This is a genomic window from Gordonia oleivorans, from assembly GCF_040044975.1.
Lineage (GTDB): Bacteria > Actinomycetota > Actinomycetes > Mycobacteriales > Mycobacteriaceae > Gordonia > Gordonia oleivorans.
In genome coordinates this window covers 1-115,343 of record NZ_JBDZDI010000006.1, presented here as the reverse complement: position 1 = coordinate 115,343, position 115,343 = coordinate 1, and the positions used below count along the sequence as shown (strand labels likewise).

The following is a 115,343-nucleotide window of genomic DNA, read 5'->3' as shown; positions in this document are numbered from 1 at the left end:
GGCAGGTCTGGGCCTGCACGGACTCGATGGTCGCGCCGATGAGATCTTCAGTTCCCCACGCCGTCGTGAGAAACGACAGCCGGGCACTCACCACGCGATTCCGGTGTAGTTCAACCGGTCCCGACGGCCGTGCGCCTCGGGTACCCGCACCAGGTCGAGCACCAGGCGGTCATCGTCGAGGGTGCTGAGCATGTAGGACACCTGCGGATCCTGCGATCCGATGACGAGGACCTCGGCGTGCTCGGCGACCGCGGACAGATCACCGGTCAGCAGTTCACCCAGGTGCGGCAACCGTTCCTCGATGTAGGCGCGGTTGGCGCCCATCAGGCGGGACAGGTTGACGTTGCTGTCGAAGATCTTGACGTCAAAACCCTTGCCCAACAGACGTTCGGCCAGCTCCACGAGCGGGCTTTCCCGCAGGTCGTCGGTGCCCGGTTTGAACGACAGTCCGAAGATGCCGATCTTGCGTTTGTGCTGACGCATGATCGCCTCGACGGCGCGCCGCAGGTGAGCCTCGTTGGAGAACAACAGATTCGACAACACCGGCACCTCGACGTCGTTGCGGCGGGCCACGTGGGTCAGGGCGCGAACGTCCTTCGGCAGACACGAACCGCCGAAGGCGAATCCGGGACGCAGATACGCCGGGCTGATGTTGAGTTTGGTGTCGGCGAGGAAGATGTCCATCACCTCGTGCGAATCGATGCCGAGGGAGGCGCAGATGGCGCCGACCTCGTTGGCGAAACCGGCCTTGAGGGCGTGGAAGCTGTTGTCGACGTACTTCATCATCTCCGCGACCGCGATCGGCACCCGGAACCGCGGCCCCGGCAGCCCGTCGTAGATGGCCTCCACCATCGCACCACTGCGCGAATCAGACTGCCCGACCACGGTTTTCGGGGGTTCGTTGAAGTCACGCACGCTGGTGCCCTCACGCAGGAACTCCGGGTTGACGCAGACGCCGAAGTCGACGCCAACGCGTTTGCCGGAGGTCCGCTCCAGGATCGGGATCAGCAGGTTCTCGCACGTCCCGGGCACCATGGTGCTGCGATAGACGACGACGTGCCAGGCGTCCTTGCCGGCGAGGGCGGCGCCGATCTCCTCGGTGGCGCGTTCGAGGTAGGCGGTGCTCAATGCCCCGTTCGGCGCGGACGGCGTGCCGACACACACCAGGGTGATGTCGGTAGCCGCGACCGCCGCGGAAGTGTCGGCCGAGACCGTCAGTCGACCCGAATTGACCTGTTCGGCAGTCAATTCGCCGATCAGTTCCTCCACAACCGGCGCTTTTCCGCGTCGTACGAACTCGACCTTCTCCGGGTTGGCGTCCACCCCGATCACCGGGAAGCCGCGCTGCGCAAAGCATGCCGCAGATACGCACCCGACATAGCCGAGTCCCACAATGCTGAGTCGTGCGGCCCCCACCACACTGTTCGACACATGCACCTCAGCGCGTGTGTCGTCAACGTGAACCGTCAAGGTTCCCCCCATATATGTTTGTGATGTCCCCCCGTCGAGTCACGTCGATCCGACGGCCCGCTCGCGAATTCCGGGTCCCCTCGTGTCCCCCAACACGACTCCGTCCTTGGCGATGGCAATGTCCAGGCTATGGCTTTGCGCGTGAAAACGCCAGTCAATCACCAAGTTTTCTTGTGGAAACTCGGACAAATCGGTGTTCTGGCGGATGGTGAGTTCGGTCACCGGCTCGTCCGGCGTGAGCACACTCACCATCGCGATCGGTAACTCCGCGTGGCCGGACATGCCCAGCAGGGTTGCCGGTATCGCCTTCTCGAGGCGTTCGCTCCACCACCCCAGATGCGATGCGGGATCACCGCGGTGAACCTCGGTGCGCAGCGGTGTGGTGGCGGCGGTGACCAGGTGATGGGTGCCAGCCTGCCGATCGCGGGGATCGGTGAGTGTGGCAGCCGCGGCGCCGGTCTCGTCACCATCCGTGGCGGCGACGGTGTCGGCGTGGATCGACGGCGCCAGCGGCCACGACACCGTCGCACGGTGGGATCCGGTGCCGGTCAGCAGGTCGACGACGACGATCTCGGGGCGGTCGGGTGCGGCGATCAGCCAACGCCGATGCGTGACCGGCTGCGAAAGTCGCTGGTAACCGTCGTGTTCGGCGTCGACGATGCCAGCCTCGAGATCCACGGACCGAATGCGCACCGCCGCGTGGTCATTCCACAGGAACGGGCCGCCGATCACCGACTGGTCGGCGCCGTCGACGGTGACCGTCGCATGAACCCGGGTGCCGCGGTGAACCGTTCGGCGCTGCGGGGTGCCGTAGTAGCTGCCGGCGCCCGGATCGGTGATGATCTCCCGACCGTCGTCGGCGAGGGTGATCGACAGGGCGTCGGCGTGCCCGTGGGCGGCGATCGAAAGGAAGCCGAGCGGTCCCACGTCCATGGTGAGGCGTCGACGGCCACTGCGCAGCACCACCAGCCCGGCGTCGGGGGCGTGGAAGGAGTCCGGGACCGTGGTTTCCGAGTGTGGCGCGTGGGGATCGGCGAGCCATGCGCCGGTGAGTGATTCGGTGCCGCGACGGGTGAGGGTCCGATCGCCGAGTGCGCGGCCGACGATCGCGAGGTGGCTGCGTACCGTGCGGGTCGGTTCGGCGTCGAGACGCAGAGCGAAACCCTCGTCGTCGTCACCGTAGCGAGGGGCCGGATCTCCGGTGCCGACGGTCGCGGCCAGGAATCGCGTGCTGCGCCCGATGGCGTCGGTGAGTGCCGGCGGCGCCGTGCCGTCGCGCAACGCGATCAGGCGGGCGACGACGAGAAGGAGTTCGGCGGTGAAGATCTGGTAGCCCACGGCCTGCTCGGCGCCGGATCCGTCGGGCAGGATCTGGCGGTTGGCGTGCGTGATCAGGGTGCGGACCGCGTTGCGTTCCCAGCGCTGCGCATCCGGAAGGTCCGGCAGGATCAGGGCCACCGTGGCCAGGCCGGCCATCTCCCCGATCAGGTGATTGTTGGCGGAACTGAACAGGCTGCGACCGGCCCAGCAACGTTGCGCCGACGCCGCGAGGATGCCGGCGGCAGCGACGAAACGGTCCTCGGTGAACTGCGGACTCTCACGCAGGCCCTGCAGGGCGATCGCCACCGAGATCGCGCGCACCCCGGCCTCGAAACCGCCGCGCCACGCGATCCCGGTGCCGGGTGGGTTCTGGGCGATCCACGAATCGAGTTGCGCGAACGCCGCGTTGGCGTAGACATCGTCACCGGTGATCAGCCATGCCTGGGCGAGCCACGGGAGGTGCTGGAGCCGGTTGAGTTCCCAGATCCACTTGACGTCGCCGCCGGCGGTGCGGTGATCGATCCGCGACGCAGCGATCGAGGGCCAGGTGACATCGGCGACGGGATCGTGATTCCAGTCGACGGGGGTGGCCAGTTGCGCAGTTGGATAACCGAACCAGCCGAAACGCAGCGCCACCGCGTCGTCGGCGGCGGCGATCAATGCCGCGGTGTCGCGGGGATGTTCGCGGGCGATGCGTTGCGCGCGGGCGCGGTCGAGCAGGATCGGACGATTGTGCCCGGCACGGAATGCGGCGTGCGCGGCGCCCCACTCCTGCGCGGTCAGGCGCGCGGGTCGGGTCGGCAGCGGTGACCGTGACCGCGCGGTGGTGACGACCCGCCAACCGATTTCGGCCGGCGACATCGAACGCAACCGATCGGCGTACCAGGACAATCTGGACATCGGCTTCCCCTCGTACAGGTATCGCGCAAGACGACGGCGACACGGTAGTCTCAGTGAGGTCAGCGGGGGGAACGCCGACTGTGTGGCGGATGGGCGACATCCGAACTCACACATCTCGAGTACATGACTATAACGGCATAGGGGAGTGCTATGGCACCACCGGGGGGATCGCAAAGTCTCAAGTATCGTCTGCGGCGGGCACATCCGCTGCGGATCAGTTCGGGTGTGACGTTGTCGCGGATGGCGAACGCCGACGAGGCCGAGTTACGCCGATACCAGGAGCGACGGCTACGTGCCGTGGTGGCGGTTGCGGCCCGTCGGTCACCGTTCTATCGGAAGTGGTTTCGTGACAACAGCATCGAACCGGGGGCGATTCAGACGCTGGACGACTTGGCGTTGTTGCCGCTGATCACACGCGATGACCTGGTCGAACGGCCCGACGACTTCCGGGTGTATCCGGCGAGCGTGATGTGGCGGTCGCATTCCAGCGGTACCAGCGGTAAGGCGGTCACGGTGTACCGCACGCCCGGGTCGTCGGTGTATGAACTCGGTGCGCTGGAACGACAATGGGGTTGGTTCGGGTTGCCGCGGTCGGCGCGTCGGGTGATTCTGCGCGGCTGGGCCGGTGGTACCGACGGCGCGGTGACCCGGGAGGTTCCCGGTGCCCGTCAACTGTTGGTGTCCAGCTACAACCTGACCGCCGATCGCCTCGACGAGATCGTCACGGCGATCGAGGATTTCCGCCCGGACGCCATCGAGGGCTGGCCGTCGAGCATCACGCTGCTCGCGGCACTGCTGGCCGAACGGGGGCGCCGTCTCCCGGTGCGGGCGCTGATCACCTCGTCGGAGGTGATGAGTGCGCGGCAACGTGACCTGATGCGGGAGGTGTTCGTCGGGCCGATCGTCGATCACTACGGCCAGACCGAACGTGTTGCCCTCACCGGCAATTGCGAAGCCGGTGGCCACCATGTGTTCAGCGACTACGGGATCGTCGAGTTGCTGCCGGTGCCCGGGGCCGCCGATCGGTGGGAGATCGTCGGGACCGCGTTGCACAACTACGGTTTTCCGTTGTTGCGGTACCGCACCGGGGACGAGGTGGGGCCGACGCCCACGACACCGTGTCCGTGTGGTCGGGCGTTTCCGCAGATCGGGAGTATCGACGGGCGCAGCGAGGATGCCTTCCACACCATCGATGGTCGGCCGTTGCCGTTGCCCGCCACCATCGTCGACGATCTTGTCGGGCTGCGGGAGGTGCAGATCGCGCAACTGGCGCCGGGCGAGTTCGAGGTGCGGGTGGTGCCCGGCCGCGGGTATGACCGGGTGGAGATCGCCGCGCAGATCCACGACAACGTCGCCACGTATTTCGGTGCCGGACAACAGGTGACCATTCGGGAACTCGAGTCCATCCCACGTCCGGCGAGCGGGAAGCTCAAACCTGCCGTGGTGATCGGCGGACGATGACGCGTCCGCGCTTCATGCGTCGATGGGGACCGGTGCCGGCGGTGCTGACCGCGCTGGTGCTGGGGCTGTCGGCGTGTGGGGGTGGCGGTGCGCAGTCATCGTGGAGGGCGACGGTCGGATCGTCGACGGCGTCGGTGGCCGATACCGCGCAGACGCAGGTCATCAGCCCGGAATTTCCGCGCACCGCAACGTATGTCCTCGATCAGGACAAGCTGCCGACGCTCGACGCGCTGGCCCGATACGACATCGTCGTCGTCGACGCCGAATGGCAGAACCGGCTGCCGCGCAGCTTCTTCGCCGACCTGCGATCCCGGCACCCGGGAATCATCCTGTTGGCGTATGTGAATCTGGTGGACAAGATGCCGCGGACCGGGTCCCGCGGGTACTGGCAGAACGCGTACACCCTGTGGCAGTTCAGCAACTCCACCACGAGCCGATTTCCGCGACAGTGGTTGTCCTACACCGCGTCGGGAAAACCGGTGCACGAGTGGCCCGGTCACGTGATGACCAACCTCACCGACCAGGCGCCGCGGGTCAACGGGCAGACCTACGCCGAGTACGCGGCGAACTTCGTGGTGGATCAGATCTGGGACACCGGGCTGTGGGACGGGGTGTTTCTCGACGTGTGGGCCGAACGGATCTACACCGCCGACGCCGCTGCGTGGGATATCGACGGCGATGGGAAGGATGAACCGGCCGACGAGATCATGGGACCCGGCGGGCCGCTGGATCGCGGACTCAGCAGCGCCGAACGGATCATGCGGTCCCGCATGGGAAATGCGATCCTCATCGCCAACGGTGATCGCACCCTGAGCGAGCAACGGTTGAACGGCCGGGTGTTCGAGAGTTTCGCCGACCCGCTGGCCGATCGGTCGATCGACGACGACCTCACGGCTTATGTTGCGGCACAGACGTCGTCGCAGCTTCACCAACCGATCGTCGGGATGACCATCGACTCCGTCCGGGGACCCGCGACGTCGAGGTATGCCCGTGCGCGACTGTTCCTGACGTTGACCCTGCTGCAGAACGGCTGGTGGGCGCCGATGGGCGCCGACTACGGCCAGGTTCGCTACTACGACGAATTGGACGGTGGTGGTCTCGGCCGCGGCTACCTGGGCAAGCCGATCGTCGCCGATCCGGACATGGCCGCGCTGTCGGCGCGGACGTCAACGGGGACCGGCTCACCACGAGAAGGCGTGTACCGACGCGACTTTGATCACGGCATCGTGCTGGTGAACACGACGGATGAACCGGTGAGCATCGACCTCGAGCGACCGTACCGCCACCTCAAGGGAACTCAGGATCCGGTGGTCAACAACGGGCGGTCGGTGCAGCGGGTGGCGATCGGTGCGCGTGATGGTGTCGTCTTGGTGCGGTAGAGGCTGGGCGCTGGGTGGCTTCCAGCGCGGGTTGCGGTGGTCTCGAGGCTCGTCGTTTCGACGGAGCTCAACGCGGCGGCTGGCGCTCCTCGCACCTCGACCGACGGAAGGGGGCTTACGCTGTGGTGCAGCTCTTTTCGTTGGTCGAGCCGACCGGAGCGCTAGCGGAGGTCGTGTCGAGACCTGGTGGGGTGGGGCTGGGAAGTGTTGGGCTGGTCGCGTTGTCGGGTTGCGGTGGTCTCGAGGCTCGTCGCTGGCGCTCCTCGCACCTCGACCGGCGGGAGGGGGCTTGCGCTGGGGCGCAGCTGGTTTCGCTGGCTGTGTCGGAGAGAAGCGATCGGTCAACTGGTGCGGGTGAACAGATCTTCGTAGAACTCGAGCAGGTTGTGTTGGGATGTGGCCCAGGAGAGTTGGGATTCCACTCGGGATCGGCCGAGGGTGCCCATCTCGGCTCGGCGTTCGGGGTTGTCGAGGAGTTCGTTGAGGGCTTCGGCGAAGGCGGCTTCGTCGTTGGCGGGGACGTAGATCGCGGCGTCGCCGGCGGAGACCCGTGCTTCGACGAGGTCGAAGGATACCAGGGGGCGGCCCATCGCCATGTATTCGACCACCTTGTTCATCGTGGAGAGATTGTTCAGTGGGTTGAGCGGATCGGGTGAGAGGCAGACGTCGGCGGTGGACAGGCAGGTCTGTACGTACTCGTCGGGGACGCGGCCGGTGAATTCGACCATGTCGTCGAGCCCGAGATCGGTGGTCAGAGCGACCATCTCGTCGAGGGCGTCTCCGGCTCCCATGAAGATCGCGTGCACGTCGTCGCGGCCGATCTCGGTGCGCAGGTACTTCAGCGCGCGGATGGCGTAGTCGACACCGTCCTGCGGGCCCATCACCCCCAGGTAGGCGACGAGATGCTTCTTACCCTGCGCCAGAGCAGTATCCGGTGTGCGCATGACGAACCTCTCGAGGTCGGGGGCGCTGCGCACCACACGCACCGCGTCGGGTGACATCTTGCCCCGTTCGATGGCGACGCTGCGGTAGCTCTCGTTGGTGGAGATCACCCCGTCGGCAGCGGCGAAGGTCACCCGCTCCACGGCCCGTGTCGCGCGGTAGAGCCAGTTGCGGCCACCGAAGCGGGATTCGAACAACTCGGGCACCAGATCGTGGTGATCGAAGACGAATGCCTTGGCGCCCAGCAGTTTCAGCAGCAGTCCCACCAGGAACAGCAGGTCCGGGGGATTGCAGGCGTGCACGGCGTCGATGCGTTCGTGGCGTCGCACCCGCAGTGCCAGGCGGGTGGTGTGCCACAGGGCGAGACCGTACTCGCGCAGATACCCGGCCGGACCGCCGGTGGCCGGGCGCAACGGATATCGCAGGATGCGCACCCCGTCGATGGTCTCCTCGGCCGCGGTGTCGGTGGCGGTGCCCTGAGGGCAGATCACGGTCACCTGGTAGCCGCCGTCGACGAGGGCGCGCGATTCCTGCCAGACCCGCCGGTCGAACGGAACCGACAGGTTCTCGACGAGGATGAGGATGTGACGCTTCATGATCGGGCCCTTCTACGTGCGAGTGCCGACACGAGATTCTGATAGTCGTGTGCGGTCTTGGTGATCTGATAGTCGTTCTCGGCGCGCCGACGGCCGGCGGAACCGAGCCGTCGTCGCAGTTCGGGATGGGCGGCGAGGTCGGAGAGGCGTTCGGCCATCGAATCCGCGTCGCCGACGTCGACGAGGTAGCCGTTGACGCCGTCGGTGACCATGTCGCTCAACGAGCCGCAGTCGGTGGCAACCACCGGCAGCCCGGCGGCCATGTACTCGATGACAGCGAGCGGCACCCCCTCGTGCACCGACGACAGGCAGCCCGCGTCGAAGGCCGGCAACAGGTTCGCGACGTCGCTGCGGACACCGGTGAACACGATGTGCTCGTCGAGGCCCAGAGACGAAGCCAGAACGCGTAATTCCTTCTCCCGATCACCCTGCCCGATCACGAACAGGCGCGCGTTCGGATGGGTACGCACCAGCCGGGACATCGCGTGGAAGGCCACCTCGTGCGCCTTCTGAGACGACAACCGGGCGACCATCCCGATCGCGAAGTCGTCGGGCTTGATGCCGAGATCGGCGCGAGCCCTCTCCCGTTCGGTGTCATCGACCGGCGGTGGAATGACGATCCCGTTGGGGATCACCACCTCCCAGGTGCGGCTGATCGCGGAGGTGCCGACGCCCTCCTGATCGTGCAGGTAGCGTCCCTGGGCGGGGCTCAGCAGCACCAATGCCTGACTGGCCCACAGGGTGTCGACCGCCCAGCGGGGCAGCACCCGGCCGCCGACGTCGGTGAGATCCATGTCGTGTGCGGCGACGATGTTGGGGATGCGGCGGATCCGGGCGGCGACCCGACCGAAGGCCAGCGCCGCGCGGTGGTGATGGGTGACGAGAACGACGTCGGTGCGCGATCGGCGCAGGTCTGCGACGAGCCGGGTGAGCCGACGCGGATCCCAGCGACCGGTCCGGTCGATCACGGCGACCTCGAAGCCGGCGTCCCGGAAGCGTTGCGTCAGCGCTCCTTCACCCCGCAGGCACACCACCCGGGGGCGGATCACATTCGTGTCGAAGTGCGAGAACAGGTCGAGCAGAAGCAATTCCACGCCGCCGACCTCGGTGACGTCGAGGACGACGGTCAGCGTCATCGGTTCGCGGGGTCCCCGGGTGGCCACCAGACGCTGCAGGTGTCGCTGTGTCGACTCGACGGCACCGTCGAGACTGAACTCGGTCTCCACCCGGGTGCGGGCATTGCGGCCCATCTCGGCGAGTCGGTCCCGGTCGGACAGCGTCGAAATAATCTGCTGCGCAAGCGCGCTCGCATCATGCGGTGGAACGAGATGACCGGTGCGGCCCTCGTCGACCAGTTCGCTGACCCCGCCGACGTCGGTGCACACGGCGGGCACCGCGCAGGCCATCGCCTCGAGCAACGCCATCGGAAAGCACTCGATGCTGTAGGAACACAACACGAACAGATCCAGGGACCGCAGGACCGCGGGGATGTCGGAACGCGCGCCGGTGAAGATCACCGCGTCGTCGAGATGGTGGGCGGCGGCCAGCTCGTGCAGCCGGTCGCGCATCGGGCCGTCGCCGACGATGAGGAAGCGGGCGTTGGGGATGCGGGCACGCACCTGCGCGGCGGCGGCGAGGAACAGCTGGTGATCCTTCTCCGGGCGCAGCGCCGCGATGATCCCGACGAGGGGCTCGCTGTCGGCGACCCCGAGGTCACGCGCCACCGACCGATCGCGGTCCTGATCGAATGCGGCCGGGTCGACGCCGTTGTGAATGATGGTGACCTTCTCCGCCGGACGTCCGAGCTCGTTGACGATGTAATCGCGTTGCCGTTGGGCCACACCGAAGTAGGCGTCGGTGACCCGGTCGAGGATCGCGTCGGCGATGATGCGGACCCGGCCCCGTGGTTCGATATCGCCGTCGTTGTGCACCCACACCACCGACACCGGGACGCGGGTGATCCAGGCGGCGATCCGCCCGAGCATCTCGGCGTTGTAGCCGCGGACGAGGACGACGTCGGGCCGATTCCGGCGGAACTCGGAGATCAGTCCGAGCAGTGCGGGCAGGGCTTGGCGTTTGCCGAGTCGCATGGCGCGCACCGGAATACCGGTGGAGCGCAGGTCGTCGAACAACGCGCCGGGTTGACCGATGCAGATGACGGAGGGGACGAAGTGCCGCGGGTCCAGTCGTGGCATCAGGGTGGCGACGTGGCGTTCGGCGCCACCGACTCCCAGGTCGGGAACCACATGCAGCACCCGGACCCGCGAGTCCAATCCGGTCGTCATCGAAGAATCCTTTGATAGATGGAGTCGAGAGTGGCGGTGGCGGCGTTGATGTCGAAGCGTTCCCGAATGCGTTCGCGGGCAGCGTCACCCAGGCGAGTGCGTCGGGCGTCGTCGATGAGCAATGCATCCAGCGCGGCGGCCAGCGCGGCGGGATCGTCGACGGGGATCAGTACGCCGCAGGAGGTGTCGAGGACATCGGGAATGTCGCCGACCGGGGTGGCGATCACCGTCACGCTGTGCGCCATCGCCTCGAGCACCGCCATCGGTAAACCCTCGTTGCGGGACGGCAACACCACGATGTCGGCGCGGCGCAGCAGCGCCTCGGTGTCCTCGGGTGAGAGCCAGCCGGTCAGCGACACCGATTCGGACATACTGTGGTCGGCGATGACGGTGCGGGCGCGGTCGAGGTCACCGTCGCCTGCGATGGTCAGCCGTGCGGGCACCTGAGCAGAGCGCTGCGCCCAGGCGTCGAGCAGGACGAAGGTGCCCTTGCGGTCACCGACGCGACCGAGGAACACCACCCGCAGCGGATCGTCCGCGCGGCGGAGGACCGAGTCATCGGACACGCGAACCGAATTGGGCAGCACCTCGACGTGTGCCCTCGGGGCGATGGCCAACAATCGGGTGCGCCACTGCGGGCCGAGAGCGATGACACAGTCGGCGGCGGAGAGGGTTTCGGCGATGTATGCCTGCAGGAGGCGGGGTGCACGCTCATGGAACAGGTGGAACTCGGCGCCGTGGACGTGCATCACCACCGGGACCCGACGCGCCCGGGCGAGCCACAGCAGCAGACTCTTGCGGACGAAGCTGCCGTAGGACGCCGTGTGCAGATGCACCAGTGCGGGGGGTCGTCGAATCAGGGTGAGGGCCACCGTGATCAGAGCGGCCAGGTAGGTCAGCACCCGGGTGGGGACGGAACCGTCACGGTGGGTGGCGATGTGACGGATGTGCCAGTCCGACCAGAGTTGCGTGGCGGTGAACTCCCGCACCACCGACGACACCCCACCGCGGGTGCCCAGCGAGGTGGACACCCAGAGGACCTCGGTGTCGGTGGCGGCGTGCAGGTCAGTGGACGGCGACATGGGAGACCTCTCCGGCGTGGGACACCTTTCCGGGGAAGCCGATCGCACCTGTGCCGACCTGGCCCCTGCCGACCTGAGTGGTGCCGACCTGAGTGGTGCCGACCTGAATGGTGCCGGCACCGGGCCCGCGGCTGCGTTCGTACCACCCGATCGCGATGCCGGCGAGCAGGAATGCCAACGCATTGGGAAAGTCGAAGAACCGCAGGTCGACGGTGGTGCCGGCGATGACGAGGGTGAGCATCGTCAGCGCGGCGAGCAACGCCAGGTTTCGGCCGCAGACTCCGGCGTCGGGTAGGGCACGGACGGCGCGAACCAGGGCGAGAGCCAACAGGACCAGGACGGCGAGCCACAGCCCGACGCCGATGATCCCGAGCTCGACGAAGATCCCGGCCTCGTTCTGGTGCGAGGAGATGCCGAACCCGCGCATCCACGGGATGTCCTCGGAGAACCGTTGATGGTGCAGGGTATTGAGCGCGGTGAAGCGTCCGATCCCCCAACCGAACAGCGGTTTCTCCTGGATTGCCCACCACGAGGTGGCCAGTGAGTTGAGCCGGTCGTCGACTTCGTTGACCGACGCGACACCGCCGGCCGACCGGTCACTGCTGGTCAGCCGACTCCATGTGGCCATCACGCCGACGATGACCACCAGCAACGAGATCACATATGGTGTGCGGGGTTTGGCGAGAACGGCCCCCACGATGATCATGATCACGAAGGCCAACCACACCACCCGCGTGTAGGTGAGGTACATGCCGTAGGCCATCGCCCCGGCCGCCACATACAGCAGCACCCGAATCCAGACCGACCGCAGACGTGGATCGGTGGCGAGGGTGATGACGGCGAGGAACCCGGCGATCAGGCAGATCCCGTTGGCGACCGGCTGATTGAAGATGCCGTTGGCGCGCCCGGCCCAGTTCGGAGCGGTCACGATGTACCGCGGGAACACCAGTGCTGGTGCGTGGAACTGGCAGATGTTCATCAGCGCGGAGTACGCGCCGAAGGCGCCGGTCATCCAGATGATCACCCGGACGGACTTCTCACTGCGATAGACCATCCGGCCGACGAGGTACATCGTGAACGGGATCGCGGTGCCGGTCAGGATGAAACGGTAGACCGACAGGTCGGTGTCGGTCAGCGGATAGTTGACCGACAGATCGTGTGGCGCGCACCAGGAGTAGATGTTCCACAGCAGGTAGCCGACCATCATCGCGTCGAGCCAGGTGGGTCGTGGCAGCGCGCCGTGGCGTGCGGACAGCCACAGCAGCATCGCGAGCAGCACTCCGGCGAAGGCGGGGACGAACGGATCGACCGGGGCGATCGCACTCAGGGCCATGCGGCCGAACATGGCCACCAGCAGGTAGGCGACCGCGATCTGCGGATTGACCAAACCGGCAGCGGCAGCTGCGATCGCGATCACCCCGAGGGCCGCCAAGAGCGGGAACTGTGCCGGAGCGACCAGCACACCGACGGCGACGACGACCGCCACCGAGGCAGCGACGATGACCCGGATCGCCCGCGATCTGTTGTGCGCGAGCGGGATCGGAACCGATGTCACCGGATCAGCGTGTGCCGGCGGACTGCATGGCGGGTTCGCTGCGCCCGTGTGCGTCCGCATCCGATCCGCGGGACTCACGCCAGGTCGGGTGGCTGGCCACGTCCGGTTCGTCGGGTGTGGCTGCGTCCGCGTCGGACTCGGCGGCGTCGGTGTTCTCCGCGTCGACATCGGCTGCCGGCGTGTCGATGTCGGCTGCCGGCGTGTCGATGTCGGCTGCCGGCGTGTCGATGTCGTCCGCCGGTGGGGTCACGTCATCCGTGGTGTCCGAGGTGGCCCTGGCCTCACCGCCGGTACCGAACCGGGGAAGTCGCCCGACGACGGGGAGCGGATGCTCGACGAACACGGTGCCGAGGATGGTGGCGTCCACCTTTCGGAGCAACGCCACGGTCGAACCGACCGTGGCGTTGGTGGATCGTGACTGGTCGACCACCAGCACGCAGTCGCGTGCGACGCTGCAGAGTACTTGTGCATCACTGGATTCGGTGATGGGCGGCAGGATGATCAGGATGCGATCGTAGCGGTCACCAGCTCCGTCGAGCAGGGAGCGCAGCGCCGCGGCCGGCGGTGGTGCGTCGTCGGAGAGTTCGAGGGCCAGGAAGTCCTCGGAGTCGTCGGCGAGGAAGGTCTCCGGTGTCGGGTCGTCGTCACGGCCGTGGGTGGCGTCGATGATCGCCACCTGCAGTCCGGAGCGTCGCCAGGTGCGCGCGACCACTTCTGCGGCGTGTGCGGTGGAATCGTCGGAACTGGTGCCGCACAAGGCGATCAGTGCAGTGGTGGGGTCGGCGCGGTGATCGAGTGCGACGGCGAGATGCTGCAGACTGCGGGTGCCGGCCGGTTCGGAGGTGGGTACCGTCGCCAGCGACTCGAGGCCGGTCATCGCGTGCAGGTCGTGCGCGGAATCCACCCGGCGGGTGAAGATGCCGCAGGCCAGTGCGACACCGGCGCCGACCACCAGGCCGGCGAGCAATGCCAGCGCGATGGTGATCAGGCTGGGTCCACCGGCGGTGGACACCTCGGACCGCAGGTCGAGTGCGGTGACCTGGTTGGTGGAGTCGCCGGTGATCTGAGAGATGCGGTCCTCCAACTGCGCCAGGGATTGCTGTGGGATCACCCCGCTGGCGCTGCGGATGTCGTCGAAGGGTTTGCGGATGGCGGCGACCGAACGATCCTGTTCTGCCCGCATTGCGTCATTCACGGTGTTTTCCAAGGCCGTGGCCATCTGTCCGGCCGCGGGGCCGACCTGTGCGGAGTCGGTGGACGTGGCGGTGATGTAGATCAACGGACTCGGCCCGGCCAACGACGCGACAAAGGTGACATCCGCGGGTACCGCGGCGATGCTGCGCAGGGTGGCCTGGTAGGCGGGATCGTTGAAGAAGTTGATGTATCCCTGCGCGAGATACGAATCCTGTTCCGGCGCACGGGTTTGTGACGCAACCGACAGAGTGGCCTTACTGGAATAGGTGGTCGCGGTGGTCAGTGACGACACCGTTCCGACCAGTGTGATGACTATCGCTATGGCCGCGACGAGATAGCGTCGCCGCCAGATGCGATCCCAATGGATCGCAGCAAAGCTGCTCGTATTCACGATGTTTCCCTTCGCGTCTGTACGCGGAGGCCCCCCCAAAATCGGGCATCCTGTGTCTTCGCTTGTCAGCGTCCCCCCGGACGTGTGGACAGCGTCGGTGCCTCCCTGATGTGACACACGCAGACGCGTGTCACATGCTCACCGAGGACTGTCCTCCGACAAGTGAACCATCTTTTGTGCATTACAGTAAAGTGGGCGCGGGGGAAACGGCGTGACCATTCCGTCATGCCGGGGAGCGCCGGGGGGTGCATCGGCACAGGTAGGCCGAGGTCTCCGGGGCAGAAGAGTTCGGAGAATTTCATGGGGGAAGTTGCGGCATCTGTGGTCGTGGGGGGAACCAGACCACGGGTGCTCATCGAGAACAGCGAGTACTGGCTCCGTAACCACGGGGACATGGCGATGATGCAGATGACCATCGAACGCATCCGTCACCGGTGGCCCGGTGCGCGGGTGGCGGTGCTCACCGACTCGCCAATGTTGTTGCGCGCGTTGTTCGGTGACGTCGAGGCGATCACCGTCGGCGACGCCGACCCGTGGGGTCCGCCGACGTGGTGGGAGAACCTGGCCGAGCAGATCGGTCCGCAACTGGTGGGGCCGATCGCGATTGCCGTGTTGTGCGTTCGGGTGTGGTTGCCGCAGAAGGCACGTGGTGCGCGCAACCGGTTGCGCCGGGCGTGGCGGGTGCTGATCGGCCGCCCCGAGGAGATGGTGCCTCCGCCGCCGCGGGTGGCGGTGACCCGCGGATCGTTCGCGGCCGCCGAAGCGGCCACGGTGATCATCGCGCTGGGCGGTGGCTACCTCACCGACGCCGATCGCGCGCAGTCCAATCGCGTGTTCGGCCTGATGGAACATGCCGTGGCGCACGGTGTTCCGGTGGCGTTGGTCGGGCAGGGACTCGGCCCGCTGGATGATCCCGCGCTGCGGGAACGGGCGGCGGGCGCGTTGGGTGCGGCATCGGTGATCGCGTTGCGCGAGGGCCGTCGCGGTCCAGCACTCCTCGAGTCCTTGGGTGTGTCAGGCGACCGGGTGGTGGTGACCGGCGATGACGCCATCGAACTGGCCTATCGTGCGCGGACCGACGAGGTCGGCACCGATATCGGTGTGTGTCTGCGGGTGGCCGACTATTCGCCGGTGGCGCTCGCCGCGCAGGAGTGCGTCGGTCGGGTCGTGCGTACCGTCGCCGCCGCACACGACGGGGCGATCGCGCCACTGGCGATCGCCGAGTACCAGTCACAGGATCGGATCTCGACGCTGCCACTGGTCGCCGGGTACCCGAAGGTGCGTGAGATGCCGCACAAGTATGCGCATCCGTCGGCGGTGATCGAGCGTGTGACCGCGTGTCGAGTGGTGCTGACCGGGGCCTACCATCTTGCGGTATTCGCGCTGTCGCAAGGTATTCCGGTGGTCGCGTTGACCTCCACCGCCTACTACGACGACAAGTTCTACGGCCTCGCCGAGATGTTCGGTACCGGGATCACGGTGGTTCACTTCGACGATCCCGACCTCGAGGCCGTCCTGACCGGTGCGCTGACCGACGCCTGGGATTCGGCGCACGAGGTGCGAGAGCCGTTGCGGGCCAGGGCAGCCGAGCAGATCGCGGCGAGCACCGACACGCTCTATGGGCTTCTCGACTCGGTGGCGGCGGGACACGCCGCGATGACCGGGCGGGCCGACACGTGAGCATCGACGAGTGGGTGGTGCGATGAGCACCGACGCGAAAGACTATGTATCCGAAGAAGACGAGGCACACGACGGACGGTCGATGTCGAGCGTCGTCGGCAATGTCGCCGCGGCGTCGGCGGCGGCACTGGTGTTCGGCGAGATCGTCACCCTGGCCCAGACCATCGCCCTGGCCCGGTTGCTGACGCCGACGGAAGTCGGGTTGTTCATCTCCGGCACCGTCGTCGCGGCATTCCTCGGCAACTTCGTGGAGGGTGGGTTGCGTTCGGGACTCATCCACCGCGACAACGAACTCGAGGACGCCGCGGAGACGGTGTTCTGGGTGACGGCGATCGCCGGTTTGGGGATGAGTCTGCTCACCCTGGCCGCGAGCCCGCTCATCGGGTGGGCCTTCCACAGCAGTGAGGTGGCGCTCATCGCCGCCGCCACCTCGGGTGTGTTGTTCCTGTACTCGTTCACCAATGTGCCGGAAGCGTTGCTGCAGCGAGAGTTCAGCGTCAAGCGGCGTCTGATTGTCGGCCCCACCGTTGCGGTGGTGTACGCCGTGGTGGCCGTCGGGACCGCCGCCGCCGGGTGGGGTGTGTGGGCGATGGTGGCCGGCTTCTATGCGTCCTACGTTGCGTGGGTCGCGACGCTGTGGGTGATCACCGATTGGCGGCCCCGCCGGGGCCGCGCCTCGGTACGACTGTGGCGGGAACTGGCGCGGTACGGAATGCCGTTGGTACTGGGCATGATCGGCGCCCGGGTGCAATCGGTGGTGGAGTCGGTGGTGGTGGGCCGCGGCCTGAGCCAGGCCGACCTCGGCAATTTCCGCTACGGGCAACGGGTCTCGGCGATGCCGGAACGCGCGATCATCGAAGTCGGTGCCATCGCACTGTTTCCGGCGTTCTCACGGCTCAAGTCGGACCCGGAACGACTCAAACCGGCCTTCCTGCGAGCCCTGCAGTGGGCGATGCTGGGAGCGGCGGCCCTGTCGGGCATGATGATCGCCTTCGGCGAACCCGCGGTGGTGGTGGTCTTCGGTGAGCAGTGGCGGGATGCGGGCGTCGTCGTCGTCGCGATGGCGGGACTCGGCGTCGGCAAGGCCCTGATCTCGGTGAGCGAGGAAGCCATCAAGGGGACCGGGCGTACCCAACTTCTGAACTGGTACACCGCGGTTGAGGTCATCCTGGGTATCGGCCTGCTACTGGCGCTGATCGGTCCGTTCGGGCTGTGGGGTGCGGCGCTGTCGGCCTCGGTGACCGCGATCGTCGTGGGTATGACCTGTGTGTTCCTCGCACGCCCGATGGTCGGCTTCGCCTGGCGTGAGGTGATCGCGGCCACGGTGCCGTCGCTGCTGTGTGCCACGGTGGCCACCGTGGCCGCATGGACGCTCGAACATGGAGTGCTGCATTCAGATTCGCGAGGAGTCATCGTGGGCGTCGCGTTCCTGGCGGTGGGCGGTGTGTTCTTCGTGACGGTGTACGCCGCCGCGTTGCTGGTGGCGATGCCGACGCAGATGCGTGCCGTGTGTCGTCTCATCGGGACACGCATCCGGATCGGGGCGCGGGAATGACGCTGATCAGAGGTAGGTCCGGACCCGATCTGTCGCATCTGCAGTTGGGTCCGTGGCCGATGGGGGAGCATCGGGTGGTGCTGCGTCCGCCGCGCCTTGACGACGTCGCCGCCTGGCGTGACATCCGGGTGCGCGACCGCCTTCTCATCGAACCGTTCTGGGCGTACTCGCCGCTGCGGTGGGAGCAGAGGCATTCCGACCGCGCGTGGTTGCGGGAGTGCCTGCGCAACCGTAGTGAGGCGCGGTCGGGACGGTCAGTGGGTTTTGTCATCGACGTCGACGGTGAACTGCGCGGCCAGTGCGCGCTGACCGACATCGACCGGCCGGGCCGGTCGGCGGAGTTGGGGATCTGGGTCGACTCGACGCTCGCATCGTCGGGATTGGCGATTCTCGCGGGTTCCCTGGTGTCGGATTTCGCGTTCGGCACGCTCGGCGCGGAACGGGTGACGGCGCCGGTGTGCGTCGGCAACGTCCGTGCCGCCGGTGCCTGCCGCAAGGGCGGCTTCCGCGAGGAGGCGCTCATGCGGAACTACTTCCGGGTGGGTGCCGACGGCGTCGAACGGGACCATCTGCAGCTGACCCTGCGCCTGTCGACGGTGCCCCCCGAGGGCGTCACGCGGAGCCTGAGCCGGTACTTCGACCCCGATGGCACCACTGTTGGACGCCACATGTCGCGGGCCGAGTGGCCGCGGTACTGGCGGTGGTCGACCGGCGGTGACGGGCTGCGGTATCTGTTCGGGGCCATCTGCACCGGCGTGTGCGGCATGGTGGGCAGGATCGGACGGCAGCGCGTCGTCGGCCGGCCGGTCCAGGCGTCGGGGGTGGTCCTGACCGCGCGGTCCGGACGTGATGCCACGTTCACGGTGACCGTCGACGACGTCCCGGTCGGGGTGTGCGGACTACGGGGACTCGATGAGCTCTCCTCACACGTGACTGCGTGGTTCAACTTGCGTCCCGGCACCGACGGGTCACTGGCCGCGGTGGTGAATGCGCTGGTCAGCCGTGCTTTTGCGGTACGGGGGCTGCGTCGGGTGGCGGTGGTCTCCGTGCCGGATTCGGCGTTGTCGGATGTGCTCGCCGACCTCGGCTTCGAGCGGGAGGGACTGCTGATCGAGCACACCGATGCGGTGGGCCGACGTGGTGATCATGAGCTCTGGGGCGTGACCGTGGCGCTGTGGAATCGCGCGATGCAACCTGAGAGCCGCCGAGCCGCAAGCTGAGGGACTGCTGACAATTCCGCGCGTGTCCCTCGGATTGGGGACACTTTCGTCCGTTTCTTTGGCACCCTGGGGTGGTGAAGGTGTGGGAAATCGTGCTGCTCGTCGCCCTGGTGTGGGTGGCGTTGTCGGTGGTGACCGCCCTTCTCATCGGTGCGATGATCCGGCTGCGCGATCGTCGGGAGGCCACCCGTACGCAGGACACCACGGGGCCGCATGCCGTTGTCGGCGCCGGTCGGGTGCGCCGCCGGGAGTGACGCCGCCGACGTGGCCTATGTGGCCCGCCGATACGGTGTGAGGCATGACCTCCGCGCCGCAGAACGATTGGGCTCAGCCCGCCGACGACGATTCACCCCACGAGGGTGGGTTCCGGGGGCGGATGGACATCACCACCGAGCGTGGTGGGCCGCGGTACGGCGAACTCAACGAGGAGATCCGCCGGATGATGGATCTGGCGCGGTATGCGTGCCCGCCCGACGACATGGTCGCCGATTTCATCGATCAGATGCGCGGGTTGAATGCGCGCCTGGAGCAGGTGCAGATCGACGAGTGGCAGACGCCCGCGGGTACCCGCATCGACCTGCCGGCCCGCGGCAACATCACGCTGCCGCCCTTTGAGATCACCGAAGGCGGGCCCGACGGAGTGGTCGCCGCGGTCACCTTCCGGCCCTTCCATCTCGGCGGCAACAAGGCCGCCCACGGCGGGCACGTCGCCGTCGCCTTCGACGACCTCGGCGGCATGGCATCGGCGTTGAAGGTTCAGGGCATCACCCGCACCGCGTACCTGACGGTGAACTACCGGTCGCTGACGCCACTGGAGATCCCGCTGCGGATGCACACCTGGGTGGAAGAACTCGACGGGCGCAAGGCTTTCGTGAAAGGGACGCTGCACGACGGTGATCGACTGTGTGCCGAGCTCGACGCGCTGTTCATTGCGTTGAAGCCGGGGCAGGCGTAGGGGTTTCAGCACGGTGGGCTTGACCTCGACAGGCTCGGCCCGGCGATACACCGACTCGCAAGCACGTCGGCACTCGGGACCCACCGCTGGCCGAGTAGGGCGGAGCTTGCGGAGCCCGTATCGAGGTCACTTGTCGGCTGCGAGAGGTGTTGGGCTGGTTGGGTTGTCGGGTTGCGGAGGTGGCCTCGACCTCGACAGGCTCGGCCCGGCGGATCCACCGACTCGCAGGCTCGTCGGCACTCGGCCAGCGGGGGGAAGTGTTGGGCTGGTCGGGTTGTCGAGTGGCGGAGGTGGCCTCGACCTCGACAGGCTCGGCCCGGCGGACACACCGACTCGCAAGCTCGTCGGCACTCGGCCGGCGGGGGAGGTGTTGGGCTGGTCGGGTTGTCGGGTTGCGGAGGTGGCCTCGACCTCGACAGGCTCGGCCCGGCGGATACACCGACTCGCAGGCTCGTCGGCACTCGGCCAGCGGGGGGAGTGTTGGGTTGTCGGGTTGCGGTGGTCTCGACTCGCTGCTCGCCCTGGGGGGCTCGCAGCGGCTCGACCGGCGGGGGTAGCTCGACCGGCGGGGGTGGCTCGGCGGCGGGGGTGGCTCGGCGGCGGGTGGCTCGCCCGGTGGCCGGGCGAAACCTATTTCAGCTCTTCGGCTTCCAGTGTCATTCCGGCTCCGCGTAGGCGATCGACGAGGGCGTCGCCCATGGCGGCGGCGGGGGTGAGGACGCCGGTGAGCTTGGGGAGTTTGTCGCGGTTGAGGGCCAGGGTCAGGGCGCATTCGCCGAGCATGACGGCTGTCGCCTTGTAGCCGGGGTCGCCTTTCGCGCGGATTGTCGAACGGTAGCGTCGGCCGGTGCTGGTGCGCGTGTAGGTTTCGGTGACGAAGTAGCCGTTGTCCCTGGCCTTTTCGCTGGGGCCCTCGCCGGGTTCGGGGAGGACCTTGTCGAGGAGGCGGCGCGTCGGGCCGAAGCTCATCAGGCCGAGGAAGGCGCCCACCCCCACGCCGACGGCACCGGCGGCCAGCGTCGAGACACCCGGGATCGAGCCGACGTTCATCGTTTCGGCGTAGTGGAAGTCAGGGCCGTAGCCGTTGTCCAGCAAGGCGTTGGAGCGTCGCACCACGCGAGTGTTGTGCGAGGACATGAAGAACGGGGCCAGCGTGCCGCGCAGGGACGGGTCGACGTTGCGGGCCCGGACGATCGCGATGTCGCTGGGCTCCGACGACATCGCCACTTTGGGCGTGTTTCCGGGGGTGCCGGACAACGCCTGCGGGTTGAGCAGCAGACGGCGGGTCTGGGAGTCCTTGGCCTGCTCGGCGATCACGCGCATCGAGTCGATGGTGCCGCCGGACACCCCGCCGCGGAAGGACTTCAGGATGAGGGTGGTGTCGGTGAGGGTGCCCGCGTCGTCGTCGCTGACCTTGCGGTAGAGCAGGTAGGTGCCGAGATCGGAAGGGACCGAATCGAATCCGCAGGAGTTGACGATGCGGGCGCCGGTGGCCTGGGCGGTCTCGTGGGCCTTGTCGATGGCGAAGTGTACGAAGGGGACCTCGCCGGTGAGGTCGACGTAATCGGTGCCGGCGGAGGCGGCCGCGATGACCAGCGACTCACCGTACTTCAGGTACGGGCCGACCGTCGTGCAGATGACGCGGGTGCGCGCGACCATCGCGTCCAGCGAACTCGGTGACGACGAGTCGGCGACGATCAACGGCCAGTGCGCGGCGTGGCCGCCGAGGCGGCGTCGGACGTCGGCGAGTTTGGTTTCCGACCGCCCGGCCAGGGCGACCTTCGTGCCGGCGGGCGCGTGCTCGGCGAGGTACTTCGCGGTCAGCGCGCCGACGAATCCGGTGGCGCCGAAGACGACGACGTCGAACTCGCGGTCGGACTGCTCGGCACTCTCGGCCACCGTGGGTTCCTCGGTGACGTCGTCATCGGTGAAGTCTGCGCTGACACTTTCCCCGCTAGTCATGGTGGCGAGCCTAGTCGCCGTGCGAGCCCGATCACAGTGGGGTGGCGCGCCGCGCGACCCATCGGGCGGCGAAGGGTGCGACGAACAGCATCAACAGGACCCGCAGGATCTGCGCGGCGACGACGAACGCCACGTTCCCACCGGCCGCGGTGGCAGCCGCGAGCACCGCGTAGATGCCGCCGGGGGTGGTGGCGAGGTAGCAGTCGAACATCGACTCCCCGGTCCACGCCGACAGCAGCACGCCGAGGAGTGCACAGCCGACGCCGATGCCGAGGATCAACACGATGGCGAACGGCAGCACGCGGCCGATGGCACGCAGGCGGTCGAGGGTGAAACCGAGGCCGGCCTGCCAGCCGATTACCGCGTAGGCAAGGCCGAGGAGGATGCCGGAGACGGCGGCGTCGCCGCCGATCCCAGTGAGTTCGATGATTGTCGCGATGGCCATCGGGCCGAGGAGGCCGGCGGCCGGTAGGTGGATGAGACGGCCGAGTGGCAGGCCGATCCCGATGCACACGGCGAGCAGGAGAAGGCCCCAACCCTGGTCACCGGCCGACGGGGACGCGACCACCACACCGTCGGCGCTCGCATGGAACACCATGGTCGCGATCAGCGGGATGGTGATGGTGACCAGTGCGACGCGTACATACTGGATGACGGCGACCATGCGTTCGTCGCCGCCGAGTTCCCTTGTCAGCGCGACCAATCCGGAGGCGCCGCCCGCGACGAGGGCCAGGGCGCCGGTCAGGGTGTCGACCTGTTTGTGCAGGCCGAGCAGCATGCCGCCGACTACCGACAGCGCCAGCGTGCCCAGGCCGACGACGAGCACCGGCAGCCACGCCGAGCCGAGTCCGGCGAGGGTGTCCGGGTCGGCCATCGTTCCGATGAACACGCCGAGTACACCCTGCGACGCCAGGAACAAGGGCCGCGGGATGACGGGTGGGTCCGGGTTGTCGGCGGTGGCGCGGGGTGCCACACCTGCAATGGCCAGTACCGCGGCGACAACCAGACCGGCAAACAATGCTGCGGCGTCGACGTCGAGGAGTTGCAGGAGGGCCGTGGCCATCGCGGTGAGGAGTGCCAACCCGATCCAGCGGAGGAGGGTCGGGTGGCGCATTGGGTCCAGGGTAGGCGGGGAGTTCTTCAGGTGCGTGGGGTGCGGTGGCTCAGGACGCGTGGGCGGTGCCGAGCGACATGGCGCCGAATGTGCGGGGCGTGCCGCGTTGGTAGAAGCGGTCGATGTCGGTGATCGTGAAGCCGGCGTCGGTCAGGGCGGCGGGGATGTCGCGGGTGAGGTGGCAGCCGCCGGCGACGCGGCGCTGGATCGGTTCGAGGCGGTGCTGCCAGCGTTGGACGCGGGAGTCGGGGGCGTCGCCGTGTTCCAGGAAACACAGCGGGGCGCCGGGTTTGAGGACGCGGCGCAATTCGGACAGCGCGGCGGACAGATCCGGGATGGTGCACATCGTGAACGTGGACAGCGCGGAGTCGAAGGTGTTGTCGGCGAAGGGGAGTGACTGGCCGTCGAGGCCGGCGCGGGTGATCGGGACGGTGGCCGTGCTGACGCGTTCGGCGGCCAGGGCCCAGCCGTCGTCGGAGGGTTCGACGGCGACGACCTCGGTGACCGTGTCGGGATAGGCGGCGACGTTGAGTCCGGAACCGAACCCGATCTCGACGACGCGGCCGGTCAGTGGGGCGCAGGTGGTGGTTCGTAACGGTCGGATGAGCGACGAACCGCAGGTCAGGTTGATCAGACGCGGCAAAATGTGGCGATCATAGAAGCCGGGGGCCATGGAAGTGAGGGTAGGCCGAACCCTCTGCCCATTTCTAGACATCCCGCTCAGTAGCAGATCGCGCTGACCTGGGGTTTTGCTGCGGGGCTACTTCGAGAATGTCTAGAAATGGGCACAGGGGTGGGCGCCCGGGGATCCTCCGTGACACGGATGTGGCGGATGAGGCACCAGTGTCTGATGGGATTGATGTGAAGCGGGTCCGGGTGGAGCGCACGCGGTTCGGAGATCGTCTTATCCCCAAGCTGGACTCGATGGAGCCACACGGGGTCCTGCTGCGTCCAATGGCCATGGACAACACGAACAACATCGACAAGATCGTGACATTGGGCGTCAGCACCCGACCGGAGCTGCTCGCGGCGGGAGTGACCGATACCGACATCAAGCGAATGGTGCGGCGGAAAGAACTCGAGCAGATCCGGCGCGGATGGTTTGCCACCCCGGGAGCCGACCTTGAGGCCATCGCCGCAGCGCGACGGTATGGCGCAGTGAGCGGGCCGACCGCGTTGACGAAGTACGGGATCTGGGTGCCGCCCGGCTACGACCAACTGCATGTCCGGACGGGGAAGGCGGCGACTCGTCAATGGGCAGGATGCTGCCGGCCACCTGGGTCACCGACCCCGGTTACGACGATCCTCGATCCGCTGATGGTGGCGCTGGCAGCAGCGGCGCACTGCATGACCGACGAGCACTGGATCGTGGTCTGCGATTCGGTGATGAACATGCACGGCCTGGACGTGGAGTGGCTGATCGCCATGCTGCCGGGCGTCGACGAGTACATGAGGATGCTCCTCGAAGAGTGCGATCCGGCGTCGATGTCGGGGACCGAGACCATCGTCCGGGTGCGGTTGCGGCGGCTCGGTTACGTGGTGATCGTGCAACCGCCCATCAGCAGGGTCGGATTGGTCGACCTCCGGGTGGAGAACCTGCTCATCGAATGCGACAGCGAGCTTCACCACACCAGCCTGGAGAGTTACCGCAAGGACCGCCGACGGGATCGTAAGGCTCTCACCAAAGGACTCGATCCGTTGCGCCTGACCTACGACGACGTCCTGTATGGGTGGAAGGAGACCGTCGAGGACATCGAGCAGATCCTGCAGAACGAGCGGCACCATCGTCGACTGACCGATGACTGACCGCCGCGACCGGGGCCCTCGTGCGGGCACTACTACGCTGGATCGCATGAATCCCTCGACCCTGCAGGCGCATGTGATCGTCGACGAGATGGTGCGCGGCGGTGTCCGGGAAGCGGTGCTGTGCCCCGGGTCGCGGAACGCGCCGCTGGCGTTCGCCTTGCATGCCGCGGACGTGGCCGGGTCGTTGCGGTTGCATGTGCGGATCGACGAGCGGTCGGCGGGATATCTGGCGGTGGGATTGGCGGCGTCGTCGGGGCGGCCGGTGCCGATCGTGATGACCAGCGGTACCGCGGTGGCCAACATGAGTCCGGCGGTCTTCGAGGCGAACTATGCGCGGGTGCCGCTGGTGGTGGTCAGCGCGAACCGGCCCTACGAGCTGCTCGGGTCGGGGGCCAATCAGACCGTCGAACAGTTCGGCATCTTCGGCACGCAGGTGCGGGCGGCGATCAGTCTGGGACTGGCCGAGGCCGACGTCGACACGAACAGTCAGTGGCGTTCGGCGGTCGGGCGTGTGTTGGCCGCGGCGCGCGGTGCGCGCACCGGTAACGCCGGGCCGGTGCAGTTCGACATCCCGCTGCGTGAACCCCTCGTCCCGGGGCCGGGGTCCGAACCCGACGACGCGTTCGGCGAGTTCGCCGGCCGACCGGGCGGGTTGCCGTGGACGCAGGCGCCGGTCGGCAAACTTGACATCCCGTTGCCGATCGATCTGTCCGTCGACACCGTCGTCGTCGCAGGTCACGGTGCCGGGTGGTATCCGGAGCTGGCCGGTGTGCCGACGGTGGCCGAGCCGACCGCACCGCATCCGTCGACGCCGCTGCATCCCCTCGCGCTCGACACGCTCACACCCAGGCAGGCCATCATCTGCGGCCGGCCGACGCTGCACCGCGGGGTGTCACGCCTGCTGGCCGACCCGGACGTGCAGGTGTACGCGGTGACCACCGGCCCGCGATGGCCGGATGTGTCGGGCAATGTGTACGCGACGGGCACGCGGGTGGAGGCCGTCGGCGAACCGCGTGAGGAGTGGCTCAAGGAGTGTGCGCAGATCCATCAGCGGACGCTCGGGGCGGTCGTCGCCGAGCTGGATGCGGGTGGCGCGCCGACCGGGTTGCATGTGGCGCGGGCGGTGAGCGCGGCGATGGCGCCGGGCGATCAGCTGGTGGTGGGCGCGAGCAACCCGATCCGCGACATCGCCCTCGCCGGGCGGGTCCCGGCGGGTGTGCGGGTGCTGTCGAACCGGGGTGTCGCCGGGATCGACGGCACCAATTCGACGGCGATCGGTGCGGCGTTGGCGCACGACATCGACCATCCGGGCGCGCGGACCGTCGCCCTGATGGGGGATCTGACGTTCCTGCACGATGCGACCGGACTGATCGTCGGACCGGGGGAGCCGCGGCCGACATCGTTGCGGATCGTCGTTGCCAATGATGACGGGGGTGGCATCTTCGGGCTGCTCGAGCAGGGGGATCCGCGGTTCAACAGTGGCCCGTACGCGGGGGCGTACGAGCGGGTCTTCGGCACGCCGCACCGGACGGACCTGGCGTCGTTGTGCGCGGGTTTTCATCTGCCGCATCGGCGGGTCGAGGTGGGTGAGGTGTCGGCGGTGCTGGCCGAGCCGGGTGGTGAGGGCATCGAGGTGATCGAGGTGGTCACCGACCGGGAGCGACTGCGGGCGGTGCACGCGGGCATCGTGGCGCGGCTGCGGTAGCGGCGCGGGGTCGGTGGGGCGGCGACGTATCCTGTCTGTCATGAATCCGACGATCCTGCGGCGCGTACAGAAGACGCTGCTGGTGCTCGGGTTGATCGTGACGGTGATGGCCGGGGCGATCGTGGTGGCCGCCTACCGCAATGACGCCGCCATCGACCGCAACAAGGGCACCGTGATGGCCGACATCGTGTCGGCGGACCGGCTGCATGCGGTGGCGTATTTCCAGACCCCGGACGGGCAGATCTACAGTCCGCGGCTGGGCCTGCTGTATCCGACCGAACTCGGTACCGGGCAGCGGATCAGCGTCGAATACGACACCACCAATCCCGACCTGGCGAGACCTGCCGGGCGGACGGCGGCGTTGTCGATCATCCCGGCCGCGTCGGTGGCGGCGGTGGCGTGGCTCGTCGTCATCGCGTTGATGTTGCTGATCGCCGAGGTGAACCGGCAATGGCGGCGTCGGCGTGGTGGGGCCGAGCGTGGCGATGCCGAGCGTGGTGATGGCGGGCCGGACGAGGTTGCGTCGGATGATGCCGGATCGGATGGTTCCGGCCCTTCCGGTGAGCGGGTTTCGGTGCAGGCGTGAGGAAGTCCACCTAGAGGTCGGTCTGTCGGAGATTTTGCGGGGAGTTCGCGTGCATGTCACGTCGCGCCTTCTCGCGGGTCATCGGCGACGGTGACGATGGCGCCATGCGCGTTGCGATTGTGACGGAGAGTTTTCTCCCGCAGGTCAACGGGGTGGTCAACTCGGTGCTGCGGGTGGTCGACCATCTGGAGCGGACCGGCCATTGCGCGGTCGTCATCGCTCCGGATTCGGAGCGTGAGGGGCGGCGGGCGCCGCGATTGGTGGGGCGTCGGACGCCGGTGCACACGGTGCCGTCGATGAATTTTCCCGGTGTGACGTCGTTGCCGGTCGGGGTGCCGACGCCGGCGTTGTACCGGACGTTGCGTGACGTGGGGCCGGATGTGGTGCATCTGGCGTCGCCGTTCGTGGTCGGCGGGGCGGGTGCGGTGGCGGCGAAGTGGCTGCAGGTGCCGTCGGTGGCGGTGTTTCAGACCGACGTCGCGGGGTTCGCGCAGGCGTATCGGATGCAGATGGCGGGCAAGGCCGCGTGGCGCTACACCAAGCGGGTGCACATGGCGTGTGACCGTACCCTGGCACCGTCGACGTCGACGATGGATGATCTTGCCGCACATGGTATTCCGCGATTGCATCGGTGGGCGCGGGGGGTTGATACGGCACAGTTCTCGCCGTCGCGACGCGATGAGGTGTTGCGGGCGTCGTGGGATGTGGATGGCCGGCTGGTGGTCGGGTTTGTCGGGCGGTTGGCGCCGGAGAAGCATGTGGAGCGGCTGGCCGGGTTGGATGCCGATGATTCGATCCGGTTGGTGATCGTCGGCGACGGGCCGGAGCGGGCGCGGTTGTCGCGGATGTGCCCGAATGCGGTGTTCACCGGCGAGCTGCGCGGCGAGGAGTTGGCGCGGGCGTATGCGTCGCTGGATGTCTTCGCCCATCCCGGCGAGCATGAGACGTTCTGCCAGGCCATTCAGGAGGCGATGGCCAGCGGGTTGCCGGTGATCGGGCCGGATGCCGGTGGGCCGCGGGATCTGGTGACGCCGATGTCGACGGGATTCCTGCTGGATCCGCGGACGTATGCCGATCGGGTCGGCGAGGCGGTCGAGGCGTTGCGTGATCCGGTGCAGCGGGCGGCGATGGGTCGGGCCGGGTTGTCGGCGGTCCGGGCGCGGACGTGGCCGGCGCTGTGCGAGGAGTTGGTGGGGCATTATCGGGCGGTGATCGCCGAGCGGGATGGGCGTGGTGGGATCGCGTCGGAGGGGCAGCGGCTGGCCGGGTAGCGTGGTCGCCATGGCTACCACCGATCGTGCGAGTCTGGACAAGGATCCGGCCGAGGTCGCGGCGATGTTCGACGGCGTCGCGAAACGCTACGACATCACCAACACCGTGCTGTCGTTTGCGCAGGATCGACGCTGGCGCAAGGCGACCCGCAAGGCGTTGGCGTTGACACCAGACGACGTGGTGCTCGACCTCGCGGCCGGCACCGCGGTGTCCACGGTCGAGTTGGCGACGTCGGGCGCGAAGTGTGTGGCCGCGGATTTCTCGCTCGGCATGCTCAAGGCGGGGGCCGACCGGGATGTGCCCAAGGTGGCCGCCGACGCGATGCAGTTGCCGTTCGCCGACGAGTCGTTTGACGCGGCGACGATCTCCTTTGGCTTACGCAACGTCCACGACGTGCCTACTGCACTGGGTGAGCTGAGCCGTGTGTTGAAACCTGGTGGGCGACTGGTGATCTGCGAGTTCTCGACGCCGACGTTCCGGCCGTTCCGGACCGTGTACATGGAGTATCTGATGAAGGCGCTGCCGGCGGTGGCGACCAAGGTGTCGAGCAACCCGGCCGCGTATGTGTATCTCGCAGAATCGATTCGGGCCTGGCCCGATCAATTCGGCCTCGGTGACCTGATCCGCGACGCCGGCTTCACCAACGTTCGCTGGCAGAACATGACCGGTGGGATCGCGGCCATTCATTCGGGGATTCGGGTGTAGCTGTCGCGGGGGCTCTGGGGCAAAGTTGGGTGGTGCTGGAGAACTTGGGTGCTACAGCACCCAGGTTCTCGTGTAGGACCCAGGTTTGGCAGGGGTTGGGGGCTGGGTGGATGCTGGGTGTCTGGGTCAGGGTGGCATCTTGTCGATCGTTGCGCGCGTGAAAGCCAGTGCCTTGGCGCAGATTTCGTCGACAGCCAACGAATCAAATGACGTTACTGATGTTGAGACAATCGCGCTGCCGGAGCGGACATAGGTGGTGCACGTGTGTTCGGAATGAGGGGTCCCGATAGCGGCTGTTCGAGCGTTTAGCTGGATATCGGGTCGCCAGTCGACTACCGGTGATTGACGCTGTTTGTACTCGGTCAGCGACGGACCGTTTCCGACGGCCTGGGATACCAGGGTGGTGGAAGACCCTGACGCCTTCCACACACACCCGCGTGCAGTTTGGTGGTTGGCCCGCGCCGCATCTCGGACGGAGCTCACTTGGAGGTCGAGAGCCTCGAGCTCCGGACCCGTGAGGGCGGTGCAAGGCTCGTAGGTTGTACCGTCGTTAAGCTCGCTCCACCTGTCGGGAAATACGGTTCGGAAAGGAAGTAGGTCACCGCTGGCGTCTTTTTGCCGGACGGAAAGTGGTGATTGGCTTGAAGCCGATGGAGACGGTGCTGAAGGGGGGCCGGCCGACGTATCGGCACAACCGCCAATCATCACCATTACCCCAACTAGCCCCGCCACGCGTGTTAGCGCTTGCAAGCTAAAACTGTTCTTCGACTTATGTTGTGAGGCTGGTGGCGCCATTACCATCTGCCGCATGTAACTCCGTGTTCGCGAGGTCGCACTGATCCGCAATCGAGTGAAGTGCTTGCGTTTGTGTGTCAAGGCTCCCGCAGAATTCGCTGACGAAATTGATGAGGCGCGAATAGAAGCCCTCGCCCTCCGGTACTGACCCGTAGTGGTTTTGGTCGATGACGTTCCGAAGGTCGACGATGACAGACCCCAACTCCCCCGCCAACCCCCGGGCCACGGCAGCGCGGCGTCCCCACTCGGCGTCGACGACTTGAACGACGCCACCGCCGCCGAGGCCGTCGCCGGCCGCGGAGCCGAGCCCGATGGGGCCGTCGTCGTCGGGTTGATAGCTGGGCATGTCGGAGCCCTCGAGGGGCACTCGCGTGCCTGGCAATACGAAGAAGTCCGTCATGATCTCCCCCTTCTGGCCACTCCCGTGGCGGCCAGATCCACGGCGTCCACGCATTCTAAGCAGAAGTTCGCAGATCGGGCGGGGTAACCGCGCCACTTGTGGATGGACGGGTTGGTCGTGTGGTGGCGATGCAATGGTGGGTCTTGTTGGAGGATGGGGGTGCTGTACCACCCACGACGTCCAACAGGACCCACGTTCTTGCGGATACTGCTCAGCCGGCGTGACGAACGGGGCAACCGGGGGAGAAGGTGCCGAGTTGGTCGACGTCGTATCCCCTGGGGTAGCAACGGATCTGCTGCATGTCGCGGCCGTATTGCGGGGTGGTGCGCGGACGCGCGGCGAACCGGATGGCCAGGCCTCGGGCCTTGAGGCCGGTGCGGGCGAGGACGCGTTCGACGGCGGTCGGCTTGGGGTAGCGGAAGGCCTCGAGGAGGCGGTCGTCCATCAGGGCGAAGGACAGGCGGCGCACCAACCATGCGGGGAGCAGGCGGAACGGCATGAAGGTTGCGAGGAGGTCGAGGGTGGAGTCGGCGACCCTGCGGGAGTCGGCGGAGTAGGCGAAGTGGGCGAGTTCGTAGTCGTCGAGGAACTTCTCGAACTCCTCGTAGGTGGCCGGGATGTTCTTGATGGCCATGTGGTTGCCGAGTTTGCGGTAGTACTCGGTGAGGCCGTCGATCTCGTTGCGGCGCAACGGCCGCCATTCGTAGTCGGCGACCCAGCGGACCGGGCAGACGACGAAGGTGGCCAGGACGTAGAGCATGTCGTCGTTGGAGATGTCGTACATGCTGTGCATCTGGTTGATGCGGCGAATCGCGGAGCGGCCCTTGGGGTCTGCGAATCCGAACTCGACGGGGGTGTCGAGCAGCAGCACGGTGTCGTCGTAGCGTTTCTGGGTGCGTTCGGTGAATTCGCCTGTGTCGCACAGTAGATCGCCGATGGAGGGGACCGCGTAGGTGCGGAAGAGGGCGAAGCTCAGCGCCATCGTGATACCCCACGGATACTCCAGGGTGCCCAGTGCGCGGGCATACGCCTCGGGGTCGCCGGCGGGATCGGTGGCCGCCAGGTCGTTGCGCAGGCGGTAACGCTCGGCGCGGCGGTCGCTGATGCGATCCGCGATCGCGGATGCGACGGATGATGCGGTCGGCACGGTACTCCCTCGATGACTTCGGCTGACGTGTTTGAAACATATTATCAAATATGTGTCTTCGCGCTTGGGTCGAAGGGCCCTACCTGTCCGGAGGGTGGGGGAGGTCGGACGATGAGGACGCGGTCAGGCGAACGGCGGCACGTCGTCGACCTTCGTGGACACCCGTCCCGCCGACCGCCACGCGCGGGCGACGAGGTCGGTGTCCTCGGGCGTGATCAGGTTGCCCATCACGCGCACGACCAGCGACATCAGTCGCTGGGAGCGGATGCCGGGGCGCCCGAGAATGGGCACGGTCTGCGGCATGGTGAGCAGTCCGGCGAGGCGTCGGGCGGCGGAGAACGCGAGCCCGTAATGCTCGACGAGGGTCGCGTGCCAGGCGTCGGTGTGATCGCCGGCGCCGAGTCGGGCGACGGCCAACCGCGCGGTCTCGAGGCCGTAGTCGATGCCCTCGCCGTTGAGCGGGTTCACGCACGCCGCGGCGTCGCCGATGAGCATCCAGTTGCGACCCGCCACCCCACTGACCGCACCGCCCATCGGCAGCAGTGCCGACGCGATCCGGACGGGGTCGCCGGCGATCTGCCACTCGTCGCCGACCATCCGCGCGTAATGCTCGAGCACCGGCCGAAGTGCCATGTGCGCCGGTCGTTTTGACGTCGCCAACGCTCCGACGCCGATGTTGAGCAGGCCGTGACCCTTTGGCCGGGCAACCGCGGTCATCGGGCCGGAGTCGACCGCGCCGAGGGGGAACACCCAGCCGTAGCCGGGCAGCAGGGTGTCGTCGGGTCCACGCAACTCCAGGTGCGAACCCATCAGCGTGGCGTCGGCGCGCGTCGACGGGACGTACGCGCGGGCGGCGACGCCGTAGGCGGTGTCGCGGTGCCACTGCCGGCCGAGGAGTTTGCCGAGGCCGGAACGCACGCCGTCGGCGACGATCACCTCCCGCGCCCGGATGGTGTGCGGGCCGTCGTCGGTGGCGAAGGTGACCGCACCGAGGCGATCGCCGTCCATCTCCACGTCGACGGCCTTGGCGCCGGAGACCATCCGCGCGCCGCGGGTGACGGCGAGCCCGCGGATCGCGTCGTCGAGTTCGAGTCGTGCGACCGCACTGCCGTAGCTCGGGAAGTGCCCGGACGGCCACGGCACGTACACGGCCCGTCCCCAGCCGTGCAGTTCCAGGCCGTTCAGGCGGGGGCGGTCGGCGAGCAGTCCGTCGAGGCCGAGGGTGGACATCTCCGCGACCGCGCGTGGAGTGAGGCCGTCGCCGCAGGTTTTGTCGCGCGGGAACACCGCCGCGTCGGCGAGCACCACGTCGAAACCGGCCGCGGCGGCGTGCGCGGCGGCGGCCGAACCTGCCGGGCCGGCGCCGACGACGAGCACGTCGGCGGTGTCGGGACGGTCGGTCGGCGGCTGCGCGGTGCTCACCCGACCAGTATGTCGGCGCGCGCCGCGGTGACGTGTGTCGGGCGTCGTCGGTGCCTACGGATAGGCTGGCGGCAGACAGTGCGGCCTGCGCGGTGGTGCGGGCCGTCCCGGCACCTTCTCGAGATGGAGTGGCGCAGCACGTGAAGTCGACATTCACCGGCGTAGACCTGGGGTCCGACGAGTTCGCCGAGACCGTGCGGTCGTCGCTGGCGCGGGTCGAGGACCTGCTGCTGTCCGAGCTGGCCTCCGGCGACGACGTGATGACCGAGGCTGCGACGCACCTCGCGCGGGCCGGGGGCAAACGGTTCCGGCCGATGTTCGCGATCCTCGCCGCGCAGTTCGGGGCGCGTCCGGACGCCGACGAGGTGATCACCTCGGCCACCGTCGTCGAGATGATCCACCTGGCGACGCTCTATCACGACGATGTGATGGACGAGGCGCCGATGCGTCGCGGCGCGCAGAGCGCCAATGCCCGCTGGACCAACAGCATCGCGATCCTCTCCGGCGATTTCCTGTTCGCGCGGGCGTCGCGGCTGGTGTCGACGCTGGGTCCGGACGCGGTGCGGATCATCGCCGAGACCTTCGCCGAACTGGTCACCGGTCAGATGCGCGAGACCGTCGGCGCCGGCGAGGGCGTGGACCCGATCGATCACTACCTGAAGGTGGTGTGGGAGAAGACCGGGTCGCTGATCGCGGCCGCCGCACGGTTCGGCGCGATGGCCGCGGACGCGACGTCCGAGGACATCGAACGCCTCTCCCGGATCGGTGACATCATCGGAACGGCGTTCCAGGTGTCCGACGACATCATCGACATCAGCTCTGTCACAACAGATTCCGGTAAGACCCCGGGCACCGACCTGCGTGAGGGGGTGCACACCCTGCCGGTGCTGTATGCCCTGCAGGGCGACGACGCGGCCTCGGATCGATTGCGGGAACTGCTCCTCGTCGACGGTGCGGCCCGGCCGCTGACCGACGACGCCGAGGTGGCCGAGGCACTGGATCTGCTCAACGCATCTGGTGGGATGGTGGCGGCCAAGGACAAGCTGCGCGCCTACGCCGACGAGGCGAATGCCGAACTGGCGCAACTGCCGACCGGGCCGGCGCATCGGGCGTTGAGTTCGCTGGTGGACTACACGATTGAACGCACCGGCTGAGGTCGGCGGTCCCCGGCCGCGGCCCAGTTGGGTGATCGCGGGATGGGCGGTCGTCGCGGTGGCCGGACCCGCGGTGGCGCTGGGCGTCGTCTACCTGCTGGCGGCGATGTGGTCGGCGTGTGATGTCGGCGTCAACGCCGCGGCCAACAGCGGTGGGCTGCTGTTCTTCGATCTGCCGTTCCTGCTGATCGTGCTGGCCGTCGCCATGCTGCCGTCGTATGCGCTGGTGTCGCGGCGGAGCGTGGCAGGCGCGTTGGCGTTGGCGTGTGGTCTTGCCGTGGCCGTCGCGTGGGTCTACGTCGCCTGGCGACACAATCCGGGCGGCGACTACCCGGCACCGATCTGCCCGCCGGACAACGTGCCGGGGTGGTGGCCGGGGTGGATACCGATCTGACGCGGGCCGCGGAGGCCACGATCGATCAACCGCGTCAGGGCATCTCGTCGTAGGCAGGTGGCAAGGCCGCGAGGCGGTCGCGCACCGCGTACGCCGCCTCCTCGTACTGCGTGGCGTCGAAGAGGAACGGCCCGAACTTCGAGTGATCGATGTCGCGGCGTTGACCAGAGAAAGACCAGGACACGGCGGTCTCCGACATGGTGACCCGGGCGAACAGGGGGCCGCACCCAACCTCCCCGCACGAGCACCCGAGCAATGCGGCAACGTGGGGTTCGGGCCACTGGCCTGGTGTCCGGCCGAGAAGATACTCGGCCATGTCGCCGTAGTTGAAGTGTCGCGGGATCAAGCCGGCATAGTCGCCGGCGAACTCGTTCCCGAGGTTGCGCTCGTAATCGGCGACGATGCCGATCAGGCTGACGCCATCGACGTGGGGCGTCAGGACGGCGATCGGGGAGTCGTCGACACCTCGGGTGGGCCAGCTGGACAACTCGAAGGTGACCTGGTTCACCGGGATGGGAGTGCGCGTCATCGGGGCTCGAGTGTAGCGAGTGAAATCCGCCTTCGACGCGGCGAGGAAACCTAACCGACCCTTGGATCGTTTGACAGACTGGACACTCCACATCGGTTGTGGCCAGAACGAACGAGGATTTGATGCATTTCAACGGATTGAAAACGGCGGCCCTGCTGGGTCTGATGTCGGCGATCATCGTCGGAATCGGTGCTGCGTTCCGGAATCCGACGGTGCTGTGGGGGTCGGTGATCCTGGCCGTCGCGGTCAACGCCTACGTGTACTTCAACAGCGCCAAGATGTCGTTGAAGGCGATGCACGCACAGCCGGTGACCGAGGTGGAGGCGCCGGTGCTCTATCGGATCGTGCGCGAATTGGCCACGCAGGCACGCCAACCCATGCCCGCGCTGTACATCAGCCCGACCGAGTCACCGAATGCCTTTGCGACGGGCCGTAATCCGAAGAACGCCGCGGTGTGCTGCACCGCCGGGATTCTGCGCCTGCTCGACGAGCGGGAGTTGCGCGCGGTGCTCGGGCACGAACTGTCGCATGTCTACAACCGCGACATCCTGATCAGTTCGATCGCCGGTGCGATGGCCGCGATCATCAGCGGTCTGGCGAACTTCGCGTTGTTCTTCGGCGGTAACCGCGAGAACGGCGCGAATCCGCTTGTGCTGCTGCTGATCACCTTCCTCGGGCCGATCGCGGCGACGCTGGTGAAGCTGGCCGTGTCACGGTCGCGGGAGTACCAGGCCGATCAGTCGGGAGCCCAACTGACCGGCGACCCGTTGGCGTTGGCGTCGGCGTTGGCGAAGATCTCCGGCGGCATCCAGGCGGCGCCGCTGCCGCCGCAGCCCGACATCGCCGCGCAGAGTCACGCGATGATCGAGAGCCCGTTCCGGGCCACCGACCGGATGGCGAAGATGTTCTCTACACATCCGCCGACCGCCGAGCGCATCGCCCGGCTTCAGGAGATGGCGCGGCGAGGCCCGCATTCGGGGAGGTAGCCGACTCGTCGGTGAGGCCGTCGGGACGGCGATCGTCGTCGTCGAGCCGGATCGCGCTGTTTGCGTTTCCGGGCGGGCGTGCAGGCCTTGGGCTGGGGATCGCGTAAGTGATGCGTGATGAGTGATGCACTACTCTGAGTGCGTGAGGACCACATTGGATATCGACCCGCGTGTACTTGCGGCTGCCCGAGCGCGAGTCAACGAAGGGCAGAACAAGAGCATCGGTGAGGCGGTCTCCGAACTCGCCATCGCGGGCATGTCCACCACCCAGTCGGCGTCGACCGACAAGAGTGGGCTGGTCCTGCTGCCGGCGGCGACTGGACACGTTGTGACCGATGAGATGGTGGCCCAAGCGATGCTTGATGAGTGACCTCGATCTGCCCGACGTCAATGTCTTGGTCGCGCTCGTGCACCCCGGCCACATTCATCACGACGCAGCTCAGGACTGGTTCAGGTCGGTAGCGAGGTTTGCGACGACGCCGATCACCGAGGCGGGCCTACTCCGGATGGCACTGAACAAGGTCGTGATGGGCCGAGCGGTCGAGGCCGAGGCCGCGATCGAGACGCTGCGCTCCATTCGCGAGCATGAACGTGCTGTGTTCCTGCCCGACGACTCGTCGCTCGCGCAGGCCGCCGTCGACTTGAGCGGTCTCGCAGGATTTCGCCAGGTCACAGATCTGCACCTGGTCAATCTGGCGGCTCGCCACTCCGGTCGCCTGATCACCTTCGACGCGAAGATCGCGCGCGTTCTCACGCCGTCCGACCAGCAGGCGGTGCTGACGCTCGTCTGATGAAGTGAGGACGCGTGGCGGCAGGCGTTACCGGTAGTTGACGAACTGCAGGGCGATGCCGAAGTCCTCACCCTTGAGCAGGGCGATGACGGCCTGCAGGTCGTCACGCTTCTTGGACGAGACGCGCAGTTCCTCGCCCTGGATCTGCGCCTTGACGCCCTTGGGGCCCTCGTCGCGGATCTTCTTGGAGATCTTCTTGGCGTGCTCGGAGTCGATGCCCTGCACGAGCTTGCCGGTGATCTTGTACTGCTTGCCCGACGCGACGGGTTCGCCGGCGTCGAAGGCCTTCAGCGAGATGTCACGCCGGATCAGCTTCTCCTTGAACACCTCGAGGCCGGCCTGCACGCGTTCCTCGGCGTCGGAGGTCAGCACGATGCCCTCCTCGCCGGACCACTCGATGCCGGTGTTGGTGCCCCGGAAGTCGTAGCGCTGCGAGAGTTCCTTGGCGGCCTGGTTGAGTGCGTTGTCGACCTCTTGGCGGTCGACCTTGCTCACCACGTCAAACGATGAATCAGCCATACCTGTCAGCCTATCGGGTCCGACCCTCGGGCTCTGACGGTTGTGCCGACCGGGCCGATGTGGACCCGACACCGGCGCGTCGGCGTCGCCGGGCCCTCTGTGGAAAGCGTCCTGAGCTGCTGGTTTGCGCTGACCGGGAGGGTTCGTTGTATTCTTCACGACGTTGTTCACGCGGTCGTCACGGTCGCGGAGACAGCACACGGCAGATTGCCCGAGCGGCCAATGGGAGCGGACTGTAAATCCGTCGCGAAAGCTACGCAGGTTCGAATCCTGCATCTGCCACAACGAGGAGATCGTCGCCCGCGACGTGCCATCCAATTGCCTGGACGCAGGCGATTTGGTGCGCCGCCGGATCGGTGTGTAATCTCGTTAAGGCTCTCGAGCCGCCCCGGACCACCTGGTACGGAGCGGAACGGGTACGCCCCCTTAGCTCAGTCGGCAGAGCGTTTCCATGGTAAGGAAAAGGTCGACGGTTCGATTCCGTCAGGGGGCTCGCTGGACTTGGACGCCCGTACGGGTTTTCAGGCCGCCAAGGCGGTGTAGCTCAGCTGGTTAGAGCGCACGACTCATAATCGTGAGGTCGAGGGATCGAGTCCCTCCACCGCTACACAACACGCAGCGCCCGCGGCGGCCCGGGGACACGGGGGCGCGAGCGCCAACAACGCACCACCCCCGTGAAAGAAGGACAACCGTGGCTTCCTCAACCGATGTGCGGCCCAAGATCACCTTGGCCTGCGAAGTGTGCAAGCACCGCAACTACATCACCAAGAAGAACCGTCGCAACGATCCCGATCGCCTCGAGATCAAGAAGTTCTGCCCGAACTGCGGCACGCATCAGGCACACAAGGAATCGCGCTGACCTCGTCGTCGGCGATTCCGACATAGGTTTTCAATGACTGCGGGTCGCCTCGATGAGGCGACCCGCAGTTCTTCGTGGAGGCGTCAGCGGCCTCACCCGATGTGACCATGCCCGGTCGGTCCACATCGTCGTCCATATCGTCTCAGCCACACCGGGAGCGGCGAGTAAGGAGCCCACATCCCATGTCACAGAGCACCGAGGAACGGACGACGGCGTTGACCACCGACGGCGGCAAGCTCTCTCCCGAGGAGATCGCCGAGCACACCAAGTCGCTGGTCGGCTTCAACTACACCGTCGAGGACTACTACGAGATCGGTCGCGAGGAGGTCCGCAAGCACGCCTTCGCCGTGCAGGACACCCACCCGGTGCACTGGGATGAGGCCGAGGCGAAGCAGATGGGGCATGACACCCTGGTCGCCGCGCCGACCTACGTGTCGGTGCTGGGCATCATCGCCCAGCGCAAGCTCTTCGAGGACGTCATCACCGGTTATGACCTGTGGCAGATCATGCAGACCGATCAGCGTCTCATCTACCACCGTCCGATGAAGGTCGGCGACCGCCTGATCTGTGATGTGTCGCTGGACTCGTTCCGGCACGTCACCAGCCCGGAGATGATCGACCTGATGGTCACCAAGAACGTCATCTGGACTCAGCACGACGAGCCGGTGATGACCACCTACACGTCGCTGGCCGCGCGCCCGGGCATGGAGATCGATCCGCGGCTCGCCGAGTCGCTGGACCACGTGATGATGAAGGTTCCGCCGCCGGCGCAGGTTGCGCGGACCGTCGAACCCGAGCCCGGCCGGTACGAGCTGCCCGATCCGACGGAACGTCCGGGTGCGTACGCGGCCGTCGACTTCGACACACTGACCGTCGGTCAGGAACTGCCGGCCAAGCGTTTCCTGCTGACCCGCGGCAACCTCACCAACTACGCCGGTGTGGCCGGCGATCCCAACCCCATCCACTTCTCCGATCACCTGGTCAAGGCGTCGGGGATGGACGACGTCGTCGCCCACGGGATGCAGACGATGGGTCTGGGTGCGAGCTTCATCTCCGAATTCATCGGTGATCCGGCCGCGTTCTGCGAGTACAACGTGCGCTTCACCAGCCCGGTGTATGTGCCCGCCGACGACAGTGCGGCCGTCGACTTCACCGGCAAGATCAAGTCGCTGGACCCCGACACCCGGCGCGGCACCATCGCCATCGTCGGCAAGCAGGGCGACCGCAAGATCTTCGGACGTGCGCAGGCGGTTGTTCAGTTCAACTGACGTAGGCGCCGTCGCCGGTGAGGTGAGCGCTGTCAACGTTGGATAGGGCGCTGTCAACGACCGCGGGAGCGCCGTCAGCGAGTCCGGGGGTTGCGGGCCTCCGGGCTTGCCCATTTCTAGACATTGCGCCGAGTCATTTTCGGCAAAAGCCCAGGTCGCTGGTCGGGCTCTACTTCGAGAATGTCTAGAAATGGGCAACAGGTCCGGGCGGTGCCGCGGCTCGTGCCCACTCGACGGGAAAGGGCGCCCACTCGACGGAAAAGCGCCCACTCGACGGGATGTCGCCGGGGCCGATCTCGCCGCGGTCGCGTGCCCACTCGATGATCACGCGTGAGAGCTCCTCGGCCCGGGTCTTGAGGACGGTGAGTGCGTCCGATTCGGGTTCGGCGGCGGCACGGCCAGGATGCCGAGAATGACCCACTCCAACGCCGCATAGCAGTCGTCGATCGCGGAGGGATACGCCCGACTGATCTTCGGTAAGCCATCTACTCCGGTCGATCGGTAACCGACACCGAAGTGCTGTCGGGCCCAATGCTGTCGGGGACAGGTGTGTCCGGGCCCGGGGCTCCCCATCGTGCGGCGACGACACCCCACGGATCGGCGTATTTTCCCGGCCATCCCCGATAGGGCGAGCGTAGGCGCAGGGCCAGATTGGCCAGCGGTGCGAGGACACGTAACAGAGGGCGACGCCGTCCGCTATACGCACGGGCCTGCGCGAGCGACTCGTCGAAAGTGATCCGCTGATAGTCGAGCACCTGTTGCGCGCGCGTGGTGTCCATCCAGTCGGTGGCAAACCACTCGGCGTCCTGTGCGGGGTCACCGGGCCGTGCGGGGGGCATCCCGCCGACCATTCCGACGGCCGCGGCGGTGCGTTCGGCGAGTTCCTCCTGGCGAAGCCGGTGTGAGGGATCGCCCCCGACGAGATAGACCTCCCGGGACCGATCGGTGGTCAACGCACTTGCAAATGCCCGGGCGACGTCGCCGACGGCGACCGATTGCAGTCTGCCGTCACCGGGCAGCGCAGCGGCAAATGCGATCAGATCCGGATTGAGGTCGAATGTCTGGCCGGCCGAGATCACCCCGCCGAGGCGCAGAATCACCCAGTCCAGCGCCGAGGCCGTCAGGATGTCCTCGGCCTCGCATTTGTGGCCGCCGTACAGATCATTGGGTCGACGCGGGGTGCTCTCGTTCAGAAGGTCGTTCTGCGAGTGCGGATTTCGAGAACCGTAAACCGCGATCGACGACGCCAGCGCGAAACGCGGTGACGCCTGGCTCGCCACGCAGGCGTCGACGAGGTGTCGTGTCGCGTCGACGTTGACCGCCCGCGCCAGCTGCGGACGCGCATAACAGAACGGCGGGATCAGCGCCGCAAGGTGGACCACTGCCTCTGGCTGTGTCGTGGCGACCAGTTGTGACGACGCTGACGCAGTGGTCAGATCGCACCAGCGAACATCGAGCGAACCGCTGGTCGTCGCTGCATGTACCTGCAGCGACGCGACCACCCTGTGGTTGTCTTTGACGTCGAGATCTGTTGCGGTGACACTGTTCCCGCGATCGAGCAACTCCCGAACGACCGCGGATCCGACGAGACCGCAAGCCCCGGTGACCAACGTCTTCATGGTCCCAACCCACTATCCCAGCGAGATGCCGAGTTTGTCGGCCATCACGCGAACCATGTGCTGGACCCCGACCTCGTTACGGCCGATCAGCATGTGGTCGTGTTGGCCACGCCGGACACCCTCCCCACATTGGGGGAGCATGGCGAAATCCTCGTCACGGACGGCGGAATGCACCTGGGAGAAGATCCCGTCGTACAGTTCGCGTTGCTCGTCGGTGGTCGCCGGGTAGCGAGCCATCCAACTGTGGCGCACCGTGCAGCGGGTGGCTGACTTCTCCGGCAGGATGTCGATCACCTCGACGCCGACGGGGCTGTTGGCGAGGATCAGGTTCGGATAGACCCAGTAGATGATGCCCATCTGCGCAACCGGGTCCCAGTTGTCGGCAGGTTCGGTGCCCTCGAGCTGTCCGATCCAGTTGAACGGGAAACCGATCCGGTGATGGTCACCGAACTCGTCGTAGACATGGGTGTTGGCGAGGGTGTTCATGCCGATGAGACTGTTGCCGTGCACGAACGGGAAATGATATCCCTCGGCGAACGCCTCGAGCGCACCCTTCCAGCTGACGTCCGAAGTCAGTAACCTCTCGTCGTGGTAGCGGAAATCTTGGTAATTCCATTGTGCGAGTTCAGCTCCCATCGGTCCGAGATGTGAGTCGAGGTCGATGGTGGCGTCGGCCGACAGCACCGCCCAGATGAATCCGTGGCGTTCCTCGCTGGGCAATTCGACGAGACCGTAGTCGTCCCGGTTCATCGAGTCGAATCCCGCAGCGCCCGGTACGCCCTTCAATCGCCCCGTGTTGTCATAGACCCACGCGTGGTACGGGCAGGTGAACCGGCGTGCATTTCCCGAACCGCACGCAGGCATCGCACCGCGGTGGCGGCAGTAGTTCAGCAGCACGTGCGCGGTACCCGAGCGGGAGCGGGTGATCAGCAGCGAATCGCCGATCACCGAGCGGACGACGTAATCGAACTTGTCGGGGATCTGTGCACTGGCGAGGACTGGGATCGGCACCCGACGCAGGATCGTCGATTCTTCGCGGTCGGTCAGAGAGTCGTCGCGGTAGTAGTCGAGCGGCACGCGCAATGTGTCGGCGGCCATGTCGGTGGTTTGCGTCGATGCGAGTTCGAGGGCGCGACGGGTGAGGTCCCAGCCGAGCGGCGTGGGCTCGGTGGCGAGTCCCTCGGGTGATGTGGTGGTCATCGGGCTGCTGACCTCCTCGTTGTCATGGGTATCGAAGGTGTGGTGCGCAATAGGCGCGCGGCAAATGTGATCGCGGCCATGCGGTAGACCATACACTGTCTCGGGGAAGTGTCTAGTCATTTTGGGGCTTGAGTGACATAGCCTGTCGATGACGCCACTTGAGAGGGTGACCTATGCGAACGCACGGCTGGTCCGGCGCCGCGCCGAACGATGACGAGGAAGCGGTCGAGCGGATCCTGACGGCAGCGATGGAGATGATGGACGAGCGGGAACTGGTCAACATCCTCCAGATCTCGCGCCGACTGGGAGTGACGCGCCAAACCGTGTATCGCTACTTCGACTCGAGCGGGGCGATCCTGCAGGCGGCCGCCGAGCGCAGTACCTCCGGGTTCCTCCGCGAACTCTCCGCGGCGATGGACGGGGTGACCGATCCCGCCGACGCGGTGGTCGAGGGCATTGCGGTGACTCTCGAATTGCTGCGCAGCAACCAGAGATTCGCACTGTTGTTTGGGCGGGAGGAGTCGTCGCGATTCCTCGCAGAGGTCACCTCGCCGGGAGCAATTGCACTGGGTAGGTCGATCATCGGCGAGTTCGACGTCGACTGGGCGACTGCCGGCTGGTCCGACGGCGACCTGGATGAACTGGTCGAGCACATGCTCCGGATGTTGCAGACCCTGATCGCCGACCCCGGGCATCCGCCGCGTCACGGTGGCGACCTCAGGGCGTACCTGCGCCGCTGGGTGGCGCCGAGCGTCGCAGCACCGCAACGTAATCCGATCCCGGAATGTAGCCGGTGAGGCCGGTGTGCGGGCCGGGTCCCCGCGACGGAAACGGCTCAGGCACACCTGCACACTCGGTCGCCGTTGTGCACCCGGACCGGCCGCGCGTCGATTGGGCTGAGTTCGAACGGTTCGCGATCGCCGAAATAGTTGCAGCGGTGGCGAAGTGGACTTCCTCGAATGCGACTCGGGTACCGCGGCGCGCTGCCCTCTTCGACTTCCACGTCCGCGACATGCTCATCCTGTTCCCGTCGGTTGCCATCGACGACGAGCCCGCCAGGCATCCGGACTGGTGTCCCGAAGAATGGTCGTGGCAACACGATCCGGGACGTGACGCCGATGCGTGGGCCGGTCGGGTCACCGCGAGTATCGGTTCCGGTGGCGGGCGGTGGGAAGGGGTCGTCGAACGGTACTTCGCCGCACTGGTGACCGCGAGCCACGAGGCGGCGCGCTACCTGCGGGCGATGGAGGCGGTCAGTCCCGACTTCCTCATCGTGGTCCTCAACGGAGACGACGAGCAGATCGTGCGGAGTGTTCCGCCCGAGAGGCTCGTGCAGGAGTTTCCCGCCATCGCAGCCAGACGGTTGGAGAACGCCCGGCTGGCGGCACTGTCGCCGGCTGCTCGAACCGACGAGCTGATGAGGGCGATCGCCGAGCCGCAGTCCTCGCCACTGATCCGCGCGGATGCCATCGGCCTGCTGATGGAGTGCGGACCGGCTGCGGTGGCTGCGGTGGCCGCGCGGATCTGTGACGTTGTGCCGGCGGACGGCCTGGACTGGTGTGCGGTCCTCGACGCGTTGAGCGCGATACCCGACGATGTCGCCGCGCAGCTACGGGACGTCGTGGGCACCACCGGCCGACCCGAGGCCTACCGCGCAAGGGTGGCGTCGTCGGTGGGATGGCTCGGGCGCCTCGGTGAGATCGTCGACCTGATGTCGGATATGTCCGACGAGGTGGTCCTGTCGGTGCTGTCGCGGCGATACCTCGCCGATCACCTCAACGGTGGGCTCGAATACGCCTCGCTCGAACGGGTATTGGCGAGCCGACCGCATCTCGATCACGTTCTTGCGACACAACTGTCACCGTCGAGGATGTTCGCGATCGGCGAAGGCGAAGTCGGGGTAGCGATGGCGGGTCTGTCCTCGCGATGGGTTTTCGTCCGCCGTCACGCGGCGACGGTGCTACTCACCGTGCACGTCTGAGCGCTGTCGCGGGACGCGCATGACTCCGATCAGGCAGGTGATCCCGAAACAGGCCACCGTTACCCACGGCCAGAACGTGACGTGGACGGAATCGGTGTCGACGTCCGCCGACCGCCGCAACTGAAGTGGTGGGTGTCGAACACCGAACTGTTGACGTCGCACCCGGCGTTGGGAGTGGTTCCCTACCTCAACATCGCGGCCTGCACCCTGGTGGATCCACGAATGCGGGGCCGGGGGCTGTTGTCCGATCTCGTACTCGGGACCGCACGGTGAAGGCCGCACATCCGATGACCACGCAACCACCGACTGTGAGCGCCGGGGTCAGCTGCTCCCCGAGAAGGACGACGGCCCAGATCACGCTGAGGACCGGCTGCACGAGCTGGATCTGACTGACCGTGGTCATCGGGCCGATCGCCAGTCCGCGATACCAGGCGAAGAAGCCGAGGAACATGCTGATCCCGGCGAGATACAGGAACGCGCCCCATTGTCCGGGCGTCGCATGCACCGGGCGGGTACCCAGCGCAACCGTTGTGGCGGCGAGCATTACCGGCGACGCGAGAATCAGGGTCCAGCAGATCGTCTGCCACGAGCCGATCTCGCGGGACATCCGACCGCCTTGGGCGTAGCCCAGTGCGCCGAGCGCGACCGCCGCCACCAGGTACACGTCGCTGACGCCGCCTCCGCCCAGCGATCCGTGTGCCACCACGGTGAACCCGACGGTCGCGATCACACCCAACGTCGCACCGAGCCAGAACCTCGGTGTCGGGCGCTCGTGGGTGAGCAGGACGGCGACCACCGCTGTCGCCGCGGGCAGCAGACCGATGACGACGGCCGCATGTCCCGCAGTGGTCTGCCGCATGGCGAGGGACGTCAGGATCGGGAAGCCGGCGACCACACCCACCGACACCGGGACCAGCCGTAACCACTGCCCGGGCGACGGGACAGGGACGCGGCGAACCAGGAGGACGACCGCGGCCAGCGCCGCCGCGATGACGGCCCGCCCGCAGCCGATGACGATCGGGTCGAGCCCGGAACCGGAGTCGCCGCCGACGGCGATCCGGGTGAACGGGAGAGTGAAGGAGAACGCGACCACACCCAGCAGTCCCCAGGCGAGGCCGTGGGTGGTGGTCGGCCCCTGGATGGAAAGCGGTGGGCGCGACGGTGCGATAGCGCTACTATTGCCATTCATGTCTGACGATAGCAGTGACCGGATTGTTCGTCACCTGCGTTCCCTGGCGGCCTCCGCGACGCCGGGGACGCGGCTGCCCTCCACCCGCGAGATCGCCGCGAAGTTCGGTGCCGGCCCGGTCACCGTGCAGCGTGCGCTGGCGATCCTCGTCGCCGACGGCGTCGTCGACACCCGCCCTGGTCTGGGCACCTTTGTCCGGGCTCGTCCGGCGGCGGCTCACGCGACGGATGTCGCGTGGCAGACCGCGGCACTCGGGCCCCGACGGTCGGGTGCCTCGCCGGTGGGCTCGACTTTGCGGCAGGTGCCGCACGACACCATCGCGATGCATTCGGGCTATCCGGATGCGTCACTGCTACCGAGGCGCGAGGTGGCCGCCGCACTCGGACGTGCGGCTCGTCGGGAGGAGAGCTACCGCCGACCGCCCGTTGCCGGACTGCCGGAACTACGTGCCTGGTTCGCCGGCGAGGTGAGCGAGGCGGGGTCAGACGGTGGATCGGCGTGGCACGAGTCCGAGGTGATGATCGCCTCCGGTGGTCAGGCGGCGCTGGCTGCGAGCTTTCGGGCGCTCGCCGCGCCGGGCGAGCCGATCGTGATGGAATCACCCACCTACTGGGGTGCGATCGGCGCGGCCCGGCAGGCGGGACTGGTGATCGTTCCGGTGCCACGCGTCGACGGCGCACCCACCGCAACCGACCTCGACGCGGCGTTCGCGTCGTCGGGGGCGCGGCTGTTCTACGCCCAACCCAATTACGCCAATCCGACCGGCGATCAGTGGACCGGCGCCCAGCGTGCCGAGATCCTCGACGTCGTCGCCGCGCATCGGGCCTTCGTGATCGACGACGACTGGGCCCACGACTTCGGCATCGATCGGCCCGCACGTCCGCTGGCCAGTGCCGACGTCCACGGACATGTGGTGTACATCCGGTCGCTGACCAAGTCGATGTCGCTGACCATGCGGGTGGCGGCGGTGATGGCCCGCGGTCCGGCCCGGCTGCGGATCGAGCAGGCCCTGGCGCATTCGGATCTGTTCGTGTCGCCGATCCTGCAGGCCGCGGCGCTCGACGTCGTCAGCAGGCCGGCGTGGCGTCGGCACGTCAAGGCGCTGTCGCGGGAGCTCGGCGAGCGACGCGACGCGCTCGTCGGGGCACTGCGGTCGGCTGGTTTCGACGTCACCGCGCCCGGCGGTGGGCTGCATCTGTGGGTGCGGCTCGAGGGTGCTCGCGGCCTCGACGACGTGCCGGACCCCGACGTCGTCGCCGCGCGGGCGCTGGCCGCGGGCCTGGCGATCTCGTCGGGTGGGGAGTGGTTCCCGGCCGAACCAAACGGCTCCTTCGTGCGGCTGACCTATGGGGCCACCGGGGTAGAACGCTACGACGAGGCGGTGCGGATTCTGGTCGAGAGCCTCTGAGCGGGCCCTCGCTCCGGCGGCGGTCGGTGGGCGTTTTGGGTTCAGCGTCGCCGATGTTCTACACTGAAGTGTCTCGATTGACTTTGACTTGCGCGCTACCCATAGGGTGGCGCGTTGGTTTTGTCGGAGGCATTCGCACCGGGGTGACCGGTCGGAGGCTCCGAGAGATCCGTAGGGTGGATCGAGACGGTGACCATCGACGCTCGGAGAGTTACTCCCCGGACGACGACCGTCACAAAGGGGCGTAGCTCAACTGGCAGAGCAGCGGTCTCCAAAACCGCAGGTTGCAGGTTCAAGTCCTGTCGCCCCTGCCCTGGAGAGGGCATACGTAGACGAGAGGAACCTCGAAGGTGAGCAAGCGAGATCGAGCCGCCCGCGCCAAGGATGCCGCGGAGGAGACCGCCGACACGGCGGCCGACGAGCTCGATGTGGCCGATGCCGCCGCCGAGGATTCCGACGACACGAGCGCTGAGAAGAAGACCTCGCTGACCAAGGACGCGGAGGCCGAGAAGGATCTCCGGCCGACGGGTAAGCGGTCGGGGCGTCGTCGTTCTGCGTCTGCCACCGACAGCTCCGACGACGACACCGATTCCGCTGGCGGAACCGCGGTCGCCGTCAAGGAACGCAAGAAGAAGGCGTCTCCTGCGGAGAGCCGCAATCCGATCGTTCGGATCTGGGTCTTTCTGCAGCAGGTCGTCTCCGAACTGAAGAAGGTCATCTGGCCGACGCGACGCGAGATGATCACCTACACCGTGGTCGTCCTGGTCTTCGTCATCGTGATGACCGCCTTCATCTTCGGTATCGACCTCGCCTTCGCGAAGGGCGTCCTCTGGCTGTTCGGCTAGCGACTCACCACAGGTGAGTTCGCCGGTCGGTCGGAGGGTGCCAACCGGAACGGTCCGAGTGGCCGACCCGGGAAGGTCCCAGCGATGACGGCCGACCCGAACACATGAAAGAGGAGCGTGGGCTGCAGTGAGCACCCCGGACAACACCGAAACGACTGAGTTCGACGCCGCTGACGTCGTCGTCGATGAGGCTGTTGACGACGTCGTCGTCGATGACGCTGTTGACGACGCTGTCGTCGATGAGGCTGTCGACGAGACCGACGAGCCGGGCGTCGACGCGCAGGCCGAGGCCGCCGAGGACGAGCTGGCTGCCGTCGAGGGTGGCGAGGCCGCCGTCGAAGCTGCCGACGAGGCCGCGGACGCTCCCGCCGACGAGCCCGAAGAAGAGGTCGACCCCGCCGAGGAACTGCGCAAGCAACTGCGTCGCGCGCCGGGCGAGTGGTACGTCGTCCACAGCTACGCCGGCTACGAGAACAAGGTCAAGGCCAACCTCGAGACCCGCGTGCAGAACCTCGACGTCGGCGACTACATCTTCCAGGTCGAGGTCCCGACCGAAGAGGTCACCGAGATCAAGAACGGCCAGCCCAAGAAGGTCAACCGCAAGGTGCTGCCCGGCTACATCCTGGTGCGCATGGACCTCAACGACGAGTCGTGGGGCGCGGTGCGCAACACCCCGGGCGTCACCGGCTTCGTCGGAATGACCTCCAAGCCGTCGCCGTTGAGCCTCAACGAGGTGCTGCAGTTCCTGCTGCCGCGCACCGAGGCCAAGAAGACTCCGGCCAAGGCGGCGTCGGCCAGCGAGAGTGTCGAGGCGGCAGCCGCTGCGGTCACCTCGACCATCGAGGTCGACTTCGAGGTCGGCGAATCGGTCACCGTCATGGACGGCCCGTTCGCCACGCTGCCCGCGTCGATCTCGGAGGTCAACGCCGAGCAGCGCAAGGTGAAGGTGCTCGTCTCGATCTTCGGTCGCGAGACCCCGGTCGAGCTCGGGTTCAATCAGGTCGAGAAGATCTGACCCTTCGAGGCTCGCTTCGCTCGCACCTCAGGGAACGGGCAGAACGTTCGGAGAACGACATAAGAACTTCCACGCCTCCAGCGGACGTGGATTTGCAAGGAACAGAACAAGGAACTAGAGATGCCTCCCAAGAAGAAGAAGCTCGCCGGGATCATCAAGCTCCAGATCCAGGCAGGCGCCGCCAACCCGGCCCCGCCCGTGGGTCCGGCGCTTGGTCAGCACGGCGTGAACATCATGGAGTTCTGCAAGGCGTACAACGCCGCGACCGAGTCGCAGCGTGGCAACGTCGTGCCGGTCGAGATCTTCGTGTACGAAGATCGCTCCTTCGACTTCAAGTTGAAGACCCCGCCGGCCGCGAAGCTCCTCCTCAAGGCCGCAGGCCTGCAGAAGGGCTCCGGCGAGCCGCACGTCAAGAAGGTCGGCAAGGTCTCGATGGACCAGGTCCGCGAGATCGCCAAGACCAAGGCCGAAGACCTCAATGCCAATGACATCGACCAGGCCGCGAAGATCATCGCCGGTACTGCTCGGTCCATGGGCATCACCGTCGAAGGCTGAGATCTCGATACGCCCTCGGCTGGCGCCTCGGGCTACTCGATCAGCGGAAACAATCCCCGTGGGAGGGCCGGCTCGGTCCGCACCACACACCCGTCGTGACGACGGAGAAAGAACAGAGCAATGAGCAAGAAGAGCAAGGCCTACACGGCAGCAGCCGAGAAGGTCGACAAGTCCAAGCTCTACAGCCCGCTGGAGGCTGCTGAGCTGGCCAAGGACACCTCGTCGAAGAACACCGACGCGACCGTCGAGGTTGCGATCCGGCTGGGCGTCGACCCCCGCAAGGCGGACCAGATGGTTCGAGGCACCGTCAATCTGCCCCACGGGACCGGTAAGACCGCCCGCGTGATCGTGTTCGCCGTCGGCGACAAGGCCGCCGAGGCCACCGCCGCCGGAGCCGACGAGGTCGGCGCCGAGGATCTCATCGAGAAGATCCAGGGCGGCTGGCTGGACTTCGACGCCGCGATCGCCACCCCGGATCAGATGGCCAAGGTCGGCCGCATCGCGCGTGTCCTCGGACCGCGTGGCCTGATGCCGAACCCGAAGACCGGCACCGTGACCCCGGATGTCACCAAGGCCGTCAACGACATCAAGGGCGGTAAGATCAACTTCCGCGTCGACAAGGCAGCCAACCTGCACTTCGTCATCGGCAAGGCATCGTTCGACGCCACCAAGCTGGCGGAGAACTACGGCGCCGCGTTCGACGAGATCATGCGTGCCAAGCCGTCGGCTGCCAAGGGTCGCTACATCAAGAAGATCACCGTCTCGACCACCACCGGCCCGGGCATCCCGGTCGACCCGGCGGTCACCCGGAACTTCGCCGAGGCTCCGCAGGCCTGATCTGCGTAGTCGCTTGTAGCGCAACAGCTTCGATGCCCCCGATCACCAATGGTGGTCGGGGGCTTCGGTGTTGGTGGGGGTGTCATATCGCATCGCATCGCCGATGATGCTGGGGGAAGCCGATATAACCGGGATGAATACGCCTACTCGCGACAATTATTGACGTGAGTCGGCTGAGCGGTCCCGGTTATATCTGGTTGGTGGCGGTGTGAGCGTCGGCGTAGAGGCCGGCGCCGTTGGCTGTGTCGTAGAGGCGGGGGCGGGTGCGGTCGACGAGGGCTTCGATGCCGTGCATCTGTGCGGCGTAGCGCGTCGCATCACCGATCATGCTGCGGGAGCCGATATAACCGGGATGAATACGCCTGCTCGCGACAATTATTGACGTGAGTCGGCTGAGCGGTCCCGGTTATATGTGGTAGGTCGGGGTAGGCGACGAATTACTCGGCGACGCATCGCTGTGCGAACGCGATGATCTCGCCGGCGACGTCGTCGCGGATCTCGGGTTCGTTGTGCACCTCGTGGCGGAAACCGGTGTAGACACGGGTGCGCACGTCGGGGTGGCCGGTGCCGATGAGGCGGTTGGCGACGTGATAGGCGCCTTCGCCGTAGTTGGTCACCGGGTCGGCGTCGCCGGCGAGGATCAGCACCGGCAGGTCGGGGCGAGCGCCGGCGTAGAAGCCGTCGCCGTTGGCGGTGTCGTAGAGGTCGACGAAGCCGCGGATGAAACGCACCGACATCGGGGCGCCGAAATTGTTGAACGGATCGGTGGCGTGATCGCGGACGACGTCGGCGTTGCGGGCAACCCAATCGGTCGGACCCGGATTCTCGCCGTAGCGGGAGACGAAACCGTCGAACAGCGCGCCGAGATACGCCTCGCCGACCGGGGATTCCGGATCCGGTTCGGCGGCAAGGGCGGTGCGGTCGACGAGGCTCTCGATGCCGTGCATCTGCGCGGCGATGCCGCACAGGATGAGGCCGGCGACGCCGTCACTGCCGCCGGCGACGAGGCCTCGGGCGATCATCGAACCCCACGAGTGTCCGAAGATGACATACGGCAGGTCGGGGAACTGCTCGCGGACCCGGGCGGCGAGGGTGCGTTCGTCGGCGAGGACCACCTCGTCGGCGTTGTCGCCGGCGTCGCCCCAGATGCCGGTGGTCATCGCGGTCTTGCCGTGGCCGGCGTGATCGTCGGCGGCCACCACGAAGCCGGCGTCGAGGAGCTTGGTGATCAGCGGCAGGTAGCGCCGCGAATGCTCACCGAGGCCGTGGATGAGATGGATGATCCCGACCGGTGGGCGCACCGGCACGTAGATCCAGCCGAAGATGGTGTCGCGCCCGTTGTGTGAGGTGAACTCGACCTCGTGAAGTGACATCGTTGTCCTCTCCCAGCGCGCCGCGGATGCGACGGTTGGGGCAAGGCTAACAGCGACGCCCGGGGTGCCGGGAGCGGTTGACGCATCACACCGTCTCGGGTTGCGCCTCCACCTGCTTGATCGGTCCGGTGAACCACTTCTTCACCGACACATGCCAATACACGTACAGCAGGATCAATGCGCCGCCGACGAGCAGCGGGGTGTAGTTGACGTACTTCCAGGCGAAACCCGGATCCCAGGGCATGCCGCCGAGGGAGGTCGGGAACAGGGCGATGATCGAGGTGAGTGCGATCTCGATCAGGGCCAGCGGGGCGATCCACTTGTACTTGGAACCCAGAGTCCAGGAACCGGCCTCGAAGTCGTCACCGGCCTTCCAACGGAAGAAGATCGGCACCGCGAAGCACAGGTAGAGACCGACGACGCCGATCGAGACGACCGCGAAGAAGGCCACCGGCACGGGTGCCCCGTTGATGTCGACGGGGACGAGGGCGGGCAGCGTGATGATGGCCGCGACGGCCGCGGTGATCATGACGGCGTTGGCGGGCATGCCGTTGGCGCGCACCTGCGACCACAGTTTGTGGCCGGGAACGGCGCCATCGCGGCTGAACGCGAACATCATTCGCGACGCGCTGGTCTGGCAGGCGGCGGTGCAGAACAACTGCCCGGCGGTCGAGATCAGCAGCACCAGTCCGGCCCACTTGGAGCTCAGTGCCTGGCTGAAGATGGTGGCGACCGCACCGCCCGACGCCGATACGGCGTCGGAATCCTGTACGGCGAAAAGGAAACTCAGCAACAGAATCCAGCCGCCGATGGCCGAGTAGGCGATGGACCGCCAGATGCCCTTGGCGGCGGCTCCGGCGGCACCCTTGGTCTCCTCGGAGAGATGCGCGGACGCGTCGTAGCCGGTGATCGTGTACTGGGTGAGGATCGCCGAGATCGGCAGCACGTACAGGATGAACCCGGCGGGGGAGGTCTCGCTACCGAAGATCCCGGAATTGTTGATGGTCTTGGCGAACACGTCGGAGAACGACGCGTGCTGATCGGGGATGAGGAAGAGGATGAGAATGACTGCGGCAGCACCGATCACGTGCCACCAGACGGAGATGTTGTTGATCGCCGACAGCAGGTGCCCGGAGAAGATGTTGATCAGGGCGGCGACGGCCAGGATGATCAGGAAGATGATGAACACCCGGGTCAGGCTGTAGCCGTCGAGCCAGGACTGGCTGAAGGTGCCGAGGGTGAGATCGAGGAAGGTGGCTGCGCCGTAGGCCACTGATGCGAGGATGGCGACGAGGCCGATCAGGTTCAGCCAGCCGGTGTAGAAGCCTGCCTTGGCGCCACCCAGTTTCGAGGCCCACCAATAGATTCCACCCGACGTCGGGTATGCCGACACCAGCTCGGCCATGCAGAGGCCGATGAGCAGGATGAAGATCGACACGATCGGCCAGCCCCAGGCGATGGCGGCCGGGCCGCCGTTGTTCCAGCCGAGCCCGAACGAGGTGAAGCAGCCCGCGAGGATCGAGATGATGGAGAAGGAGATCGCGAAGTTGGAGAAGCCCGACCATGATCGGTGGAGTTCCTGGGTGTAGCCGAGGCGGGCGAGGTGGGCCTCGTCGTCGGAGTATTGTTCGTGGCCCTCGGGCATGACGTGTCCTTCGCGTTCTTCGGTGGTTCGGCGAGCGACACTGCTCTGTCCGAAACATAGACCGCGTTGACCCCGGGTGCTGGGTGGTGTCCGATGTGCCGGGTATGCGCGGTCGCGGCGGCACGGTTGTCCCGGCCCTCCTGTCAGGTGCCTGTGGCTTCGAACCCTTTGGTGGTCCGGCAGGAGTGCCGGGCGTAATCGCCGACCGGACTTTATCGATCGATGTGAAGGTGGTTGTTGGTGGTGCGTCGCTTACGGATGATGATGTGTGTCGGAGCATCTACGGTGGTGGCCGCGCCGTTCGCGGTGGCGGTCCCGGCCGACGCGGCGACGACGTACGCCAACTGTGCCGCTCTCAACGCCGACTACCCACATGGAGTCGGCAAGGCCGGTGCGGTCGACTCGACGTCGGGCACACCGGTCACGAACTTCACCGTCAACGACGACGTCTACAAGGCGAACACGGCCCGCGACCGTGACAAGGACGGGATCGCCTGCGAGAAGCATTGAGCTGAGCGCTGTCAGTGGTGTGGTGAGCGCTGTCAACGCAGGAGAGAGCGCTGTCAACGCAGGAGAGAGCGCTGTCAACGTGGGGGAGAGCGCTGTCAACGTGGGGGAGAGCGCTGTCAATGTGGGGGAGAGCGCGGTCAACGTGGGAGAGAGCGCTGTCAGTGGTGACGAGGGCGCGATCAGCGCAGGGCCGCGGCGAGTTCGTCGACGTGCTCGACGAGCTCGGCGCCGTCGCGGGCACTGACGAAGGCGTCGCAGTACTCGATGTAATCGGCCAGGGCACAGCCGGTTTGGTTCCAGTAGCGCCGCGGTTCCGGGGTGATCCAGGCGATGCGGTGCACGCGGCGGGACAGCTCGGCGAACTGGTCGACGCGTGGGTCGAAGCCGTTGCTGCGGGCATCTCCGGCGACCACCACCGAGGTGCGGGGACCGATGAGATCGCCGTATCGGGCCAACAGATGCGTCAGCATGGTGCCGTAGTCGCTGGTGGCGGCGAGGTCGAGGCCGTCGGCGGCGAGGACCGACGTGAGCGCGGACTCGCCGTCGCTGCGTCGAAGCTCGTCGGTGACGCGGATCGGGTCGTCGACGAAGGCGATCACCTCGCAGCGGTCGCCGTGCCGATGCAGTGTCTGCGCGAGGCGGAGCAGGAAGCCGGCGACCGGCCGCACCGATAGTGACACGTCGACCAGCAGCAGCAGCCGGACCGGGCCGGGCCGGGTGGTGCGGCGCCAGAGTTCCAAGGGCACACCGTCGGTGGCGACGGCCGAACGCATGGTGCGACGCATGTCGAGGCCACCCCGATCGGTGTGGCGGACGGTGCGCAGGGGGGCGCCGCGCATCCGCTGGATGAGGCGATGGCAGGCGCGGTCGATGTCGGCCTGATCGGAGGTGACGGGGCGGTCGTCGGAATCGTCGGGATCGGTGGCGGCCGCCTCGCCCAGGCGCTGTGAGAGCGCTTCCACGAATGCCTCGAGGGCGCGCTCCAACTCGGCGCGCTCGCGGTCGTCGAGGCCCTCGGCGCCGTCGGTGCCGTAGGCGCGCCGGGCGTCGTAGGCGTCGAGCGCCGCGAGAATGGCTGCGGCACCATCGATTCCGAGAGGGGTGCCGTGGACGCGGGTGGCGGTGCCGACGAGTTCGCCGACGGTCGAGGAGTCGGCCTCGTCGACGTCGATGGTGAAGGTGACGCCGCCGGCCACCGACCCGGAGTTCTGGTCGACGCCGAGTTCCTCGGTTCCCGCCGACACGGTGAAGTCGTTCTCCTCACGGTGCGCGCTCTCACCGCGACGTTCGGCCGCGTCGGGGTCGTCGACCATCAGATCACCGATCTCGTCGGTGTGTTCGTCGGCGCCGATCCGTCGTGCGGCGCCGGTGAAATCCTCGTCCCACACGATGTCGTCGGGGAGGTCGGCGGCCGCGCCGCGGGGCCGGGGCAGTGGCTCATCGTCGTCGGGAATGTCTGCGCCGCCGAAGAAGACGTCGAAGGCGTACTCGAAACCCGCTGTCTCGTAGTCGTATTTGACGCTCACCGAACGCAGGCCGGCCCGCAACCGGTGTGGGTCGGCGCCGCCGATGATGCCGATGACCCGGCGGATCTCGATGACCTCCGCGGGGGAGACGTTCACCCCGAAGCGGCGCAGGACCCGGCCGAACAGGACGGCCAGGCGGTCGACGGTGTTCTCCCGCGTCGGCTCGAGGGATGAATGATGTTGTGGGGACGCCATTGTCGCCGGCCTCGAGCCTCAGCGCCGGGCCGAACTGCGGGCGCGTCCGGCGCCGAAGGCGGTGGCGGTCACCGAACCCGCCGGACCCGACCCGTCGGTGCCGATCGGTGCCGAGCCCGATGACGTTGCCGCGGTGGGGGTGTGGAGTTCGCGGCGCGCGAGATCGAGATCGCTGCCGAACTTGACCAGCAGAGACAACAGCGCGCGGTCGAGGACGGTGCCGTCGGCGTCCCGGGTATCGGAGAGGAACGACGCGGCGCGGGCTGCGTCGATGACCTCGGCGATGGACGGGCTCTTGCGTAGCGGCAGATCACGCAGGCGGCGGGCGAGGTCGACGATCTCGGTGATGACCGACTCCTCCACCTCGGGGGCGCGGACGCCGACGATGCGGCATTCCCGCGCGGCGTCGGGGTAGGCCACCTGGAAGTGCAGGCAGCGGCGTTTGAGGGCGGGGGACAGTTCACGAGTGTCGTTGGAGGTCAGGATGACCCACGGTGCGGAGCGTGCGGTGAAGGTGCCGAGTTCGGGGACGGTGACCTGCCGTTCGGCGAGCACCTCGAGCATCACCGCCTCCATCGCCTCGTCGGTGCGGTCGACCTCGTCGACGAGCAGGACCGTCGGCGTGGCCGAGCGGATCGCGGCCAGCAGCGGGCGGGCGACGAGGAAATCCTCGGTGTAGACGCCGACCTCGGTGCGGGCCAGCGCCGCCGACGCCGCGGCGAGGGTGGGTTGTTCGGCCAGCTCGGCGCCGATGCGGTCGCGCAACATCTGCACGTGCAGGAGTTGGCGGGCGTAATCCCATTCGTAGAGGGCGCGTGATTCGTCGAGTCCCTCGTAGCATTGCAGGCGGATCAGATCCCGACCCGATGCTGCGGCAAGGGCTTTGGCCAGTTCGGTCTTGCCGACGCCGGCCGGTCCCTCGAGCAGCAGTGGCCGGTCGAGCAGGGTGGCCAGGTGGACGACCACGGCGAGGTCGGCGTCGATGAGGTACCCCTGGCCGGCCAGCGCGTCGACGATGTCGTCGACGCTCTCGAATTCGGTGGACGGGCCGGGCAGGGCCGAGGGTTCCGACATGGCTCCTCTTCGCGACGGTGCGGTGATCAAAGGTATTGGGGCAGAGCGGGTGTTGGGGGAGGAAAGGTGTGGATCGGTCCGGGTGAAGGGTCAGGTCAATGACCTCACCCGGACCGATCCACGTGTCCCGGGAGTTGCTCAGGCTCCCGGGGGTCTCGATACGCCGCGGCCTCGCTTCGCTCGGTCGAGGCTACTCGACCGGCGAGAGGTCGGGCTCGTTCGGCGGGCAGTGTGCTCGACCGGCGAGAGGTCGGGCTCGTTCGGCAGGTAGTGCGCTCGGCCGGCGAGAGGGGGCGGCTCGACCGGCCGAGCGCGGCGAACTACCTCAGTAGCTGCCGGTCATCGCGTGGGTGACCATCGGGATGAGCGACTCGACGGTGCATTCGCGCGGGTTGCCCGGCGTGCACCAGTCGTCCATCATGTGCTCGGCGATGGCGCGGATCTGCTTGTCGGAGGTGTCCATGGTGTCGCCGCGGCCCTCGTACTTGCCGGTGTTCATCCGGTTCTTCTCGTAGCTGTTGACGCTGAGCTGACCGAAGTTGTCCGGGATGCCGAGGTCCTTGGACAGTCGGATGGCCTCCTCGACCGCGGCGTCGGCGGCCTGCACGGTGGTCATGTTGGTGGTGTCGACGCCGAGCAGCTTGGCGATGTCGGCGTAGCGCTCGTAGCGGCTGGGCAGGTTGTACTCCCACACGCGCGGCAGGGCGATGGCGTTGTTGAGGCCGTGGTGGCTGTCGTAGAACGCCGAAACCGCATGGGACAGTGAGTGAATGAGTCCGAGGCCGCCGGAGTTGAAGGCCTGTGCGGCGATGTACTGGGCGTGCATCATGCCGGTGCGGGCCTCGAGGTTGCGGGGCTCGTACACCGCGGTGCGCAGGTGATCGCGGATCAGCTCGATGGAGTACTTCGCGTTGCCGAGCGACGGGGCGAAGTCCAGGCGCGAGACGTAGGGCTCGGAGGCGTGGGCCAGCACGTCGAAGCCGCAGAAGGCGGTGAAGTGCTCGGGGCAGCTGTAGTACAGCAGCGGGTCGTCCATCGCGAGGTCGACGAGGCAGGTGTCGTCGAAGGCCACCCACTTGTGCGGCTTGTTCATGTCGGAGGTGTCGGTGATGACGTAGGCCCAGGAGGTTTCCGAGCCGGTGCCGGCCGTCGTCGAGACCGCGATGTGCTTGGGGTTCTCCTTGTTGGTGGCCTTGGAGAAGCCCTCGAACTCGTTGATGTTGCGGCCGTCGTGGGCGATCACCATGCGGGCGCCCTTGGCGGCGTCGTGGCTCGAACCGCCACCGACGGAGATGATGCCGTCGCACTTCTCGCTCTGGTAGAGCGCGGCGGCGTCCATGCAGTTGTAGTCCTTGGGGTTGGACTCGACCTTGTCGTAGAGGACGACGTCGACGCCCTGGTATTCGATCTTGCCCTTGAGTTCTTCGATGATGCCCGAGCCGCGCAGGCCGGTGGTCATCAGCAACACGCGGGTCATGCCGAGATTCTTGGCCTCGACACCGAGCATGTCGTGGGCGCCGACGCCGAGCTTGGCGTTGGGGAAGGGGTGGAAGTCCTTGATCGGGAAGTCCCAGATCTGATTCAGCTCGATGGCCATGAATCCTCAATCTCCTGTGTGGGTACGGGGTGACTCTCCGAGCATGTAGCCGTCGTCACACTTCCCACAAGAACACCTGAACACATACACAGATGATCAGTCCAGCAGGAGAGTGGGAAACTGTCCGGAAGGTCAGGTTCGCCGGTCATCCCTCTGGGCACCCCGGGAGAAAAGGGAACTCCCGTTCGGCAGCGTGAAGCTTGGGTGACAACAACCGCCGATGTGCGGCGTCGGCAAGGCGGATGCGATAGGACTGGAGGAGGGGCCGAGCGAGCGTGGAGGTAGTGATGGACACACGAGGGACGAAGCTGGCGATCATCGGGGCCGGCGCGGTCGGAACCGCCGTGGCGTACGCGTCGCTGATCCGGGGCGTCGCGCGCACGATCGCGTTGATGGACATCAACGAACCGAAGGTGACCGCCGAGGTCCTCGACATGTCGCACGGACTGGAGTTCGTGCCGCGCACCGACATCATCGGCGGCGCCGACATCTCGGTGTGCGCCGACGCCGACGTGGTGGTGTTCACCGCCGGCGCCAAGCAGAAGCCCGGACAGTCGCGACTCGAACTCGCCGAGGCGACAATCGGACTCACCCAGAAGATCATGCCGGGCCTGATCGAGGTGGCCCCCAATGCGATCTACATCATGGTGACCAATCCCGTCGACATCGTCACCTATGCGGCGCTGAAATACAGTGGACTGCCGCGTAATCAGCTGTTCGGGTCGGGTACCGTACTCGACTCGTCGCGGCTGCGCTTCCTCATCGCCCAGCATGCCGGGGTGGCGGTGCAGAATGTGCACGCCTACATCGCCGGTGAGCACGGCGACTCCGAGATCCCGCTGTGGAGTTCGGCATCTATCGGTGGTGTGCCGCTGACCGATTGGCAGCCACTGCCCGGCTACGACGCGATGGACGAGAAGGTGCGCGCGGAGATCCACCACGAGGTGGTGCACGCCGCGTACAAGATCATCGAGGGCAAGGGCGCCACCAACTATGCGATCGGCCTGGCGGCCACCCGCATCGTCGAGGCGGTCCTCAAGGACGAGCACCGCGTGCTGCCGGTGTCGACGGTGGCCTCGGGCTTCGAGGGACTCGAGGATGTGTGTCTGTCGCTGCCCACGATCGTCGACCGGGCCGGCGCCCAGATGCGGCTGGAGATCGCCATGTCCGAGAGCGAGCGCGAGGGGCTGATGAAATCGGCGGAGACGCTACGGGCGATGCAGGCGAAGTTCGGGTTGTAGACCCGGCGGGTTCGTCTCAGGGTTTGTGGACAATGTCGTCGGGGTGTGGATGACGTCGCCTCGGCGTGGAACCCGGCGCCCACCGAAATAGTCTGATCGGTATGCGCGATGACAAGTTGCTCACCCGGATCGCCGGACTGCTGCGCCAGGCGGAGAACACCGACAACCCGCACGAGGCGGAGACCTTCATGGCCGCCGCCCAACGATTGGCCACCGCGGCCTCGATCGACCTGGCGGTGGCGCGGGCGCACGATCCGGCCGCCCGGGCGAAGGCCACCCCGGTGTCACGGCAGATCGCCATCGGGGAGCCGGGCAAACGGGGCCTGAAAACCTACGTGCAACTGTTCGTCGCCATCGCGCGCGCCAACGATGTGACCGTCGACGTCGCGGGGAACTCGACGTTCGTGCTGGCCTACGGCTACGCCGCCGACATCGACATGTGCGAGGCGCTCTACACCTCCCTGCTGGTGCAGATGGTGGCGGCCAGCGACGCCTACCTGCGGTCGGGGGAGTATCGCGACGAGGAGTCGGCGCGGATCGTCCGACGGGGAAGCGGGTGGCGGGCGCGGCGGGTGGTGGAGCGAAAACCGTTGGCGCCCATTACTGCCCGGCTGAACTTCCAGTCGGCGTTCGCCGAACGGATCGGTAAGCGACTGGCCGTGGCGCGCGACGAGCAGCGTTCCGAGGCGATCGCCGGGGACGATCCGGAGGTGGCGGGTTCGGCGTCGTCGACGGCGGTGGTGTTGCGTAACAAGGAGATCGAGGTGACCGACTTCTACCGGTCGGAATCCACCGCACGCGGCACCTGGCGGCCGACGAGTGCGTCGGCGGGTTATTCGGCGGGGGCGCGGCAGGCCGGTGACCGGGCCGGTCGTCGGGCCAAGATCGGCGCCGACCCCCAATTCGGTGCGCCGCGTGGGCAACTCGGGTCGTGACGCGCCGTGGGCCGGTTCGGGGCGTGGCGAATCGGGTCCCGGTCAGTTCAGGGCGTGCTCGATGGCGTCCTCGTAGCGGGTCTGCTGCTCGTCGCTCACCGACGCGGGGAAGGTGACGACCACATTGAGGAGTTGGAAGGCGTCGGTGTGCTCACCCGCGTAGAGCTCGGCGCGGCCGGTGCTCTCGAACTGCATCAGGGTGAACTGATCGGTGATCAGGATGCCGCCGCAACCGGCGTCGGAGCAGTCCTGCGCCGAACCGGTGTGACGCCCGGTGACCGGGAGCCCGGCGGCCGCGACGTCGTCGGCGAGGGTGTCCAGGGTGCCCGGCGCCGGGGCGTTGCTCACCGAGGTGGAATACGACGTGGCGTCCTCAACGGTGTTCTCCGTCGCCGCGCAGGCCGTCGGGATCGCGGCGAGGGCGACGAGGACCGCGGCCGTCGCGGCGCGCCTCATTCTTCTCGGATGCGTGGTGGGCGTCATCGTCGGCTCCCGTCTCCTTCTCGCGGTGCGTCGTCGGCTCCGCCTGTGGTACCGGATCGTGGCGGGGACCGTCGCCCGCATCGGTGGACGTGGCGGGACGGACCCCGAACGCGATGCTAGCCGCAGGGGGGAAGGGGGTCGGCCGGCCGGTGAAGCGGGAGAGGTGACGGCCCAGGAAACCGTCGTCGGTGACGATGGTGTTCATGATGGTGGCCGAGGCCACCAGGATGCACGTGTAGAAGAACAACCAGCTGATGGTCACGAACACCACACCGAGCGTCCCGTAGTGGCGGGTGGTTTCCGGCATCGTGCGGGGCAGCACGACGCGGCTGCCGATGAGGTAGATGGTGATGAAGATCGAGGTGAGGACACCGTTGACCGCCAGGAGGCGCATCGGCACCTGCGTCGAGACGAGCAGACGGGGGATGACCGTCCATAGCACCGACCAGATGATGACGGTGCCGATGATCTCGAGGATCAGTCCGGTCACCCCGAAGCCGTACCAGGTGCGTCCGATCAGGCTGAACTCGTGTACCGGTGTGATCAGCCCCTGCGCGACGACGGCGGCGGGGATGAGAAACAGCACCGCCACCCAGCGCCACCAGCCGCGCCAGTTGAGTTTCTCGACCTGCCAGGCGGACAGGTACATGCGGCCCAGTGCGCGCGAGAGGGAGGTGGCGCCGGCGATCACCATGAGTGCGCCGAACCAGCCGAATGCGCCGAGCCGCTGCGTGGTGTCCACCGGCGGCAGGCCCAGGTTCTCCGGGTTCATCCCGAAGCCCTCGAAGGCCTTGTCCAGAAAGCGGCGGCCGATCGGCACCGTCGTCATCAGGATCGCGAACGGCAGCACCGAGGTGAAGGCCTGGGCGGCGAGAGTCATCGCGCGGTCGGTGAGTCCGCTGGTCGCGATGTCGCCGATCATCCGCAGGATCAGACGGGCGCCGGGCACCTGCAGTCCCCGGTCGTACAGGGCGAGCCCGCGTTGCCGCATGCGCTCGAGGAATGGCGGCGACTGGACGGGGTCCATCGGTGATTCCTTTCGCGGGTGTGGCTGTGCAGATCGTAGTGGTCGCGCGCGACATCGACGTGCGAGGTGTCGGCGTGGCGCCGATACCATCGGGCAGGTGAGCGCAGGGGAGCCGATCCGATGAGCCCGCGTGACGTGGGGCGCTCGCAGTTGTACGAGGCCGAACGGCTGGTGTTGCGCATGTTCGATCGGGCCGCGCAGGGGTCGGTCGGGACGTCGCGGACCGTGCAGATCGCCGGCACCGAACTGACGCTGCCCAGCGAGGCGCGGTTCTCGTCGGCCGATGCGGTCGGCGACTACGTTGCCCGGGTGTTGGCGATGCCCGCGGTGCGGGAACGATTCCCGCGGGCCGGTGTCCCGGTGACGGTGCGCGCCCGCCGGGGCTATCGGGCCGCCGAGTACCGCTGGGCGCTTGCCGAGATCGCGATCCCGGAAAGCCGCGAAGGGCGTTGGGCCCTAAGGGAATTGGTGGTGTTGCATGAGCTTGCGCATCACCTCGACGACGGCGACGGTCCGGCGCACGGGCGCGGATTCGTGCTGACGCTCACCGAGTTGGTCGGTACCGTTCTCGGGCCGGAAGCGGGATTTGTCTATCGGGTGATCCTGTCGGATTCCGGGGTGGGGTGATCTGCGGTCCCGGGTGTGGTGTCCCCGAGCTGCCCGCTACGGTGGGCGGCATGGGGCTTCCGATCTCCGGCGACGATCTCGTGCTGTCCGGTTCGTTCAATGTGCGTGACGTCGGGGGTTTGCCGACCGCCGACGGTCGGTCGGTGCGGCCCGGGATGCTGCTGCGGTCGGCGCACCTGGGGGACCTCGATGACGACGGTCGGGCGGCGTTGACCGCGCTGGGCGTCGACGAGGTGATCGACCTGCGCGCGCCGGCCGAATGCGACGCGGAGGGGTATGACGCGCTGCCCGGGCAGGTGCGGGGGCGGTTGTTGCCGTTCGCGGTGGACCGTTCGAGTTTCTCCGCGCGTGGCATGTCCGCGGACGCGGTGCGCGGCCACATGTCCGACATCTATGCCACGTATCCGGGGCTCGACGGGGCGTCTGCGGCGATCCTCGGGATCGTCGAGTCGATCGCCGACGGACGGTCGGTGCTGGTGCACTGCGCGGCCGGCAAGGACCGCACCGGCTGGGCGGTGGCATCGGTGCTGCGGGCCGTCGGAGTGCTGGAGTCGGCGGTGCACGCCGACTATCTCCGCAGCAACGATGCGGTGGATCACCTGCGGGAGATGGTGATTCGACGACATCCGGATGCCGAATCGATTCCCGTCGACTACCTCGGAGTGCACGTCGACTACCTGCGGTCGGCGGATGCGGCGATGGCCGCGGCCCACGGTGATACCGCGGGATACCTTGCCGCGTGCGGGATCGGACCGGATCTGATGACACGCTTTGCGGAGCGGTTCGTGGGGTAGGTGGCCGGGTCCGGATCCGTGGGCTGGGGGTGTCGGGTTGCAGTGAGCGCTGTCAACGGATTTCAGGGCGCTGTCAACGGAACCGCGCCCGCTCGAGGGGCTACCAGGTGCCGCCCGCGCAGAACGTGAGGTAGCTCGGCTTGTCCGGATCGAGGACGAGGCGTTGCTGCCGGCCGCGGGCCTTGATGAGGTCGGGGACCACCGTCAGATACCGGGGGAAACTGGCCGCGTAGACGTCGACGCGCAGGCGGTGCCCGGGCTGCAGGACGGCGTCGGTGGGCACGAGGTCGACGTCGATGCGGACCGGTTCGTCGGCGGGTACGGGCAGCTTGCGCTTGCGGGACAGGAAGTGGTGGGCGCCGAGCAGGCTGCCGTCGGAGGCGTAGGTGGACTTCGAGCGGTCCAGTGCGCGGTTCGACGATGACAGTGCGCCGTTGGTGAGGACCGTCGAAGTGCCGTCGGGCGCAACATCATTGACGGTGACCGCCCAGATCGCCTCGTGGGCGGTGGTGGCGACGTTGAGGCGCAGGTTCATCGCACCGCTGACCTGGGTGGCCTCGGTGACCGGTGCGCTCGTGAACGACAGGCCGCCGCGTTCCTGGAAGCGGGCGTCGAGGGTGAAGCGGTCACCGAACACCATCGACGCGCCCGCGGTCACCTGCGTCATGTCGCGTGAGACCAGTCCGCGCAGGTCCGGGTGTACGTGCAGCGACGAAATACCTTGTGCGGGAGATGAACTCAACGAGCCGTCGTGGACGGCGTGGGTGGCCGTGTCGGTCGGCTCCTCGGTGAGGAAGAGCTTCACCGGTCGTACCCCGGTGCGCGGGAAAGCGGTTCCGGCGGTCCAGGATCCGCCCTGCTGCAGCATGGTGACCGGGCCGTAGAACTCGATGCCGTTGCGGTGGCCCTTGAGCCACCGGTCGAACCAGGCGCGTTCGAGGACGTCGAGCCGCGGCGGGGCCGATGCGCCGCCCTGGCCGGTGCCGACGTCGAAGTGGTAGCCGTCGCCGACCAGCATCTGCTTGCGGCCGGGCTCGAGGGTCATCCGCTCGTAGATGCCGGTGGCGCTGCGCCCGAACAGGTCGTGCCAGCCGCCGACGGTGAACGTCGGGGCGTCGATGCGGTCGACCTGCGGGTCGCGTTCGTCGAAGTAGGGGTCGTCGAAGATGCGGTCGTCGCGGGCGGTGAGGAATCCCCAGAGCAGAGACGGGATTTCGGTTGCCGGCGAGGCGATGCGATCGCGCAGCAACTTCAGCGAATCGCCACGGAAGACGTCACGCAGGGTGGTCGACGGATTGGGTACCCACTTGAGGATGTTGACCACCGACAACCACAGCGGGATGAACGCCGACGGCATGCCGCCGGTGATGTAGATGTCGCGGACGATGTCGTCGCAGCCCTCGACGGCGAAGACGGCGCCGAGTTCGGCAGGACGTTTGTCGGCGGCCTGCAGTGAGTTGATCGCCGAATACGACCAGCCGGCCAACCCGACCTTCCCGTTGCACCACTCCTGCTCGGCTGCCCAGGAGATGACCTCGACGGAGTCCTGTTGTTCACGTCGGCCGAGGATCTGCCACTTGCCCTCGCTGGCGCCGGTGCCGCGGACATCGACGATCACCTGCACGTATCCGCTCTGTACGAGGGAGCGGTTGATGCCGAAGACGTCGAGGATGCCGCCGGCGAGGGTGCCGGTGAGCCGGGTCAGTCCGGCCAGGGCGGTGCCGGTGGCGTCGATGGACGCCGACGCCGACCGCAGCGCCTTGCCCAGGACCGGGGCATGGGTGGTGGTGTCGATGAGGTCGACCGCCGCGCGGTTGTACGGGTTGATGTTGACGACGGCCGGATAGGGGGTCAGGACGGTCTGGCCGAAGCGGTTGGCGGGGCGGACGACGGTGGCGCGCAGGCGGGTGCCGTCGCTCATCGTGATCGCGACGTCGCGGTCGATGACCACGCGCGGGTAGGTCTGCTCGCCGTCGACGGCCTCACGCCAGCGGATGCCGTCGGCGCCGCCGGTGGGATCGCCGAGGGGCAGTGTGCCGAAGTGTGGGGCACCGACCGGCGTCGCACGCTGCGGCGTCCCACGGGGAATCGAACTGGTGTCCAGCTGGTAGGTCATGGCGCTTCACCCTGCCTGGGATGCCCAACGGCGCGGACGCCGCGTCACACCCCCTCGTGTCCGCGGAAGCGAGTGAAACTGCTCTTACACTTTGTGTCGCACATCACTTCCGACCGCCGACGATAGTGCATGGCGGGTATCGGATAGGCAACGAGGTCGGACGCATTTGTGTCACGGAGGTAAAAGGCCAGGTCATGGGTTGGCGTTTGGGGGCAAAACCGTCCAGTCGGACAGGTGGGTGATCGGATGGACGACGGGGCGGGGGTGGTCTGACGCCGGGGAGGTCTGACGCCGGGCGGTCTGCGCGGAGGCTCGGCGGGAGGCTCGGCGGGAGGCTCCGACCACGGATTTGGTTGTCGACTGGTGCTCCGGTACCGTTATCTCTCGGTGTGACGCGCTATGCCGCGTCGTATCGGTTCAACCAGAGACCGTTGGTCATCGGGAGCGATCCCGATCGAAGGGCGACGAAAGTCGGCGGCCCACGCAGGGAGAACGAGGAACAACCGAAGATCACGCCCCTGCGGCGTACTTCTGAGTGTGACGCCCCGTGCCTTTCTGTGTGCCGGGGCGTTTGTCGTCTCTCTCGGGTCATCCCGACCTCGGTCCTCTGCCTTGAACCCTGACCAAACTCAACTCGAGTGATGAGGAAGGAGGCGAAGTATGGCCAAGTCCGACAAGGTTTCTGCAGTTGCAGAGATCGCCGAGCAGTTCGAGGGCGCCACGGCTGCAGTCGTCACGGAGTACCGTGGCCTGTCCGTCAGCCAGATCACCGATCTGCGTCGTTCCCTCGGTGAGGGTGCAACCTACTCCGTCGCCAAGAACACCCTGGTGAAGCGTGCTGCCGAGAAGGCGGGCGTGGAAGGGCTCGACGAGCTGTTCACCGGCCCGACCGCGATCGCCTTCATCGAAGGCGAGCCGGTGGTGGCCGCGAAGGCGATCAAGACGTTCGCCAAGGACAACAAGGCTCTCGTCATCAAGGGCGGGTTCATGGACGGCCGTGCGCTGTCCGTGGCCGAGATCGAACAGATCGCCGACCTTGAGACCCGCGAGGTCCTGTTGGCCAAGCTCGCCGGTGCCATGAAGGGCAACTTGGCAAAGGCTGCCGGCCTGTTCAACCAGCCGGCATCGCAGGTGGCGCGCCTCGCCGCGGCCCTGCAGGAGAAGCAGCAGCAAGAAGCCGGCGAGTAGTACGGCACTCGCCACTGCAAGAACCATTCCCGCTCCGCGGGAGACACCCCATCCCGGTCGGGATGACTTACCCCCGAACCGGGGACAGACAGGAAGGACGCCACCATGGCGAAGCTCACCGCTGACGAGCTCATCGATCAGTTCAAGGAACTGACCCTGCTGGAGCTCAGCGATTTCGTGAAGAAGTTCGAAGAGGTCTTCGAGGTCACCGCGGCTGCTCCGGTCGCCGTTGCGGCTGCCGGTGCTCCGGCTGCCGGCGGTGCCGCCGAGGCTGCTGCCGAGCAGGACGAGTTCGACGTCGTCCTCGAGGCTGCCGGCGACAAGAAGATCCAGGTCATCAAGGTCGTGCGCGAGGTTGTCTCGGGCCTGGGCCTGAAGGAAGCCAAGGACCTCGTCGAGGGTGCTCCGAAGGCGATCCTGGAGAAGGTCGACAAGGACGCCGCCGAGGCTGCCAAGGCCAAGCTCGAAGAGGCCGGCGCCAAGGTCTCCGTCAAGTGATTCGAGGCGCTTCGGCGCCTGTGGGTCACCGCGCTTACGCGCGTGCTTGACACATACCCGCGAAACCCGGGACAGCGAGTCTGTCCCGGGTTTCGTGCTGTCCGAGGGCGCTGTCGGCGTCGAAGTGGGCGCTGTCAGTGGGGAGGTGAGCGCTGTCGACGCAAGGGTCCGAGAGCGGCCGAGGGGGAACCGGCGAACCCTCGTCGAACCGTCGCCGACTAGTATTTCCGCGCGTGACTGCAGTGCTGCCCCGTCGGGCGTTCACGGCCATCAACATCATCGGGGCCGTCGTCCTGTTCCTCGGGGTGTGCCGGGTGTTCGGACAGCCGTGGCTGGTGCATCTCGGCCCCACCAAGTACTGGGGACCGCCGGTGGATCTGCAGATCTATCGGTACGGCGGCCAGTTCCTCTTTCACGGGCAGCATCTCTACGACGGTCCGATGCCGCAGGCCAACGATTCCATCCTGCCGTTCACCTATCCGCCGTTCGCGGCGCTGGCCTTCGTGCCGATGAGTTGGCTGCCGGTGCGGGTGCTGTCGGTGATCTTCCTCGTCATCGGGTGCCTGCTGACGTTCTGGCTGATCCGGGTGCTGCTGCGCCGCGTCGGGTGTGGTGACCTCCCGATCGGCGCGACGATGCTGCTGACCGGTATCGCCTACCAGCTCGAGCCGGTTCGGATCACGCTGGATCTGGGGCAGATCAACCTGATCCTCGCCGGGCTCGTCATCGCCGACACCCTCTGGGATCGGCGGCCCGCGTGGGCCGAGCCCTACCGCGGACTGCTGGTCGGCATCGCCGCGGCGATCAAGATGACCCCCGCCGTCGTCATCATCTACTTCATCGCGCGACGGCAGTGGCGGGCCGCGATCAACGTCGGGGTGGGATTCGTCGTCGCGACCGGCATCGCGTGGGCGATCGTTCCGGCGGATTCGCTGAAGTACTGGACCTCGACGGTGTTCGACCCGGACCGCATCGGCGGGCTCGCCTTCGTCTACAACCAGGGCATCGCCGGCGTGCTGGCCCGGATGGGGATGTCGGACAGTCAGCGGTCGCACTGGTGGCTGCCGCTGTGCGCGATCGCGGGGCTCTACTGTCTGGTGCTCGCGTGGCATCTGGCCAAGCGCCGCGAGTACGAACTGTGTTTCCTGGCCGCCTGGGCGGTGGCGTTGCTGGCCACCCCGGCCGCCTGGATTCACCACTGGGTGCTGACCAGCGTGTACATCCTGGTGTTCCTCGTCGTCGGCGTACGGGCTCTGCGAGCGCTGCGGGAGCCGCAAAACGACGAGCCGCAACCCGATGCCCCGCCGACCATCGCCGGGGTCTCGTCGAAAACCGTCGCGTGGGTGTTCATCGCGCTCGGTGTGCTGGGTCTGGTGGCGCAACTGCCCGGCCCGTCGTTGTTCCTGCCGAGCGCACAGCTCAACGAACTGCGCTGGGGATGGTGGGAGAACATCTACGGCAACTCGTCGTTGATCTGGCTGCTCCTCGTCCTGGTGATCTCCTGGTGGCTGCCGTTCGCGCGGGTCCGCGAGATCTGGGAGGGGTCGGGAAAGAAAGAGGCGCGGCTCACGTCGCCGCCGCAGATGGGACCGGGCCCACTTGCCGGATTCGATTCGATCCGCTAATGTCATCGCCCGAGGGATAAGTTACCGAGCGGTAGATTCCCTCACGTTCCACGCTGGACAGGGTTCGACAACAGTGTGGTGGGTCGCGAACTGTCAGTCCGTTAGAGTGACCCCAACCACAAATGTCGCCGGCGAGTGGCACTTCACACCGAAGTGTCACTGGGGGCAGAGATCGTCTGGAGGAATGCAGTGGGTGTTGAGGTCAGTGTCGAGGGGCTCACGAAGTCGTTCGGTTCTCAGAACATTTGGCGTGATGTGACGTTGACCTTGCCGGAAGGTGAGGTCAGTGCGTTGCTGGGTCCGTCGGGTACCGGTAAGTCGGTGTTCCTGAAGACCCTGATCGGTCTGCTGCATCCCGAGCAGGGGTCGGTGATCATCGACGGCACCGACATCACCCAGTGTTCGGCCAAAGAGCTGTACGAGATCCGCAAGCTGTTCGGTGTGCTGTTCCAGGATGGTGCGCTGTTCGGTTCGATGAGTTTGTTCGACAACATCGCGTTCCCGCTTCGTGAGCACACGAAGAAGAAGGAGAACGAGGTCCGCGACATCGTGATGGAGAAGATCGACCTGGTCGGTCTGGCCGGTGCCGAGGACAAGCTGCCCGGTGAGATTTCCGGTGGTATGCGTAAGCGTGCCGGTCTGGCGCGTGCGCTGGTGCTGGATCCGCAGATCATCCTGTGTGACGAGCCGGACTCGGGTCTGGATCCGGTGCGTACCGCCTACATCTCGCAGTTGTTGATCGACATCAACTCCCAGATCGACGCGACGATCCTGATCGTGACGCACAACATCAACATCGCCCGCACCATCCCGGACAACATCGGCATGCTCTTCCGTAAGGAGCTGGTGATGTTCGGTCCGCGTGAGCAGCTGCTCACCTCGGACCAGCCGGTGGTCAAGCAGTTCCTTTCCGGTGACCGTTTCGGTCCGATCGGTATGTCCGAGGAGAAGGACGAGGCCGTCCAGAAGCAGGAAGAGGCGATGCAGGCCGCCGGTATCGGCGGCGGCGGTACCAAGGACGACTTCTCCGAGATCATCCCGCAGGTGCAGCCCAATCCCGGTATGCCCGAACGCAAGGCGGTGGCCCGTCACCGTGAGCGGGTGCTCGAGCTTCTGCCGTCGCTGCCGGAGAACGCCCAACGCGCGATCCGCGAGTCGATGGCCAAGGAGGACGAGGTCCGCGCCGCCAACGACGCCCACGCCCGCGAACAGGGACAGGGACAGGGACAGGGCGAGTACGCCGCGCAGGGTTCCGGCGGCGAATGGACGTCCGCGGCCGGCGGTGTCGCCGTCGCCGACGCCCCGACCGACGTCTACCAGCGCGACGAACAGAACTTCGCACAGCAGTACCCCGGTGACGAGACCGACACCTACGACTTCGGCGGCAACGACGCTCCCACCCAGCAGTGGGACGTGCCGCCAGCGGAGCAGGCGACCCAACAGGTCGACACCACCAAGACGCCGAAACACGGCGGCGGGCGGAGTTAACACAGAATGGCCAATGCCACCACGCGTGGCGCGGACAAGATCGCAGCAGCCGGAACGAGCGCGCTCGCCCAGACGGGCAACATCGTTCAGCTGTTCGTCGACGTTGCGCGCCAGACCTTCGTCCGGCCCTTCCAGTTCCGGGAGTTCATCCAGCAGGCCTGGTTCATCGCCAGTGTGACGATCCTGCCGACGGCGCTCATCGCGATCCCGTTCGGCGCGATCGTGTCGCTGCAGACCGGGTCGTTGATCAAGCAGCTCGGCGCCGAGTCGTACACCGGCGCCGCCAGCGTGCTCGTGGTGATCCAACAGGGATCGCCGCTGGTGACCTCGCTGCTGGTGGCCGGTGCGGCCGGGTCGGCGGTCGCCGCCGACCTGGGCTCACGGACCATCCGTGAGGAGATCGACGCGATGGAGGTGCTGGGCATCAATCCGATCCAGCGCCTGGTGGTGCCGCGGGTGCTGGCCATGGTGCTGGTGGCGATCCTGCTCAACGGTCTGGTCGCGGTCGTCGGCATCGGCGGTGGCTACTTCTTCAACGTCGTCGTCCAGGGCGGTACACCCGGCGCCTATCTCGCGTCGTTCGGTGCGTTGGCCCAGCTCGCCGACCTGTGGATCTCGACGGTCAAGGCCGCGATCTTCGGTGTCATCGCCGGAGTCATCGCCGCCTACAAGGGACTCAACCCGAAGGGTGGTCCGAAGGGCGTCGGTGACGCGGTCAACCAGAGCGTCGTCATCACGTTCCTGCTGCTGTTCCTTGCCAACCTGATCATCACGGCGGTCTACCTGCAGATCGTCCCGCCGAAGGGGAGCTAGCAGTGGCCAACAGCGGCGTGACCATCGCCAAGAGCCGCCCGGAGTACTACCTCTACGAGGCCAAGAAGATCGCGGGTAAACCGCTGAAGATCCTCGACGGCGCCGGCGATCAGATGTCCTTCTACGGGCGCACCCTGGTGTGGATTCCTCGGACGCTGGTGCATTACACCCGTGAGGTGCTGCGGCTGCTGGCCGAGGTGGCCTTCGGCTCCGGTGGACTCGCGGTCATCGGCGGCACCGTCGGCGTGATGGTGCTGATGTCGGGATTCACCGGCGTCGTCGTCGGCCTGCAGGGCTATGCGGCCCTCGACCAGATCGGGTCGCAGGCCCTCACCGGATTCCTCTCGGCGTACGTCAACACCCGCGAGGTGGCGCCGCTGGTGGCGGCCCTGGCGTTGTCGGCGACGGTCGGCTGCGGTTTCACCGCGCAGCTCGGCGCCATGCGCATCTCCGAGGAGATCGACGCCCTGGAGTCGATGGCGGTGCCGTCGATCCCGTTCCTGGTGTCGAGCCGGGTGATCGCCGGGTTCATCGCCGTCATCCCGCTCTACGTGCTGGGCCTGCTGTCGGCGTATCTGGCCTCCCGCGTCATCACGACCGTGTTCAACGGGCAGTCCGGTGGCTCCTATGACCACTACTTCAACCTGTTCCTACCGCCCGCGGACGTGCTGTGGTCCTTCGGTAAGGTCCTGATCTTCGCGTTCGTGATCATCCTGGTGCACTGCTACTACGGCTACTACGCCAGCGGTGGCCCCGCCGGCGTCGGCGTGGCCGTCGGCCACGCCGTCCGTGCCGCACTGGTGTTGATCGCGGTGCTCGACTTCTTCCTCGGTCTGGCGATCTGGGGAACCACGACGACCGTCAGAGTGGGGGGTTAGCCGAGATGGCGACGCTGCGCCGCCGTCTTCTCGGCATCGCATTCCTGGTCGTGGTCGCACTGTTCTTCACGGTGACGATCATGAAGTTCAACAAGACGTTCACCGACTTCACCACGGTGACCCTCAAGACCGACGCGGTCGGCAACGCACTGCCGGCCAACGCCGACGTCAAGGCACGTGGCGTGGTCGTCGGCGAGGTGCGTTCGGTCGACCCCGCTGCCGACGGCAGCGTCAACGTGGAGCTGGGCCTGAACCCGGACATGGCCGATCAGATCCCGGCCACCACCACCGCGCGCATCCTGCCCAAGACGCTGTTCGGTGAGCGGTATGTGGACCTGCAGGTGCCGACGACGACCGGCGGTCCGACGCTGACCAACGGCGACACGATCGAGACCGACTCCTCCGGCAACGCCAAGGAACTGCAGGATCTGTTCGACAAACTGCTGCCGGTGCTCGACGCGATCCCGCCGCAGGATCTCAACGTCACCCTGACCTCGCTGTCGCAGGCGCTGTCGGGGCGTGGCGAGAAGCTCGGCGCCACCGTCGAAGACCTCAACACCGTGTTCGCCGGGATCAACCGGAATCTCCCGGCGCTGGAGGGCACGATCCAGGGACTCGCATCCTTCTCGCAGACCTACTCCGAGGCCCTGCCCGACGTCATCGACGCGCTCGACAGTTTCCGGACCACGTCGAACACCATCGTCGAACGCCAGGGTGACCTGCGTACGTTGATCGCCACCCTCGGCGTGGCCGCCACCGACACCACCGGCTGGCTGCAGCGCAACGGCGACAACGTGGTGGACCTCTTCGTCGACTCCGAGCAGTTGCTGACCGGCCTGGCCAAGCAGTCACCGACGTTCGTGTGCACATTCCACAACTTCGCGACGCTGGTCCCCGAGTCCCGCAAGATCGTCGGTGCCGACACCGACAATCCGGGTGTGCGGGTGAACCTGCAGTTCGTGAACCCGCGTGGCCGCTATCTGCCCAACCAGGACGAGCCGCGGTTCTTCGAGACCGATCCGCCCGCGGTCTGCTACGAACCGGCCACCAACGGCCGTCCGTTCCCGCAGTACCCCGGCGGTGGACTGGCCGACGGCTCCTACCAGCCGCCATCCCGGAACGCTGGGCCCCGTAACGTGCCGACGCTGCCGCAACCGCAGTTCACCACCACCCCGGTGGGCGTCATCCACCAGTCGGCCTTCGACGACCCGGATTTCCGTACCCAGCTCAAGCTCATCTACGGCAGCGCCACCGGCACCCGGCCGGCGGACGTGCCGACCTGGGTCGCCATGCTCGGCGGCTCGGCGCTGGCCGGTGCGGAGGTGCACATCCAGTGAAGTCTCTCGCGGGACCGCTGATCAAACTGATCACCTTCGCGGTCGTCACCGTCGTGGCCACCAGCCTGCTGGCGCTGACCATCGCCAATGCCGGCGGTGACGGCGACAGCAAGTACAACGCCGTCTTCACCGACGCCGCCCTGCTCAACAAGGGCGACGACGTGCGCATCGCCGGTGTGCGCGTCGGCCAGGTCACCGATGTGGCGGTGTACGACCAGAACAAGGCCATGGTCAAGTTCAACGTCAACCGCTCGTTGCCGGCCGGAACCCAGCTCTACATCCGGTACCGCAACCTGACCGGTCTGCGGTATCTGGCGCTCGAGCGCGGTGCCGGCGACGCCGATGACACGGTGTCGCCCGGATTCACCTTCGGTACCGACCCGCAGGTCCGCGACACGCATCCGGCGGTGAACCTCACCGAACTGTTCAACGGGTTCAAGCCGTTGTTCCGGCAGCTCTCGGCGGAGGACGTGAACACCCTGTCCGACGAGATCATCAAGATCTTCCAGGGCGAGAGCGGCAGCATCTCCAGCCTCATCTCGTCCACCTCGTCGCTGACCAATTCGCTGGCCGACCGCGACAAGGTGATCGGTGATCTGATCGTCAACCTCACCAAGGTGCTCGACACGGTGAACAAGAACGACGAGAACTTCACCTCGCTGCTCGACAACACCGAGCAGTTGGTGACCGGCCTTGCGGCGCAACGTGGTTCGGTGGGATCGGCCATCGCGTCGGTGTCCAACCTGACGACGGTGACCGCGTCGATCCTGTCGCAGTCGCGACCGGCCATCCAGGGTGACATCGCCGGACTGAAATCGCTGGCCGATCAGATCAACGCCCGCAGCGACGACGTCAACCAGTTGCTCACCAACCTGCCGGTGAAGCTGCAGAAGATCGGGCGCGCGGCCACCTTCGGATCGTGGTTCCAGTTCTATCTGTGCGGCATCGACGTGGTGGCCGGCAACGGCAAGTCGACCCTGCTCACGCAGCCGGTGGTACCGCTGCCCGACATCAACCATGTGCTCTACACCAGCGCGGCGACCCGATGCTGGAAAGACGGACAGCCCGGGGGGTGATGAGAGATGACCGAGCATGACAACACCGCGGCAGACGGCTCCCAGGGGGCCGAGTCCGCGCCGGCACCGAAGCAGAACACGCATCCGCATCGTCGATTCGGGGGTCATCGCAGCCCCGTGTCGATCGGCGGGATCGGTATCGCGATCCTGCTCATGGTGGCGATCTCGGCGTTCTATCTGACGTCGTTGCCGCTGGTCGGTCAGGCCGCCATCTACACGGCAAAGTTCACCGAGGCCGCCGGGCTCAAATCCGGCAACGAGGTGCGGGTGGCCGGCGTGAAGGTCGGCGAGGTCACCGACGTGGCCCTCGACGGCAACCGCGTCGACGTCCGCTTCCGCGTGTCCAACACCTGGATCGGCAACCAGACGCAGGCGTCCATCCAGATCAAGACGGTGCTCGGGCAGAAGTACCTCGCGCTCAACCCGCGCGGCAGCGAGCTCGCCGATCCGGGTGTGCCGTTGACCGACACGGTCAGCCCGTATGACGTCATCGAGGCGTTCTCCGATGCGACCACCCAGATCGAGGATCTCGACACCGATCAGTTGGCGACGTCGATGTCGACGCTGTCGGAGGCCTTCTCCGGCACCGCCGGCGACATGGGGCCGGCACTCGACGGCATATCGCGGCTGTCCAACACCATCGCCAGCCGCGATCAGCAGGTGCAGAAGTTGCTCGCCGCGACCAAGGACACCTCCAAGATCCTCGCCGACCGCAACGAGACCTTCGTCAGGCTCATCGCCGGCGCCGGTCAGTTGCTCGACGAACTGAACAACCGGCAGAAGAACATCTCCGCGCTGCTGGCCAGTACGACGAGTCTGTCGACGGCACTGACCGGCATCGTGCGTGACAACGAGCAGCAGATCGGCCCGGCACTCGATGCGCTCAAGGGCGTCAACGAACTGCTGACCAAGCAGAACGCGAACCTGCGGGCGGCGATCACCAACATGGCGCCGTTCTACCGGCTCTACGCCAACGTGCTCGGCAACGGCCGCTGGTTCGAGATGGTGGTCACCAACCTGCTGCCGCCGGCATTGCCGCAGCAGAACACGACGCGACTGCCCAACAAGCAGGTGCTGCAGAACAACGGTGGAACGGAGGCAACCGGATGATGTCGGCCGCTCCCGATCTCACCACCACGGCCGGACCCGGCCGCTGGTTCACCCCACGTCACATCGTCTACATCATCTTCGGCGTGATCATCGCGATGATCGTCGCCGGAGTGCTGTGGTGGCTGTTCTCGGCCCTCGGCACCACCAAGGTCACCGCGACGTTCGCACGGTCGGTCGGCATCTACGAGGGTTCCGATGTCCGGGTCCTCGGCGTCGCCGTCGGCAAGGTCGACTCCGTCGAACCCGACGGTGACAACGTGAAGGTGACGATGACCGTCGACCGCGGCGTCGACCTGCCCGCCGACGTGAAGGCCGTGCAGATCATCCCGTCGGTCGTCGCCGACCGGTACGTGCAGCTCACCCCCGCCTACTCGGGCGGCCCGAAGGCCGGCAACGACATCACGCTCTCGCGGGATCAGACGATGGTCCCCGTCGAGATCGACCAGGTGTATGCCAGCGTCCAGAAACTGTCGGAGGCACTCGGCCCGGACGGCGCGAACTCCGACGGCGCGGTCACCGAGGTGATCCGCACCGGCGCGGCCAACCTCGACGGCAACGGCGACAAGCTCGGCTCGGCCATCGAGAACCTGTCCAAGGCGAGCACCACGCTGTCGGATTCCAGTGGCGACCTGTTCGACACGATCAAGAATCTGAACACCTTCGTCGGGGCGTTGCGGGAGAACGACGCGCAGGTGCGCCAGTTCAACTCCCAGATGGCCGACTTCAACAGCTTCCTGGCCGGGGAGCGTCAGCAGCTGGCCACCGCCCTGAACAAACTGTCCTACGCCCTCGGTGACGTGGCGACGTTCGTGCAGGACAACCGGGAGCAGATCGGTCAGACGCTCAAGGATCTGCAGCCGACCACACAGGCCCTGCTCGATACGAAGACTTCGCTGAAGGAGGTGCTGACGGTGCTGCCGCTGACGATCAACAACCTGATCAACGCCTACGACGCCGAGTCCGGCACCCTCGCCATGCGATTGACGCTCCCGGATCTGCAGAATCTGCTCGCCCCGCAGTGCAAGTTCCTCGACCTCGGGCAGCTGCTGCCGGGCAACCCGGCGGCGACGCAGTTCAGTGATACCCTCGCCCCGTTGATCAACCAGTGCGTCAACATCGCCGACCAGATCAACGACAACGTGCTCACCCCGATCCTGCCGGTGCTGCCGTTCGGCATCATGAGCAACGGCAAGCTGCAGCAGTACCCGGTGCCGGGCACGGTTCCCGGCACGCCCGATCAGAACCTCAATCCGGGTCCGGCAGCGACCTCGACCACCCCGACGCCTGCGTCGACCTCGACCGCCCCGAGCACCCGGAACGGGGGGAACTGAGATGGCGAGTCTGCAATCGATTCGGAAACCCCTGCGGCTGCGGGGTATCCGTGCCCGGATGGTGTGGGCGTTCACCGCGCTCACCATGGTGGTGCTGGTGGCCGGATGCGGCAGCAACGGTATCCAGTCGATCCCGCTGCCCGGCGGCGTCGACGTGGGTGACAATCCACGCACCTACACGATCCAGTTCAGCGACATCCTGGATCTGGTGCCGCAGTCGGCGGTGAAGCAGAACGGCATCGCCGTCGGCCGCGTCACGAGCATCGAGGTGCCCGACAACCAGTGGTATGCGCTGGTGACCGTGAAGGTGAAGAACGAGGTCGACCTGTCCGATGAGGCGCGGGCCGCGGTGCAGCAGACCTCGCTGCTCGGCGAGAAGTTCGTGTCGCTGGAGGACCCGGCGCAGGACACCTCGGCGCCGCGGCAGGGTTCGGATCAGCCGATCCCGCTGGACCGCACCCGCACCGCCACCGACATCGAGCAGGTGCTCGGTGCGCTGTCGATGCTGCTCAACGGTGGCGGCCTCAATCAGCTGCAGCCGATCGTCACCGAACTGAACAAGGCGTTCGAGGGCCGGACCAATCAGTGGAGGGGGCTGCTGAACAACGCCTCGACGCTGATCGCCTCCCTCAACCGGCAACGCGACGACATCATCACCGCGATCGACGGACTCGACAAGTTGTCGTCGCGGGCCGCGGCGCAGACCGAGCAGATCGACCGCATCCTCAAGGAGCTCCCGGCCGGTGTGGCCGTGCTCGAGGAGCAGCGTCCGCAGTTCGTGGATCTGCTCACCAAGCTCGACAAGCTCGGCGAGGTCGGCACCGATGTGCTCGGCCGGGCGCGTGAGGAGATCGTCACCGACCTCAAGGCGTTGCGTCCGGTGCTGACCGAATTGTCCAAGGCCGCACCGGATCTGATCACCTCGGCACCGCTGATGCTGACCCATCCGTTCCCGGATTCGTTGCTGCCCGCGGTGCAAGGTGATTCGACCAACCTGTTCATGACGCTGGATCTGCGCACGCTCAACCAGCTCGAGGCGCTCGGCGTCGGCCAGGGCAACCCGGTCTATTCGCCGCCGAAACGTCACCAGGTGCCGGTCAACAGCGCCAACCCGTACTACAACGGCAACGGTCCGCGGTACGGGTGGCCGACGGTCACGTTGCTGCCGCCGGCGAGCAACTCCCGGCCCGGGCCGAACACACCGCCGTCGGGCGGTACCTATCCGGCCACCTACGCCCCGGTGCCGGCCCAGGGACAGGGCATTCTCGACAAGACACTGGCGTCGATGGGGGTGAGTTCATGATCAGCAAGCTCGTGAAGATCCAGTTGATCGCCTTCACCGTCGTCGGCATCCTCGCGATCGTCTACGTCGGCGCCAAGTACGCACGCCTGGACAAGCTCGTCGGCGTGGGCACCTACACGGTGACCGCCGAGATGAAGCAGTCCGGTGGCATCTTCACCAACGCCGAGGTCACCTACATGGGTATCCCGGCCGGTCGCGTGGGTGCGATGACACTGACGCAGACCGGCGTGAACGTCACCCTCGAGATGGATTCCGACGGCCCGGACATCCCCGCGTCGGCGGTCGCGGTGGTGGCCGAACGCTCGGCGATCGGTGAGCAGTTCATCGATCTGCAGCCGTCCGAGTCGACGTCGGGTCCGTACCTGCAGGACGGGTCGACGATCGAACCGGACAAGGTGTCGATCCCGGCGCCGCTGGAAGATGTGGTGGCCTCCGCGGTCAACTTCACCGACTCGATTCCGGTGGACGATCTGCACACCGTCATCGTCGAACTCGGCAAGGCGTTCAACGGGCAGAGCGACAACCTGACGCGGCTGGTCGACTCGCTGAACACCCTGGCCAAGGCGGGTGCGGACAATCTCAGTGACACCATCTCGCTGATCCAGAGTTCCGATGTGGTGCTGTCCACCCAGGCGGCGCAGTCCGACGAGATCCTGACGTGGTCACGCAACCTGAACCTGGTCACCGCGACGCTGGCGTCGGCGGATCCGGATGTGCGCCGGCTGCTCACCAATGGCATCGCCTCGGCGACGCAACTCTCGGAGCTGATTCAGGAGAACGGCAACGATCTGGGCAAGGTCGTCGGCGATCTGGCCGGGGTGGCCCGCGAGATCCAGCCGGCCACCTTCATGACGTCGGGGACCTTCGCGATGCTCTCGGCAGTGTCGGCGGGCAGCCACTCCCCGGCACCGGGTGACGGGCAGATCCACTTCGGCATCGTGCTGGAGACCAACAACCCGCCGGCGTGCACCAAGGGTTATGAGAGCACGAACGAGATGATCAAGAAGATCAAGGAGCGCGACCCCACCTTCGACATCCGCTACGACGACTTCCCGTTCAACACGAACGCGTCGTGTGACGTGCCGTTCGGCAATCCGACCGGTGTGCGGAGCGCGCAGCGCGTCGAGTACGCGAATCCGGACACCGTGCAGCCGTGGGACTCCACGCCGAAGAAGGATCCGGACAAGCTGAACCTCAATCCGCTGGCCACCCAGCTTGCCTATCTGTTGGGTGTGCGTCCGGTGAAGCCGGGTGGATTCGGCTACGGCGTGGGCGGGTGACGCGGCGGCAGGGGAGCGGTTGGCGTGATTGGCAACCTCTCAGGTCCGATCGTTACAGTGACGCGCGATGACGACGAAGAATGATGTCCTGATCCGCAAGGTCGCCGCCGTTGTCGCGGTGCTCGCGGTGATCGCGGCGCTGGGATGCGTTGCGTACTACGGGTACCGGGCATACCAGGTGTATGCGGTGGAGAACCCGGCGCAGCAGGCCCGCGACGACGCCACCGGCGCCGCCGAGCAGGCGATGCTCAATGTGACGACGATCGACCCGAAGAACATGAATGCGTTCAACCAGCGGCTGCAGGCCAGCTTCGCCGGCGACGCGCTCGAGCAGGTTCGTCAGCAGGTCGTGGCCACGCTGGACCCGCAGCTGCAGTCCGCCGGTGACCAGGTCGGTTCGACGACGTCGCGGGTGGTTCGCTCGGCTCCCACCGAGGTGAGCGCCGACGACGGCACCGCGCAGATCCTGGTGTACCTCGCCGTCACCGGCAAGATGCCCGGTCATGCCACCGAGACGCCGAGCACGATGGGCTTTTTGGTCGGCATGCAGAAGTTCGACGACACCTGGAAGGCCATCAAGGTGAGCCCGCTCGACGGCATCTCCTACGCCGACGACGGTTCGACCAGCGCTGCTCCCACCGAGTCGGCGGCCACACCCGCCCCGACCCAGGCTCCGGCAGGTGGTAACTGATGGCCCGCAAACCACAACAACGACGCCCCGGTTACCGACCCAAGGTCGCCGGCTCGCAGCAGCGCCCCGAGGTCACTGACAGCGCTCGTGCTGACGTTGACAGCGCTCCCGAGGTCACTGACAGCGCTCAAGACACCGTTGACAGCGCTCAGCCTGACGTTGACAGCGCTCTGCCTGACGTTGACAGCGCTCAGGACTCCGCTGGCAGCGCTCCCGAGGTCACTGACAGCGCTCAAGATTCCACTGACAGCGCTCCCGTGTCCGCGACCGACAAGGCCACCGTCTCGCTGACCAAGCGTGACGAGGACGACGCGGCCGACGCGGACGACGAGGAGGCCGAGGACGACGCGTCGAAGTCCGACGCCGCCACCGAAGCCGACACCACCAAACCCGATACGACCGTCGACACCACCAAACCCACCGCGAAGAAGCGGACGGTGGCGCGTGTGTCGACGATCAAACCGCAGCCCGAGTCGGCCGGCGGGAAAGCCGGCAGCAAGACGGGTCCGGGCCGAAAGGTCAAGTCCCAGAAGCGTTCCCGTGAGTTCTCCTGGTACTCGACGCGGCTGATCGCGATCGTCGGCGCGGTGGCGGTGGTGCTGGGGATCGTCGCCCTGGTACTCGGACTGCATCCGGGCGCGACCATCGGTCCCAACCGGGCATTCATCGACCAGGCCGCGACCACCGATCTCACCGGTCAGGCGCAGACCAAGATCTGCACCATCAACTCGGCCCGGAGCAAGGACTTCGACAAGTGGGTCGGCGAGGTCCGGCCGATGATGACCGGTGAGGCGCTGAGTCAGTTCAACACCGCGGTGCCGGCGATCAAGGAGCAGTTCGGTCAGCAAGAGGTGACCAACGACTGCAAGGTCGACGCGATCGGGGTGTCGGACATGTCCGGCGACGCCGACGGCTCGACGGCCACCCTCCTGGTGAACTTCGTCGTGTCGGGCACCGCCAACGGCGCGCCGACGCAGAGCCTGATCTCGCGGTATCAGGTGTCGATGGTCAAGCAGGGTGACCAGTGGCTCGTCGAGAAGTTCACCGACCTGTAGACAGTCGTGAAAATCGCGGTGTCATTCGAACTTTTCTTCCACAAATCTGCGCGTAGCGCTTGACGTGGGGCCCCCGGCGGGCCAATCTGTCACCAGCGAATATCGCGTCGGCAGCCATCGCGCGACTCGCTCTCACGACACCGGTCGGCGGTTGCGTTCACGCCTGCTTGACATAGGGTGTCTCTTTCCTGCTATAGTTGGACGTTGCGCTGGCTGCCTCCTGTCCATCTAACGATTCTCCTTCCAGTCACCTTGTGTGAGCTGCGGTGATCGCCGATCCAGGTTTGTCACCAGCGAACGGCCCTATCAGCCACACCACGCTAGGCAGTGAACACATCGTGTTGGAAGGACGCACCTTGGCAGTCGACCGCCAGTCCACCTCAACCACCATCCCCGGCGCACCACACCGCGCCTCGTTCGCAAAAATCAGCGAACCCCTGGAGGTACCGGGCCTCCTGGATCTCCAACTCGACTCGTTCGAATGGCTCGTCGGATCGCCGGAATGGCGCGCCAAGGCGATCAGCCGCGGCGACGAGCGCCCCACCGGCGGACTCGAAGACATCCTGCACGAGCTGTCCCCGATCGAGGACTTCTCGGGATCGATGTCGCTGTCCTTCTCCGACCCACACTTCGACGAGGTCAAGGCCTCCGTCGAGGAGTGCAAGGACAAGGACATGACCTACGCGGCGCCGCTGTTCGTCACCGCGGAGTTCATCAACAACAACACCGGTGAGATCAAGTCGCAGACCGTGTTCATGGGCGACTTCCCGATCATGACCGACAAGGGCAGCTTCATCATCAACGGCACCGAGCGTGTCGTGGTGAGCCAGCTCGTGCGCAGCCCCGGCGTGTACTTCGATGCCAACATCGACAAGACCACCGAGAAGACGCTGCACACCGTCAAGGTGATCCCGAGCCGCGGCGCCTGGCTCGAGTTCGACGTCGACAAGCGCGACACCGTCGGTGTCCGCATCGACCGCAAGCGCCGCCAGCCGGTCACCGTGCTGCTCAAGGCCCTCGGCTGGACGAACGAGGAGATCTCCGAGCGCTTCGGATTCTCCGAGATCATGATGTCCACCCTGGAGAAGGACAACACCGCCAACCAGGACGAGGCGCTGCTCGAGGTCTACCGCAAGCTGCGTCCGGGCGAGCCGCCGACCAAGGAGTCCGCGGAGAACCTGCTGGAGAACCTGTTCTTCAAGGAGAAGCGCTACGACCTGGCCCGCGTCGGCCGCTACAAGGTCAACAAGAAGCTCGGTCTCACCGACAACCCGATGACCGGCGAGGCGACCCTCACCCGTGAGGACATCGCCGCGACCGTCGAGTACCTGGTGCGCCTGCACGACGCCGACCCGCACACCGTGTCGTTCGCCAAGGTGGCAGGGCCGGAGTCGCTCGACGTGCCGATCGAGGTCGACGACATCGATCACTTCGGCAACCGTCGTCTGCGTACCGTCGGCGAGCTGATCCAGAACCAGATCCGCGTGGGCCTCTCGCGTATGGAGCGTGTCGTGCGTGAGCGCATGACCACCCAGGACGTCGAGGCGATCACCCCGCAGACCCTGATCAACATCCGTCCCGTCGTGGCGGCGATCAAGGAGTTCTTCGGCACCAGCCAGCTGTCGCAGTTCATGGACCAGAACAACCCGCTGTCGGGTCTGACCCACAAGCGTCGTCTGTCGGCGCTGGGCCCGGGTGGTCTGAGCCGTGAGCGCGCCGGCCTCGAGGTGCGCGACGTGCACCCCAGCCACTACGGCCGCATGTGCCCGATCGAGACCCCGGAAGGCCCGAACATCGGCCTGATCGGTTCGCTGTCGGTGTACGCGCGGGTCAACCCGTTCGGCTTCATCGAGACCCCGTACCGCAAGGTGATCGACGGTGTCGTCTCCGACACCATCGAGTACATGACCGCCGACGAGGAGGATCGTTACCTCATCGGGCAGGCCAACACCGCCTACGACCTCGACGGCAACATCACCGACGATCGTGTGCTGGTGCGTAAGAAGGGCTCGGAGGTGGAGTTCGTCTCCGCCGCGCAGGTCGAATACCTCGACGTGTCGCCGCGTCAGATGGTCTCCGTCGCGACCGCGATGATCCCGTTCCTCGAGCACGACGACGCCAACCGCGCCCTGATGGGTGCGAACATGCAGCGTCAGGCCGTGCCGCTGGTGCGCAACGAGTCGCCGCTGGTCGGTACCGGCATGGAGTTGCGTGCCGCCGTCGACGCCGGTGACGTCATCGTCTCCGGCAAGACCGGTGTGGTCGAGGAGGTCTCCGCCGACTACATCACCGTGATGGCCGACGACGGCACCCGCGACACCTACCGGATGCGCAAGTTCGCCCGCTCCAACCACGGCACCTGCGCCAACCAGCGTCCGATCGTGGACGAGGGTCAGCGCGTCGAGTCCGGCCAGGTCCTCGCCGACGGCCCCTGCACCGAGAACGGTGAGATGGCCCTCGGTAAGAACCTCCTCGTGGCGATCATGCCGTGGGAGGGTCACAACTACGAGGACGCGATCATCCTGAGCCAGCGTCTCGTCGAGGAGGACACCCTCACCTCGATCCACATCGAGGAGCACGAGATCGACGCCCGCGACACCAAGCTCGGTGCCGAGGAGATCACCCGGGACATCCCGAACGTCTCCGACGAGGTGCTCGCCGATCTCGACGAGCGCGGCATCGTCCGCATCGGTGCCGAGGTCCGCGACGGCGACATCCTGGTCGGCAAGGTCACCCCGAAGGGCGAGACCGAGCTGACCCCGGAAGAGCGTCTGCTGCGTGCCATCTTCGGTGAGAAGGCCCGCGAGGTGCGCGACACCTCGCTGAAGGTGCCGCACGGCGAGACCGGCAAGGTCATCGGTGTGCGCGTGTTCAGCCGTGACGACGACGACGATCTGCCCCCGGGCGTCAACGAACTCGTCCGCGTCTACGTCGCGCAGAAGCGCAAGATCCAGGACGGCGACAAGCTGGCCGGCCGGCACGGCAACAAGGGCGTCATCGGCAAGATCCTCCCGCAGGAGGACATGCCGTTCCTGCCCGACGGCACCCCGGTCGACATCATCCTGAACACCCACGGTGTGCCGCGTCGTATGAACATCGGCCAGATCCTGGAGACCCACCTCGGGTGGATCGCCAAGGCCGGCTGGAACATCGACGTCGCCAACGGTGTGCCGGATTGGGCGTCGAAGCTGCCCGAGGACATGTACTCGTCGGCTCCCGACACCAACACCGCCACCCCGGTGTTCGACGGTGCGCGTGAGGAGGAGCTGACCGGACTGCTGTCCTCGACGCTGCCCAACCGCGACGGTGAGGTGATGGTCAACGGCGACGGCAAGGCGACGCTGTTCGACGGTCGTTCCGGCGAGCCGTTCCCGTACCCGGTGTCGGTCGGCTACATGTACATCATCAAGCTGCACCACCTGGTCGACGACAAGATCCACGCCCGCTCGACCGGTCCGTACTCGATGATCACCCAGCAGCCGCTCGGCGGTAAGGCCCAGTTCGGTGGCCAGCGCTTCGGTGAGATGGAGTGCTGGGCCATGCAGGCCTACGGCGCCGCCTACACCCTGCAGGAGCTGCTGACGATCAAGTCGGACGACGTGGTCGGCCGCGTGAAGGTGTACGAGGCCATCGTCAAGGGCGAGAACATCCCCGAGCCCGGCATCCCCGAGTCGTTCAAGGTGCTCCTCAAGGAGCTCCAGTCGCTCTGCCTCAACGTCGAGGTGCTGTCCAGTGACGGCGCCGCGATCGAGATGGCCGACACCGACGACGAGGATCTCGAGCGCGCCGCGGCCAACCTCGGCATCAACCTGTCGCGCAACGAGTCGGCCACGGTCGACGACCTCGCGAACTGACCAGCGCACGTGGGGGCTGCACAAGCCCCCACGTGTCACCCCCATTCAGTCGAATTCAAGAGCTTGCTCAGGGAAGGCATAGAGTGCTCGACGTCAACTACTTCGACGAACTGAAGATCGGTCTTGCGACGGCCGATGACATCCACAACTGGTCGTACGGCGAGGTCAAGAAGCCCGAGACCATCAACTACCGCACGCTCAAGCCGGAGAAGGACGGCCTGTTCTGCGAGAAGATCTTCGGACCGACTCGCGACTGGGAGTGCTACTGCGGCAAGTACAAGCGTGTGCGCTTCAAGGGCATCATCTGCGAGCGCTGCGGCGTCGAGGTCACCAAGGCCAAGGTCCGCCGCGAGCGGATGGGTCACATCGAGCTCGCCGCACCGGTCACCCACATCTGGTACTTCAAGGGTGTGCCGAGCCGGTTGGGCTACCTGCTCGACCTCGCGCCGAAGGATCTCGAGAAGATCATCTACTTCGCCGCCTACGTGATCACCTCCGTCGACGACGAGCTGCGTCACAACGAGCTGTCGACGCTCGAGGCCGAGATGGAGGTCGAGAAGAAGGCTGTCGCCGATCAGCGCGACGTCGACCTCAACGAGCGGTCGGCCAAGCTCGAGGCCGATGTCGCCGAACTCGAGGCCGAGGGTGCCAAGGCCGACGTGCGCCGCAAGGTCAAGGACGGTGCCGAGCGTGAGATGAAGCGCATGCGCGACGCCGCGCAGCGTGAACTCGACGGTCTCGAGGAACTGTGGGACAAGTTCGTCAAGCTCGCCCCCGGTGACCTGATCATCGACGAGAAGCTCTACCACCAGCTGCAGGACCGCTACGGCGAGTACTTCACCGGTGCGATGGGTGCCGAGGCGATCAAGAAGCTCCTGGAGACCTTCGACATCGACGCCGAGGCCGAGTCGCTGCGCGAGACCATCCGCAGCGGCAAGGGCCAGAAGAAGCTGCGTGCGCTCAAGCGACTGAAGGTCGTGGCCGCTTTCCAGCAGTCCGGCAATTCGCCGCTGGGTATGGTGCTCGACGCCGTGCCGGTGATCCCGCCGGAGCTGCGTCCGATGGTGCAGCTCGACGGTGGCCGCTTCGCGACCTCCGACCTGAACGACCTGTACCGCCGCGTCATCAACCGCAACAACCGCCTCAAGCGACTGATCGACCTCGGTGCCCCCGAGATCATCGTCAACAACGAGAAGCGGATGCTGCAGGAGTCGGTGGACGCCCTGTTCGACAACGGCCGCCGCGGCCGTCCGGTCACCGGACCGGGCAACCGTCCGCTGAAGTCGTTGAGCGATCTGCTCAAGGGCAAGCAGGGTCGTTTCCGTCAGAACCTGCTCGGTAAGCGCGTCGACTACTCGGGCCGTTCGGTCATCGTCGTCGGCCCGCAGCTCAAGCTGCACCAGTGCGGTCTGCCCAAGCTGATGGCGCTCGAGCTGTTCAAGCCGTTCGTGATGAAGCGTCTGGTCGATCTCAACCAGGCCCAGAACATCAAGTCGGCCAAGCGCATGGTGGAGCGTCAGCGTCCCGCCGTGTGGGACGTCCTCGAAGAGGTCATCGCCGAGCACCCGGTTCTGCTGAACCGTGCGCCGACGCTGCACCGCCTCGGTATCCAGGCCTTCGAGCCGCAGCTGGTGGAGGGCAAGGCCATCCAGCTGCACCCGCTGGTGTGTGAGGCGTTCAACGCCGACTTCGACGGTGACCAGATGGCCGTGCACCTGCCGCTGAGCGCGGAGGCACAGTCCGAGGCCCGCATCCTGATGCTGTCCTCGAACAACATCCTCTCGCCGGCCTCGGGTCGCCCGCTGGCCATGCCGCGTCTGGACATGGTGACCGGCCTGTTCTACCTGACCACCCTCAAGGAGGGTGCGGCAGGCGAGTACCGGGCGGCCACCGCCGACACCCCGGAAGAGGGTGTCTACTCCAGCCCGTCGGAGGCCATCATGGCCGTCGACCGTGGGGTGCTGACCGTGCAGTCGCGCATCAAGGTGCGGCTGACCGACCAGCGTCCGCCGGCCGACGTCGAGGCCGCCGAGTATCCGGACGGTTGGCGTTACGGGCAGCCGTGGACCACCATCACGACCCTGGGTCGGGTGCTGTTCAACGAGCTGCTGCCGATCGAGTACCCGTTCGTCGACGAGCAGATGCCGAAGAAGCGTCAGGCCGCGATCATCAACGATCTCGCCGAGCGCTATCCGATGATCGTCGTCGCGCAGACCGTCGACAAGCTCAAGGACGTCGGCTTCTACTGGGCCACCCGTTCGGGTGTCACCGTGTCGATGGCCGACGTGCTCGTGCCGCCGGCCAAGACCGAGATCCTCGAACGTTACGAGGAGCGTGCCGATGGCCTGGAGCGCAAGTTCCAGCGTGGTGCCCTGACCCCGGATGAGCGGCGCGACGCGCTGGTCGAGATCTGGAAGCAGGCCACCGAAGAGGTCGGCAAGGTCATGGAGGAGTACTACCCCGAGGACAACCCGATCATCATGATCCCGAAGTCGGGTGCCACCGGTAACCTGACGCAGGTTCGTAACCTGTCGGGCATGAAGGGTCTGGTGACCAACCCGAAGGGTGAGTTCATCCCGCGTCCGATCAAGTCCTCCTTCCGTGAGGGCCTGACCGTGCTGGAGTACTTCATCAACACCCACGGTGCCCGAAAGGGTCTGGCCGACACCGCACTTCGCACCGCCGACTCGGGTTACCTGACCCGTCGTCTGGTGGACGTCAGCCAGGACGTGATCGTCCGCGAGACCGACTGCAACACCGAACGCGGCATCGTGGTGTCGCTCGGTGAGAAGCAGCCGGACGGTTCGATCATCCGTGACGCGCATGTGGAGACCAGCGCCTACGCCCGCACCCTCGCCGCCGACGCCCTCGACGAGAACGGCAACGTCATCGTCGAGCGTGGACACGACCTGGGCGACCCGGCCATCGAGGCACTGCTGGCCGCCGGCATCACCTCGGTGAAGGTCCGTTCGGTCCTGACGTGTGCGACCGGCACCGGCGTGTGCGCGATGTGCTACGGCCGTTCGATGGCCACCGGCAAGCTCGTCGACATCGGCGAGGCCGTCGGTATCATCGCCGCCCAGTCGATCGGTGAGCCCGGAACCCAGCTGACCATGCGTACCTTCCACCAGGGTGGCGTCGGTGACGACATCACCGGTGGTCTGCCGCGTGTGCAGGAGCTCTTCGAGGCGCGCGTGCCCAAGGGTGTCGCGCCGATCGCGGAGGTCTCCGGCCGGGTGCGTCTGGAGGACGACGACCGCTTCTACAAGATCACGATCATCCCCGATGACGGATCGGAAGAGGTTGTCTACGACAAGATCTCGAAGCGTCAGCGTCTGCGTGTGTTCAAGCACGACGACGGCTCCGAGCGTCTGCTCGCCGACGGTGACCACGTCGACGTGGGTCAGCAGCTGATGGAGGGTTCGGCGAACCCGCATGAGGTGCTGCGCGTCATGGGTCCGCGTCAGGTGCAGGTGCACCTGGTCAACGAGGTCCAGGAGGTCTACCGCAGCCAGGGTGTGTCGATCCACGACAAGCACATCGAGACCATCGTGCGCCAGATGCTGCGTCGCGTGACGATCATCGATCACGGTGCCACGGAGTTCCTGCCCGGTTCGCTCGTCGAGCGCGCCGAGTTCGAGTCCGCGAACCGTCAGGTGGTCAGTGAGGGTGGCGAGCCCGCGGCCGGACGTCCGGTGCTGATGGGTATCACCAAGGCCTCGTTGGCAACCGAGTCGTGGCTGTCGGCGGCGTCGTTCCAGGAGACCACGCGTGTCCTGACCGATGCGGCCATCAACAGCCGCAGCGACAAGCTGATCGGTCTGAAGGAGAACGTGATCATCGGTAAGTTGATCCCGGCCGGTACCGGCATCAACCGGTACCGCAACATCCAGGTTCAGCCGACCGAGGAGGCGCGCGCCGCGGCGTACGCGATGCCCGCCTACGACGACACCTACTACAGCCCGGACGGCACCTTCGGTGCCCCGTCGGGCGCTGCGGTGCCGCTCGACGACTACGGCTTCTCCGGAGGCGACTACCGCTAGTCACTCTGCGCGGCGTCACGACGCAGCGTCAGAGACCAACGGCCCCCACACCTTTCGGTGTGGGGGCCGTTGTCGTCGGTGTGTCGGTGTGTCGGTATCGCGACCGGGGATCAGCCGCGCGAGCTCTCCGCCGACGTGGCGTCCTCACCCCGGCCGGCCTGCAACCGCAGCCCCGCCAGGATGAGTTCGAGGCCGGACCGGAACTGGTCGGCGTCGTCGTGGCCCTCGAACTCGTCGACGATGTAGTGCATGTACGGGTACTTCGCCGCGTCCAGTGCCCGCCACTGATCGACCACCCGGCCCAGGTAGGCCTCGCGTGAGGTGGTGCCGTCGATCACCTCCTGGGGCGGTTCCTGGCCCAGGTCGGCGGCCACGCCGATGACGTAGCCGAGTACCGCCGACACCGCGTGGAAGGCCTGCCGCGGGGACAGATCCAGCCGCATCGCCTGCTCACCGATGCGTTCGTACAGCTCCAGCGCATTGGACTGGATGGTGGTGTTGCGCATGAAATACGCAGCAAGCCAAGGTCTTTGGACTATCGCAGCGAAGACGGTCTCGGCGATCGCGCGAATGTTGTCGATCGGATCCTCGGCGTCGCGCATGTTCTCCAGGTCGGCGAGGATGCCCGCCACCACGTGGTCGGTGGCGCGGTCGAGGAGTTCGTCCTTGTTGGACACGTACCAGTAGATGCTGCCGACGCCGCCGCCGAGTCGGGCGGCGAGCGCGCGGAAGGTCAGGGCCGATTCACCGGACTCGTCGAGTAGGGCCACGGCCGCCTCGATGACGGTCTCCATCGAATGTGATGCGCGCCGACGGGTGGTGCGTGCTCCGGGTGCCATGACACCCATCTCATCACACCGCCCGCCGCGGCCTTGCGACATATCGAACGGCGTTCTATGATCGAACCACGTTCGAGAAACGAACAACGTTCGATACTGAAGGAGGTGGTTCCGATGACCTCGGCAACCGAATCGCTCCCGACCCGCACCTACGGGTCGCTGCGGGCAGCCTGGATTCCGCTCGCTGCCCTGTGTATGGCCTTTTTCGTGGAGATGGTCGACAACACCCTGCTCACCATCGCCCTGCCGACGATCGGCCGTGACCTGGGCAGCGGCACCACCGCCCTGCAGTGGGTGACCGGCGCGTACTCGCTGACCTTCGGTGGCCTGCTGCTCACCGCGGGGTCGGCCGCCGACCGACTCGGCCGGCGTCGGGTGCTGCTCTACGGACTCGCGGCCTTCGGGCTGATCAGCCTCGCGGTGATCTTCGTGAACTCCGCCGGTGAGCTGATCGTGCTGCGCGCCGCCCTCGGCATCGCGGCCGCCGCGATGGCCCCGATCACCAACTCGCTGGTGTTCCGGCTCTTCGAGTCCGACACGCTGCGGATGCGTGCGATGACGATCATGATCATCGTCGGCATGAGTGGTTTCATCCTGGGACCGCTGCTCGGCGGCACCGTGCTGGCCCATCTCCGGTGGGAGTGGCTGCTGGTGATCAACGCCCCGATCGCGCTCATCGCCTGGATCGGGGTGCGCGCCGGCGTTCCCGCCGACCGCGCGGAGGACCTGACCGGCGACCGGCTCGATCTGCCCGGTGCGCTGCTGTCCGTCGGCGCCATCGGGGCCGCCTGCTACATGCTGACCAGCGGTGTCGAGCACGGCTGGGTCTCGGTCCCGACCATCGGATGCGCGGTGGGCGCGATCGTGGCCCTGGTCGCCTTCGTCTGGCACGAGCGACGCGCCGCACAGCCGATGCTGGACCTGACCATCTTCCGGTTCGGCACCGTCCGCGGCGCGGCGGTCGCCCAGATCGGCACCTCGATCGCCATGGCCGGGGTGATGTTCGGGCTGATCCTGCACTTCCAGTACGCCTACGGCTGGAGCCCGATGAAGGCCGGGTTGGCCAACCTCCCGATGATCGTCACGATGATCGCGGCCACCCCGATCTCGGAGGGGCTGGCCAAGAGGTACGGGCATCGGATCGCGTGCGTCGGCGGTGCGATCCTGCTCGCCGGTTCCCTGGCCGGTCTGGCCTGGGGCGTCGATCACGGATACCCCGCGATCGCGGTGTGCATGGTCGTCATGACCATCGGCCTGCGGACGGTCATGACCATCTGTGCCGTCGCCCTCGTCGACGCGATGCCGGAGAACCGGACCTCGATGGGCACCGCGCTCAACGACACCGCACAGGAGGTCGGCACCAGCATCGGGACCGCCGTCGTCGGCACGTTCATCGCCGCCCTGGTCACGGTCAGCCTGCCGAGCGGGGTGTGGAGTCCGGAACTCGTGGCGTCGTTCTTCCACGGCGAGCGGATCACCTACGCGGTACTGTCCGTCATCGTCGGCGTCGTCGCCGGGTGGGGTGCGCTGACGCTGACCAACTCGCATTCGGTGGAGGAGGCGCACTGAGCCCCGCCGCCGCGCGCGGCGACCTCACCAGACCAGCGGCGCGATGAACATCCGGGCGTAGGCGCGGACCGCGTCGGCGTCGGCGGTGTCGAGGGCGGGGGTGGGGGTCAGTGCGAACGAGGTGATCAACCGGAACACGAGTTCGGCGACCTGCCACAGGTCGGTGTCGGGCATCGACGCACCCGCCTTGCGAAGGGTTCCGGCGATGCCCCGGCTGAACGACTCCACCATCTCCTCGACCTGGGGGGCCTCGAACCCGACGAACATCTCCAGCGCATCGGGCTGATCGGCCAGGATCTTCTGGATGAGGTCATCGGAGCGGAAGCCGGTCACCCCGATGACGAAGGTCTCGATCACCGTGGTGCGTGGGTCCCGGCCGCCGACCGCGACGTCGATCTCGCGCGCGTAGTCGCGGCGAAGTCGCTGGATGACCTCGGCCAGCAGGTTCTCCTTGGTGGGGAATCGCCGGTAGAGGGTGCTGCGGCTGATGCCGGCCTCGGCGGCGATGCGGTCGATGCTGGCGCGGCGGACCCCGGACCGTCGGAACTCGACGATGGCCGCGGCCGTGATCGACTCGGCCTGCCCGTTCTCGATGGAGCTGCGTCGGTCCGCCCGCGTTCGTGGAGGAGTGAGACCGGTCACGGGGTGAATCTACCGCACGATGGTGTGTCAGTCGGTCTGAGTGGCCGGGACGATCGTCGATCGGGAACCGCATCTGCAATGCCGGTGTCGATCAGGACATTCCGGACCCCGGGCCTCGGTCATGTGACACGAGACACATCCATGTGTGATACTCGCCGGGACAGAATCTGAAACCAGGACGCATCATGCGTTCCAAAACCAAGCAAATGCTTGATTGCCTGTGGGTGTGAGGGGAGGCGCGGACAGTGCCACTTGCCGCCAGTGCCCAGAGCTTCGGCCGCACCGTTCGGCTCGGCGCGCGGACCCCGCTCATCGCCGCCATCGACATCGTCGGCGGCCGATTCCCGATCCGCGAGGCGGTCATCCAGGCCTGGTTCCTGCTCAGCATCACCGTGTTGCCGGCACTGCTGATGGCCGTGCCGTTCGGCGTGATCATCGCGGTCCAGATCGGCGGCCTCACCAGCAATCTCGGCGCCACCTCGATGGCCGGCGCGGTCGGTGGCATGGGCGTCATCCAGCAGGGCGCACCGATGGCCGCGGCCCTGCTCCTCGGCGGGGCGGGGGCCTCGGCGATCACCGCCGACCTCGGTGCGCGGACCGTCCGCGAGGAGATCGACGCGATGCGGGTCCTCGGCATCGATCCGACCCGACGACTCGTCGCACCCCGCATGGTCGCCATGGTGCTGGTGGCGCCGGTGCTCTCGATCCTGATCATCGTCATCGCCGTGGCCGCCAGTTTCATCGTGGCCATCACCGGCCAGGGCGTGGTGGCCGGATCGTACTGGCAGTCCTTCGGCAGTTACGCCTCGACCACCGACCTGTGGATCTGCCTCGGCAAGTCCGTCGTCTTCGGCTTCGTCGTCGTGGTGATCGCGGCGCGCCGCGGCCTCGAAGCGGCCGGTGGCGCCCGCGGTGTGGCCGACGCGGTCAACGCGGCCGTCGTCCTCGGCATCGTCGCGTCGATGGTGATCAACGTGATCATCACGCAGGTGACGGCCCTGTTCATCCCGGTGCAGGTCATCTGACGTAGCCCCGCAGACGACGGGCTTCGTCCCCAGCACCCGTTTCCCCGGCCTGTCGCGCGCCGGCCGGTCGGCGGGACGTCCCTTCGAACACATCGGCCGCCAGACGAGTTTCGTCCTCGACGTGCTGGCCGGACTGCCACACACGGTGCGGGCCTACCGGACCCAGACGATGGCGGCCTTCGCCGAGACCACCTGGGGCAACGGCTCGATCATGGTCGGTGGCGGCATCGCGAGTGTGCTGGCGATCCTCGGTCTCTCGGTCGGCGGGATGATCGGCATCCTCGGCGTCACCAGCCTGTCGTCGCTGAATCTGTCCCCGATGGCCGGGCTCATCACCGGCTACGCCGCGACCCGCGAGATGGCCCCGATCATCGCCGCCGTCGGATTCGCCGCCCAGGCCGGCTGCCGGATGACCGCCGAGATCGGATCGATGCGGATCTCCGAGGAGATCGATGCCCTTGAGGCGCAGGCCATTCGGCCGATCCCGTTCGTCGTGGGCACCCGCGTGGTGGCCGGTGTGCTCGCCATCGTCCCGTTCTACCTGGTGTCGCTGTGCCTGGCGTACCTGTCCTCACGAATCGTGGTCAGCGTCTTCTACGGGCAGTCCGCCGGCGCCTACGACCGCTACGTCGAGGCCTTCGTCAGTCCGGTCGACGTGATCTATTCGACGCTGAAAGTCGTTGTCTTCGCGGTGATCGTGATCATCGCGCACACCTACTACGGGTTCTTCGCCCACGGCGGCCCGGAAGGCGTCGGCATCGCCTCCGGACGGGCCATCCGGGCCAGTCTCGTGCTCATCGTCACCGCCGACATGGCGATGTCGCTGATGTTCTGGGGCCTCAACTCGGGATTGAACTTCGCATGACACGAGGACGGGAGCGTTCCGCGCGTACCCTGCGCATCCGTGGACTGCTGACGGTCGCGGCCATCGTTGCGATCGTGGCACTGCTTGTCGTCCAGCCCTTTTCCGGTGACGACGGAATGGTCGAGTTCGACATCGTCGCACCGAGCGTGCCCGACGGCATCCAGAACGGGGTGCCGGTGGACGTCCGCGGGGAGACGATCGGCACCGTCTGCGATCTCGACATCTCCCGGCCCGACTCCACCCGCCTGACGATCTGCGCCCAGGGCGACCACCTCGGCGAGCTGACCGACGACTCACAGGTCGGTTTCGTCTCCCGCAACCTGTTCGGCTCCGACGCCGTGCGACTGAGTCCGGCGACGACGGGGAGGGCGGTCGGACCGGGCAGCGTCATCACCCTGGCGGCGCCGCCGGCCGACAACACCATGACCGCCGTCATGCGCAGCGCCGGCGGCGTCACCCTGCCGGTGCTCACCCCCGAACTCAGCGATCTGCTGAAAGATCTGAGCGACACCACCATTCGGCTGGCACCGTTCATGACCGCCACCACCGTCGCGCTGCAGACCCTGCAACGCGGACAGACCGCCCGGATACGCACCCTACTGCCGGGCGCCACCGACGCCTTCGACGGTGTGGCGGTGGCGGGTGCGTCGGCGATCACCGGTCTGGAGACCACGCTGACCAATCCGCTGCTGGCCGACCATGCCTACACCGCCAGCGTGACCAGCATGATCGGCGACATCGGTGATCTGTTCTCCGGGCTCGGTGCGCTCTTCAACGGGATGAGCCCGTTCGGGGCGACCCTCGATCTGGTCAACGCGTTCACGACGCCGTTGGGCACCGCGCTGCGCGGGGTCACCCCCGCCCAGCTCGCCGAGCGGATCGACCGATTCGGCGGCGCCTTCCACACCGACCCGCGCACCGGCAGGACCACCCTGTCGACCGAGGTGAATCTCGATCTGGTGCCCGGCTTCTCGACCCCGATGAGCCAGCTGCTCGCACGATCGGGGGCCGGATCGTGAGGAGTGTGCGTTCGGCCGTCATGCGTCTGCTTCTCGTGGCGGCCGTGGTGATCCTGGCGCTGTATGCCATCGTCACCGCGATCAACCGGCCCGTCGGCGGCGACACCGACACCTACCGGGCCGAGTTCACCGACGTGTTCGGTCTGCACGAGAACGCCGACGTCCGTATTCGCGGTGTCGCGGTCGGAAAGGTCAACGACATCGAGCTGCAGTCCGATGGGCTTGCGCTGGTGACGTTCTCGGTGCGCACGAGCAACCGGCTGACCGGGCACGACCAACTCGCCATCCGATTTCAGAATCTGGTCGGTCAGCGGTATCTCGCGATCACCGAAACCGAAGGCGGCGCAGGCGGTTCGTCCGACGCCCCGATCGACCCGGCCGCGGTGATCCCGGCGTCGAAGACCGTCGGCTCCTTCGATATCACCAAGCTGTTCAACGGTCTTCGGCCGATCCTCGTCGGCGCCGACCCGGCCGTGTTCAACACCTTCGCCACCAACCTGCTGCACCTGATCCAGGGTGAGGACGGCGTCGGGATCGGTGCGGTGCTCGGTGACATCGATCGACTGACCCAGTTCGCCACCGACAAACGCGCCATGATCACGGTCATCCTCACCAACCTCGGTGTGGTGTCCGACCAGTTGCAGGGCAAGTCGTCGATGATCACCACCCTGATGTCGAGCATGCGCATGCTGTTCGACACGCTCGAGAATCGTCTCGACCTCCTCAAGAAGGCCTTCGGAACGGGTTCGGAGGTGTTTCCGCCCATCGTCGAATTGATGAAGAGCACTTTCGATCTCGGCCTCGGCGGGCACGATCACATCTCCGCCCGGCTGATGGAACTCATCCCCGACACCACACGCCTCACCGAGACGCTGTCGATGGTGCCGACGATGCTCGCCACCATCAACGCGACGATGGGGCAGTCCGGGATCGACGCGAACTGTTCGCACGGCCGGATGGCGTTGCCCGCCATGGGAACCGTGCTGCTCGGCGGCGGGAAGGTGACGCTGTGTCGCGCCTGACCGGCGGTGCGTCCCTGCGCACCCGCATCGAGGATTTCGCGGTCCGTGACGAGATCGGGCGCCGCGGCGAACTCGCCTGGGCCATCGGACTGGTGGTCGTGGTGGTGATCCTGGTGGCCGTGACGTCGATGTTCTATCTTCGGCCACCCGGGCGCACCCAGTATCACGCGGTGATGGAGGAGAGCGGCGGAATCACCGGCGGCACCGAGGTGCGGGTCGCCGGGATACCGGTGGGTGACGTGACCGCGGTGACCCTGGGGGAGGGGGAAGGGGAGGGGGAGGGGGAGGTGGAGGTGACCCTCGACGTCGACTCGTCGGTGTTCCTCGGCGACCAGACCTCGATGCAGGTCCGGATGCTCACCGTGGTCGGCGGCGCCTACGTCGCGCTGTTGCCGGCCGGAACAGCACCGTTGGGCGACAACGCCATTCCCAAGGATCGGATAACCATCCCGTACTCGACCGGTGAGGTCCTCGACGCCGCCGCCTCCACCGCGAGCCGGATCGACGCGCTGACGATGCGCGACACCGCCGTCGCGGCCACCGACAGTCTCGATGCCGCACCCGGCTCGGTCCGCGGCATCCTGTCGAATGCCGCCGACATCACCGCACTCCTCGACGAACAGCAACAGCAACTCGAATCCATCGCCGATCTGGGTGGGGAGTACACCACAACGCTTGCCGCGCAGCGGGATACGATCGTCGAGATGATCGGCCGGATCCGCTCGGTGCTGCCGCTGATCATCGGCTACAAGGATCGCGGTATCCAGACCTACGATGCACTCGCCGAGATGGTCCTCTACGTCGGTGACATCTTCGGCGAACCCTACGAGACCCGGATCGGTCCGCCCCTGCATCAGCTCGCCGCGACGGCAGGTCAGGTCAACGAGATGTCGACGAAGATGGGTGAGGCCATCCGGCAACTCCGCGAGATCGCCGACAGGCTCTCCGCCATCGTCACGCCCAACGGGGTGTCGCTGGACTTCGGAGACCAGGTGATCGACGACTCCGTCGTCTGCATCCCGATCGCCGGACGGACCTGCTGATGAGCGTCCGGGTGGTGCGTCCCCGTGGTCGCGTCGCGGCGCTGATCGCGGCGTTGCTGGTGGTCACGCTCATGATCGGTGCGGTGGTCGTCTGGCTCCGGTTGTCCGACAACGACAAACGAGCACTGTGCGCACAGCTGCCGGACTCGGCGGGTCTCTACGTCGGCAACGCGGTCAACATCCGAGGGGTCCGCGTCGGTACCGTGACCGGGATAGCGCCGCACAACGGGCAGGTCACCGTCGACATGTCCATCGACGACGACCGGCCGATCGCTGCCACGGCACGGGTTGTCGCGGTGAACAATTCGGTGCTCGCCGACCGCCGGCTCGAACTCGTCGACGCGCAGGCCCGCGGCGGACCGACGATGGCCGGCGGCGACTGCATACCGCGCAGCCGGTCCTACACACCGATCTCGGTGAGCGCGGCGTTCTCGTCCTTCACCACGATGTTCGACGAGATCGGCGGCAGTGGAACGGATTCCGCCGCCCCGGTGGGCGGACTGCTCACCGCGGTGGACCGACAGTTCGACGGCACCGGCCCCGACATCAACGCCACGATCACCAATCTGTCCCGGCTGATGGCCGACCCGAAGGACTTCCTCGCCCAGATGCGCACCGTCTTCGACAACCTGGCCGTCCTCACCGACGTCGCCGACCAGAACTGGGATCCCATCCGTGAGATCGGGGTCAACGCAGCATCATTGACGTTCTTCATGGCCCGGCTGTTCGAGGATTTCGTCTACATCTTCGACGGTCTGGGAGAGGCCGGACCCGGCCTGGATGACCTCCTCGGCAATGTCTTGCCCCCGGTGCTCGACACCGCCGATGTCGCCATGCCCTTCGTCACCGTGGCGATCGCCCACACCGATGACCTCACCGCCATCCTGGAGAAGACACCCGGGATCGCGACCAATCTCGCGACGACGATCAACCGGAAGGCCGCCGCGTTCCAGGTGTCCTACCGCGCACCGCGGGTCGCGGTGCGGACCCCCGACAGTGCGGCGTTGTGCGCCTTGGTCAATCGCACCGATCCCGGCGGTTGCGACCCGTCGTCCGGGTCGGTCGCCGAGGTGAACCTCACCGAGGTCGTCGCCCGGTTGGTGCAGGGAGGTGCTCGATGATCGCGCGCCGCGGTGCCCGGATACGCGGTGCCCGGATACGCAGTGCCCTGACGATGGCGATGTGCGTGCTCGCCGTCGTCGCCGCGTTGGTGACGGCGATCGTCGGAGCCGGCACCAATCCGGTCACGCTGCTGCCGCGGCTCACCGCGTCATCGGGTGGTTCGACCCTCTACGTCGACTTCGCCTCCGTCGTCAACCTGCCGCTCGGCGCGCGGGTGCTGGCCCGCGGAACACAGATCGGCACAGTGCAATCGATCGGTCTCGTGCCCGACGCCGCACGCCTGAGCATCGACCTCGCACCGCAGGCCCGGGTACCGGCCGGTTCCACCGCCGAACTGCGGCAGTCGACACTGCTCGGCGACATCTATGTGGCGCTGATCCCGCCCGAGGGGACTTCTCCGTCGTCGTCGATGCTGCCCGACGGCGCGGTGATCGGCATCGCCGACACCGATCCCGGCCCGCAGGTCGAGGACATCATCGTCAACCTCGCCGACTTCATGTCCGGTGGATCGATTCTGCGCGTGCAGGATTCGATCCGGCAGATCAACGAGTCGGTGGACACCGGCGGCGACCTGGCCGGCGCATCCCGGGTCGGCGCGCAGGACATCACCGACCTGGCTGCGGGCACGCGCGATCTCGACGCGATGATCACCAGCCTGCAGAAGGCCTCGGCCGAGATGGCGGCCAACCCCGATGCGTTGGGGTACTCCTTCGGCGACAAGGGCCAATTCGGCATACGCGCGGTGTTCGACTCGGTCAACGAGGGATTCAAACTGGTCGCCGGATCCAGTGCGCTGGCCGCCGGGCTGAGCTGGCTGACCCCGCGACTGGCCCAACTCAATCCCTTCCTGGACGAACTCGTTCCGCTGCTGCGGAGCTACTCGGCCCACTCGACGCAGTTCAACGGCAACATCGGCGCGCTGATCGACGTGACGCGCACCGACATCGTGCCGTTCGTGAAGGACGGCGCGATCTCCGTCGACCAGGTCACCCTCGACGACGCCGACGTGACGCGTTCGGTGGCGTCGGTGCTGCGGATGATGGGGGCGTTGCGATGACCGGCACCGCGATGCTCGTCCGCAACATCGCCGCCATCGTGGGAACCGTTGCGGTGCTGGTGGCGTCGGTGGCGTATCTGTCGCTCGGTGTCCTCGACGTGCGACCTCTCGACGACACGACGACCGTCACCATGACCGTCCCGACATCCAATGGCCTGCATGCCGGTTCGGCGGTGCTGTTGCGCGGCGTCGACATCGGCGAGGTCACCTCGGTGAGCTATCAGGGATCGGCGGTGCAGATCTCCGTGGCCTACGACGCCCGCTACGACATCCCGGTCGACAGCCGATTCGACCTGTCCGCGCAGTCGATGCTCGGCGAATCGGGCATCGTCGTGACACCCCAGAGTGCCGTCAGTACAGCGGTTCTCGCCGACGGCGACCACGTCGCGGCCACCGCCGTCGAGGTGCCCGCATCGGTGCCCGAGCTTCTCGGGTCGGCGGAGAAGTTGCTCGATCAGGTCGATCCCGGTCTGGTCAATCGGCTCGTCGAGACCCTGTCGGCCGCGCTCGCCGGAACCGACGACGCGGTCGACCGCCTGGCTCCGGCCGCCCAGTTGCTCGCGGCCACGATGATCTACTCGCAACCGGCGCTGGTGACGGTCATCGGCAATGCGACGTCGATCCTGCAACGCGCCGACTGGGTGGGGCCGGCGCTCCGGGCGACGAGCCCCGAACTGCTGTACGCGGGCGAGAGTCTGCGGCGCGTGGTCACCAGCGTCAAACCCTTCGCCGACTTCACCCGCGGCGGCGAACTCATCGGTGAGCGGTGGAAGCCGACGCTCAACCGGGCGGCGCCGCTGGTGGCGACGATCGCACCGCCCATCGGTTCGCTGGCGCAGACCCTACTGCCCGCGGCGCAGCGGTCGGGCAGCCCGCTGGCCAATCTCGACATCGCCGCCCTGGTCGACCGGGTCATGCAGATGCTGCCCGGCGACAGCGTGCGCCTGAACGTGACCATCCCGAACTGAGACGAGGAGCAGCCCATGTCCACCGACATCAGCGAGACCACCGAGACCACCGAGATCACTGAGATCACCGACCTCACCGAGGCCACTGACACGACCGAGGCCACCGACACCGGGGCCACTGACACGACCGGGGCCACCGAGGAGGTGTCGACCGATTCCGGGTCCGCCACATCCGTTGCCGCACCGGCCAAGAAGAAGAAGAAGAAGGCCAAGTCCGCCACCAAGACCGCATCAGCGCCGCCGGCCGTCACGCCGGCACCGTCGCTGCGCGCGCAACTCACCGAGAACCTGCGTCCCCGACGGCATCCGGTGATCGTCGGACTCGTCGCGCTGTGTGTGGCCGCGTTGGTGGCGACGACCGTGCTCGCGATCCTGTTGAGTCAGCGGTCCGATCAGCTCAGCGCAGCCGAGCAACTCGCCGCCGACAAGGCGGCAGCCGAACGCGTCGCCGGTGATTATGCGGTGGGTGCGGCGACGTTCGACTTCCGGGATCTCGCTCCCTGGTCGGCGGCACTGAAGAAGGGCACTGCCCCCGAACTCACCTCACGCTTCGACGTGGCGGTCAAGACCCTCACCCCGCTCATCCAGGAGGTGCAGTGGAATCAGACCGCCACGCTCATCGCCGCGACGACGGTCGACGTCCGCGCGGATCGGCAGTTCGTGGTGCAGGTCTTCGTCTCGACGCACATGACGAGTACCCAGAATCCCGCCGGACTCAATACCGTCACCCCCTACACGGTGACCCTTGACCGTGACGACAACTGGCTGATCACCGATGTGGCCGGGATCGCCGGCGCGGCGCAGGACGGCTCGACCGGAACGGGTACCCCCGACGTCGCGCCCGCCGATTCCGCCGCGCCCACCCAGGCGCCGGCCACTCCCGGCGCCCCCTCGGTGACACCGGCTCCGTCGACGCCGTGAGCCGCAGCGGCGGGGGCCGGTGGTCGGGTGTGCTGTTGCTGACCTCGGGGGTCGCGGCGATCGCCGTGTTGATGCCGTGGGCGCGGGGCCGGGGCATGACGATTCCCGACACCTCCGACGTCGCCGGTGACGCGGTCAGCCATCCCGGCGCATTCGAGAGTGTCCGCGTGCTCGGAGTCACCACGGCGCCGGGCGCGACGATCCTGGCCGCTATCTGCCTGGTGACGGTGGTGGCCCTGTGGCGGACCGCTCCGTCCTACCGCCCGAGCCGGGCGGGCCACCTCTGCATCGCCGCGTCGGCGCTCGCAATGGCCGCTGCCCTGTGGTTCGTCCTCGACGCGGATCTGCGGACCGCGGCGCTCGGGAAGTCCATCGACCTGCAGTCCGACACGGTGACGCTCACCGCGTGGCCATGGATTACCTTGGGATGCGCCGTGATCGGCTGCATCGCCGGAGTCCTGCTGGTACCGCGGCACATCGACGTGGCGGACCGCGTCACAACAGACAGGAGCCCAGCACGGTCATCGTGAGCGGTCGCCACGAGTGATGAGCGTGCTCGACCACCGGCCCGCCGACGAGGTGAGTCCACTTCCGCTGGTCGGCAACCACAGCTTGTCGGTCGGGCCGATCCGTCTCGCCGGTCGGGCCGGTCCGGAGCGATAGCCGCCGCGTTGAGCTCCGTCGAAACGGAGGACCGTGTCCGCCGGGCCGAGCTTGTCGAGGTCGAGGCCTCGTAAGACAAGGCTGGAACTCCCAACGGCCACAACGTTTCTGCGGTAGCACCGCTCGGGATGGTCCGGTGGGACGGGATGGTTCAGGAGCTGTCGAGACCGTCATGGAGCATGGCGCCGAGGACAAGTGCGCCCCGGTTGCTGGGATACATGCCGGCGGCGTCCATCTCGTGTCGCTCGACCTCGGGCTCGACGCGGCCCATACGGATGAGGTGCTGACGTGCCTGTCCTTCGGTGACCGTGCCGCGGACGCGGATACGGGCACTCGAGGCACCATGAAGCGTGCCCGCGGTGCCGGGATCGCCGGGATCAGCGGTGACCTCGATGCCGGGCGAGTCGTAGGCGTCCTCGAGTTCCCCGGTGTCGGTGACACCGGGTTCGTCGGGGTGCTCGCCGCCTGCGGCGTCGGGCCCGTCCCGCTGGTCGGGTGGTCGGGGCTCGACGGGATCGGATTGGGCTGCGCCTGAATCGTACTCGTCGACGGGTGGTTCGGACTGATCGCACACATCGTCATCGTGATCGTCGTCCTGGTCGACGCTGTCTGCGATATCGAGGCTGTCGCCGATGCTCGAGGAGCCGGTAGTCGGAGCCTGATCGTCACTCGAAACACCACGATCGGACCAGGTTTCGGCATCCACGGACGACGACGCGGTGTCCTCGTCGTCGGGATCGGCCGGTACATCGACGTCGGCGGTGGCGTCGGCATCGACCGACTCGGTCTCATCCTCTGCTTCGGCGGCGGCTTCGATGTCATCAGTTTCGGCATCGACCACGTCGACATCAACCACGTCGGTGTCTGCGGGTTCGGTTGCGCTGGAACCACTATCAGCGTCGTTGTGGTCGCGGTGGATCTGGTCGCGGATCTGGTCGAGTTTCTGCTCGTAGAGTGCGGTGATGTCGGGGTGATCGTTGACGATCTTCGGGTTCTCCGGCATGCCGGGTGCGGCGTTGAGTTGCCACCAGCACCGACCGGCCAGCGGCCCGTCTTCGTAGATGCCGGTGGTGTACTGGCCCGGATTCGGCCCGACCATCCGGTTGTGCGGACCGCACGCCGGCGCCAGATCGGTGATGTCGGTTTTCCCGCCGTCAGCCCAGTCCTCTTTGGCGTGATGCATTTCCGAATGCGATGCGGGTTGCCCGCAGCCGGGGAACGAGCACACTTCACCGCCGGTGCGGGAGAACGACGCGATCCGCTGCTCGGTGGATGCCAGGCGTCGGGCGCGCCCCAGATACAACGGGAGGTCGATGGCGTCGGAGAACACCGCCAGGAACTGCTGCAGATCATTGGGATCCTTGATGTCACCCAACGCACTCAGCAGGTCCGGGATGGGAATGGTGGATCCGGAGGCGGTGGTGGCATACCCGGCACCGGCGAGGAGGTCTTGCAGGAAGGTTTTGATGATCAACGCGACCGGTAGTCCGCGGTGGGTTTTGCCGAGCACGCCTTCTTTCATCGCCGACACCAACAACACGTGCATGGCATCATGATTGCGTTGCGCCTGGGAACGATCGTCACGCTTGACCGCCGCCGCCAACACATCGGGGTCAGCATCCCCGATCGCACCGGTCGGCGACTCCAGATCACTCAAATTATTCATCCCAGGTTGCGCCCACGCATCCAACATGGAGTCCCACAAGGCACGGGTGACCGGCGGGAGATGCCCATTGAGTTTCGCCATCCCATCGACACGGGACTGGTTGATCCACAAGTTACGGCGCTGTTGGCGTTCTTTCTCCTCCACCAACTGTCCGTCGGGGTCGAGGTGCGCCAGAATCCGGGCACCCATCTTGGTGATATCGGCGGGGATGTGTTCGGTGGCTTTCTCACCCAAGGTGGCTTCGGCCGCGACTTTCTTGTCATGCGGGACGGCATTCGGAATGTTGTCCAGGGCTTCCAACGCGGCGGACAGGTGGGTGTGACCGATCAAACCCTTCTCATACGCGGTCGACAGCGTCGGGAATTTCGGTTCCTCCGGTTGTCCGGTCAGTCCGTGGAATCGGGCGGTGGCCTTCATGTGGGCGATGCGCATGGTGGGTTGCGCGATCCGCAGATCGTAGTTCAGGAAGTTCGACAGGCTGACTTTGCCGACTTTGCGGTGCACACTGCGATCGGAGATTTCCAGGATCGCGCGGTCGCCCTGGAAGTGGGTGCGGGTGGCGATCTGTTCGGACAGTTTCGCCGCTTCGATGACTTCGGTGTCGGAGCAGGCGGTCATCGGAGTCTTGGCAAGTTCGTCCAGGATTTCGGAGAGTTGGTGCATCAGCTGCAGTGGTCGTGACATGGGACTGTCGGTGGTGTCTGTCATGCTGATGTCACCTCCCCCGAGAAGGCCGTTGTGGCTGTGTGTTCTATTATAGCCGTCTTCTACGTGAATCGCAAGGGTTTTCTATCCACAGGGTGTGCATGCGTGAATGTGGTTGGGGTGCTGGCTATTTCCAGCCTTGTGTCACCGGGTCTCGACACGGGCTCCGCTAGCGCTCCGCCCGGCTCGACCAACGAACTATGGGGCTCGACCAACGAACTATGGGGCTCGACCGACGGATGGGGTCTCGGCCGGACGAAGGTGCCCGGCCGGACGAAGGTGCCCGGCCGGACGAAGGTGCTCGGCCGGACGAAGGTGCTCGGCCGGCGGAGGTGGGTGCTTGGCCGGCGGGATGAGGGCGCTCGACCAACGAATTATGGGGCTCGATCAACGACATGGCCCCCGTACTCGTGGAGAGTGCGGGGGCCCGTGCGCCGGCGGTGAGTCGAAGGCTCAGGCGTCGATGCCGCCGTCGTCGTCGCCGGACTCCTCGAGATCGACGACGTTGCCGTCCTCGTCGACGGCGGTGTCGTAGTACCCGTCGCCGTCGGTGTCGAGGATGGAGGTCTCGAACTCGCCGTCGCCGTCGGTGTCGAGGGCTGCGGTGTCGGTGTAGCCGTCGCCGTCGGTGTCGACCTCGATCAGGTCGCCGACCCCGTCGCCGTCGGTGTCGGTGATGAGGGTTTCGATGACGCCGTCACCGTCGAGGTCGGCCGCCACGGTGTCGATGGCGCCGTCGCCGTCGGTGTCGGATGCGTAGCCGTCGGTGACGCCGTCGTCGTCGAGGTCCACGGGCTGTTCGGTCATGTCATGTCTCCTGGGGTGGTGGGTGGGTTGAAGGTGGATCGGTCAGGTCAGGCGTCGAAGCCGCCGTCGTCGGCCGCATCCTCGTCGAGCGGGACCGCGGTCTCCTCGTCGAATTCGCCGTCACCGTCGATGTCGGCGATCGCGAGGTCGGTGATCCCGTCGTCGTCGGTGTCGATCTCGGCGTAGTCGTAGCTGCCGTCGGCGTCGGTGTCGTAGACGGCGGTGTCGGTGGCGCCGTCGAAATCGGTGTCGGACTCGCCGTACTCGAAGATGCCGTCGCCGTCGGCGTCGACCGCGAGGGTGTCGTTGACGCCGTCGCCGTTGGTGTCGCCGACCTGAACGGTCTCGTTGATGCCGTCGCCGTCGATGTCGGTGTAGGAGGTGGTGGTCATGGTGGGGTTCCTTTCGGGAGGTGGTGTTGTGCTTCTGTCTGGTTGGAGCACGCACAGCCCCGAAATGTTCCAGCGGTTGCCGATGTCATTCGTTCGATGGAGGACCACTGCACGTGGGAACCTTCAGGCATCACCTCAGATCTGCGAGGAGTTCGGACAGGATCGTTCTCGCGCGGGAGATCCGGCTGCGGACGGTCTGCAGCCCGATGCCCTGGGCCTCGGCGATTTCGGCGTAGGACAGGTCGCCGTAGACGCGCAGGACGAAGGTGGCGCGGTAGGCGTCGGGTAGTTGCGCGAGTGCCTCGGCGATGCGGTCGGCGACGACGACCTGCCCGGCGATGTCGGTGGCCGATTCCAGCTCGACGTCATCGATGTCGGAAGTGATTGCACGCCTTCGTATCTGAGCGAGTGCGGCGTTGGAGGCGATGCGGAACAGCCACGTCGAGAGGCGGGCGTCACCACGAAACCGGGGTAGCGCGCGCCATGCGGCGACGAGCGATTCCTGGAGGGCGTCCTCGGCGTCGGTGGCATTGCCGGTGATCCGCAGGCAGATCGCCCACATGCGATCACGTTGCGCCGAGACGAGTTCGGCGAATGCCTGCTGATCGCCGCCCTGAGCTCGCGCGAGGAGGCCGGCCGTGTCGGTGTCGACGGCCGGGGACGAGGCGGACGTGGCCGAAGGGCCGCCGTGCGGGGGCACCCGCTCATCGTAGGAGATGGAACGCGGCTGGGGAATGGGATGAAAGTTGTTTGGCGAGCGAACTATTGCCGACTCAGAAGTCGGCGTCGCCGGAGTCGGAGTCGTCCCCATCCCAGGACGGGTCGTCGTCGGTGGGATCGGCGGGGGAGAGGTCGTCGTCGATCCAGCCGTCGTCCGGATCAGTGCCGGCCTCGTCGAGCTCATCCAGACCGACCCCGTCACCGTCGACCCCGTCAGCGTCGTCGGCCGGGTCGGCACCGGCCGGCGCGGTCAGGTCATCGTCGGCTTCGGCGTCGGGATCGAATGCGGTCGCCAGTGCGGACTCCCAGACGTCGTCCGGTGCGGTCAGGTCGGATGCGGGATCGTTGGCCGCCAGCCACGTCTCGATGTCGTCGGTGTCGTCGGTCATCGCCGCACTCCGTCCCGGTCGGTCGTTTGATACGCGCACCCTTGCGATGCCCGTTTACCCTCTTTGAGTAGTACACGGGCCAGAATGTTCCCGTGGCCGACCAGATTCGACGGACCGACCTGACATCCGACGGGAGGCACCACGCGGTGGCAACGCGCACGACCCTACGCGACCGGCTCGGGCAACTACTCGACGATGTCGCCCGGATCGGTGAGCGTGAGGTGGCGCAGCGGTTACGCGCCGACCTCGACGCCCCGCTCACCGTCGCGGTGACGGGTCGGGTCAGTTCGGGGAAGTCGACTCTGCTCAATGCGCTCGTCGGTGATCGGGTGGCACCGACCGATCGGGCCGAATGCACCCGAGTGGCCACCCTGTACCGGGCCGGTGCGCCGCAGCGCGTCGAGGTGATCGGGATGGACGGGACAGTCACCGAGGTGCCCGGACCGGTGCGCGGCGACCTCGGGCGGCCGGCCCGCGACATCGATCATGCCGTCGCGTACACACCGTCGCGGCTGTTACGGGATTTCTTCCAGATCATCGACACCCCCGGCCTGTCGGGTTTCACCGACACCGCCGAGACCGCCACGCGGCGGGTGTTCAGCGGACGGTCGGGGTTGCCGCGCCCGGATGTCATCCTCTTCCTCCTCGACGACGCGGGCGGTCCCAAGACCGACGAGGTCGAGTTCCTCCGCAACTGCGGGGCGTCGGCACAGAACACCATCCTGGTGATCTCCCAGGCCGACCTGATCGCCGACGAGCGACCGATGCTCAAGGCGCTCGAGATCGCCCGCCGCATCCAGCGCCGGTTCGCGGCCACCGCGGGTGCGGTGGTGCCGGTGTCGGGTCTGATGGCCGAGGCCGGTGTCTGCGGTGTCACCGAACGGGAGACGGCCGCGATCGCGGCGCGCGGGAAACTCGAGACGTGGGAACTGCTGTCGATCATCGACGGTGGCGCGCCGGCGCCGCCGGGCATCGACGTGGAGTTGCTCGGCCGGCTCGAGGAACTCGTCGGGACCTACGCCATGGACGACGGCGCCGAGATCGCCGCCGACGGCGCGCAGGCCTATTGCGAATGGTTGCAACGGGTTTCCGGGGTGGGAGATCTCCGGCAGGCGATCGGACGACGATTCGTCGCCGTCGGTGACGTGCTCAAGGCCCGCACCATGCTCGGCGAACTGCGAGACCTCGCCACCCGCAGTCCGCATCGCGCCGCCATCCTGGTGGCCATCGAGGACGCCGAGTCCGCGCCGGAATTGCACCGGCTCCGCGAGGTCGCCGCGCTGGAGGCCCTCGCGAGGTGGCACCCCGACAGTGAGGTGGTCGCCGACCTCGGGCACGCGGTGGCGGTGCGTGACGTGCGGGTGTTGCTCGGACTGCCACCCGGTGCGGCACCCACCGACATCGACGCGGCCGCCCGGTCCCGCGCGGTGGACTACCGCGGTCGGCGATCACTGGCCGGCTCCTCGGCCGAACGGGAGGCATTGTTGGTGCTGGAACAGACATTTCAGCTCGTCCGCCGCGGCCTGTGGACGGCGTGATGAGTCAGGAGGCCGCGCCCCGCAAGGCGCCACCGAGCGCCGCGACGGTACTGCGGGTGGCCGTCGACGCCTTGCGCAAACACGGTGACGATGCGATCGCCGACCGTGCGCTGCGGGTGGCCGCGGCCGCGCCGCCGGAGGCGTCGGTGGTGATCGTCGGCGAGATCAGCCGGGGCAAGAGCTCATTGGTCAACACGTTGGTCGGCGCACCGGCCGACGCGCCGGTGGCGCCCGTGGACACGGAGATGGCGACGAGCATCTACGTGCGGTACGTGCCCGCCACCGACGACCTGCCCGTCGGGGCCGCCGACATCGAATTCCCCGGTGTGACACACCGTATCGATGTCGCCGCACTCGCCGACTGGGTCACCGTCGGCGGTGCCGACGAGGGCCGGACGGTGACGGCGCAGGCGTCCTCCGGCGCCGACGATGCCATCGTGGCGGTCGGCGTACCCGCGGTGTCGGCGCGTGTCGGCATCGCCTCGACGGTGCTTCCCGACACCGTCATCGTCGACACCCCGGGCGTGGGATCGCTGATACCCGAACACGTCGAGGCGGTGATGAGTGCGAGCCGCGGCGCGGGTGTGCTGGTGATGGTCTGCGATGCGACGGCGCCGATGAGTGCCCCCGAACTCGAGTTCCTCGGTGCGGTGGGCGCGGAGATCTCGTCGGTGGTGATCGTGGTGACGAAGATCGATCTGGTGATGCGTCAGTGGCGCACCGTCGTCGCCGAGAATCGCGCGCTGATCGGCAGGCACGCACCACGTTTCGCGCACGCGCCGATCATCGGGGTGTCCAATCGGGTGGCCGCGCAGGCCGCGTCGATCGCCGACCCCGAGACGGCCACGCGGGCGCGGGCCGCCTCCGGTGTCACCGACCTCGTCGGCGCGCTCACCCCGTTGGTGCGTGCCACCTCGGATGCGCCGGAACGCAACGCGCTGCAGGTGGTTTTCGGCGGACTCGACACGGTGCGCACCCGACTGCTGTTGGAGATCGAGACGGTGAAGGCCGCACCGGCGGTGCGCGTCGAGATCGAGGCCGAGCGGGAACGACTCGCCGGCCTCAAGGATCACAAGCGGGAATGGCAGGCCCGCCTCCAGCAGGACATGGCGGCGTTGTCGGTGACCTCCGACGACATGTTGCGCGAGGAGTTCGACGGACTCTTCGATCAGTGGTCGCGTCGCATTGACAAGCTCAAGTTCTACGAGATACCGCGCGCCTCCAAGGACTTGGTGTCGCAGATGACCGTCGACCTGGAGGCGGTGGCCCGCCGGGTCTCTGCCGCCTACGTCGTCGGGGTGGAACAGATCGCCGACGAGTTGTTCTCCGACAGTGAGATTCGCGTCTCGGTGCTCGACCGCCTCACCGAGGGGCAGGAGGATCTGCACCTGCGTGGTGAGAAGAAGGTGTCGCCGTGGAAGAACTTCCTCGATCCCATCCTGATCACCACCATGGCCTCCGGTGGACCGCTCGCGCTGATCCCCGGCGTGGGCTTCATCGCCCTGCCGGTGTGGGCCGGCATCGTGATGGGATTCCGGGCCACCCGCACCGGCAAGGAGAATCACCGCAAATGGTTGACCAAGGCGGTCAACGACATGAAGGGTGACGTGCGGTCGCAGTTGAAGGCGTTCAACGCGCAGGCGATGGGGGATCTGCGGGTGGCCTACGATCTCCAACTCGAAAGTGCGCTCGCCGAATCGGCGAAGATCCTCAACGACGCGGCGGCCGAATCCAAGCGCTCGGCCGAGGACCGCAAGCAGGCCGTGACGGAGCTGCGGGCCAAGGTCACCGCGATCGACACCATCCGCAAGAACATCGTGGCCGTGTTGAAACGTCCGGTCGGGCAACAGAAACCGGCCGGAGCGCCGGCGTCCGACGACGGGAGCTGACGGTGGCGGGCGTGGCATCGCAGGGTAGGCGACGGTTGTGCATCGACTTCGGTACCAGTAACACCGCCGCCGCGTTCCGGGTCGACACCGCCGACCCCGTCGTCGTGCCGCTGTCGGCGGATGTGGTGACGATGCCGTCGGCGGTCGGCGCCGACGGCGGCAACATCGTGGTGGGTTCCGCCGCCCGCGCGATACGACTGCACCGTCCCGACGCCTACGAGGAATCCCCGAAATCCCGCCTGGTGGAAGGCGAGATCGAACTCGGTGACCGTTTCTGGCCGGTCGAGGAGATCATCGGCGTCGTCCTCGATCACGTACACCGGACCGCGCTGCGGTATTCGGGTTTCGGCTCCTTCGACACCGTCATCCTGACCCACCCGGACAATTGGAGTGAACGTCGTCAGGCGATCCTGCGCAGCGCCGCACAACGGGGCGGAATACGGCCGGAGCAGATCCGCACGGTATCCGAATCGCTGGCCGCCGCATGGTATTACGTCCATCAGGGACATGACGTGGCGGCCAACGAACGGATGTGTGTCTTCGACTTCGGGGCGGGGACCTGTGACGTCGCCGTGCTCGCGCACGACAGCGGTGGGTTCACCGTCATCGGGTCCGGCGGCGACAACACCCTCGGCGGGAATGACCTCGACGCCCGGCTGCGTCGCTGGGTGCTCGAGGAGGCCGGTCGCCTCGACCCGGAACTGCCTGCGCTGCTGCGGGAACCGGCCGCGGCACTGGCCCTCGGTGATCACGTGCGGATCGCGAAGGAGAACCTGTCGGAGGATTCGCGGACGTCGATCGAACTACCCGGCGGGCGACGACCGATCCTGTTGACCCGCCGCGAATTCGAGGAGATGATCGCGCCCTACGTGCAACGTGCGGTTGATCTGACCCGGCAGGCGATCGAGGGTGCCGACGCGGTGTCGGGCCGGGCCAGCCTGCCGGTGGTGTACCTGACCGGCGGCACCAGCAACATCCCCGGCGTGGCGGCCGCATTGTCCGGGGTCGGCCGCATCGGTCGGATCGGTGATCCGAAAACCGTTGTCGCCCAAGGTGGGCTGCTGCGTTCGACGAACATCGACGTCCCGGTCGGCACCGCCGCAGTTCCCGCCGAGGCGAATCCGTTCGCCGCGACCGGGGTGCGGATCATGATGCCGGCGTTGGCGCCCGGAACCGTCGTGGCCGGCGTGCTCGCTCGGGAAGGTCAACGGGTGCGGACCGGCGAACCGATCGCCCGGGTGCAGTCCGCGGCAACCCCGGTGCTGATCACCGCCCCCGCCGACGGCGTGCTGTCCGGTGTCGACCTGGTGGTCGGTGCGACGGTGGCACCGGGCGCCGTGTTCGGTGCGATCGGCCCGACGGTCGTCGCCCGCGACAGGTGGGCCGGGCTGCACCGGGTGCCCGCCGGCGTCGTCGCCGAGAACCCCGCGACTCGGGCCCAGCCCCCACCACCGCCACCGGCGCCCCCTCCGGCACCGCCGCGACCCGGTTCGGTGCCGGCCCCGAAGTCCGCGCTGCCGTTCGGTGAACCGCGGACATCTCTCGACCGATCGGGCAACCAGATCACCGAGTGGCCCGACGGTCTGACCGTCGTGCGGATGCCCGATGGCCGGGTGAAGGTGGGCCGCCACGGATCGCAATTACGTGGCGGCACACAGGGTGTCGAGGTGGCGCCGTCGGTGCCGAAGGGGCCCGCGGACCACATCGTCGTGGCGTTCGACGATCCGGAGAGGTAGTTACACGCGCAACTCCCACATGCACGGAATGCATTCCGTGCATGTGGGAGTTGCGCGTGCAGATCCCGTGAGTCAAGCCGGCATGTTGCGGTGCCTCGGACGGGTCCTTAGTATGTGAGGCAAGCCCCTTGCGTTGAGCTTGTGGGAAGTGGACCCCAGACGCAGCCGGACGACTGTGCACTGGGGTTTCGCGCTATTCGGGGGTAGAACAGTCAGGTGTCCGCGCGTCGCATCTTCGTCGACGAGACGAAGCAGAAAGGGTTCGTCCTGGTGGCGGGAATCATGGTCGATGCCGACTTCGCCGACACTCGAGGTGCGCTGCGAAGTCTCACCAAGCCGGGCCAGCACCGCATTCACATGCGTAGTGAGCGCGATTCACGTAAACGCGAGATTGCTGACGCCATCGGCCGCATGCCAGTGCGGGCGTGGGTCTACCGCGCCGCAGACCGTGCCTGTGCGGATAGGGACGCCCGATCGGCCTGCCTGGACCGGCTCGTCATCGACGCCGTTGCGGCTGGAATCGACCACCTGGTGATCGAGCAGGACGACAGCATGATCGGCTGGGACAACCAGACCCTCATCAAGTGAGGTAGCTACACGCGCAACTCCCACATGCACGGAATGCATTGCGCGCATGTGGGAGCCGAGCAGGTGAAAGGTGCCGGGGAGGCGCGCACCGGGTCGGTGGACTCACTTCCCATATCGATACGGCAGGTACTGCACATTCCAGTGATTGCCGTCCGGGTCGTCGAAGTAGACGAAGTGTCCCCACGGCTGCACGTCGACCTCGGAGACGTCGGCGCCGCCGTCGAGCAACGCCTGCCGGGCCGCCTCGATGTCGGACACGCACAGCATGAGGGTTCCGGCATTGGGCGGCCGACCCTCGATGAGGCCGGTGCCGAACGCGATCGAGCACCCCGACCCGGGAGGGGTCATCTGCACGAAGCGGATGTCCTCGGACGGCGACTGATCGTGGTCGGGGTGAAAGCCGATGCGTGTGTAGAAGTCCTTCGCGCGGTCGACGTCGGTGACGGGCAGAAATGCGACTTCCAGGGTCCAGTCCATGAGCACGTGCCTTTCGGGTCGAGGGATCGAATGCGTTGCGCACCGATGGAGTCAGCATCGCCCGCATTGCGGACGATTTCGGTCCGCGATTCGGGCGGGGGTCGGGCCGTGTGTTGGAGTCGTAGTTGGGGATTGTGCAGTACTACTGTCGCTTCGTGACATCGATGTTCGGCGTCGTTGACCTGTGTGGATGGACTCGTGGCGCGTCTGAGCCAGGAGGTGATGAACGAAAGCGGTGGTTTCATGCTCCTGAAGCTTCACCGTACGTGGGGCACTGGTTGTTCAAGCCCAGGACGGAGAAGACGCTCGTCCTTTCACGAGCTCGACAGGCCCGTGGAGAGAGCCCAGATGTCCTCGTGTCAGGCGAAGACTGGGCGGAGAAGGTCGGTTACGAGCTGGCAGTGCAGGTTGGGGTTCCGGCGGCCGCCACCGAGTTGGCCAGAGTGATCCCGCTGGGCGAGAGCACGCATGTTCGTGGCTCAATGAGTCGTGACATGCGACGTCCAGGGTGGTCGTGGGCTCCTGGTGCATCGCTGCTCGCCGAAGCAGACGATGACTTCGACTCCGACACGTGCGTCGGGCATACGCTGCGCGCAGTTCGTGATGTGCTGACAGGTGCCGCAATCACCGGTCCTGTCGGCACCGATTACGCCGACTGGCCGGCGTTCGACGTATGGGTTGGGTATCTGGTGCTCGATGCGTGGATCGCCAACACCGATCGGCACGCACACAATTGGGGTCTCCTACAAGACCAGGCCACGGGTGCGACTTACCTCGGTCCCAGTTTCGATCACGGGTCGGCGCTCGCCGCTGTGGAGATGGAGAGAAACCGCGCATCGCGTGTCGATGATGGGTCTGTCGTGCAGTGGTGTCATCGGGGCCAGACGAAACGCTTCGACGGTGGCCGGCCGCGTGATTTGGTCGATCTCGCAGCCGAGGCGCTCTCGATGTGCTCCTCCGACGCGCGTCTGCACTGGGACAGGCAACTTGGTGCCGTCGACCTCGGGGCATGCCACGATGTAATTGATCGTATCCCGGATATGTCAGACAAGACCCGTACCTTCTTGCGTACCGTTGTCACCACCAACCGAAAGCGACTCCGCGATGTCCTCCACTGATCTGCTCGACCTGTCGTCGGCGTACGCCGATCCGCAGTCAGCGACGTCGCGGTTGATCGTCACCCGGCGAGACGTCGATGACAGCACCTACCGCCCGATCGGATACCTCGACCGAGTTCGTCGTGACGACGCCGACAGGTACGAGTTCACCTATCTCGCAGCGGTCGCCGATCAAGTGGGTTTTGTACCGGTCATCGGCTTCCGAGACCGTCATCGGCATTACTCATCACCTCGACTGTTCCCTTCCTTCGCCGAACGCGTCATCAGCGCGAAGCGTCCGGACCGGCCGCAGTACCTCGCAACACTGGACCTCGCGGGGGACGCTGACGCGTGGGAGATCCTGTCCGCCTCCGGCGGACACCGGGAAGGCGATCCGATTGAGTTGGTCTCGCTACCGACCTACAGTCCCGATACCGGTGCGACCGAAGCGCACTTCCTGGCACACGGGGTGCGCCATCGCGGTGCGAAGGTCAGCGAACACATCACCGGCCTCGCCGACGACCATGTGCTGACGTTGCTTCCGGATCCGACCAATCCCAGAGACCCCCGTGCCATCCAGATCATGGATGGTGATCTTCATCTCGGGTTCGTTCCGAGTCCATTGCTGGACTACGTGTATTCAGTCCTCGACGGAGGCGACCATACTCTCACAGTCGTGCGGGCGAACCCGCCAGAGACGCACGCGCACCTGAGACTGCTGCTGCGCCTCGAAGGTCATTGCGAGGGTTTCGTCTTCGACCGCGAGGAGTGGCGGCCGGCCCGGACTGCCGGAGACTGACGGACTCCGGACCTCACCCACCCGCCGAGAACCGCACCGCCGAGCGCGCCTGGGCGGCGAGGGCGGCGCCGGCACCCAACGGCCAGCGGTGCATGACGTAGTCGGCGGCCTGGTCGACGCCGAGGTGGCGCGACGAGTTGCCGGTGCGGACCCAGAATTCCGGTGGGGCGTTCTTGCCGGGGCGCAGGTACACCGGCCGCGGCGACGGTCGGCTCACCACCCGGCAGACCGGTTGTGTCCCAGAGGAATCGGGGACCGCGACGTCCTCGATGGACACGTCGACCGCGGTGGCCGCATTCTGTCCGAGCGCGGTGGTCAGCAGGTCACGCAGCCACAACTCGAAGCGGTCTGCGTCGGGCACCCTGAGGGTGGCGTAGTCGGCGTCGAGACCCAGGGGTGTGCCCTCGTCGTCGACGCCGATCAGCAACGTCCCGCCGTCGGCGTTGAGGAACGCCGACACGGTCTTGACGATCACCTGCTCCATCCGGGGATCCTTCTCACCGGTGCGCGTGTTGATCCGGGCCGTCGACTCGAACTCGACCTGCGCGGATTCGCCCGCGGCGATCAACTCGGCCACGCCCGCGCGTTGGGGGCGTTGCAGATGCGCGGCGACCGCCCCGTAGACGGCGATGACCGCGATCGAACCGAGCAGGGCGGACCCGATCGCGATCGGCTGCCACAGGTGCGTGTCGGGCTTGATCGCCCCGGCGATGAACAGTCCCAACGCCGAGCCGATGATCGCCAGCACGACCGCGGTGGTGCCGTTGAGGGTGGCCCGGCGGCGCAGCAGCCGACGCGCGATCGCACCGAACACCCAGGCCACTATCAGCACGACCACCAGCGAGATCGCCGTCACCCACAGCGGTGCCACCGACTCATACACACGTCCCATGCGTCCTAGTACTACAGCCGTAGATCGCGGGTTGTGAGGTTGCGCGGCGTGTTTGCGCTGGTGGGAGCGGCTGCCGGGGCATGATTTGTGGTTTGTGAAGACAACAAAAACACCCGCGGCAGCCGCGGGTTT

The 115,343-nt window shown here is 66.8% G+C and carries 103 protein-coding genes, 4 tRNA genes and 1 pseudogene (1 of these 108 running past the window's edge); 69 read left to right on the top strand and 39 right to left on the bottom strand.

Features of this window, described 5'->3' with window-relative positions:
* From ABLE92_RS11990 to ABLE92_RS11980, 3 genes are all read right to left on the bottom strand, one after another.
* Positions 1-94: the 5' portion of a glycosyltransferase family 2 protein gene (locus tag ABLE92_RS11990; RefSeq protein ID WP_348804988.1), read on the bottom strand. It extends 935 nt beyond the left edge of the window; the window shows 94 of its 1,029 coding nt (coding positions 1-94); its start codon is at positions 92-94; its stop codon lies beyond the left edge, outside the window.
* Positions 88-1,431: a nucleotide sugar dehydrogenase gene (locus ABLE92_RS11985; RefSeq protein WP_348804987.1), complete on the bottom strand. Its 1,344-nt coding sequence runs from the start codon at positions 1,429-1,431 to the stop codon at positions 88-90. Before ABLE92_RS11985 ends, ABLE92_RS11990 begins: the two co-directional genes overlap by 7 nt.
* 78 nt (positions 1,432-1,509) lie before the next feature.
* Positions 1,510-3,690, bottom strand: a complete 2,181-nt coding sequence (locus tag ABLE92_RS11980) for a heparinase II/III family protein (protein WP_348804986.1) — start codon at positions 3,688-3,690, stop codon at positions 1,510-1,512.
* A 150-nt stretch (positions 3,691-3,840) separates the two neighbouring features.
* Between ABLE92_RS11980 and ABLE92_RS11975 the strand changes: the two genes are divergently transcribed.
* Positions 3,841-5,151, top strand: a complete 1,311-nt coding sequence (locus tag ABLE92_RS11975) for a phenylacetate--CoA ligase family protein (RefSeq protein ID WP_348804985.1) — start codon at positions 3,841-3,843, stop codon at positions 5,149-5,151.
* Positions 5,148-6,530 (top strand): putative glycoside hydrolase, encoded by a 1,383-nt coding sequence (locus ABLE92_RS11970; protein WP_348804984.1) that lies wholly within the window; start codon positions 5,148-5,150, stop codon positions 6,528-6,530. Before ABLE92_RS11975 ends, ABLE92_RS11970 begins: the two co-directional genes overlap by 4 nt.
* Positions 6,531-6,871: 341 nt before the next feature.
* Here the strand turns inward: ABLE92_RS11970 and ABLE92_RS11965 are convergent, their stop codons facing one another.
* The 3 genes from ABLE92_RS11965 to ABLE92_RS11955 are packed head-to-tail and all read right to left on the bottom strand — an operon-like array spanning position 6,872 to position 11,342.
* Positions 6,872-8,068 carry a glycosyltransferase family 4 protein gene (locus ABLE92_RS11965; protein ID WP_348804983.1) on the bottom strand — a complete coding sequence of 399 codons (1,197 nt, stop codon included), beginning with the start codon at positions 8,066-8,068 and terminating at the stop codon, positions 6,872-6,874.
* Complete coding sequence (locus ABLE92_RS11960; protein WP_348804982.1) at positions 8,065-10,353, bottom strand: glycosyltransferase; 2,289 nt, start codon at positions 10,351-10,353, stop codon at positions 8,065-8,067. Before ABLE92_RS11960 ends, ABLE92_RS11965 begins: the two co-directional genes overlap by 4 nt.
* Positions 10,350-11,342: a glycosyltransferase family 4 protein gene (locus ABLE92_RS11955; protein ID WP_496560796.1), complete on the bottom strand. Its 993-nt coding sequence runs from the start codon at positions 11,340-11,342 to the stop codon at positions 10,350-10,352. Before ABLE92_RS11955 ends, ABLE92_RS11960 begins: the two co-directional genes overlap by 4 nt.
* Between ABLE92_RS11955 and ABLE92_RS26155 the strand changes: the two are divergent.
* Positions 11,299-11,520 (top strand): annotated as a pseudogene (locus ABLE92_RS26155) (hypothetical protein); the annotation flags it as partial. The gene ABLE92_RS11955 and the pseudogene ABLE92_RS26155 sit on opposite strands and share 44 nt — an antisense overlap.
* On the opposite strand, the gene ABLE92_RS11950 reads toward ABLE92_RS26155, so the two are convergent.
* Together ABLE92_RS11950 and ABLE92_RS11945 are read right to left on the bottom strand one after the other, a co-directional pair.
* A complete protein-coding gene (locus tag ABLE92_RS11950) occupies positions 11,419-12,990 on the bottom strand; it encodes an O-antigen ligase family protein (RefSeq protein ID WP_348804980.1) in 1,572 nt (523 codons plus the stop codon). The pseudogene ABLE92_RS26155 and the gene ABLE92_RS11950 sit on opposite strands and share 102 nt — an antisense overlap.
* A 4-nt stretch (positions 12,991-12,994) precedes the next feature.
* Positions 12,995-14,575 (bottom strand): hypothetical protein, encoded by a 1,581-nt coding sequence (locus tag ABLE92_RS11945; protein ID WP_348804979.1) that lies wholly within the window; start codon positions 14,573-14,575, stop codon positions 12,995-12,997.
* A 348-nt stretch (positions 14,576-14,923) separates the two neighbouring features.
* Here ABLE92_RS11945 and ABLE92_RS11940 point away from each other — a divergent pair, with 348 nt between their 5' ends.
* From ABLE92_RS11940 to ABLE92_RS11920, 5 genes are all read left to right on the top strand, one after another.
* Positions 14,924-16,255, top strand: coding sequence for a polysaccharide pyruvyl transferase family protein (locus tag ABLE92_RS11940; RefSeq protein WP_348804978.1), 1,332 nt, complete (start codon positions 14,924-14,926; stop codon positions 16,253-16,255).
* Positions 16,256-16,277: 22 nt separating this feature from the next.
* Positions 16,278-17,810: an oligosaccharide flippase family protein gene (locus ABLE92_RS11935; RefSeq protein WP_348804977.1), complete on the top strand. Its 1,533-nt coding sequence runs from the start codon at positions 16,278-16,280 to the stop codon at positions 17,808-17,810.
* Complete coding sequence (locus tag ABLE92_RS11930) at positions 17,807-19,030, top strand: GNAT family N-acetyltransferase (protein WP_348804976.1); 1,224 nt, start codon at positions 17,807-17,809, stop codon at positions 19,028-19,030. Before ABLE92_RS11935 ends, ABLE92_RS11930 begins: the two co-directional genes overlap by 4 nt.
* A gap of 74 nt (positions 19,031-19,104) precedes the next feature.
* Positions 19,105-19,284, top strand: a complete 180-nt coding sequence (locus tag ABLE92_RS11925; RefSeq protein WP_348804975.1) for a hypothetical protein — start codon at positions 19,105-19,107, stop codon at positions 19,282-19,284.
* Between the two features lie 44 nt (positions 19,285-19,328).
* A complete protein-coding gene (locus ABLE92_RS11920) occupies positions 19,329-19,985 on the top strand; it encodes a PaaI family thioesterase (protein ID WP_348804974.1) in 657 nt (218 codons plus the stop codon).
* Positions 19,986-20,615: 630 nt separating this feature from the next.
* Here the strand turns inward: ABLE92_RS11920 and ABLE92_RS11915 are convergent.
* The 3 genes from ABLE92_RS11915 to ABLE92_RS11905 are packed head-to-tail and all read right to left on the bottom strand — an operon-like array spanning position 20,616 to position 23,734.
* Positions 20,616-21,947 carry a saccharopine dehydrogenase family protein gene (locus tag ABLE92_RS11915; protein WP_348804973.1) on the bottom strand — a complete coding sequence of 444 codons (1,332 nt, stop codon included), beginning with the start codon at positions 21,945-21,947 and terminating at the stop codon, positions 20,616-20,618.
* Between the two features lie 31 nt (positions 21,948-21,978).
* On the bottom strand, positions 21,979-23,061 hold the full coding sequence (locus ABLE92_RS11910; protein WP_348804972.1) for an AbrB family transcriptional regulator: 1,083 nt from the start codon (positions 23,059-23,061) through the stop codon (positions 21,979-21,981).
* A gap of 49 nt (positions 23,062-23,110) precedes the next feature.
* Positions 23,111-23,734, bottom strand: coding sequence for a class I SAM-dependent methyltransferase (locus ABLE92_RS11905; protein WP_348804971.1), 624 nt, complete (start codon positions 23,732-23,734; stop codon positions 23,111-23,113).
* A 251-nt stretch (positions 23,735-23,985) separates the two neighbouring features.
* Between ABLE92_RS11905 and ABLE92_RS11900 the strand changes: the two genes are divergently transcribed.
* From ABLE92_RS11900 to ABLE92_RS11880, 5 genes are all read left to right on the top strand, one after another.
* A complete protein-coding gene (locus ABLE92_RS11900) occupies positions 23,986-24,867 on the top strand; it encodes a type IV toxin-antitoxin system AbiEi family antitoxin domain-containing protein (protein WP_348804970.1) in 882 nt (293 codons plus the stop codon).
* A gap of 46 nt (positions 24,868-24,913) precedes the next feature.
* Entirely contained in the window at positions 24,914-26,572 is a 1,659-nt protein-coding gene (gene menD, locus ABLE92_RS11895) for a 2-succinyl-5-enolpyruvyl-6-hydroxy-3-cyclohexene-1-carboxylic-acid synthase (RefSeq protein WP_348804969.1), read from the top strand.
* Between the two features lie 40 nt (positions 26,573-26,612).
* Complete coding sequence (locus ABLE92_RS11890; RefSeq protein WP_348804968.1) at positions 26,613-27,158, top strand: DUF3592 domain-containing protein; 546 nt, start codon at positions 26,613-26,615, stop codon at positions 27,156-27,158.
* 104 nt (positions 27,159-27,262) lie between these two features.
* A complete protein-coding gene (locus ABLE92_RS11885) occupies positions 27,263-28,429 on the top strand; it encodes a glycosyltransferase family 4 protein (protein ID WP_348805120.1) in 1,167 nt (388 codons plus the stop codon).
* 10 nt (positions 28,430-28,439) lie between these two features.
* The gene (locus ABLE92_RS11880; protein WP_348804967.1) at positions 28,440-29,135 is read left to right on the top strand and encodes a demethylmenaquinone methyltransferase; all 696 of its coding nucleotides are present in this window, start codon (positions 28,440-28,442) and stop codon (positions 29,133-29,135) included.
* Positions 29,136-29,261: 126 nt separating this feature from the next.
* Here the strand turns inward: ABLE92_RS11880 and ABLE92_RS26150 are convergent, their stop codons facing one another.
* From ABLE92_RS26150 to ABLE92_RS11865, 4 genes are all read right to left on the bottom strand, one after another.
* Positions 29,262-29,840, bottom strand: coding sequence for a DUF3558 family protein (locus tag ABLE92_RS26150; protein WP_496560795.1), 579 nt, complete (start codon positions 29,838-29,840; stop codon positions 29,262-29,264).
* 64 nt (positions 29,841-29,904) lie between these two features.
* A complete protein-coding gene (locus tag ABLE92_RS11875) occupies positions 29,905-30,330 on the bottom strand; it encodes a hypothetical protein (RefSeq protein WP_348804966.1) in 426 nt (141 codons plus the stop codon).
* 211 nt (positions 30,331-30,541) lie between these two features.
* On the bottom strand, positions 30,542-31,477 hold the full coding sequence (locus ABLE92_RS11870) for an oxygenase MpaB family protein (protein WP_348804965.1): 936 nt from the start codon (positions 31,475-31,477) through the stop codon (positions 30,542-30,544).
* A 123-nt stretch (positions 31,478-31,600) separates the two neighbouring features.
* Entirely contained in the window at positions 31,601-32,899 is a 1,299-nt protein-coding gene (locus ABLE92_RS11865) for an FAD-dependent monooxygenase (protein ID WP_348804964.1), read from the bottom strand.
* Positions 32,900-33,039: 140 nt separating this feature from the next.
* Between ABLE92_RS11865 and ABLE92_RS11860 the strand changes: the two genes are divergently transcribed.
* Positions 33,040-34,053, top strand: a complete 1,014-nt coding sequence (locus tag ABLE92_RS11860; RefSeq protein WP_348804963.1) for a polyprenyl synthetase family protein — start codon at positions 33,040-33,042, stop codon at positions 34,051-34,053.
* A complete protein-coding gene (locus ABLE92_RS11855; protein WP_348804962.1) occupies positions 34,037-34,447 on the top strand; it encodes a hypothetical protein in 411 nt (136 codons plus the stop codon). The genes ABLE92_RS11860 and ABLE92_RS11855 overlap by 17 nt, the downstream gene beginning before the upstream one ends.
* Positions 34,448-34,481: 34 nt before the next feature.
* On the opposite strand, the gene ABLE92_RS11850 is transcribed toward ABLE92_RS11855, so the two are convergent.
* Positions 34,482-34,976, bottom strand: coding sequence for a hypothetical protein (locus tag ABLE92_RS11850; RefSeq protein ID WP_348804961.1), 495 nt, complete (start codon positions 34,974-34,976; stop codon positions 34,482-34,484).
* Between the two features lie 122 nt (positions 34,977-35,098).
* Between ABLE92_RS11850 and htpX the strand changes: the two genes are divergently transcribed.
* From htpX to ABLE92_RS11835, 3 genes are all read left to right on the top strand, one after another.
* Positions 35,099-35,962, top strand: coding sequence for a zinc metalloprotease HtpX (gene htpX / locus ABLE92_RS11845; protein WP_348804960.1), 864 nt, complete (start codon positions 35,099-35,101; stop codon positions 35,960-35,962).
* A gap of 142 nt (positions 35,963-36,104) precedes the next feature.
* Positions 36,105-36,332, top strand: coding sequence for a hypothetical protein (locus ABLE92_RS11840; RefSeq protein ID WP_348804959.1), 228 nt, complete (start codon positions 36,105-36,107; stop codon positions 36,330-36,332).
* Positions 36,325-36,753 carry a TA system VapC family ribonuclease toxin gene (locus ABLE92_RS11835; RefSeq protein ID WP_348804958.1) on the top strand — a complete coding sequence of 143 codons (429 nt, stop codon included), beginning with the start codon at positions 36,325-36,327 and terminating at the stop codon, positions 36,751-36,753. Before ABLE92_RS11840 ends, ABLE92_RS11835 begins: the two co-directional genes overlap by 8 nt.
* 27 nt (positions 36,754-36,780) lie before the next feature.
* Here the strand turns inward: ABLE92_RS11835 and ABLE92_RS11830 are convergent, their stop codons facing one another.
* Entirely contained in the window at positions 36,781-37,272 is a 492-nt protein-coding gene (locus ABLE92_RS11830) for a YajQ family cyclic di-GMP-binding protein (protein ID WP_348804957.1), read from the bottom strand.
* A gap of 201 nt (positions 37,273-37,473) precedes the next feature.
* On the opposite strand from ABLE92_RS11830, the gene ABLE92_RS11825 reads away from it, so the two are divergent.
* The 5 genes from ABLE92_RS11825 (at position 37,474) to ABLE92_RS11805 (ending at position 39,399) form a co-directional block, all read left to right on the top strand.
* Positions 37,474-37,554 (top strand) — tRNA-Tyr (locus ABLE92_RS11825).
* 138 nt (positions 37,555-37,692) lie between these two features.
* Positions 37,693-37,765: transfer RNA gene (locus ABLE92_RS11820), tRNA-Thr, on the top strand.
* Between the two features lie 40 nt (positions 37,766-37,805).
* Positions 37,806-37,879 (top strand) — tRNA-Met (locus tag ABLE92_RS11815).
* Between the two features lie 84 nt (positions 37,880-37,963).
* Positions 37,964-38,131, top strand: a complete 168-nt coding sequence (gene rpmG, locus ABLE92_RS11810; protein ID WP_005188102.1) for a 50S ribosomal protein L33 — start codon at positions 37,964-37,966, stop codon at positions 38,129-38,131.
* A 182-nt stretch (positions 38,132-38,313) separates the two neighbouring features.
* Positions 38,314-39,399, top strand: a complete 1,086-nt coding sequence (locus ABLE92_RS11805; RefSeq protein ID WP_348804956.1) for a fused (3R)-hydroxyacyl-ACP dehydratase subunits HadA/HadB — start codon at positions 38,314-38,316, stop codon at positions 39,397-39,399.
* Positions 39,400-39,583: 184 nt separating this feature from the next.
* On the opposite strand, the gene ABLE92_RS11800 is transcribed toward ABLE92_RS11805, so the two are convergent.
* The 3 genes from ABLE92_RS11800 to ABLE92_RS11790 form a co-directional block, all read right to left on the bottom strand.
* Complete coding sequence (locus ABLE92_RS11800) at positions 39,584-39,820, bottom strand: hypothetical protein (RefSeq protein WP_348804955.1); 237 nt, start codon at positions 39,818-39,820, stop codon at positions 39,584-39,586.
* Positions 39,821-39,884: 64 nt separating this feature from the next.
* Positions 39,885-41,018: an NAD-dependent epimerase/dehydratase family protein gene (locus ABLE92_RS11795; protein WP_348804954.1), complete on the bottom strand. Its 1,134-nt coding sequence runs from the start codon at positions 41,016-41,018 to the stop codon at positions 39,885-39,887.
* A gap of 12 nt (positions 41,019-41,030) precedes the next feature.
* Positions 41,031-42,218, bottom strand: a complete 1,188-nt coding sequence (locus tag ABLE92_RS11790) for an aromatic ring-hydroxylating oxygenase subunit alpha (protein WP_348804953.1) — start codon at positions 42,216-42,218, stop codon at positions 41,031-41,033.
* A 173-nt stretch (positions 42,219-42,391) separates the two neighbouring features.
* Here ABLE92_RS11790 and ABLE92_RS11785 point away from each other — a divergent pair, with 173 nt between their 5' ends.
* Together ABLE92_RS11785 and ABLE92_RS11780 are read left to right on the top strand one after the other, a co-directional pair.
* Positions 42,392-43,015, top strand: coding sequence for a TetR/AcrR family transcriptional regulator (locus ABLE92_RS11785; protein ID WP_348804952.1), 624 nt, complete (start codon positions 42,392-42,394; stop codon positions 43,013-43,015).
* A gap of 140 nt (positions 43,016-43,155) precedes the next feature.
* Complete coding sequence (locus tag ABLE92_RS11780) at positions 43,156-44,199, top strand: hypothetical protein (RefSeq protein ID WP_348804951.1); 1,044 nt, start codon at positions 43,156-43,158, stop codon at positions 44,197-44,199.
* A 187-nt stretch (positions 44,200-44,386) separates the two neighbouring features.
* Here the strand turns inward: ABLE92_RS11780 and ABLE92_RS11775 are convergent, their stop codons facing one another.
* Entirely contained in the window at positions 44,387-45,388 is a 1,002-nt protein-coding gene (locus ABLE92_RS11775) for a DMT family transporter (protein WP_348804950.1), read from the bottom strand.
* Between ABLE92_RS11775 and ABLE92_RS11770 the strand changes: the two genes are divergently transcribed.
* The 6 genes from ABLE92_RS11770 to rplA all read left to right on the top strand — a co-directional run bounded on the left by ABLE92_RS11770 (position 45,387) and on the right by rplA (position 50,048).
* The gene (locus ABLE92_RS11770) at positions 45,387-46,796 is read left to right on the top strand and encodes an aminotransferase-like domain-containing protein (RefSeq protein WP_348804949.1); all 1,410 of its coding nucleotides are present in this window, start codon (positions 45,387-45,389) and stop codon (positions 46,794-46,796) included. The two genes, ABLE92_RS11775 and ABLE92_RS11770, sit on opposite strands and share 2 nt — an antisense overlap.
* Before the next feature lie 238 nt (positions 46,797-47,034).
* Positions 47,035-47,107: transfer RNA gene (locus tag ABLE92_RS11765), tRNA-Trp, on the top strand.
* Between the two features lie 39 nt (positions 47,108-47,146).
* Positions 47,147-47,641 carry a preprotein translocase subunit SecE gene (secE, locus tag ABLE92_RS11760; RefSeq protein WP_348804948.1) on the top strand — a complete coding sequence of 165 codons (495 nt, stop codon included), beginning with the start codon at positions 47,147-47,149 and terminating at the stop codon, positions 47,639-47,641.
* A gap of 127 nt (positions 47,642-47,768) precedes the next feature.
* Entirely contained in the window at positions 47,769-48,656 is an 888-nt protein-coding gene (gene nusG / locus ABLE92_RS11755; RefSeq protein WP_348804947.1) for a transcription termination/antitermination protein NusG, read from the top strand.
* A 120-nt stretch (positions 48,657-48,776) separates the two neighbouring features.
* On the top strand, positions 48,777-49,211 hold the full coding sequence (gene rplK / locus ABLE92_RS11750; protein ID WP_240860087.1) for a 50S ribosomal protein L11: 435 nt from the start codon (positions 48,777-48,779) through the stop codon (positions 49,209-49,211).
* Between the two features lie 120 nt (positions 49,212-49,331).
* A complete protein-coding gene (rplA, locus tag ABLE92_RS11745) occupies positions 49,332-50,048 on the top strand; it encodes a 50S ribosomal protein L1 (protein ID WP_348804946.1) in 717 nt (238 codons plus the stop codon).
* 187 nt (positions 50,049-50,235) lie between these two features.
* Here rplA and ABLE92_RS11740 read toward each other — a convergent pair whose 3' ends face one another.
* The 3 genes from ABLE92_RS11740 to ABLE92_RS11730 all read right to left on the bottom strand — a co-directional run bounded on the left by ABLE92_RS11740 (position 50,236) and on the right by ABLE92_RS11730 (position 53,066).
* Entirely contained in the window at positions 50,236-50,376 is a 141-nt protein-coding gene (locus ABLE92_RS11740) for a hypothetical protein (RefSeq protein WP_348804945.1), read from the bottom strand.
* 109 nt (positions 50,377-50,485) lie between these two features.
* On the bottom strand, positions 50,486-51,421 hold the full coding sequence (locus ABLE92_RS11735) for an alpha/beta fold hydrolase (RefSeq protein WP_348804944.1): 936 nt from the start codon (positions 51,419-51,421) through the stop codon (positions 50,486-50,488).
* A gap of 85 nt (positions 51,422-51,506) precedes the next feature.
* Positions 51,507-53,066, bottom strand: coding sequence for an amino acid permease (locus ABLE92_RS11730; RefSeq protein WP_348804943.1), 1,560 nt, complete (start codon positions 53,064-53,066; stop codon positions 51,507-51,509).
* A 258-nt stretch (positions 53,067-53,324) separates the two neighbouring features.
* Between ABLE92_RS11730 and ABLE92_RS11725 the strand changes: the two genes are divergently transcribed.
* Positions 53,325-53,576 carry an excalibur calcium-binding domain-containing protein gene (locus ABLE92_RS11725; RefSeq protein ID WP_348805119.1) on the top strand — a complete coding sequence of 84 codons (252 nt, stop codon included), beginning with the start codon at positions 53,325-53,327 and terminating at the stop codon, positions 53,574-53,576.
* A 179-nt stretch (positions 53,577-53,755) separates the two neighbouring features.
* On the opposite strand, the gene madC is transcribed toward ABLE92_RS11725, so the two are convergent.
* The 3 genes from madC to mdo all read right to left on the bottom strand — a co-directional run bounded on the left by madC (position 53,756) and on the right by mdo (position 57,968).
* Positions 53,756-55,297 (bottom strand): MadC family VWA domain-containing protein, encoded by a 1,542-nt coding sequence (gene madC, locus ABLE92_RS11720; protein WP_348804942.1) that lies wholly within the window; start codon positions 55,295-55,297, stop codon positions 53,756-53,758.
* A gap of 18 nt (positions 55,298-55,315) precedes the next feature.
* The gene (locus ABLE92_RS11715) at positions 55,316-56,371 is read right to left on the bottom strand and encodes a MadB family AAA-type ATPase (protein WP_348804941.1); all 1,056 of its coding nucleotides are present in this window, start codon (positions 56,369-56,371) and stop codon (positions 55,316-55,318) included.
* 325 nt (positions 56,372-56,696) lie between these two features.
* A complete protein-coding gene (gene mdo, locus ABLE92_RS11710; protein ID WP_348804940.1) occupies positions 56,697-57,968 on the bottom strand; it encodes an NDMA-dependent methanol dehydrogenase in 1,272 nt (423 codons plus the stop codon).
* A gap of 287 nt (positions 57,969-58,255) precedes the next feature.
* Between mdo and ABLE92_RS11705 the strand changes: the two genes are divergently transcribed.
* The gene (locus ABLE92_RS11705; RefSeq protein WP_348804939.1) at positions 58,256-59,209 is read left to right on the top strand and encodes an L-lactate dehydrogenase; all 954 of its coding nucleotides are present in this window, start codon (positions 58,256-58,258) and stop codon (positions 59,207-59,209) included.
* A gap of 101 nt (positions 59,210-59,310) precedes the next feature.
* Positions 59,311-60,144 carry a DUF2786 domain-containing protein gene (locus ABLE92_RS11700; RefSeq protein ID WP_348804938.1) on the top strand — a complete coding sequence of 278 codons (834 nt, stop codon included), beginning with the start codon at positions 59,311-59,313 and terminating at the stop codon, positions 60,142-60,144.
* A gap of 42 nt (positions 60,145-60,186) precedes the next feature.
* Here the strand turns inward: ABLE92_RS11700 and ABLE92_RS11695 are convergent, their stop codons facing one another.
* Together ABLE92_RS11695 and ABLE92_RS11690 are read right to left on the bottom strand one after the other, a co-directional pair.
* Positions 60,187-60,492 carry a hypothetical protein gene (locus tag ABLE92_RS11695; RefSeq protein ID WP_348804937.1) on the bottom strand — a complete coding sequence of 102 codons (306 nt, stop codon included), beginning with the start codon at positions 60,490-60,492 and terminating at the stop codon, positions 60,187-60,189.
* Positions 60,493-60,517: 25 nt separating this feature from the next.
* Entirely contained in the window at positions 60,518-61,654 is a 1,137-nt protein-coding gene (locus ABLE92_RS11690) for a hypothetical protein (RefSeq protein ID WP_348804936.1), read from the bottom strand.
* Positions 61,655-61,774: 120 nt separating this feature from the next.
* Here ABLE92_RS11690 and ABLE92_RS11685 point away from each other — a divergent pair, with 120 nt between their 5' ends.
* Positions 61,775-62,281 carry a TIGR04338 family metallohydrolase gene (locus tag ABLE92_RS11685; RefSeq protein WP_348804935.1) on the top strand — a complete coding sequence of 169 codons (507 nt, stop codon included), beginning with the start codon at positions 61,775-61,777 and terminating at the stop codon, positions 62,279-62,281.
* A gap of 50 nt (positions 62,282-62,331) precedes the next feature.
* On the top strand, positions 62,332-63,075 hold the full coding sequence (locus ABLE92_RS11680; RefSeq protein ID WP_348804934.1) for a tyrosine-protein phosphatase: 744 nt from the start codon (positions 62,332-62,334) through the stop codon (positions 63,073-63,075).
* A gap of 100 nt (positions 63,076-63,175) precedes the next feature.
* Here ABLE92_RS11680 and ABLE92_RS11675 read toward each other — a convergent pair whose 3' ends face one another.
* Positions 63,176-65,191, bottom strand: coding sequence for a CocE/NonD family hydrolase (locus ABLE92_RS11675; protein ID WP_348804933.1), 2,016 nt, complete (start codon positions 65,189-65,191; stop codon positions 63,176-63,178).
* A gap of 660 nt (positions 65,192-65,851) precedes the next feature.
* Here ABLE92_RS11675 and rplJ point away from each other — a divergent pair.
* The 16 genes from rplJ (at position 65,852) to ABLE92_RS11595 (ending at position 88,761) form a co-directional block, all read left to right on the top strand.
* Entirely contained in the window at positions 65,852-66,379 is a 528-nt protein-coding gene (gene rplJ, locus ABLE92_RS11670) for a 50S ribosomal protein L10 (protein ID WP_348804932.1), read from the top strand.
* A gap of 105 nt (positions 66,380-66,484) precedes the next feature.
* Complete coding sequence (gene rplL, locus ABLE92_RS11665) at positions 66,485-66,877, top strand: 50S ribosomal protein L7/L12 (protein ID WP_348804931.1); 393 nt, start codon at positions 66,485-66,487, stop codon at positions 66,875-66,877.
* A gap of 233 nt (positions 66,878-67,110) precedes the next feature.
* On the top strand, positions 67,111-68,502 hold the full coding sequence (locus ABLE92_RS11660) for a glycosyltransferase 87 family protein (RefSeq protein WP_348804930.1): 1,392 nt from the start codon (positions 67,111-67,113) through the stop codon (positions 68,500-68,502).
* 189 nt (positions 68,503-68,691) lie between these two features.
* Positions 68,692-69,990 (top strand): ABC transporter ATP-binding protein, encoded by a 1,299-nt coding sequence (locus tag ABLE92_RS11655; protein WP_348804929.1) that lies wholly within the window; start codon positions 68,692-68,694, stop codon positions 69,988-69,990.
* Positions 69,991-69,996: 6 nt separating this feature from the next.
* A complete protein-coding gene (locus ABLE92_RS11650; RefSeq protein WP_348804928.1) occupies positions 69,997-70,803 on the top strand; it encodes an MlaE family ABC transporter permease in 807 nt (268 codons plus the stop codon).
* Positions 70,804-70,805: 2 nt separating this feature from the next.
* Positions 70,806-71,681, top strand: coding sequence for an MlaE family ABC transporter permease (locus tag ABLE92_RS11645; RefSeq protein ID WP_348804927.1), 876 nt, complete (start codon positions 70,806-70,808; stop codon positions 71,679-71,681).
* 5 nt (positions 71,682-71,686) lie between these two features.
* Positions 71,687-73,018: an MCE family protein gene (locus tag ABLE92_RS11640; protein WP_348804926.1), complete on the top strand. Its 1,332-nt coding sequence runs from the start codon at positions 71,687-71,689 to the stop codon at positions 73,016-73,018.
* The gene (locus ABLE92_RS11635) at positions 73,015-74,094 is read left to right on the top strand and encodes an MCE family protein (protein ID WP_348804925.1); all 1,080 of its coding nucleotides are present in this window, start codon (positions 73,015-73,017) and stop codon (positions 74,092-74,094) included. Before ABLE92_RS11640 ends, ABLE92_RS11635 begins: the two co-directional genes overlap by 4 nt.
* Before the next feature lie 6 nt (positions 74,095-74,100).
* The gene (locus ABLE92_RS11630; RefSeq protein WP_348804924.1) at positions 74,101-75,204 is read left to right on the top strand and encodes an MCE family protein; all 1,104 of its coding nucleotides are present in this window, start codon (positions 74,101-74,103) and stop codon (positions 75,202-75,204) included.
* The gene (locus ABLE92_RS11625; protein WP_348805118.1) at positions 75,204-76,535 is read left to right on the top strand and encodes an MCE family protein; all 1,332 of its coding nucleotides are present in this window, start codon (positions 75,204-75,206) and stop codon (positions 76,533-76,535) included. The genes ABLE92_RS11630 and ABLE92_RS11625 overlap by 1 nt, the downstream gene beginning before the upstream one ends.
* 58 nt (positions 76,536-76,593) lie before the next feature.
* Positions 76,594-77,838 carry an MCE family protein gene (locus ABLE92_RS11620; protein ID WP_348805117.1) on the top strand — a complete coding sequence of 415 codons (1,245 nt, stop codon included), beginning with the start codon at positions 76,594-76,596 and terminating at the stop codon, positions 77,836-77,838.
* Complete coding sequence (locus ABLE92_RS11615) at positions 77,835-79,118, top strand: MCE family protein (RefSeq protein ID WP_348804923.1); 1,284 nt, start codon at positions 77,835-77,837, stop codon at positions 79,116-79,118. Before ABLE92_RS11620 ends, ABLE92_RS11615 begins: the two co-directional genes overlap by 4 nt.
* A 67-nt stretch (positions 79,119-79,185) precedes the next feature.
* Complete coding sequence (locus ABLE92_RS11610; RefSeq protein WP_348804922.1) at positions 79,186-79,809, top strand: hypothetical protein; 624 nt, start codon at positions 79,186-79,188, stop codon at positions 79,807-79,809.
* A gap of 257 nt (positions 79,810-80,066) precedes the next feature.
* On the top strand, positions 80,067-80,864 hold the full coding sequence (locus ABLE92_RS11605; protein WP_348804921.1) for a hypothetical protein: 798 nt from the start codon (positions 80,067-80,069) through the stop codon (positions 80,862-80,864).
* Between the two features lie 356 nt (positions 80,865-81,220).
* Positions 81,221-84,718: a DNA-directed RNA polymerase subunit beta gene (rpoB, locus tag ABLE92_RS11600; RefSeq protein WP_348804920.1), complete on the top strand. Its 3,498-nt coding sequence runs from the start codon at positions 81,221-81,223 to the stop codon at positions 84,716-84,718.
* Positions 84,719-84,801: 83 nt separating this feature from the next.
* The gene (locus tag ABLE92_RS11595; RefSeq protein ID WP_348804919.1) at positions 84,802-88,761 is read left to right on the top strand and encodes a DNA-directed RNA polymerase subunit beta'; all 3,960 of its coding nucleotides are present in this window, start codon (positions 84,802-84,804) and stop codon (positions 88,759-88,761) included.
* Positions 88,762-88,871: 110 nt separating this feature from the next.
* Here ABLE92_RS11595 and ABLE92_RS11590 read toward each other — a convergent pair whose 3' ends face one another.
* Complete coding sequence (locus ABLE92_RS11590; protein ID WP_348804918.1) at positions 88,872-89,600, bottom strand: TetR/AcrR family transcriptional regulator; 729 nt, start codon at positions 89,598-89,600, stop codon at positions 88,872-88,874.
* Positions 89,601-89,714: 114 nt separating this feature from the next.
* Between ABLE92_RS11590 and ABLE92_RS11585 the strand changes: the two genes are divergently transcribed.
* On the top strand, positions 89,715-91,169 hold the full coding sequence (locus tag ABLE92_RS11585; RefSeq protein WP_348804917.1) for an MFS transporter: 1,455 nt from the start codon (positions 89,715-89,717) through the stop codon (positions 91,167-91,169).
* Positions 91,170-91,193: 24 nt separating this feature from the next.
* Here ABLE92_RS11585 and ABLE92_RS11580 read toward each other — a convergent pair whose 3' ends face one another.
* The gene (locus tag ABLE92_RS11580) at positions 91,194-91,811 is read right to left on the bottom strand and encodes a TetR/AcrR family transcriptional regulator (RefSeq protein WP_348804916.1); all 618 of its coding nucleotides are present in this window, start codon (positions 91,809-91,811) and stop codon (positions 91,194-91,196) included.
* 245 nt (positions 91,812-92,056) lie between these two features.
* Between ABLE92_RS11580 and ABLE92_RS11575 the strand changes: the two genes are divergently transcribed.
* From ABLE92_RS11575 to ABLE92_RS11530, 10 genes are all read left to right on the top strand, one after another.
* The gene (locus ABLE92_RS11575; protein WP_348804915.1) at positions 92,057-92,836 is read left to right on the top strand and encodes an ABC transporter permease; all 780 of its coding nucleotides are present in this window, start codon (positions 92,057-92,059) and stop codon (positions 92,834-92,836) included.
* A gap of 121 nt (positions 92,837-92,957) precedes the next feature.
* Positions 92,958-93,701, top strand: coding sequence for an ABC transporter permease (locus ABLE92_RS11570; protein WP_348804914.1), 744 nt, complete (start codon positions 92,958-92,960; stop codon positions 93,699-93,701).
* The gene (locus tag ABLE92_RS11565; RefSeq protein WP_348804913.1) at positions 93,698-94,720 is read left to right on the top strand and encodes an MlaD family protein; all 1,023 of its coding nucleotides are present in this window, start codon (positions 93,698-93,700) and stop codon (positions 94,718-94,720) included. The genes ABLE92_RS11570 and ABLE92_RS11565 overlap by 4 nt, the downstream gene beginning before the upstream one ends.
* 5 nt (positions 94,721-94,725) lie before the next feature.
* Positions 94,726-95,742, top strand: a complete 1,017-nt coding sequence (locus ABLE92_RS11560) for an MlaD family protein (RefSeq protein ID WP_348804912.1) — start codon at positions 94,726-94,728, stop codon at positions 95,740-95,742.
* Complete coding sequence (locus ABLE92_RS11555) at positions 95,730-96,785, top strand: MlaD family protein (protein ID WP_348804911.1); 1,056 nt, start codon at positions 95,730-95,732, stop codon at positions 96,783-96,785. Before ABLE92_RS11560 ends, ABLE92_RS11555 begins: the two co-directional genes overlap by 13 nt.
* The gene (locus tag ABLE92_RS11550) at positions 96,785-97,906 is read left to right on the top strand and encodes an MlaD family protein (protein ID WP_348804910.1); all 1,122 of its coding nucleotides are present in this window, start codon (positions 96,785-96,787) and stop codon (positions 97,904-97,906) included. Before ABLE92_RS11555 ends, ABLE92_RS11550 begins: the two co-directional genes overlap by 1 nt.
* Entirely contained in the window at positions 97,903-98,964 is a 1,062-nt protein-coding gene (locus tag ABLE92_RS11545; RefSeq protein WP_348804909.1) for an MlaD family protein, read from the top strand. Before ABLE92_RS11550 ends, ABLE92_RS11545 begins: the two co-directional genes overlap by 4 nt.
* A complete protein-coding gene (locus tag ABLE92_RS11540) occupies positions 98,961-99,932 on the top strand; it encodes an MlaD family protein (protein WP_348804908.1) in 972 nt (323 codons plus the stop codon). The genes ABLE92_RS11545 and ABLE92_RS11540 overlap by 4 nt, the downstream gene beginning before the upstream one ends.
* A gap of 15 nt (positions 99,933-99,947) precedes the next feature.
* Positions 99,948-100,853 carry a serine/threonine protein kinase gene (locus tag ABLE92_RS11535; RefSeq protein ID WP_348804907.1) on the top strand — a complete coding sequence of 302 codons (906 nt, stop codon included), beginning with the start codon at positions 99,948-99,950 and terminating at the stop codon, positions 100,851-100,853.
* Positions 100,850-101,383 carry a hypothetical protein gene (locus ABLE92_RS11530; protein WP_348804906.1) on the top strand — a complete coding sequence of 178 codons (534 nt, stop codon included), beginning with the start codon at positions 100,850-100,852 and terminating at the stop codon, positions 101,381-101,383. Before ABLE92_RS11535 ends, ABLE92_RS11530 begins: the two co-directional genes overlap by 4 nt.
* A 284-nt stretch (positions 101,384-101,667) precedes the next feature.
* On the opposite strand, the gene ABLE92_RS11525 is transcribed toward ABLE92_RS11530, so the two are convergent.
* The 5 genes from ABLE92_RS11525 to ABLE92_RS11505 all read right to left on the bottom strand — a co-directional run bounded on the left by ABLE92_RS11525 (position 101,668) and on the right by ABLE92_RS11505 (position 106,195).
* Positions 101,668-103,890, bottom strand: a complete 2,223-nt coding sequence (locus tag ABLE92_RS11525; protein ID WP_348804905.1) for an HNH endonuclease signature motif containing protein — start codon at positions 103,888-103,890, stop codon at positions 101,668-101,670.
* Positions 103,891-104,340: 450 nt separating this feature from the next.
* Positions 104,341-104,694: a hypothetical protein gene (locus ABLE92_RS11520; protein ID WP_348804904.1), complete on the bottom strand. Its 354-nt coding sequence runs from the start codon at positions 104,692-104,694 to the stop codon at positions 104,341-104,343.
* Positions 104,695-104,741: 47 nt separating this feature from the next.
* The gene (locus tag ABLE92_RS11515) at positions 104,742-105,086 is read right to left on the bottom strand and encodes a hypothetical protein (protein ID WP_348804903.1); all 345 of its coding nucleotides are present in this window, start codon (positions 105,084-105,086) and stop codon (positions 104,742-104,744) included.
* Between the two features lie 130 nt (positions 105,087-105,216).
* Positions 105,217-105,786 carry an RNA polymerase sigma factor gene (locus ABLE92_RS11510; RefSeq protein ID WP_348804902.1) on the bottom strand — a complete coding sequence of 190 codons (570 nt, stop codon included), beginning with the start codon at positions 105,784-105,786 and terminating at the stop codon, positions 105,217-105,219.
* A gap of 73 nt (positions 105,787-105,859) precedes the next feature.
* Complete coding sequence (locus ABLE92_RS11505) at positions 105,860-106,195, bottom strand: hypothetical protein (protein WP_348804901.1); 336 nt, start codon at positions 106,193-106,195, stop codon at positions 105,860-105,862.
* 146 nt (positions 106,196-106,341) lie between these two features.
* Between ABLE92_RS11505 and ABLE92_RS11500 the strand changes: the two genes are divergently transcribed.
* From ABLE92_RS11500 to ABLE92_RS11485, 4 genes are all read left to right on the top strand, one after another.
* Positions 106,342-107,733, top strand: coding sequence for a dynamin family protein (locus tag ABLE92_RS11500; protein ID WP_348804900.1), 1,392 nt, complete (start codon positions 106,342-106,344; stop codon positions 107,731-107,733).
* Positions 107,733-109,622, top strand: coding sequence for a dynamin family protein (locus ABLE92_RS11495; protein WP_348804899.1), 1,890 nt, complete (start codon positions 107,733-107,735; stop codon positions 109,620-109,622). Before ABLE92_RS11500 ends, ABLE92_RS11495 begins: the two co-directional genes overlap by 1 nt.
* A gap of 11 nt (positions 109,623-109,633) precedes the next feature.
* The gene (locus tag ABLE92_RS11490; protein WP_348804898.1) at positions 109,634-111,358 is read left to right on the top strand and encodes an Hsp70 family protein; all 1,725 of its coding nucleotides are present in this window, start codon (positions 109,634-109,636) and stop codon (positions 111,356-111,358) included.
* Positions 111,359-111,574: 216 nt separating this feature from the next.
* Positions 111,575-111,946 carry a hypothetical protein gene (locus tag ABLE92_RS11485; RefSeq protein WP_348804897.1) on the top strand — a complete coding sequence of 124 codons (372 nt, stop codon included), beginning with the start codon at positions 111,575-111,577 and terminating at the stop codon, positions 111,944-111,946.
* Between the two features lie 102 nt (positions 111,947-112,048).
* On the opposite strand, the gene ABLE92_RS11480 is transcribed toward ABLE92_RS11485, so the two are convergent.
* A complete protein-coding gene (locus ABLE92_RS11480; RefSeq protein WP_348804896.1) occupies positions 112,049-112,423 on the bottom strand; it encodes a VOC family protein in 375 nt (124 codons plus the stop codon).
* A 356-nt stretch (positions 112,424-112,779) separates the two neighbouring features.
* On the opposite strand from ABLE92_RS11480, the gene ABLE92_RS11475 reads away from it, so the two are divergent.
* Both ABLE92_RS11475 and ABLE92_RS11470 read left to right on the top strand, forming a co-directional pair.
* Positions 112,780-113,541: a HipA domain-containing protein gene (locus ABLE92_RS11475; RefSeq protein ID WP_348804895.1), complete on the top strand. Its 762-nt coding sequence runs from the start codon at positions 112,780-112,782 to the stop codon at positions 113,539-113,541.
* Positions 113,528-114,319 carry a hypothetical protein gene (locus ABLE92_RS11470; protein WP_348804894.1) on the top strand — a complete coding sequence of 264 codons (792 nt, stop codon included), beginning with the start codon at positions 113,528-113,530 and terminating at the stop codon, positions 114,317-114,319. The genes ABLE92_RS11475 and ABLE92_RS11470 overlap by 14 nt, the downstream gene beginning before the upstream one ends.
* A gap of 13 nt (positions 114,320-114,332) precedes the next feature.
* Here ABLE92_RS11470 and ABLE92_RS11465 read toward each other — a convergent pair whose 3' ends face one another.
* The gene (locus ABLE92_RS11465) at positions 114,333-115,211 is read right to left on the bottom strand and encodes an AlbA family DNA-binding domain-containing protein (protein ID WP_348804893.1); all 879 of its coding nucleotides are present in this window, start codon (positions 115,209-115,211) and stop codon (positions 114,333-114,335) included.
* Between the last annotated feature and the right edge of the window lie 132 nt (positions 115,212-115,343).

Bases quoted from the DNA above. Each gene is read 5' to 3' on its own strand.
- ABLE92_RS11520 (WP_348804904.1), bottom strand. From the start codon at position 104,694: ATGACCGAACAGCCCGTGGACCTCGACGACGACGGCGTCACCGACGGC.
- ABLE92_RS11545 (WP_348804909.1), top strand. From the start codon at position 97,903: ATGATCGCGCGCCGCGGTGCCCGGATACGCGGTGCCCGGATACGCAGT.
- ABLE92_RS11465 (WP_348804893.1), bottom strand. From the start codon at position 115,211: ATGGGACGTGTGTATGAGTCGGTGGCACCGCTGTGGGTGACGGCGATC.
- ABLE92_RS11700 (WP_348804938.1), top strand. From the start codon at position 59,311: ATGCGCGATGACAAGTTGCTCACCCGGATCGCCGGACTGCTGCGCCAG.
- ABLE92_RS11775 (WP_348804950.1), bottom strand. From the start codon at position 45,388: ATGAATGGCAATAGTAGCGCTATCGCACCGTCGCGCCCACCGCTTTCC.
- ABLE92_RS11770 (WP_348804949.1), top strand. From the start codon at position 45,387: ATGTCTGACGATAGCAGTGACCGGATTGTTCGTCACCTGCGTTCCCTG.
- ABLE92_RS11585 (WP_348804917.1), top strand. From the start codon at position 89,715: ATGACCTCGGCAACCGAATCGCTCCCGACCCGCACCTACGGGTCGCTG.
- ABLE92_RS11615 (WP_348804923.1), top strand. From the start codon at position 77,835: ATGATCAGCAAGCTCGTGAAGATCCAGTTGATCGCCTTCACCGTCGTC.
- ABLE92_RS11590 (WP_348804918.1), bottom strand. From the start codon at position 89,600: ATGGCACCCGGAGCACGCACCACCCGTCGGCGCGCATCACATTCGATG.
- ABLE92_RS11835 (WP_348804958.1), top strand. From the start codon at position 36,325: ATGAGTGACCTCGATCTGCCCGACGTCAATGTCTTGGTCGCGCTCGTG.
- ABLE92_RS11705 (WP_348804939.1), top strand. From the start codon at position 58,256: ATGGACACACGAGGGACGAAGCTGGCGATCATCGGGGCCGGCGCGGTC.
- ABLE92_RS11935 (WP_348804977.1), top strand. From the start codon at position 16,278: ATGAGCACCGACGCGAAAGACTATGTATCCGAAGAAGACGAGGCACAC.
- ABLE92_RS11620 (WP_348805117.1), top strand. From the start codon at position 76,594: ATGGTGTGGGCGTTCACCGCGCTCACCATGGTGGTGCTGGTGGCCGGA.
- ABLE92_RS11470 (WP_348804894.1), top strand. From the start codon at position 113,528: ATGTCCTCCACTGATCTGCTCGACCTGTCGTCGGCGTACGCCGATCCG.
- ABLE92_RS11975 (WP_348804985.1), top strand. From the start codon at position 3,841: ATGGCACCACCGGGGGGATCGCAAAGTCTCAAGTATCGTCTGCGGCGG.
- ABLE92_RS11965 (WP_348804983.1), bottom strand. From the start codon at position 8,068: ATGAAGCGTCACATCCTCATCCTCGTCGAGAACCTGTCGGTTCCGTTC.
- ABLE92_RS11515 (WP_348804903.1), bottom strand. From the start codon at position 105,086: ATGACCACCACCTCCTACACCGACATCGACGGCGACGGCATCAACGAG.
- ABLE92_RS11675 (WP_348804933.1), bottom strand. From the start codon at position 65,191: ATGACCTACCAGCTGGACACCAGTTCGATTCCCCGTGGGACGCCGCAG.
- ABLE92_RS11650 (WP_348804928.1), top strand. From the start codon at position 69,997: ATGGCCAATGCCACCACGCGTGGCGCGGACAAGATCGCAGCAGCCGGA.
- ABLE92_RS11535 (WP_348804907.1), top strand. From the start codon at position 99,948: ATGTCCACCGACATCAGCGAGACCACCGAGACCACCGAGATCACTGAG.
- mdo (WP_348804940.1), bottom strand. From the start codon at position 57,968: ATGGCCATCGAGCTGAATCAGATCTGGGACTTCCCGATCAAGGACTTC.
- htpX (WP_348804960.1), top strand. From the start codon at position 35,099: ATGCATTTCAACGGATTGAAAACGGCGGCCCTGCTGGGTCTGATGTCG.
- ABLE92_RS11805 (WP_348804956.1), top strand. From the start codon at position 38,314: ATGTCACAGAGCACCGAGGAACGGACGACGGCGTTGACCACCGACGGC.
- ABLE92_RS11690 (WP_348804936.1), bottom strand. From the start codon at position 61,654: ATGGACCCCGTCCAGTCGCCGCCATTCCTCGAGCGCATGCGGCAACGC.
- ABLE92_RS11725 (WP_348805119.1), top strand. From the start codon at position 53,325: ATGATGATGTGTGTCGGAGCATCTACGGTGGTGGCCGCGCCGTTCGCG.
- ABLE92_RS11640 (WP_348804926.1), top strand. From the start codon at position 71,687: ATGGCGACGCTGCGCCGCCGTCTTCTCGGCATCGCATTCCTGGTCGTG.
- ABLE92_RS11875 (WP_348804966.1), bottom strand. From the start codon at position 30,330: ATGACGGACTTCTTCGTATTGCCAGGCACGCGAGTGCCCCTCGAGGGC.
- rplA (WP_348804946.1), top strand. From the start codon at position 49,332: ATGAGCAAGAAGAGCAAGGCCTACACGGCAGCAGCCGAGAAGGTCGAC.
- ABLE92_RS11885 (WP_348805120.1), top strand. From the start codon at position 27,263: ATGCGCGTTGCGATTGTGACGGAGAGTTTTCTCCCGCAGGTCAACGGG.
- ABLE92_RS11625 (WP_348805118.1), top strand. From the start codon at position 75,204: ATGTCGGCCGCTCCCGATCTCACCACCACGGCCGGACCCGGCCGCTGG.
- ABLE92_RS11910 (WP_348804972.1), bottom strand. From the start codon at position 23,061: ATGCGCCACCCGACCCTCCTCCGCTGGATCGGGTTGGCACTCCTCACC.
- ABLE92_RS11525 (WP_348804905.1), bottom strand. From the start codon at position 103,890: ATGACAGACACCACCGACAGTCCCATGTCACGACCACTGCAGCTGATG.
- ABLE92_RS11830 (WP_348804957.1), bottom strand. From the start codon at position 37,272: ATGGCTGATTCATCGTTTGACGTGGTGAGCAAGGTCGACCGCCAAGAG.
- ABLE92_RS11920 (WP_348804974.1), top strand. From the start codon at position 19,329: ATGACCTCCGCGCCGCAGAACGATTGGGCTCAGCCCGCCGACGACGAT.
- ABLE92_RS11890 (WP_348804968.1), top strand. From the start codon at position 26,613: ATGAATCCGACGATCCTGCGGCGCGTACAGAAGACGCTGCTGGTGCTC.
- ABLE92_RS11960 (WP_348804982.1), bottom strand. From the start codon at position 10,353: ATGACGACCGGATTGGACTCGCGGGTCCGGGTGCTGCATGTGGTTCCC.
- rplK (WP_240860087.1), top strand. From the start codon at position 48,777: ATGCCTCCCAAGAAGAAGAAGCTCGCCGGGATCATCAAGCTCCAGATC.
- ABLE92_RS11685 (WP_348804935.1), top strand. From the start codon at position 61,775: ATGAGCCCGCGTGACGTGGGGCGCTCGCAGTTGTACGAGGCCGAACGG.
- ABLE92_RS11730 (WP_348804943.1), bottom strand. From the start codon at position 53,066: ATGCCCGAGGGCCACGAACAATACTCCGACGACGAGGCCCACCTCGCC.
- ABLE92_RS11630 (WP_348804924.1), top strand. From the start codon at position 74,101: ATGACCGAGCATGACAACACCGCGGCAGACGGCTCCCAGGGGGCCGAG.
- ABLE92_RS11785 (WP_348804952.1), top strand. From the start codon at position 42,392: ATGCGAACGCACGGCTGGTCCGGCGCCGCGCCGAACGATGACGAGGAA.
- ABLE92_RS11880 (WP_348804967.1), top strand. From the start codon at position 28,440: ATGGCTACCACCGATCGTGCGAGTCTGGACAAGGATCCGGCCGAGGTC.
- ABLE92_RS11505 (WP_348804901.1), bottom strand. From the start codon at position 106,195: ATGACCGACGACACCGACGACATCGAGACGTGGCTGGCGGCCAACGAT.
- ABLE92_RS11915 (WP_348804973.1), bottom strand. From the start codon at position 21,947: ATGACTAGCGGGGAAAGTGTCAGCGCAGACTTCACCGATGACGACGTC.
- ABLE92_RS11495 (WP_348804899.1), top strand. From the start codon at position 107,733: ATGAGTCAGGAGGCCGCGCCCCGCAAGGCGCCACCGAGCGCCGCGACG.
- ABLE92_RS11795 (WP_348804954.1), bottom strand. From the start codon at position 41,018: ATGAAGACGTTGGTCACCGGGGCTTGCGGTCTCGTCGGATCCGCGGTC.
- madC (WP_348804942.1), bottom strand. From the start codon at position 55,297: ATGGCGTCCCCACAACATCATTCATCCCTCGAGCCGACGCGGGAGAAC.
- menD (WP_348804969.1), top strand. From the start codon at position 24,914: ATGAATCCCTCGACCCTGCAGGCGCATGTGATCGTCGACGAGATGGTG.
- ABLE92_RS11930 (WP_348804976.1), top strand. From the start codon at position 17,807: ATGACGCTGATCAGAGGTAGGTCCGGACCCGATCTGTCGCATCTGCAG.
- ABLE92_RS11905 (WP_348804971.1), bottom strand. From the start codon at position 23,734: ATGGCCCCCGGCTTCTATGATCGCCACATTTTGCCGCGTCTGATCAAC.
- ABLE92_RS11980 (WP_348804986.1), bottom strand. From the start codon at position 3,690: ATGTCCAGATTGTCCTGGTACGCCGATCGGTTGCGTTCGATGTCGCCG.
- ABLE92_RS11610 (WP_348804922.1), top strand. From the start codon at position 79,186: ATGACGACGAAGAATGATGTCCTGATCCGCAAGGTCGCCGCCGTTGTC.
- ABLE92_RS11550 (WP_348804910.1), top strand. From the start codon at position 96,785: ATGAGCGTCCGGGTGGTGCGTCCCCGTGGTCGCGTCGCGGCGCTGATC.
- ABLE92_RS11540 (WP_348804908.1), top strand. From the start codon at position 98,961: ATGACCGGCACCGCGATGCTCGTCCGCAACATCGCCGCCATCGTGGGA.
- ABLE92_RS11715 (WP_348804941.1), bottom strand. From the start codon at position 56,371: ATGTCGGAACCCTCGGCCCTGCCCGGCCCGTCCACCGAATTCGAGAGC.
- ABLE92_RS26150 (WP_496560795.1), bottom strand. From the start codon at position 29,840: ATGATTGGCGGTTGTGCCGATACGTCGGCCGGCCCCCCTTCAGCACCG.
- rplJ (WP_348804932.1), top strand. From the start codon at position 65,852: ATGGCCAAGTCCGACAAGGTTTCTGCAGTTGCAGAGATCGCCGAGCAG.
- rplL (WP_348804931.1), top strand. From the start codon at position 66,485: ATGGCGAAGCTCACCGCTGACGAGCTCATCGATCAGTTCAAGGAACTG.
- ABLE92_RS11735 (WP_348804944.1), bottom strand. From the start codon at position 51,421: ATGTCACTTCACGAGGTCGAGTTCACCTCACACAACGGGCGCGACACC.
- ABLE92_RS11900 (WP_348804970.1), top strand. From the start codon at position 23,986: ATGGAGCCACACGGGGTCCTGCTGCGTCCAATGGCCATGGACAACACG.
- ABLE92_RS11740 (WP_348804945.1), bottom strand. From the start codon at position 50,376: ATGATCGGTGATGCGACGCGCTACGCCGCACAGATGCACGGCATCGAA.
- ABLE92_RS11970 (WP_348804984.1), top strand. From the start codon at position 5,148: ATGACGCGTCCGCGCTTCATGCGTCGATGGGGACCGGTGCCGGCGGTG.
- ABLE92_RS11790 (WP_348804953.1), bottom strand. From the start codon at position 42,218: ATGACCACCACATCACCCGAGGGACTCGCCACCGAGCCCACGCCGCTC.
- ABLE92_RS11480 (WP_348804896.1), bottom strand. From the start codon at position 112,423: ATGGACTGGACCCTGGAAGTCGCATTTCTGCCCGTCACCGACGTCGAC.
- ABLE92_RS11850 (WP_348804961.1), bottom strand. From the start codon at position 34,976: ATGACGCGCACTCCCATCCCGGTGAACCAGGTCACCTTCGAGTTGTCC.
- ABLE92_RS11565 (WP_348804913.1), top strand. From the start codon at position 93,698: ATGACACGAGGACGGGAGCGTTCCGCGCGTACCCTGCGCATCCGTGGA.
- ABLE92_RS11680 (WP_348804934.1), top strand. From the start codon at position 62,332: ATGGGGCTTCCGATCTCCGGCGACGATCTCGTGCTGTCCGGTTCGTTC.